The 115,343-nt window shown below is 74.1% G+C and carries 65 protein-coding genes (2 of these 65 cut by a window edge); 29 read left to right on the forward strand and 36 right to left on the reverse strand.

Going from position 1 to position 115,343, the window contains the following annotated elements; all coding sequences use genetic code 11:
- The 4 genes in view from MUK52_RS31185 to MUK52_RS31200 are tightly spaced (at most 55 nt apart) and all read right to left on the reverse strand, a layout consistent with a single transcriptional unit that may run on beyond the window.
- Positions 1-8,969: the 5' portion of an SDR family NAD(P)-dependent oxidoreductase gene (locus MUK52_RS31185; RefSeq protein WP_284581825.1), read on the reverse strand. Its footprint begins 10,543 nt before the window's first position; 8,969 of the gene's 19,512 nt are visible here — the first part of the coding sequence; it begins with the start codon at positions 8,967-8,969; its stop codon lies beyond the left edge, outside the window.
- Complete coding sequence (locus MUK52_RS31190; protein ID WP_284581826.1) at positions 8,969-13,615, reverse strand: non-ribosomal peptide synthetase; 4,647 nt, start codon at positions 13,613-13,615, stop codon at positions 8,969-8,971. Before MUK52_RS31190 ends, MUK52_RS31185 begins: the two co-directional genes overlap by 1 nt.
- Positions 13,612-27,012 carry an SDR family NAD(P)-dependent oxidoreductase gene (locus MUK52_RS31195; RefSeq protein ID WP_284581827.1) on the reverse strand — a complete coding sequence of 4,467 codons (13,401 nt, stop codon included), beginning with the start codon at positions 27,010-27,012 and terminating at the stop codon, positions 13,612-13,614. The genes MUK52_RS31190 and MUK52_RS31195 overlap by 4 nt, the downstream gene beginning before the upstream one ends.
- 55 nt (positions 27,013-27,067) lie before the next feature.
- On the reverse strand, positions 27,068-33,136 hold the full coding sequence (locus MUK52_RS31200) for a beta-ketoacyl synthase N-terminal-like domain-containing protein (RefSeq protein ID WP_284581828.1): 6,069 nt from the start codon (positions 33,134-33,136) through the stop codon (positions 27,068-27,070).
- Between the two features lie 325 nt (positions 33,137-33,461).
- Here MUK52_RS31200 and MUK52_RS31205 point away from each other — a divergent pair, with 325 nt between their 5' ends.
- The 8 genes from MUK52_RS31205 (at position 33,462) to MUK52_RS31240 (ending at position 40,655) form a co-directional block, all read left to right on the forward strand.
- Positions 33,462-34,292: a 4'-phosphopantetheinyl transferase family protein gene (locus MUK52_RS31205; RefSeq protein WP_246043047.1), complete on the forward strand. Its 831-nt coding sequence runs from the start codon at positions 33,462-33,464 to the stop codon at positions 34,290-34,292.
- Between the two features lie 258 nt (positions 34,293-34,550).
- Positions 34,551-35,300, forward strand: coding sequence for a HipA family kinase (locus MUK52_RS31210; protein ID WP_342777158.1), 750 nt, complete (start codon positions 34,551-34,553; stop codon positions 35,298-35,300).
- Positions 35,297-35,692, forward strand: a complete 396-nt coding sequence (locus tag MUK52_RS31215) for a DUF3037 domain-containing protein (RefSeq protein ID WP_114059476.1) — start codon at positions 35,297-35,299, stop codon at positions 35,690-35,692. Before MUK52_RS31210 ends, MUK52_RS31215 begins: the two co-directional genes overlap by 4 nt.
- 47 nt (positions 35,693-35,739) lie before the next feature.
- Positions 35,740-37,092 carry a crotonyl-CoA carboxylase/reductase gene (ccrA, locus tag MUK52_RS31220; protein WP_284581829.1) on the forward strand — a complete coding sequence of 451 codons (1,353 nt, stop codon included), beginning with the start codon at positions 35,740-35,742 and terminating at the stop codon, positions 37,090-37,092.
- A 129-nt stretch (positions 37,093-37,221) separates the two neighbouring features.
- A complete protein-coding gene (locus tag MUK52_RS31225; RefSeq protein WP_246043048.1) occupies positions 37,222-37,965 on the forward strand; it encodes a TetR/AcrR family transcriptional regulator in 744 nt (247 codons plus the stop codon).
- Positions 37,962-39,641 carry a factumycin efflux MFS transporter FacT gene (gene facT, locus MUK52_RS31230; RefSeq protein ID WP_114059174.1) on the forward strand — a complete coding sequence of 560 codons (1,680 nt, stop codon included), beginning with the start codon at positions 37,962-37,964 and terminating at the stop codon, positions 39,639-39,641. Before MUK52_RS31225 ends, facT begins: the two co-directional genes overlap by 4 nt.
- 55 nt (positions 39,642-39,696) lie before the next feature.
- Entirely contained in the window at positions 39,697-40,032 is a 336-nt protein-coding gene (locus MUK52_RS31235) for a DUF6204 family protein (protein WP_114059175.1), read from the forward strand.
- A gap of 77 nt (positions 40,033-40,109) precedes the next feature.
- Positions 40,110-40,655 (forward strand): DUF2087 domain-containing protein, encoded by a 546-nt coding sequence (locus tag MUK52_RS31240; RefSeq protein ID WP_162793361.1) that lies wholly within the window; start codon positions 40,110-40,112, stop codon positions 40,653-40,655.
- 135 nt (positions 40,656-40,790) lie between these two features.
- Here the strand turns inward: MUK52_RS31240 and MUK52_RS31245 are convergent, their stop codons facing one another.
- The 14 genes from MUK52_RS31245 to MUK52_RS31310 all read right to left on the reverse strand — a co-directional run bounded on the left by MUK52_RS31245 (position 40,791) and on the right by MUK52_RS31310 (position 64,266).
- Entirely contained in the window at positions 40,791-42,131 is a 1,341-nt protein-coding gene (locus MUK52_RS31245; protein ID WP_284581830.1) for an acyltransferase domain-containing protein, read from the reverse strand.
- Between the two features lie 34 nt (positions 42,132-42,165).
- Positions 42,166-43,125 carry a class I SAM-dependent methyltransferase gene (locus MUK52_RS31250; RefSeq protein WP_114059178.1) on the reverse strand — a complete coding sequence of 320 codons (960 nt, stop codon included), beginning with the start codon at positions 43,123-43,125 and terminating at the stop codon, positions 42,166-42,168.
- A gap of 27 nt (positions 43,126-43,152) precedes the next feature.
- A complete protein-coding gene (gene panD / locus MUK52_RS31255; RefSeq protein WP_114059179.1) occupies positions 43,153-43,572 on the reverse strand; it encodes an aspartate 1-decarboxylase in 420 nt (139 codons plus the stop codon).
- A gap of 11 nt (positions 43,573-43,583) precedes the next feature.
- Positions 43,584-44,789, reverse strand: a complete 1,206-nt coding sequence (locus tag MUK52_RS31260) for a cytochrome P450 (RefSeq protein ID WP_114059180.1) — start codon at positions 44,787-44,789, stop codon at positions 43,584-43,586.
- A complete protein-coding gene (locus tag MUK52_RS31265; RefSeq protein WP_114059181.1) occupies positions 44,789-46,042 on the reverse strand; it encodes a cytochrome P450 family protein in 1,254 nt (417 codons plus the stop codon). Before MUK52_RS31265 ends, MUK52_RS31260 begins: the two co-directional genes overlap by 1 nt.
- 71 nt (positions 46,043-46,113) lie before the next feature.
- Positions 46,114-49,431 (reverse strand): ACP S-malonyltransferase, encoded by a 3,318-nt coding sequence (gene fabD / locus MUK52_RS31270; RefSeq protein WP_114059182.1) that lies wholly within the window; start codon positions 49,429-49,431, stop codon positions 46,114-46,116.
- Positions 49,431-50,432 carry a methyltransferase gene (locus MUK52_RS31275; RefSeq protein ID WP_284581831.1) on the reverse strand — a complete coding sequence of 334 codons (1,002 nt, stop codon included), beginning with the start codon at positions 50,430-50,432 and terminating at the stop codon, positions 49,431-49,433. The genes fabD and MUK52_RS31275 overlap by 1 nt, the downstream gene beginning before the upstream one ends.
- A 22-nt stretch (positions 50,433-50,454) precedes the next feature.
- Positions 50,455-53,550: a non-ribosomal peptide synthetase gene (locus MUK52_RS31280; protein ID WP_284581832.1), complete on the reverse strand. Its 3,096-nt coding sequence runs from the start codon at positions 53,548-53,550 to the stop codon at positions 50,455-50,457.
- Positions 53,547-54,338 (reverse strand): hypothetical protein, encoded by a 792-nt coding sequence (locus MUK52_RS31285; RefSeq protein ID WP_114059185.1) that lies wholly within the window; start codon positions 54,336-54,338, stop codon positions 53,547-53,549. The genes MUK52_RS31280 and MUK52_RS31285 overlap by 4 nt, the downstream gene beginning before the upstream one ends.
- A gap of 592 nt (positions 54,339-54,930) precedes the next feature.
- Entirely contained in the window at positions 54,931-56,082 is a 1,152-nt protein-coding gene (locus MUK52_RS31290) for an esterase-like activity of phytase family protein (RefSeq protein WP_502963648.1), read from the reverse strand.
- Positions 56,083-56,257: 175 nt separating this feature from the next.
- Complete coding sequence (locus MUK52_RS31295; RefSeq protein ID WP_284581834.1) at positions 56,258-58,879, reverse strand: RICIN domain-containing protein; 2,622 nt, start codon at positions 58,877-58,879, stop codon at positions 56,258-56,260.
- A 42-nt stretch (positions 58,880-58,921) separates the two neighbouring features.
- Positions 58,922-61,297 (reverse strand): non-reducing end alpha-L-arabinofuranosidase family hydrolase, encoded by a 2,376-nt coding sequence (locus MUK52_RS31300; RefSeq protein ID WP_284581835.1) that lies wholly within the window; start codon positions 61,295-61,297, stop codon positions 58,922-58,924.
- Between the two features lie 440 nt (positions 61,298-61,737).
- Complete coding sequence (locus MUK52_RS31305) at positions 61,738-63,312, reverse strand: sigma-70 family RNA polymerase sigma factor (protein ID WP_284581836.1); 1,575 nt, start codon at positions 63,310-63,312, stop codon at positions 61,738-61,740.
- 330 nt (positions 63,313-63,642) lie between these two features.
- Positions 63,643-64,266, reverse strand: a complete 624-nt coding sequence (locus MUK52_RS31310) for a hypothetical protein (protein WP_114059190.1) — start codon at positions 64,264-64,266, stop codon at positions 63,643-63,645.
- Positions 64,267-64,499: 233 nt separating this feature from the next.
- On the opposite strand from MUK52_RS31310, the gene MUK52_RS31315 reads away from it, so the two are divergent.
- From MUK52_RS31315 to MUK52_RS31325, 3 genes are all read left to right on the forward strand, one after another.
- Positions 64,500-65,855 (forward strand): helix-turn-helix domain-containing protein, encoded by a 1,356-nt coding sequence (locus MUK52_RS31315; RefSeq protein WP_284581837.1) that lies wholly within the window; start codon positions 64,500-64,502, stop codon positions 65,853-65,855.
- 75 nt (positions 65,856-65,930) lie between these two features.
- Positions 65,931-66,176, forward strand: a complete 246-nt coding sequence (locus MUK52_RS31320; protein WP_114059191.1) for a helix-turn-helix transcriptional regulator — start codon at positions 65,931-65,933, stop codon at positions 66,174-66,176.
- A gap of 38 nt (positions 66,177-66,214) precedes the next feature.
- Positions 66,215-66,676 (forward strand): hypothetical protein, encoded by a 462-nt coding sequence (locus tag MUK52_RS31325; protein WP_502963649.1) that lies wholly within the window; start codon positions 66,215-66,217, stop codon positions 66,674-66,676.
- Positions 66,677-66,770: 94 nt separating this feature from the next.
- Here the strand turns inward: MUK52_RS31325 and MUK52_RS31330 are convergent, their stop codons facing one another.
- From MUK52_RS31330 to MUK52_RS31385, 12 genes are all read right to left on the reverse strand, one after another.
- Positions 66,771-66,941, reverse strand: a complete 171-nt coding sequence (locus MUK52_RS31330) for a hypothetical protein (protein WP_174250575.1) — start codon at positions 66,939-66,941, stop codon at positions 66,771-66,773.
- Positions 66,942-66,967: 26 nt separating this feature from the next.
- Positions 66,968-67,405: a hypothetical protein gene (locus MUK52_RS31335; RefSeq protein WP_284581839.1), complete on the reverse strand. Its 438-nt coding sequence runs from the start codon at positions 67,403-67,405 to the stop codon at positions 66,968-66,970.
- Positions 67,405-68,862: a phytoene desaturase family protein gene (locus tag MUK52_RS31340; RefSeq protein ID WP_114059194.1), complete on the reverse strand. Its 1,458-nt coding sequence runs from the start codon at positions 68,860-68,862 to the stop codon at positions 67,405-67,407. Before MUK52_RS31340 ends, MUK52_RS31335 begins: the two co-directional genes overlap by 1 nt.
- Entirely contained in the window at positions 68,859-70,577 is a 1,719-nt protein-coding gene (locus tag MUK52_RS31345; RefSeq protein WP_284581840.1) for an ABC transporter ATP-binding protein, read from the reverse strand. The genes MUK52_RS31340 and MUK52_RS31345 overlap by 4 nt, the downstream gene beginning before the upstream one ends.
- 60 nt (positions 70,578-70,637) lie before the next feature.
- The gene (locus tag MUK52_RS31350) at positions 70,638-71,357 is read right to left on the reverse strand and encodes a class I SAM-dependent methyltransferase (protein WP_246043050.1); all 720 of its coding nucleotides are present in this window, start codon (positions 71,355-71,357) and stop codon (positions 70,638-70,640) included.
- Positions 71,354-71,899: a hypothetical protein gene (locus MUK52_RS31355; protein WP_114059196.1), complete on the reverse strand. Its 546-nt coding sequence runs from the start codon at positions 71,897-71,899 to the stop codon at positions 71,354-71,356. Before MUK52_RS31355 ends, MUK52_RS31350 begins: the two co-directional genes overlap by 4 nt.
- The gene (locus MUK52_RS31360) at positions 71,896-72,912 is read right to left on the reverse strand and encodes an alpha/beta fold hydrolase (protein WP_284581841.1); all 1,017 of its coding nucleotides are present in this window, start codon (positions 72,910-72,912) and stop codon (positions 71,896-71,898) included. Before MUK52_RS31360 ends, MUK52_RS31355 begins: the two co-directional genes overlap by 4 nt.
- Positions 72,909-73,745 carry an HTTM domain-containing protein gene (locus MUK52_RS31365; protein ID WP_114059198.1) on the reverse strand — a complete coding sequence of 279 codons (837 nt, stop codon included), beginning with the start codon at positions 73,743-73,745 and terminating at the stop codon, positions 72,909-72,911. Before MUK52_RS31365 ends, MUK52_RS31360 begins: the two co-directional genes overlap by 4 nt.
- Positions 73,746-73,872: 127 nt before the next feature.
- Positions 73,873-74,052: a hypothetical protein gene (locus MUK52_RS31370; RefSeq protein ID WP_114059199.1), complete on the reverse strand. Its 180-nt coding sequence runs from the start codon at positions 74,050-74,052 to the stop codon at positions 73,873-73,875.
- Positions 74,053-74,205: 153 nt separating this feature from the next.
- Positions 74,206-74,406, reverse strand: a complete 201-nt coding sequence (locus tag MUK52_RS31375) for a hypothetical protein (protein ID WP_114059200.1) — start codon at positions 74,404-74,406, stop codon at positions 74,206-74,208.
- 376 nt (positions 74,407-74,782) lie between these two features.
- Positions 74,783-74,965, reverse strand: coding sequence for a hypothetical protein (locus MUK52_RS31380; RefSeq protein ID WP_114059201.1), 183 nt, complete (start codon positions 74,963-74,965; stop codon positions 74,783-74,785).
- A 194-nt stretch (positions 74,966-75,159) separates the two neighbouring features.
- Positions 75,160-75,627, reverse strand: coding sequence for an RNA polymerase sigma factor (locus MUK52_RS31385; protein ID WP_284581842.1), 468 nt, complete (start codon positions 75,625-75,627; stop codon positions 75,160-75,162).
- Between the two features lie 239 nt (positions 75,628-75,866).
- Here MUK52_RS31385 and MUK52_RS31390 point away from each other — a divergent pair, with 239 nt between their 5' ends.
- The 3 genes from MUK52_RS31390 (at position 75,867) to MUK52_RS31400 (ending at position 78,733) form a co-directional block, all read left to right on the forward strand.
- Complete coding sequence (locus MUK52_RS31390) at positions 75,867-76,880, forward strand: ABC transporter ATP-binding protein (protein ID WP_284581843.1); 1,014 nt, start codon at positions 75,867-75,869, stop codon at positions 76,878-76,880.
- The gene (locus MUK52_RS31395) at positions 76,877-77,641 is read left to right on the forward strand and encodes an ABC transporter permease (RefSeq protein WP_284581844.1); all 765 of its coding nucleotides are present in this window, start codon (positions 76,877-76,879) and stop codon (positions 77,639-77,641) included. Before MUK52_RS31390 ends, MUK52_RS31395 begins: the two co-directional genes overlap by 4 nt.
- 243 nt (positions 77,642-77,884) lie before the next feature.
- Positions 77,885-78,733 carry a hypothetical protein gene (locus MUK52_RS31400; protein WP_284581845.1) on the forward strand — a complete coding sequence of 283 codons (849 nt, stop codon included), beginning with the start codon at positions 77,885-77,887 and terminating at the stop codon, positions 78,731-78,733.
- Between the two features lie 232 nt (positions 78,734-78,965).
- Here the strand turns inward: MUK52_RS31400 and MUK52_RS31405 are convergent, their stop codons facing one another.
- On the reverse strand, positions 78,966-79,550 hold the full coding sequence (locus MUK52_RS31405) for a TetR/AcrR family transcriptional regulator (protein ID WP_114059206.1): 585 nt from the start codon (positions 79,548-79,550) through the stop codon (positions 78,966-78,968).
- Between the two features lie 112 nt (positions 79,551-79,662).
- On the opposite strand from MUK52_RS31405, the gene MUK52_RS31410 reads away from it, so the two are divergent.
- The 4 genes from MUK52_RS31410 to nhaA all read left to right on the forward strand — a co-directional run bounded on the left by MUK52_RS31410 (position 79,663) and on the right by nhaA (position 89,364).
- A complete protein-coding gene (locus tag MUK52_RS31410; RefSeq protein WP_284581846.1) occupies positions 79,663-80,508 on the forward strand; it encodes a class I SAM-dependent methyltransferase in 846 nt (281 codons plus the stop codon).
- A gap of 233 nt (positions 80,509-80,741) precedes the next feature.
- Complete coding sequence (locus MUK52_RS31415; RefSeq protein WP_284581847.1) at positions 80,742-82,805, forward strand: flotillin family protein; 2,064 nt, start codon at positions 80,742-80,744, stop codon at positions 82,803-82,805.
- Positions 82,806-82,899: 94 nt separating this feature from the next.
- Positions 82,900-87,789: a DNA repair ATPase gene (locus MUK52_RS31420; RefSeq protein ID WP_284581848.1), complete on the forward strand. Its 4,890-nt coding sequence runs from the start codon at positions 82,900-82,902 to the stop codon at positions 87,787-87,789.
- Positions 87,790-88,062: 273 nt separating this feature from the next.
- Positions 88,063-89,364, forward strand: a complete 1,302-nt coding sequence (gene nhaA / locus MUK52_RS31425) for a Na+/H+ antiporter NhaA (RefSeq protein WP_114059211.1) — start codon at positions 88,063-88,065, stop codon at positions 89,362-89,364.
- 58 nt (positions 89,365-89,422) lie between these two features.
- On the opposite strand, the gene MUK52_RS31430 is transcribed toward nhaA, so the two are convergent.
- Entirely contained in the window at positions 89,423-89,965 is a 543-nt protein-coding gene (locus tag MUK52_RS31430; RefSeq protein ID WP_284581849.1) for an MOSC domain-containing protein, read from the reverse strand.
- 42 nt (positions 89,966-90,007) lie between these two features.
- Entirely contained in the window at positions 90,008-91,183 is a 1,176-nt protein-coding gene (locus MUK52_RS31435) for an FAD-dependent monooxygenase (RefSeq protein ID WP_284581850.1), read from the reverse strand.
- A gap of 73 nt (positions 91,184-91,256) precedes the next feature.
- Here MUK52_RS31435 and MUK52_RS31440 point away from each other — a divergent pair, with 73 nt between their 5' ends.
- A complete protein-coding gene (locus tag MUK52_RS31440; protein ID WP_284581851.1) occupies positions 91,257-91,823 on the forward strand; it encodes a TetR/AcrR family transcriptional regulator in 567 nt (188 codons plus the stop codon).
- Between the two features lie 99 nt (positions 91,824-91,922).
- Here MUK52_RS31440 and MUK52_RS31445 read toward each other — a convergent pair whose 3' ends face one another.
- The 3 genes from MUK52_RS31445 to MUK52_RS31455 are packed head-to-tail and all read right to left on the reverse strand — an operon-like array spanning position 91,923 to position 93,604.
- Positions 91,923-92,195, reverse strand: coding sequence for a hypothetical protein (locus MUK52_RS31445; protein ID WP_284581852.1), 273 nt, complete (start codon positions 92,193-92,195; stop codon positions 91,923-91,925).
- Positions 92,196-92,221: 26 nt separating this feature from the next.
- Entirely contained in the window at positions 92,222-92,491 is a 270-nt protein-coding gene (locus MUK52_RS31450) for a hypothetical protein (protein WP_284581853.1), read from the reverse strand.
- A gap of 54 nt (positions 92,492-92,545) precedes the next feature.
- Positions 92,546-93,604, reverse strand: a complete 1,059-nt coding sequence (locus MUK52_RS31455; protein WP_284581854.1) for a LuxR C-terminal-related transcriptional regulator — start codon at positions 93,602-93,604, stop codon at positions 92,546-92,548.
- 157 nt (positions 93,605-93,761) lie between these two features.
- Here MUK52_RS31455 and MUK52_RS31460 point away from each other — a divergent pair, with 157 nt between their 5' ends.
- From MUK52_RS31460 to MUK52_RS31505, 10 genes are all read left to right on the forward strand, one after another.
- A complete protein-coding gene (locus MUK52_RS31460; RefSeq protein WP_284581855.1) occupies positions 93,762-94,025 on the forward strand; it encodes a hypothetical protein in 264 nt (87 codons plus the stop codon).
- 45 nt (positions 94,026-94,070) lie between these two features.
- Complete coding sequence (locus MUK52_RS31465; RefSeq protein WP_114059217.1) at positions 94,071-94,292, forward strand: MbtH family protein; 222 nt, start codon at positions 94,071-94,073, stop codon at positions 94,290-94,292.
- A 351-nt stretch (positions 94,293-94,643) separates the two neighbouring features.
- Positions 94,644-98,207, forward strand: a complete 3,564-nt coding sequence (locus tag MUK52_RS31470; protein WP_284581856.1) for a non-ribosomal peptide synthetase — start codon at positions 94,644-94,646, stop codon at positions 98,205-98,207.
- Between the two features lie 80 nt (positions 98,208-98,287).
- Positions 98,288-105,595, forward strand: coding sequence for a non-ribosomal peptide synthetase (locus MUK52_RS31475; protein ID WP_284581857.1), 7,308 nt, complete (start codon positions 98,288-98,290; stop codon positions 105,593-105,595).
- On the forward strand, positions 105,592-106,878 hold the full coding sequence (locus MUK52_RS31480; protein ID WP_284581858.1) for an MFS transporter: 1,287 nt from the start codon (positions 105,592-105,594) through the stop codon (positions 106,876-106,878). The genes MUK52_RS31475 and MUK52_RS31480 overlap by 4 nt, the downstream gene beginning before the upstream one ends.
- An 11-nt stretch (positions 106,879-106,889) precedes the next feature.
- Entirely contained in the window at positions 106,890-108,386 is a 1,497-nt protein-coding gene (locus MUK52_RS31485) for an argininosuccinate lyase (RefSeq protein WP_114059221.1), read from the forward strand.
- A complete protein-coding gene (locus MUK52_RS31490) occupies positions 108,376-109,347 on the forward strand; it encodes a GHMP family kinase ATP-binding protein (RefSeq protein WP_284581859.1) in 972 nt (323 codons plus the stop codon). Before MUK52_RS31485 ends, MUK52_RS31490 begins: the two co-directional genes overlap by 11 nt.
- A gap of 2 nt (positions 109,348-109,349) precedes the next feature.
- Positions 109,350-111,620: a pyridoxal-phosphate dependent enzyme gene (locus tag MUK52_RS31495; RefSeq protein ID WP_284582057.1), complete on the forward strand. Its 2,271-nt coding sequence runs from the start codon at positions 109,350-109,352 to the stop codon at positions 111,618-111,620.
- Between the two features lie 19 nt (positions 111,621-111,639).
- On the forward strand, positions 111,640-112,686 hold the full coding sequence (locus MUK52_RS31500) for a GntG family PLP-dependent aldolase (protein WP_284582058.1): 1,047 nt from the start codon (positions 111,640-111,642) through the stop codon (positions 112,684-112,686).
- A 1-nt stretch (position 112,687) separates the two neighbouring features.
- On the forward strand, positions 112,688-115,343 hold the start of the coding sequence (locus MUK52_RS31505) for a non-ribosomal peptide synthetase (RefSeq protein WP_284581860.1). It continues 3,935 nt past the right edge of the window; only the first 2,656 of its 6,591 coding nucleotides appear in the window; its start codon is at positions 112,688-112,690; its stop codon lies off the right edge, out of view.

The following is a 115,343-nucleotide window of genomic DNA, read 5'->3' on the forward strand; positions in this document are numbered from 1 at the left end:
AGGAAGTAGGAGACGCGGTTGGCGATGGACGCGTAGCCCATGCCGCCGGCGAGGCCCCGTTCGTCCTCGAACAGCTGGTAGTGCCCGTACATCACGCCCACGTACACGCCGACGCGGCTGCCCCGCAGGCGGGTCCGGGTGTATCCGGCGTCCTCCACGGCGTGCCAGGAGGCCTGGAGGAACAGGCGCTCCTGGGGGTCGGTCAGCTCGGCCTCCCGCAGGGACATCTGGAAGAAGCGCGGGTCGAACTCGTCGATCCCGTCCAGGAAGCCGCCCCAGCGGCTCACGGGACGGCCGTCCGCTGTGTCCGCGGCCTGACGGTCCCAGCGGTCGGCGGGCACCTGGCGCACGCAGTCCCGGCCGGTCCGCAGGTTCTCCCAGAAGGTGTCGAGGTCCTCGGCCAGGGGGTAGCGGCCGGAGACGCCGACGATCGCGATGCGCCGGTCGGCGGCCGGCGCGGGCTGCGCCGGAGGGGCGGCCGGGCGCACTCCGGCGGCGGGCCGGGATGCGGCCGGGGCGGCGGCCGGTGCAGGTGCGGGCTCGGCGGCGGGTTCCCCGGTGGACTCGGCGGCGGGCTCGGGGAGGAGCGCGCGCACCCGGTCGGAGTGCCGCTCGACGAGGTACTCGGCGACCTCGCGGATGGTCGGGTACTCGAACAGCAGGGACACGGGCAGCTCTCCCATGCCCTCGGCGAGGACGTCCACGATGAGGGGCACCGTCAGCGAGTCGACGCCGAAGTTCTCGTACGTCTCATCGAGCCAGAGCCGCTCCCGCGGCACCTGGAGGATCTGCGCGAAAGCGTCCTTGACGTACTCCTGCGCGGCGTCCAGCAGCCCGCCGCCCTCCGTGCCGGACGGCTCCGCCGAGGGGAGCGGGGGCGCCGCTGGGCGCGCCGTCGCGGCGGGCGCCGCGACGCCGGGCGGGGTGCGGCCCGGTGCCGTCTCCGCGACCACCACGTGCTGGCTCAGCCCCTCGTCGGCCGGCACGGCCCGGCTGCGGGCGAAACCGGCGAGGGCGAGGGCCCTGCGCCATCCGGGTGCCGACAGCAGCGGTGAGCCGGGCAGCCGCAGTGCGGCGTCCTCGTGCAGCCACCAGCCGTCGAGCAGGCCGAACGTGAGGGTGGCGGTGAGGACGTTGCTGCTGGCCTCGTTGAGGACCAGTCGGCCGCCCGGCTTGAGCAGCCGGGCCACGGCGCGCAGGGTGGCGAGCAGGTCGGCGGTCGCGTGCAGCACGTTGGCCGCGACGACGAGGTCGGCGCTGCCCGGGGTGAAGCCCTGGGGCTCGGGGTCCTCGGAGATGTCGAGCCGCTGGAAGCGGACGTACGGGTGCTCCTCGGCGAACCGCTGCTTCCCGTGCCGCAGGAAGGCCTGGGAGATGTCCGTGTAGACGTACGCCACCTCCGTGCCGGACGCGGCGAGGGCGGGCAGAACACTCGCGGTGGTGCCGCCGGTGCCGGCACCGACCTCGATGACGGTGAGCGGGCCCTCGTGGCGGGACAGCAGGTCCTGGACGGCGCCGACGACGAGTTCGTTGGCGCGGTCGACGACGGGGCTGCCCCGGTAGGCGCCCTCGACGAGGGCGCTGGAGCCGCCCGGGAACATCACGTCGGTGGCGCGGACGGTGCCGCGCAGCACCCCGAAGAGGTTCTGCATGCAGGGGCGCAGCAACCGGTCGAAGCGGCCCAGCGCGGGCTCGCGCCGGCACAGCTCGACCAGGTCCGCCTCGGGGTCCCCGGCAGGCTCGCGCCCGGCGGGGACGAGTGCTCCTCCCCGGTCGTCGAGGAAGCCGGCCCCGGTCAGCTGGCGCAGGAGCTCGGTGAAGAGCCGGCGCCGCGCGGGGACGACGGCCAGCCGTTCGGCGAGGGCGTCGGGCTGCCAGGCCTCGGCGCCGTCGGGGAAGACCCCTTCTCGGCGGAAGAGCATCCACAGCCACGTGCACATGATCTCGGTCAGGCGGGCGTCGGCGGCCTCGGTGAGGAGCGGGGCGACCGGCGGCAGCTCGGCCAGCGCCGGTACCAGGGCCGTGTCGTCGGGCGGCGTCGCCGGGTCGGGCGGCGTTCCGGTGCCGGACAGCGTGGTCTGCGGGCCGGACGGCCGGACGGCCGTTCCGCGCGGCCGGGCGCCGACCGCGGCGAGTGCGGCCGCATCGGCCTTGACCGCGACGACCTGGCGGTCGTCGCGTCCGAGCACGGCGTGCACGGCGGCCATTCCCTCCTCGGGGGTGATCGAGTGGATTCCCGTGGCGGCGAGCCGCTCGCGGTAGCGCTCGTCGGCGACGATGCCGACGGTCCCCCAGTAGCCCCAGTTGATGACGGCCACGCGGGCGGGGAGCATCCAGTCGAGGTGGTGGGCGAAGGAGTCCTCGAAGGTGGATCCGGCCGCGTAGTTGCTCTGCCCGGCGCTGCCGGAGAGGGCGACGGCCGAGGAGAAGAACAGGACGAAGTCCAGGCCTGCCGCGTCGCGCAGGGCGGCGTGCAGGGCGACCGAGGTGTGCGCCTTGGCGGCGAGGACGGAGCGGAAGGTGTCCTCGGTCATCGTGGCGACTGTCTGGTCGCGCAGGACGATCGTGGCGTGGAAGACGCCGTGCAGGGCTCCGTGGGTGCTCCGGGCCCACTCGACGGCGTCCCGCAGCGCGGCGGGGTCGGTCGCGTCGGCCCTGCGGTAGGAGACGAGGGCGCCGTCGGGGTCGATGCTGCGCAGGCGGGCGCGGCGCTCGGCGTCGAGTTCGCCGCGGCCGAGGAGGACGACCTTCGCCCGGTAGCTCCGCACGAGCCAGGCGGTGAGTTCCAGGCCGATGCCGCCGGCCCCGCCGAGGACGAGGTAGGTGCCGTCCCGCCGGATCCGCTCCTGCGGCGGCGTGGCGGCGACCGGGACGAGCAGCCGGTGGTGCAGCACACCGCGGCGCAGGGCGTAGGGGCCGCCTGCGGGGGCGTCGAGCACGTCGGCGGAGGGCGCGTCGGCGGAGGAGCGGTCGACGACGGTCACCTGCCAGCGGGGGTGCTCCTGGGCCAGCGACAGGGCCAGTCCGTGCAGGCCGGCGGCGTACGGGTTGGCCACGGGCTCGTCCGCCGTGCTCAGGGCGTCCTCGGTGACGACGGTGAGGCGGACGGCCGAGCGGGTCCGCTGGAGGACCTTGGCAAGCCGGAACAGGGCGAGGACACCGCGTTCCTGGGCTGCTTCGAGCGCCGCGGTGTCGGCTGTCCCGCCCGTGGTACGGGGGGCGAGCAGGATGACGTGGTCGGGGCGTCCGGTGGCAGTGGCGGCGCCCTCCGGGCCGAATGCGGCGACGGTGCCGCCGAGACGGGTGCGCAGGGCCGCCGCGAGCGGCGCCGACTCCGGTCCGTGCACCAGCCAGGTGGTGGCTGCGTCGGGGAGCGGCTGCGGGGACCGGCCGGGCAGCTCGGTCCAGCGCGGTACGAACATCAGGTCGTCCGCGGCGGCGGCCGCCTCGGCGGAGACGGCCGTCCCGGTGGCGGCCCGCCGGGCCGGGGCGACACCGGGCGCGGGGCGCAGCGACAGGTCGTGCAGTCGCACGTGGACGTTCCCCTCGGAGTCGGTCAGGACGAGGTCGTAGCGGTCGGTGCCGACGGTGCGGACGTGGGCGTACCCGAGGTCCGTCACCGGGGCGTGGATCTCGGCCGCGGTGAGGGCGTACGGCACCATCGCGGGGCCGCTGTCCCGGTCCCGGAGGACGGCGAATGCGTGCAGGGCGCCGTCGACCGCCGAGGGGTGGAGGGCGGAGCCGGCGAAGCGGGCGGCTTCGGCCGGGATCCGCAGGCGTACGAGCGCCTCGCCGTCGCCCGCCGCGATCCATTCGACGGCCCGCAGGGCGGGGCCGTAGAACAGCCCCGCCGCGGCGAGGTCGTCGTAGAGGGACCCGCCGTCGTGGCGGCTGCCGAGGCGGGCCCGTACGGCGTCGATGTCCAGGCTCGCCCCGGCGGGCTCGGACAGGGGCCCCACCTGTCCCTCGGCGAGGAGTTCGCCGGCGTCGTCGCGCAGGTCGAAGCGGGTACCGGTGTCGCCGCGGCGCAGCCGTGTCCGTGCCGTGCGCTCGGCTCCGGCCACGACGAACGGCCGCAGCCAGCGGACGTTGGACAGCCGCAGCCGCTGCCCCGCGCCGGCCTCCTCGGCGGCGGCGCGTGCCATCTCCAGGACGGCGGCCGCGGGCAGCAGGCGGGTCTCGCCGAGCCGGTGGCCTCCGATATACGGGTGCTCGGGCGCGAACGCGGTCCGGTACGTGAGGCCGTCCAGGCTCCCGGCCGGGTCGACCGTGTCGAGCAGGGGGTGCACCGTACCCGCCGCGGTGCGCCCGGCGGCCGGCGCGGGCGGCGTCCAGATGGCGTCGGTGAGCCAGCAGCGGAGCTCCTCGAAGGGGTAGCCCGGCAGCGGCACCCGGCGGCCGCTGCTCTCCGGCCACGCGACGCGGGCTCCGGCGGCCCAGGCGGCGCCGATCGACGCCGGGTCGGTGCCGGTGGGGGCGGCGGCGCGGGCGGCGCGGCCGCGGGCGCTGCCGGTCCACACTCCTGACGGGTCCTCCCCGCGCAGGCGGGCCACCAGCTCGGCGGCGGTCGAGGCCAGGACGACCATGCGGTCGGCCCACTCCTCGCGCCCCTGCTGGAGGGTGAACGCCACATCCGCGAGACGCGGCGAAGATCCGTCCGCCAGGCCGCGCTCCAAGGCGTCGGCCAGTTCGGCGGCGAGGACGGGGAGTCGTTCGGGTGCCTTGGCGGAGAGGGGGAACAGGTACGGGCCGGACTCCTGCCCGGGGGCCGGCGGGGCGGCGTACTCCTCCACGACGACGTGCGCGTTGGCCCCGCCCGCGCCGAAGGAGCTGATGCCCGCGCGCCGGGGTGCGCCGTCGGGCCGGGGCCAGGGGGCGAGGTCGCGCTGCACGCGCAGCGGGGTCGAGCCGAAGTCGATGTTCGGGTTGAGCGGGTCCGCGTGCAGCGAGGGCACGAGTCGGCCGTGCCGCATCTGGAGGAGGATTTTGCACAGCCCGGCCATGCCGGAGGCCGACTCGAGGTGGCCGACGTTGGACTTGACCGAGCCGATCGGAAGGCTGCCCGGGGGCAGTCCGGCGTCGGCCAGCGCGCGGGCCAGCCCGCGGATCTCGACGGGGTCGCCGAGGGCGGTTCCGGTGCCGTGTGCCTCCAGGTAGCCGAGGGTGGCCGGATCCACGCCCGCCTCCCCGAGCGCCTGTGCGACGAGGTCGCCCTGCGCGACGGGGTTGGGCACCGTGAAGCCGTTGGTGCGGCCGCCGTGGTTGACGCTGGTGGCGAGGATAACGCCGTGGATGTGGTCGCCGTCCCGGACGGCGTCCGCGAGCGGCCGGAGCAGCACCGCGCCGACGCCCTCGCCGGGCACGTAGCCGTCGCCGTCCGCGCCGAAGCTGCGGCAGCGGCCGTCGCTGGAGGTGAAGCTGCCCTGGCCGAGGAAGCGGTACTTGTACGGGTGGACGTGCAGGTTGACCCCGCCCGCGACGGCCATGTCGGTGTCCCCGGCGCGCAGGTCGCGCACGGCCAGGTGGAGGGCCGTCAGCGAGGAGGAGCACATGGTGTCCACGCCCAGGCTGGGGCCGGTGAGGCCGAGGGTGTAGGAGACGCGGTTGGCGATGGAGGCGTGCGAGGAGGCGCCGATGCGGCCGTCCTCGGCTTCGTGCAGCTGGTACAGGCCGTACATAGCGCCGACGTACACGCCCACGCGGTGGGAGCGCAGGTCCGCGCGGGTGCGTCCGGCGTTCTCCATGGCGTGCCAGGCGGTCTGCAGGAAGAGCCGTTCCTGGGGGTCGATGATCTCCGCCTCGCGGGGCGAGATGCCGAAGAAGAGCGGGTCGAACAGGTCGATGCCGCGCAGGAAGCTGCCCCAGCGGCTGTAGCGGGCCGCCCGGTCGGCGGGCGTGGCCTGGTCGTATGCCCGCCAGTCCCAGCGGTCCTCCGGGATCTCGGTGATCAGGTCCCGGCCGGCCCGGAGGTGGTCCCAGAACTGGTCGAGGGTGTCCGATGCGGCGAAACGTGCGGCGACCCCGACGATGGCGATCGGCATCGGGCCCGAGGGGGCGGGGGCCGGGCGAACGGCAGGGGCGGCGGACACCGGCCCCACGGGCCGGGCCGCCGGTGCCGGGTCGGCTCCGGCCACCGGGTCGGATCCGGTCACCGCCTCGTGGTGGGGTGCCTGCTGGGGCGCGGGCGCCGACTCCGTGAACCGGGGGCCGTGGTGCTCGGTGAACCAGCCGGCGAGGGAGCGCAGGTCCTGGTACTCGAAGAACAGGGTCTTCGGCAGGGATCCGAAGTGGTCCTCCAGGCGCCGGGTCGCGTCCATGATCAGCAGCGAGTCGATGCCGAACCGTTCGAACGGCGTGTCCGCCTCGATGTCCTCGGCCGGGATCTCGAAGACCTCGGCGAGCACCCCGCGCAGGAACTCCTCGGCCGCGTCGGGGGACGGCGCTGCAGGCTCGGCGGAGGGGGCCGGCGGGGCGGAGGGAACGGCCGCCCGGGCGGGGGCGGACGCGGCCGACGGTGCCGGAGCGTCCAGCACCCCCCGCAGGCGGGCCAGGTTGCCGTGCGCCACCAGGACGTGGTCGCCGTCGTGGCCCAGGGCCCGGTCGAAGGCGTCCAGTGCTGCGTCGGTGGGCATGGCCACCAGCCCGACCTGGCGGGCCATCCGGGCTGCCGCGGCCTCGTCGGCGTCGACGCGGATGCCCCCGTCGGCCCACAGCGACCACAGCACGGAGAGGCTGCGGCCGGGGCGGTCGCTGCCCCGGCGCCAGGCCGTGAACGCGTCCAGGAAGCGGTTCGCGTAGGCGTAGTCGGTCTGGCCGGGGCTTCCCGCGGCCCCCGACATGGAGGAGAACGCGATGAAGAAGTCCAGGGGGTCGCCGGCGGTGGCCCGGTCCAGCTCGACGGTGCCGCGGACCTTGGGGCCGAGCACGTCCGCGGTCTGCCGGTCGGTCTTGCCGATCAGCAGTGCGTCCCGGGTGGTTCCGGCGAGGTGCAGGACGCCGTGGAGCGGCCCGAAGGAGCCGTGGATCCGCTCGACGAGGTCCGCGGCGGCGCCGGGGACGCCCAGGTCGGCGGGCAGGTAGTGGACGTCGAGGCCGGCGGAGCGCAGCGGGGTGAGGTCGGCATGCGCCGAACGGCCCGTCAGGACGTAGCGGGCACCGCCTCCCAGATGGGCGACCAGCCGGCGGCCGATGGCGCCCGCGCCGCCGGTGACCAGCACGGTGCCGCGCGGTTCGAGCGGTGCCGGGGCGGGGGCGACGGGCTCCCAGCGCGGCACCTGCCGGCCTGCGGCCGTGTAGCGGACGCGGAAGGCGTGGGCGGCGCGCGCCTCGGACTCGACGGCGGCGGACAGGCCGGCCGTGCCCGCGTCGACCGCGGCGACGAGGAACTGCGGCTCCTCGTGGGCGAGGGCCCGGGCGAATCCGTCCAGTGCCTCGGCCCGGGCGTCCTCGATCCCGCCGGACGTGCGGAACACGTGCAGGACGCGGACCGGGCGGCGGGTCGGCTGGGCCGCCCAGGACCGGTACAGGCCGGTGAGGGCGGGCAGCGGGTCGCCGTCCGCGGTGTGGACGAGGAGGAGTTCCTCGTCGCGGGGGAAGACGGAGTCCCCGGTGGTGCGCTCGGCTCCGGCGAAGCCCTCCTCGCCGAGCACGAGGGTGCGTACGGGACGGCCGGCGGCCGGAGCCGGGGCGTCCTGCCAGCGCTGGACCAGCAGATGGGCGCCGATGCCGCCGTCCAGGCGGGCGGCGCCGTCGACGGGCCGGGTGACGACGGCGCGCAGCCGCACGCGGACGCGGCCCTCGTCGTCGGCGAGCGCGATGTCGTGGCCCGTCGCGGTCCGCACGGCGTGGACGTGGCCCTGCTCGGGCAGCGGTCCGAAGATCTCGACAGCATCGAGGGAGAAGGGCAGTTCCCGCGAGCGCGGGGCCGTGGGGTCCTCGTCGGTCCACAGACAGGCCTGGAGCATCGCGTCCAGCAGGGAGGGGTGGAGCGCGAAACCGGAGAAGGGGAGGTCCGCCGCCGCGGGCACGGCGGCGTGCGCGAGGACCTCGCCCGGCGCGGACCGCACCGAGCGCAGCCCCTGGAGGCTGGGCCCGTAGCCGCCGCCGAGGGCGGCGAACACCGCGTAGCACTCCTCGGCGGTGGCCGTACGGGGCAGCCTGGCGCGGATCCCGTCCAGGTCGAGGCGCGGTGCCTCGGGGGCGGCGCCGAAGCGGAGGGTGCCGGTGGAGCAGAGCGCGCCCTCGGCGCTGCCGTCGGCGAGGCGGACCTCGTAGGAGACCCCGTCGGCGGTGGCCGCGAGGTGCAGGCGCACGCGGACGGGCTCGTCCTCGACGAGCACGGGGCGTGCCCACAGCACGTTGGCGATGCCGGTGGCGCGGCCGTGGCCGGCCTCTTCGGCCGCGGCCAGAGCGAATTCCAGGGCGGCCACGGCGGGCAGGACCCGGGTCCTGCCCAGCGCGTGGTCGCGCAGGTAGAACTCCTCGCCGGTCAGCAGCCGTTCACCGGGCGCGTCTGCCAGGGCGGCGGGCGGTTTGATCCAGTAGCGGCGGGTCTGCCGGGGAGGCTGTGGCAGGGACAGCCGGGCCGGGCGGTCGCCGGAGGGCTCGGGCAGGACCACGTCCCGGCCGGTGACCCACAGGCGGGCTGCCTCGGCCGGGTCGTCGGTGGCCGCGGGCCCTGCGCCGCCGCCGGAGGCGGCGGGGGCTTCGGCGGCCGCGGTGCCGGTCACGACGCCTTCGCCGTCGCGCAGGCGCGCGGCCAGTTCGGCGACGCTCCCGACGAGCAGGGCGGCGCGCTCGCGCAGCGGTTCCCGGCCGACGCGCAGGGTGTGCGCGACAGCGTCCAGGGAGGCCGACGGGTGCTCGTCCAGCCAGGTGCACAGCTCGGCCCGGTAGCGGTCGAGTTCTTCGGGGCCGTCGGCGGACAGGAGGACCAGCCGGACGGTCCTGTCCTCGGTGGTGCCGCTCATCAACGCTGTCCCGCCTCTTCGACTACCACGTGCACGTTGCTGCCTCCCATGCCGAACGAGCTGACACCGGCCCGGACCGGCGTCCCCTCGCGTGTTTCCCATGTCTGTGCTGCGGCCTGGATCCGGAAAGGACTGCCGTCGAGGTCGAGCATCGGGTTCGGCGTCCGCAGGTCCACCAGGCCGGGGAGCGTGCGGTGACGCATCGCCAGCAGGACCTTCACGACGCCGGCGACGCCCGCCGCGGCCTCCAGGTGTCCGATGTTCGTCTTGACCGAACCGACGCCGGTGCGTCCCGGAACCACCGGGATCCCCCACTCGGCGTACAGGCGGCCGAACGCCTCCTTGAGGGCGTCGATCTCGATGGGGTCGCCGATCGGGGTCCCCGTGCCGTGCGCCTCGATGTAGCCGATCGTGTCGGGTGCGACCCGGGCCGACCGGTGTGCGGCGAGCACGACGTCGCGCTGCGCCTGCGGGTTGGGGACGGTGAGCGAGTGGGTGTGCCCGCCGTGGTTCTCCGCCGAGCCGATCAGGACGCCGTGCACCGGATCGCCGTCGGCCAGGGCCCGGTCGAGCAGTTTGAGGGCCAGGAGCACCACGCCCTCGCCCCTGCCGTAGCCGTCGGCGCGTTCGTCGAAGGTCTTGCAGCGGCCGTCGGGGCTGAGCATCCCGGCCCGCCGCAGGCCGGTGAACCCGTGCGGGGACAGCAGGAGGTTGGCGCCGCCGGCCAGGGCCATGTCGCAGTCCCCCTGCTGGAGCGCGCGGGCCGCGCGGTGCACGGCGACGAGCGAGCTGGAGCAGGCCGTGTCGAAGACGGCGCTGGGGCCGTGCAGATCGAACACGTAGGAGATGCGGTTGGCCGCGATGGAGGGGACGTTGCCGATCAGGAAGTGGTCGCCCATCTCAGGCGATCCCGGTCCCAGCAGGCTGAGGTAGTCCGTGCCGCTCAGTCCGACGAACACGCCGGTGCGGCTGCCCGCGAGCGCGCCGGGGACCTGCCCGGAGTCGAGCACGGCCTCGTGAGCGGCGTGCAGCAGCAGGCGCTGCTGCGGGTCCATCTGCGCCGCCTCCCTGGGGGAGATGCGGAAGAGGGCTGCGTCGAAGGCGTCGACGTCCTCGACGAAGGAGCCGCGCAGGCCCTGCGGGAACACCCGCGCGGAGAAGCCGCGTTCCATGGGGTACGGCCGGGTCAGGTCGCGTCCGGCGGCGAGGTGCTGCCAGAACGCCTCCAGGTCGGCGGCGGAGGGCAGGCGCCCGCCGATGCCCACGACGGCCACCGGCTCGTAGCCGCGCGGCGCCGCGGCCACCGGCTCGGACGGAGTCCGCGCGGCGGGCCGGAGGTCCGTCGCGGCGAACGCCCCGGGGTGGGCCGCCCCGAGGTGTGCGGCCAGCGAGGCGAGGTCCGGGTGGGCGTAGAAGACGGTCGGTCGCACCGTGACGCCGAAGCGCTCGCGCAGCGCCACCGCGAGACGTGTGAAGCCGATCGAGTCGAAGCCCACCTCGCCCAGCGGACGGTCGAGGGGAATCTCCTCGGCGGGCAGCCCGGCCACGGCCGCCGCGCTCCCGCGCAGCCGTTCGGCGAGGTCCCCGGTCCCGGCCGGCCGGGACCCCGGGCCCTCCTCCGCCCTCGGTGCGGCGGAGCGGTCCTCGTGTCCGAAGCGGCGTACGAGTTCCTCGACGGGCAGGCGCATCAGCGGGCCGGAGTCCACCTTGGCGTTGGGGGTCAGGGGCAGACGCGCCAGCGCGACGGTGCGGGAGGGGACCATGTACTCGGGCAGCACGTCCCGGATCCGCCCGGCCGCGGCCTCGGCGGCCTCCGGGGCGGCCTGGACGAAGGCCACCAGGCGCGGCTGCCCCGGCAGGTCCTCGCGTACGGCGACCCGGACGTCGCGGATGCCGTCCGCTCCGGCGCGCCGGAAGGCGGCCTCGATCTCGCCGAGTTCGACGCGGTGGCCGCGGAGCTTGACCTGGCGGTCGGCGCGCCCGAGCAGCACCATGTTCCCGTCCGCCGACCAGCGGGCCAGGTCGCCCGTGCGGTACAGCCTTTCCCCGGTCGCCGGATCGTGCACGAAGCGTTCGGCGGTCAGCTCGGGCTTGCCGCGGTAGCCGCGGGCGACACCGTCGCCGCCGATGAGCAGTTCGCCGACGGCGCCGAAAGGCACGTCGGCCCCGTCGGGGCCGGCGACGCGGAAGGCGGTGTTGGCGAGCGGGGTGCCCACGGTGACGGGTCCGCCCCGCCGGATCCGCTGGGCCGAGGACCAGATGGTGGTCTCGGTCGGCCCGTACATGTTCCACAGCTCGTCGCACCGGTCCAGCAGCCGGTCCGCGAGTTCGGCGGTGAGGGGCTCGCCGCCGCACAGGAGCCGGCGCACGTGTCCGGTCCAGCCGGCGTGCAGCAGCATCTCCCAGGTGGCGGGGGTGGCCTGGATGACCGTCGCACCGGCGTCGCCGATGAGGTCGGCCAGGGCGAACCCGTCGCGCACGACGTCCTCGGGCGCGATGTGGACGGTGGCGCCCCGGGTCAGGGGGAGCAGCAGCTCCAGACCCGAGATGTCGAACCCGGCGGTGGTCACCGCCAGGAGGGTGTCGTCCTCGCCGCAGCCGGGCCGCTCGGCGGCCGCGGCCAGCAGGTTCACGAGGTTGCCGTGGCAGACCTCGACGCCCTTGGGCTCGCCCGTGGATCCGGAGGTGTAGAGGACGTACGCGAGGTCGTCGTCACCGCGGGCGACGGGGGCGACGGTCTGGTCCTCGGCCCTGAGGTCCGCCAAGGGGACCCGGACGCCCGGTGCGTCCGCGGGGAGCCGGTCGGCCAGGGGCGGATCGACGATCACGGCGGCGGGCGCCGCGTCGGCGGTGATGTGGGCGAGCCGGGCCGGGGGGAAGTCCGGGTCGAGGGGGACGTAGGCGGCTCCCGTGCACTGGACGGCGAGCAGGGCCGCGATCAGCGCGGCCCGCCGGGCGACGAGGACGCCCACGATGTCGCCCGGGCGCACGCCCTGCTCGGTGAGGATCCGGGTGAGCGCGTGCACCTGCCCTGCGAGCTCCCCGTAGGTCAGCGGGCCCGTCGCGTCGACCACGGCGGTGCGCCCGGGGTCGCGCCGGGCGCGGGCGAGCACCAGGTCGGCGGCGGTGACGTCGCGCGGCCGTTCGGCGCGGGTGGCGTTGGACCGCTCGACGGTGCGGCGCTCGGCGGGGGTGGCGGGGGCGAGCTCTGCGAGGCGTACGGAGGGATCGGCCGTGACCGCGTCCAGCAGCAGCCGGTAGTGCTCGGCCAGTCGCTCGACGGTGGAGCGGTCAAAGCGGGCCGGGTCGTACTTGAGGTAGAGGAGCACGCCGGTGTCGCGCACAACCACCTCGGCGACCAGGTCGTTCTCACCCTCCTGGGTCAGGTCGAGCGCATCGCGGAAGACGGTCTGCCCGACCGCCATGTCCTGGTCGCCGCCGACTCCCTGCTGCATGTAGAAGCCGATGTCGAAGCCGGCCGCGGTACCGCTCGCGCGGCGGAGATCGTCGACGACGGAGGCGAAGGGGTACGCGCTGTGCTCCTCGGCCTCCGCCATCCGGGCTCCGACGGCGGCCGCGAGCTCGCCGAAGCTCTGGTCGGGGCCGCAGTCCACGCGCAGGACCACGGGATTGATCAGGTAGCCCACGGTACGGTCGAAGCGCTGGGCGGGCCGGCCGTCGGTCGGCACCATCACACTGAGGTCGCGGTGGCCCGTGTGGCGGTGCAGCAGGGCGAGGAAGGCGCCGAGCGCGACGCTGAAGGGCGTCACGCCGCCCGCGCGGGCGGTGTCCTTGACCGCCGTCCAGGTGGCGGGCGGCAGGCGCAGCTGCACCATCTCGCCGCGGGGGTGCGCGCCGGATCCGGTGCTCCGGCGGTCGGCGAGGGCGTCCAGGACGGGCGCCGTGGAGGCCCCGGCCAGCCGGTCGAGCCACCAGCTCCGGTGCTCCTGCGTCTCCGGGGCGGCGAGCATGGCCCGCTGCCACCGGACGAACTCGGCGTAGGAGGCTGCCGGTTCGACGGGCGGCAGCTCACGGCCCCGGTCGAGGGCCTCGTAGCAGGCGACGATGTCGCGCAGCAGCAGGTGGCTGGAGACCCCGTCGGTGATCAGGTGGTGGAAGACCAGGAGCAGCAGTGTGGCGCCGCCGGGGGCGGCGACCAGCCACATCCGGTACAGCGGGTCCTGCTCCAGGTCGAACGGGCGGCGCACCAGGTTGCGCACACGGGCGGCGAACTCCCCGTCGGTCACGTGGCGGAGGTCCAGGCGGGCGACCTCCGTGGTGCGGCCGACGACCTCCTGGACGGGTCCCGAGGCGTCCAGGCGTACGGAGATCCCCAGTTCGGGATGCCTGCGCACGGTCGCGGCCAGCGCCTCGACGAGCCGGTCCTCCTGTACGTCCGGACCGAGCCACAGGCCCAGCGGAAGGTTGTAGGAGACGGTCCGCGGCTCGTCGGCGTGCAGGGCCCACAGTGCGGCCTGCCCGCGGCTGAGCGGGTAGGGCCCGGTGGGCGCCTTCGGCGCGGCCGGGGCGGGTGCGGCGTCCGGAGCGGTCGCGTCGACCATGCCCCGCAGCAGCAGCTCGGCCACCTCGTCGGACAGCTTGCCGGAGGCGATCGCCGCCAGCAGTTCTCGCAGGTCGGTACTCATCGGCCCGCCCCTCCCTTCAGTGCGGCCAGCGCGTCGTCCACGCGGATGGTTCCGTCGCGCAGGCCGGCCAGCACGGCGGCGACCCGGTCCACCGGGGCGACGGCAGCCGGCACGGGCTCCTGGTCGTGTACCCGGTCCTGCGCCTGCGCCTGGACCGGCGCCTGCGTCTGCGTCTGCGTCTGCGTACGGGGTACGGGCAGGGGTCCGTACGCCTCGAACACGGCCCGGGCCACGGCCCGTACCGTCTGGGCCACGCCGAACATCCGGGTCGGCACCTCCACCTGGTAGTCCGCGCCGAGTCTGCGGCTCAGTCGCCTCAGGCCCAGCGAGTCCACTCCCACGTCCGACAACGCCTGGTCCAGGGGCAGGCGTTCGGGCCGCATGCCCAGATGGGCCGCGAGGAGCCCGCGGACGTGCGCACGGACGGCGGCCTCGGCGCCCTCGGCCCCGTCTCCGGCCGGCGCTCCTGCCCCGTCCGCGGCAGTAGGCGCCCGATCGGGGACGGCGGTCTCCACGGCGGTGGGTGTGCGCGGCCCGGCCGGGGCGGGAGCGGCATCGGCCTCCGCCTCGGCCCCGGTGGCGGCGACCAGTCCCGCCTCGGCCGCCTGGACGGCGTCGAAGCGGGGGCCGGGCGTGAGCCAGTAGCTCTCCCGGGCGAAGGGATAGGTCGGTGCGGGCACCCTTCGGGGTGCCGTCCCCGGCCACAGCTCGGCCCAGTCGATCGGCGCGCCTGCCACCCACAGCCGGGCGACCTTGTCCAACCGGCCCGCTTCCAGCACGGCCCGCAGGTATCGGCCGCCCTCGGGGCCGTCCAGCAGCAGGGCGGTGGTGGCGTCCTTGCCGTTCCCCGCGAAGACGCCCGGGACGGCCTCGCCGGACCGCCACGCCTCCAGGGCGGTTGCCAGCGCGCGTGGCGTGTCCGCGACGACCGCCAGCCGCTCGCCGAAGGCTTCGCGGCCGGTGCTCAGGGTGTGGGCCAGAGCGGCCGGGTCCACGTCCTCGTGGTCCGCGGCCCAGCGGGCCAGACGCGCGGCGTAGTCGCGCAGCGCCTCCGGCGTCTTCGCCGACAGGACGAACAGCCTCTCCCCCGCCGCCGTCCGGACCGGCGTCTCCAGGTACTCCTCCACCACCACGTGCGCGTTGACCCCGCCGAGGCCGAAGGAGCTCACCCCCGCCCTCAGCGGCACCTCGGCCCCGTCGGCCGTGCGGACCCGGTTCCAGGGCTCGTTCCCCGACGGCAGGCGCAGCGGGCCGCCCTCCAGGCGCAGGTGCGGGTTGGGCTTCTCCAGGTGGAGATTGCCGGGGATCCACCTGTGGCGCATCGCGAGCAGTGCCTTGATCAGCCCCGTGACGCCGGCGGCCGCCTCCAGGTGGCCGGTGTTGGTCTTCACCGCGCCCAGCACCACGTGCGGCTCGCCGGGGGCTGCGCCGTGGTCGGCGTACAGCTGCGCGAAGGCCGACGTGAGGCCCTCGACCTCGACGGGGTCGCCGAGCTCGGTGCCGGTGCCGTGGGTCTCGACGTAGCCGACGGTCCGCGGGTCCACACCGGCGCGCCGGTGCGCCGCAACGATGCAGGCGGCCTGCGCGTCCGGGTTCGGGGCGGTCAGCGAGTTGGTGCGGCCGCCGTGGTTGACGGCGCTGCCCCGCAGGACGGCGTGGATGACGTTGCCGTCGGCGACCGCCGCGTCGAGCCGCTTGAGCACCACGACGCCCGCGCCCTCGCCGCGGACGATTCCGTCGGCGCGTGCGTCGAACGTACGGCAGCGGCCGCCCGGGCTCAGCATGTCGGCCTGGCTCATGTCCACGAACAGCGTGGGCGAGGCGATGACGTTCACTCCGCCCGCCAGTGCGACCTCGCAGTCGCCGCTGCGGATCGCCTGGGCCGCCCTGTGGACGGCGACGAGCGACGACGAGCAGGCGGTGTCGATGGTTTCGCTGGGGCCGTGCAGGTCCAACAGGTACGAGACCCGGTTGGACATGATCGCGTGGGCCCTGCCGACGGTGCTGTAGCCGTCGAGCGGTACGCCGAGGGCGTGTTGGAGCTCGAAGTAGTCGTAGGTGCTGCTGCCGATGAAGACGCCTGCGTCGGTGCCGGCGAGCGCGGAGGGCCGGATGCCGGCATCCTCCAGCGCGCTCCACGAGGCCTCCAGCACGAGCCGGTGCTGCGGATCCATCGCGACGGCCTCGTGGGGGGAGATGCCGAAGAACTGCGGGTCGAACAGGTCGACCCGGGGCATGAAACCGCCCCACTTCGCCGTCGTCCGGAACTCGCCGGGCGTGGGCTCCCCGAACAGGCGGCGCCAGTCCCAGCGGTCGGCGGGGATCTCGTCGACGAGGTCGTCGCCCGCCTTCAGGTGCTCCCAGAACGCGTCCAGGCCGTCCGATCCGGGGAACATGCCGGCCATCCCGACGACGGCAACGGCGACGGTCTCGCCGGTGCCGGGCGCTGGTGCGGCGGCGTGGACGGAGGCGCCCGTGGCGGCGCCGGCGGCCGGGTGTCGCGGGCCGGCCGGTTCCGCGGCGCGGCCGGGTTCCGGACCGCGGGCGGGTTCGGGGGCACGGGCGGGTTCGGGGGCACGGGCCGGCGTGGCCTCCGGTTGCTCGGGGGATGCCGGGGACGGGCCGGACGCCGGGGCACCGGGCGTCGCCTCCCCGCTCATCTGTGCCTCCAGAGCAGCTCCGTGGTTGCGGAGGATCTTGTCGATCAGGTCGTCGGCGGTGGCCACGCCGAAGAACGCGGCCGGGGTCAGGTCGAGGTCCCAGCGGGCGTTCATCCGGGAGCTCAGCCGCGTGTACGTGATCGAGTCGAAGCCGAACCTGCTGAGCAGGTCGTCCGGTGCCATTTCCCCGGGCCGGACACCGGCCACCTCGCGGAGGACGGCGAGCATCTCGTCGGCCGCGGCGGCGCGCCAGGCGCCCCCGGTCCCCGCCCCGGCCCCGGCCTGCCGCCGTGCGTCGGCGCCGGAGGCCGGGACACCGATCCGGCCGAGGAACTCGTCCGTGCCCGAGACCACTGCCACCTGAACCTCCTGTCGGCCGAGCACCCGGCTCAGCGCTTCGAATCCCGCCTCCGGCGGGAGCGGGTGGACCCCGGCCGCGGCCAGCCGGCCCCGGTGGCGCTCGGTGAGGGCCGAGCCCGACCAGGCCCCCCAGTTCACGACGCGGACGGGGTAGGGGAGCCGCGCGGCGAGCGCCCGGCCGATGGCGTCCTGGGCGGTGCACCCGGCTGCGTAGGCCGCCTGGCCGGGGTTGCCGAGGAAGGACTGCACCGAGGAGAACAGCGCCAGGAAGTCCGGCCGGCGGTCTCCCAGCGCCTCGGCGAGCGCCTCCGTGGTGCGGCTCTTGGCGGCCATGCCCCGCAGGAACGATTCCTCGTCCATGGCCGCCAGCGAACGGTCGCTCGGCACGGTCACCGAATGCAGGACCCCGTGGACGTCGCCCACCTGGTCGAGCACGGCGCGCAGCTCGCCCGGCTGCGCGGCGTCCGCCCGGTGGACCTCCACGCGGGTGCCCGAGGGGTCGAGGGCCTTGATCCGGGCCGCCCGGTCCTCGTCCGGGGCGGAGCGCCCGACGAGCACGACGCGGGCACCGTGCCGCCGTACGAGCTGCTCGGCGATGTCGAGACCGACGGCGCCGGTCCCCCCGACGATCACGTACGTACCGCCCTCGCGCAGGACGGGACGGGACCCGGCCGTGTCGTCGACGGGCTCCAGCACCTCCCGGTACCAGCGTCCGGCGCGCAGCGCGTAGTCGCCGGGGGCGGGGGCGCGGACCGCCGCCGGGTCCCCCGGACCGATGTCGACGGTGGCCACCCGCCAGCGCTCGCACTCGCTGCGGACCGACCGGGCGAGGCCCAGTGCGGCGGCCGAGGCCGGGTCGTCCGCGGAGCGGGTCACGACCGTCAGGGCGAGTTCGCCGCCCGATCCGGGGCGCGTCACCAGGTGGTTGACGATCCGGAAGAGGTCGAGGACGCCGCGCTCGCCCTCGATCACGGCGTGGACCGCGGCCGGGGCCGGCAGCGACTCCAGCGGTGCCGCGCCGATCCGGTGGACGTCGTCCCCCGGCAGGTCGGCTGCTCCGAGCAGCCAGACCGGGCCGGTGACCGGTCCGCGCAGGGCCGTGTCGGCGACCGGCTGCCGGCGCGGAACGTACACGCCGGGCCCGGACGGGACCGCCGGCACCGCGTCCGTGCCCGCCGGGGCCGGGGCTGCGGCCGGGACCGGGGCCTGTGCCGACGGGGCGGCAGCGGGGGCGACCCAGCACCGGCGGCGTTCGAAGGGATAGGTGGGCAGCGGGATCGCCACTCCGCCCGCCGGCCAGTCCACGGCGTCCCCGGACACCCAGCGGTCGGCGTCCGTCCCCCCGGAGGGCCGGGCCAGCGCCGGGTGGTCCTTGCCGTCGGCGGCGGCCCGGAGGGCGGCGACGAGCGTGGGCCGGTCGGCGGCCGTGACCGCGAGCCGCTCGGCCATGGCGTCGCGGCCGTGCTGGAGGGTGTGGGCCACGTCGGCCAGTTCCGGTGTCCGGTCGGCCCGTTCGACGGCTCCGCGCAGTGCCGCCGCGTACCGGCGGAGGGCCTGCGGGGTGCGGGCGGACAGCGGGAACACCCATGGGCCGTCCGTCCGCCGCACCTCGGGCGCGGCTTCCGCCTCCTCCAGGACGACGTGGGCGTTGACGCCTCCGTAGCCGAAGGAGCTGACGCCCGCGCGGCGCGGCCCGGCGGCCGGCCGCGGCCAGGCCCGCGCCGAACGGAGCAGCTCGAAGGGGCTGCCGTCGAGCCGCAGGTGCGGGTTGTGCTCCCGCAGTCCGGCAAGCGGCGGCTGCACGCCGTGCTCCATCGCGAGGAGCACCTTGATCACTCCGGCGGCGCCGGCGGCGGACTCCAGGTGTCCGATGTTGGCCTTGACCGCTCCCAGGGCGCAGTACGGTGCGGCGGGCGGAGGTGTCCCCGGGCGGATCGGCAGTGCGTCGAAGGCCAGTCGCAGGCCGTTGACCTCCACCGGGTCGCCGAGCTGCGTGCCGGTGCCGTGCGCCTCCAGGTAGCCCAGGGTGGCCGGGTCGGTCCCGGCGCGCTCGTGGGCCCGTACGATCATCGCCGCCTGAGCGGCCGGGTTGGGGGCGGTCAGGGACCGGGCCCGGCCCCCGTGGTTGACGGCGCTGCCGCGCAGCCAGGCGCGGACCGTGCGGCCCCGGGCCGCCTCGGCGCGGGCGAGCACCACGAACCCGTAGCCCTCGCCGCGCACGAACCCGTCCGCGCGGGAGTCGAAGGTCCTGCACCGCCCGGTCGGGCTCAGCATGCCCGTGCTGCTGAGGAGGACGTGGTTGTGCGGGGACAGCACGAGGTTGATCCCGCCGGCCACGGCGATGTCGCACTCGCCTGAGCGGATGGACTCGGCGGCCCGGTGGATGGCGACCAGGGAGCTGGAGCAGCCGGTGTTCACCGGTTCGCTCGGGCCGTGCAGGTCGAGGTGGTAGGAGACCCGGTTGACGAGGATGGAGTGCGCGGTGGCGGTGGCGGCGTGCGCGTCGACGGGCAGGCCGCAGGCCCTGCGGATCTCGTCGTAGTCGCTCGACCCCGCGCCGACGAACAGTCCGACGTCGCGTCCGGCGAGGCTGCCCGGTGCCAGACCGGCGTCCTCCAGCGCCGTCCAGACCCCTTCCAGCACCAGCCGCTGCTGGGGGTCCATGCCCTCGGCCTCGTGCGGGGAGATGCCGAAGAAGAGGGGGTCGAAGCGGTCGACGTCGTGGATGAAGCCGCCGCGGGCGGCGTGCACCCCTTCCGGGAGGGCACGGGGGTCCCAGCGGTCGGCGGGAACGGCGGTGACGAGGTCGTCCCCTGCCACCAGGTGCTCCCAGAAGGCGTCGAGGTCGGCGCTGCCGGGCATCCGCCCGCTCATTCCGACGACGGCGATCGCCTCGGGGCCGGCGGGGCGCGCCCCCGGGGGCTCGGCGGCCCGGTCCTCCGGGGCCGGCGCGGCGGGCGGTGCCGGGACGGCCGGCGTCGCGGCGGGGGGCGTCGCGGCGGGGTGTGCCGCGCGGTGGTCTCGCGCGAGCCGGTCGGCGAGCGCCCTCAGGGTGGGGGTCTCGTAGAACAGCGCCGGGGTCACGTCCAGGCCGAAGGCCTCGCCGAGCCGGCTGGCGAGGAGGTTGTAGCTGACCGAGTCGAAGCCGTAGTCGCCGATCTGCCGGTCGAGGTCGAGTTCGCCGACGGGGATGCCCGAGGCGTCCGACGCCAGGGCGAGCAGCGTGTCCGTGAATGCGGTCGTTGCGGCCCCGGTGGCCGGCGCGGCTGCGTCGGCCTGCGCGGTCCCCGCCGTACGTGCGGCGGGCACGGGGGCGCCGGCCGCTGCCCGCGCCGCCAGGATGTGCTGGAAGTTGTGCGTGGTCCAAGCCGGGTCCGGCGAGGCCGCCACCGTCTCGTACCCGGCTTCGCGGAGCACACCGGTCCAGCCGGGAACGTCCAGGAGCGGCGAGCCGGGCAGGCGCAGGCCGGTGTCGCCGTGGGCCCACCAGCCGTCGAACAGCCCGTAGGTGAGCGTGCCGGACAGGGTGACCGTCGTCAGCTCGTTGAGGAGCAGCTCGCCGCCGGTGCGCAGGACCCTGCGCAGGTGGCGCAGGGCACGGCCGACGTCCGAGGTGGCGTGCAGGACGTTCGCGCCGACCACGAAGTCGAAGCCGCCCTCGTCGAAGCCCTGGCCGACGGGGTCGGTGTCGAGGTCGAGGCGCTTGAACCGTACGAAGGGGTACGGCGTGCCGAACTCCTGCCGGCCGTGGGCGAGGAAGGTCACCGACAGGTCGGTGTACCAGTACTCGATCCGGCTGCCGTACGGCGCGAGGGCGCGCAGGAGTCCGGCGGAGGTGCCGCCGGTGCCCGAACCCACCTCCAGGATGCGGACGGCCGCGCCGGCGGGCAGGACGCTGAGGCGTTCCTCGACATCGGCGACGAGGCGGCCGGTGAGCAGGTCGTTGTAGAGGTCGCTGATGGGGTTGCCGCGGTAGACGCGTTCCATGAGCGAGGTGCCGGAGGACGGGAAGAGCAGGTCGGTGGCGAGGAGTTCGCCCCGCAGCAGTTCCGGATAGTGCTCCAGGCACAGGGCCAGGAGCCGTACGAAGACCGCGGACTCGGGGTGCGCGGCTGCGAGGTCGGCGAGCTGTCCGAGGTGGCCGCCGAGGCGGGCGGCGGCCAGGGCGTCCGCCGCAGGGCGCAGGCGTCCGGCGTGCGGCATGAGCAGGTTGTCGTCCACGAGCGCGTCGAGCAGGGTGCGCAGCAGGCGCTCGTACCGGGGGGTGACACCCACCCGGCGCAGGACCTCGTCCGCGTCGGGATCGGGTCCGTTCCATGCACCAAGGCCGTCCAGCAGGGCGAGCAGGGCCCCGCCCGCGATGCGGGTCATCTGCCGGTCGAGCGCGTGGAAGTCCTCCACGACGCGCAGGTCGGCGGCGTTGGGCCGACCGCTGGGGGGCGTCACGTCGGTGCTCTCCGTTTCCCTGTCCGCTGCCATGCGCGCGCGCAGGGCGTCCGTACCGGGCACGACGACGCTCTGGGGCGCCGCCCCCCGGAGCGTCTCGACGAGCGCGGCGAAGCCCGCCCGGGGGGTGATGGACCGGAATCCGGCCGCGGTCAGGCGTTCCCGGTGGGTGTCGTCGGCGACGGCCCCGACGGTGCCCCAGAAGCCCCAGTCGACGGCGCGCACCGGGTAGGGCAGGCGGGCGTCGAGCGCGTGGGCGTAGGCGTCGAGGAAGGTCGAGCCGGCGGCGTAGTTGGCGAGGCCGGGGTCGCCGAGGAAGGACTGGGCGGAGGAGAAGAACACGAGGAAGTCCGGGTTCCGTCCGCGCAGGGCGTCGACGAGGGCCGCGGCGACGCCGGACTTGGCCGCGAGGCTGTGGGCGAGGTCGCTGTCCGTGAGGTCGCGTACCAGCCGGTCGCGCCGTACCAGTGCCGCGTGGATGATGCCGTGCACCGGGCCGGCGCCGTCGAGGACGGCAGCCAGTCGGCCGGGGTCGGTGGCGTCGGCGCGGGCGTAGCGGATCCGGTCGCCGAGGTCGGCGCCGTCGAACCGGCTGCGGCCGACGAGCACCACGTGGGCGTCCCAGTCCTCGGCGAGGCGGCGGGCGATGGCCAGGCCGATGCCCCGGGCGCCTCCGACGATCACGTAGGTGCCGCCGCGGCGCAGCGGGACGGGTCCGTCGGCGTCGGGGGCGGGCCGCAGGATCTGGACGTGGCGGACGGTTCCGGTGTACGCGACGCGGGTTCCGCGGGGTCCGGGCGCCAGGAGGGCGGCGGAGGGGTGGGCGGGGTCGAGGTCGACGCAGGCGACGGACCAGCCGCGGTGCTCGTTCTCCATGACCCGGGCGAAGCCGGTGACGGCGGCGCCGTAGGGGTCGGTGACGGTGCGGCCGGGCGGGGCAGCGGCCCCGGTGGTGACGACCACCCAGTCGAGGGTGTGCGCGCGGGACCAGGCCCTGGCGTACGGGGCGAGGGCCTTGACTCCCGCGTCCTCGGCGCGCGCGACGCGTTCGGCCTCGTTCAGGGAGGTGTCGGCGGGTTCGGTGGGCCCGGTCAGGATGTAGACCAGTCGGGGTGTCACCCGGATCGGGGTGCCGAGTTCGGCGAGGACCGCGCCCGGGTGGCGGGCGGCCAGCTCGCGGGCGAGGCCCGCACGGGCGGGCGCGTGGAGCACCACGACGGGGCCGTCCGGAACCGGCGGCGCGGCGGGTGCCGGAACGGCTTCCCAGGCGGGCACGTCCAGCGGGAGCGGCTCTGCGTCGGGCTTCGGGGCGGTCCCGGGGGATGCGGGGCCGGCCGACTGCGGGGCCGGTACGTCGACCCAGCACCGCACGCGGGCGAACGGGTACTGCGGCAGCTCCGCCTTGCGCGGCTGCCGACCCCGGTGCAGGGCCCGCCAGTCGGGCGCGCCGCCCGCCGCCCAGCTGCGCGCCCACGCGGACGGGTCGGCCGGGAGCGCGTCCGCCGCGAGCGGGCCGGGAGCGGTGTGCTGCCCGGTGACGGTGCCGCGGTGGAGACCCGGTGCCGGCGAGCCGGCGAGGAAGGCCCGGAGGGCGGTGCGGAATCCGGCCGTGTCGGACGCGACCACGGCGAGCCGCTCCTCCAGGGCTTCCCGGCCGATCTGCGTCGTGTACGCGATGTCGGCCAGCGGGGCTCCCCCTGCGGCGCCCGCCGAGACGGCCTCGGCGAGAGAGGCGAGGGTGGAACGTGCGTCCACGTGAGGGGCCCGTCCGGGGAACCGGTCGGCGAGGACGCGCGAGAGCCGGCGCAGGTCGGCGACGTCCAGGCCGAGTTCGTCCAGCTCGGCCTCCGGGTCGGCGCCGGTGAGGGCGGCCGCTTCGGCCACGGCGGCCAGTGCGTCGAGCGGGTCTCCCGCCGTCGCCTCCGCGTACCGCTCGGCGAGCTCGCGCAGCGCCTGCGGGGTGCGGGCGGAGAGCAGCACCACCTGCGGTCCGGCGGTGGAGGGGTCGTCGGCGGGCGGTGCCGGCTGCGGGAACTCCTCGACGACGACATGGGCGTTGGAACCGCCGGCGCCGAACGCGCTGATGCCGGCGCGGCGCGGCCCGCCCGCGGCCGGGACGGGCCACGGCGCGCTCTCGCGCTGGACGCGCAGGCCTGTGGCGGCCCAGTCGACGGACGGGTTGGCCGGATCGGCGTGCAGGGAGGGGACCAGGGTGCGGTGGCGCAGCTGGAGGAGGACCTTGGTCAGTCCGGCGATGCCCGCGGCCGACTCCAGGTGTCCGATGCCCGACTTCACGGAGCCGATCCGGGGCCGCGCGCCGCCGCCGCCGTAGGCCTGGGAGAGGGCCGTGATCTCGATGGGGTCTCCGAGGGAGGTGCCCGTGCCGTGCGCCTCGACGTAGCCGACGGAGGCGGGATCCACGCCCGCCCGGGCCAGGGCGCGGCGCACCACGTCGGCCTGGGCCGCGGGGTTGGGGACGAAGAACCCGCCGGCGCGCCCGCCGTGGTTGACGGCGCTGCCCTTGATCACCGCGAGGACGCGGTCGCCGTCCTCCAGGGCGCGGGCGAGCGGCTTCAGCACGACGGCCCCGACGCCCTCGCCGGGTACGTAACCGTCGCCGCCGGCGCCGAAGGCGCGGCACCGGCCGTCGGAGGACACGAAGCCGACCTGGCTCAGGTGCAGGTACTTGTACGGGTGGACGATCAGGTTCACCCCGCCCGCCAGCGCGAGCTCGCTCTCCCCGGACCGCAGGCTCTCGCAGGCCAGGTGCAGCGCGGTGAGGGAGGAGGAGCACATGGTGTCCAGGGCCAGGCTGGGGCCGCGCAGGTCGAGGAAGGCGGATACGCGGTTGGCCACGGCGGAGGAGAAAGACGTCGGCAGGACGGGAAGCCGGTCCTCGGCGCCGAGCCCGAGCATCTGGTACTGGTTGAACATCACTCCGGCGAAGACGCCGACCATGCGGCCGGCCACGTCGGCGCGGGTGAGGCCGGCGGACTCCAGGGCGTGCCAGGAGGTCTGGAGGAACAGGCGCTCCTGCGGGTCCATCCCCGCGGCCTCGCGGGGGGTGATCCGGAAGAAGCCGGGGTCGAACTCGTCGATGCCTTCCAGGAATCCGCCCCACTTGCTGTAGGAGTGGCCGTCGGAGCGGTCGGGCCGGTAGAAGCCCTCCGGGGCCCAGCGGTCGGCAGGGATCTCGGTGACGCAGTCCCGGCCGGCGGCGAGGTTGCTCCAGAACCGGTCGAGGTCCTCGGCCATGGGGTAGCGGCCGGCGACGCCGATCACGGCGATGTCCGGGTCGCCGGCCTCCGGCGCGCCGCCGGTCCGGGCGGGCCGCGGGGCGGCGGCGTCGGCGGGTACGGCGTCGGGCCGGGGGGCACCGGCGGGCGTGGCGTCCGGCGGGGCGGCGGCGGGGGCGAGGCCGAGAGCCCCGCGGGCCCGCTCCGGGTCGCCGTGGAGCACGACCAGCTCCGTACCCGCCAGGCCGAGGGCCCGCTCGAACACGTCCAGCCCGGCCGCGGTCGGCAGCGGGACCTGGCCCTGCCGGGCGAACAGGGCTTCGGCGGCGGCGTCCGTGCGCATGCCGCCCTCGGCCCACAGCGGCCAGGCGAAGGAGAGCAGTCCGCGGTCGCGGGCGTAGGCGTCGAGGAACGCGTTGGCGGCCGCGTAGTCGCTCTGCCCCGCGTTGCCCGCGACGCCTGTCACCGAGGAGAACAGGGCGAAGAAGTCGAGGTCCAGGTGGCGGGTGGCCTCGTCCAGCAGCACGGCGCCGCGCACCTTCGGCGCGAGGACCGCGTCGAGGTCCGCGGCGGGCTTCGCGGGGAACAGCCCGTCGCGCAGGACGCCGGCCGCGTGCACGACGCCGTCCAGGCGGCCGTACCGTTCGAGGATGCCGCTGATCAGGGCGTCGACCTCGGCGGGCACCGTGATGTCGGCCGGGATGTAGGAGCCGTCGGACTCCGGGCGGGGCGAGCGCCCCGTGAGGACGGGCACGGCCCCCCGCGCGGTCAGCCGGGCGGCGAGTTGCCGGCCGATGCCGCCCGCACCTCCGGTGATCAGGTAGACGCCGCCGGGCCGGACGGGGGCCGCCGGGCCGAGGTCGGCGTCGCGGTAGCGGCGGACGTGGCGGCCGTCGGGGGCGTGCCGTACCCAGGACTCCCCGTGGCCGGCGAACTCCGCGAGCAGGGCGTCCGCGTCGGCGGGGCCGTCGGACTCGACGGCGGTGATCGCGAGGCTGGGCTGCTCCAGGCGCACCGTGCGGGCCAGTCCGGCGACGGCGGCGGCCACGGGGCCCGGCCCCACGTGCACGACGGGGACCGGGCGGTCGGCGAGGACCTGGGCCAGGGCGAGCACCTCTGCGCAGGCGGACTGGACGGCCCCGGAGAGGCCGGTGGCGTCCCGGTCGGCGGCGTGCAGGACGCCTTCCCACGCCGCGCCCTGCCCGGCGAGGTCGGCGAGGAGCAGCCTGAGGTCCCCGGTCTCGGCGGGGCGCAGCTCGTAGGAGCGGGGGCCGGTCCGGCGGAAGGCGGGGCCGCGCCGGACGGTGATCTGGTCGGCCCGCACCGGCTGGTCGCCGATGACCAGCAGGGGTCCGGCGGCCGGCGCGGGAGGACGCGGCGCCGCCTGCCACAGGCCGGTCAGGCAGTGGGTCCGCGCGGGGGTGTCCGCCGCGGCTGCGGGGGAGGCCGGGCGTGCGGCCCGCTCGGCGGGCAGCAGTCCGGCGAGGTGGGCGGTGACCGCGTCGACGGTCGGGTATTCGAACAGCAGGGTCGGGTAGAGCGCGATGTCCCAGTGCTCTTCGAACAGCCGCACCAGGGTGAGCAGGTGGGAGGAGTCCAGGCCGAGGTCGTAGAAGCCCCGGTCTCCCTCGACCGCCAGGGCGGGGTCGCCGGCGGCCCGGCGGACCAGCTCGACCACCTCGGCCCGGAGGTCCGCCGGTGCGGCGTCCGCGGGGGCCGGCTCCGCAGAGCTTTCGGGCCGGACGGGGACGGCGGCCGGGGCGATGGCGGCTGCCTGCATGGGGACGGCTGCCTGCGCGTGGACGGCTCCGGCCGCAGCCTGCGGGGCCGGCTCGGGCCACTCGGCGGCAAGCCGGGTGATCGCGGCGGCGGAGCGGACCCGCTTGAAGGTCAGGTCCGTGAACCGGGCGGCCAACGCGCCCGAGGCGTCGTGCAGTTCGATGTCGGCCTTCACCACGTCGTCCCCGGCGCCTGCTCCGGCCGGGTGCATGCGCAGGTCGACGGTGCAGGCGTCCCCGAGGGCGCGTGCGGCGCGGAAGGAGCCGATGTGCAGGGGGATGAGGGGACGCCCGTCCCCGTTCGGCCCGTCGAAGGCGAGCGCGTACGCCTGCATGGTCGAGCCGTCGAGCAGGGCGGGGTGCAGCAGGAAGTCCCCCGCCGTGCTCCGCGCCTCGTCTCCCAGCGCGATCTCGGCGCGGACCCGGTCCGCCGTGGCGCGCAGGGTTCCGGTACAGCGCATGAACGCCCGGTGCTCGATGCCGGCCGACCGGCCGGTGGCATAGACCGTGTCGACGTCACGCGGCGCCCCGTCGGACGGCTGGGGTTCGGCGGCCCCGGTGAGCGGGGGCAGGTCGGTGCGCAGGGTGGCGCGCAGGTGGGTGGTCGCGCTGTCGTCGACCGGCTGTCCGTCGCGCAGCCGGCGGCTGGTCGCCGTCACCCGGAGGACGGCGCCGTCGGGTGTGGCCTCGACGGTCAGCTCACGGTCGAACGAGTCCGCGGTGACCACCGGCTCGACGAACAGCACGTCGCTCAGCTCGGCGCGGTCCAGGGGGATGTCCCGGGCGGCGAGCATCCGGTGGACGATGTCGAGGAAGGTGACGCCCGGCAGGGTTCGCACCCCGTGGACCCGGTGGTCGTCGACGATCGGGTTGTCCCGCTTCAGGTGCAGGGCACAGCGAACGGACCTACGGTCCACGTGTTCTCTCCTGGTGGTCGGCGATGCGGGGGCGTGGGGGCCGGGCCGCGCCGGGTTACGGGAAGGTCAGGTCGAGCCGGGCCGAACGGACCGGTGCGGGGGCCGGTCCGGGCACCGCGGGCAGGCGCCAGAACCTGCGGCGCCGGTAGGCGGGCCGGGGAAGCGGTGGCCGTCCCGGTTCCCCGGGGGTCCCGGGGCCCAGCAGGACGTGGGCGTTGGTGCCGCCGAAGCCGAAGGCGCTGACCGCCACCCGGCTCCCGGCCGGCAGGTCCGTCACCCGGGTGACCGGGTAGAAGGGCGAGTCGGCGAAGGCGAACCGCGGGTTCGGCCGGTGGCAGTGCAGCGTGGGCGGGATCCGGCCGTGCCGCAGGATCTGGACCGCCTTGACGAATCCGGCGACGCCCGCGGCGCTGAGCGTGTGTCCGATCGAGCTCTTGACGCTGCCGATGCCGCAGTAGCCGCGGTCCTCGGTGTACGCCCGGTGCACGGCGGTCAGGGCCTGGAGCTCGATCGGGTCGCCGATCACCGTGCCGGTGCCGTGGGCCTCGACGTAGCCGACGGTGCGGGCGTCCGCTCCGGCGCGCGTCAGCACGTCGGAGATCAGGGCGCGCTGGGCGCGTCCGTTCGGCGTGGTGTGCCCCATGGTCCGGCCGTCGTTGTTCACGCCCGAGGACTCGATGACGGCCAGTACCCGGTCCCCGTCTCGCAGGGCGTCGTCGAGGCGCTTGAGGAGCACCATCCCGGCGCCCTCGCCCGGCACGAGGCCGTCGGCGGACTCGTCGAAGGTGCGGCAGCGGCCGGTGGGCGACAGCGCCTTGCCGGCGCTCAGCATGAGGTAGGGCTCCTCGTCGAACAGCAGGTCCACGCCTCCGGCCAGGGCCATTGACGACTCCCCGGATGCCAGGCTCCGGGCGGCGAGGTGGATGGTGACCAGCGACGAGGAACACGCGCTGTCGACCACGAGGTTCGGCCCCGTCAGGTCCAGGAAGTGCGAGATGTGGGCGGCGACGAAGTTCTGGTTCACGCCGGCGATGTAGGACCGCAGCGGGGGCTGCAGGTGCGCGCGGTGGTTGCCCGTGCGCGTGCCGACGAAGACGCCGACGGCTCCTCCCCGTACCTCGTCCTCGCGGTACCCGGCGTCCCGCAGCGCTTCCACGGACACCTCCAGCGCCTTGCGCGCCAGCGGGTCGAGGTGGCGGGCCGTCTCGGCGTCGAATCCGAAGAAGTCCGGGTCGAACAGGGCGGCGTCGTCGAGGAATCCGCCCCACCTGCTCGTGCTGCGCCCCGGTTCGCCGCCCGGGCTGTAGAGGGAGGCGGTGTCCCAGCGGTCGGCCGGCACCTCGGTCACGAGGTCGCGGCCGGCGAGCAGGGCCTCCCAGAACCGCGCCGGGTCGGGCGCCCCCGGCAGGCGGCAGCCCATGCCGATCACCGCGATGGGTGTCGGCCGCCCGTCCGGGGACGGTGCCGGTGCCGGTGCCGGTGCCGGTGCCGGTGCGGCGGTCGGGGACGGCCGTACCGGCGCCGCGGGGGCGGGCGGGCCGGCCGGTCCGGGTACGGCCTCGGCCGGGGGTGTGCCGAGCGCGGCGGCGAGGCCGCCGAGCGTGGGGTGCTCCTGGAGGAGGCTGGGATCGACCGGGCGGCCGAGGACCTCCTCCAGGTCCCGTACGAGTTCCGCCATCAGCAGCGAGTCCACACCGATGTCACCGAGCACGGTGTCGGCGGCCAGCAGGCCGGGGTCGACCTTGGTGGTGCGGGCGACGACGGGGTACAGCCAGTCCTGCGGCGCCGCCGGTGCGGTCCCGTCGGCCGGCACGGCCCGGGCGGATGGGTTCTCCGCCGGCGAGGTCCCGGCCGGTACGGCCACTGCGTCGGACGCTGCCTCGGCCGGGGCCTGAGCGGGCCGCGCCTGCACACCGCGCTGCGGGGCCAGGAACAACTCGTCGGCTGCCAGGGCGGTGCGCTCCACCCGGCAGGGCAGGAGGACGGGGTCGCCGGGCACCCGCAGGGCCAGGTCGAGGAGGTCCAGCGCGTCGTCGGCGCCGAGGTCGGGGATGCCGAGGCCGCCGCCGGCACTCGTACGCTCCCGGCCCATGCCCACGCCCCGCCACAGGGGCCAGCGCAGGGCGCGCACCGTGCAGCCGGAGGCGCCGGTGTCGTGGGCGGCGGCGAAGTCGTCCAGCACCCCGTTCGCCGCCGCGTAGTCCAGATGGCCCGCGGCGAGGGACGGCACCGCGCCCGCCACGGAGGAGAACAGCACCATGAGCCGGGGCGGCGTGGGTCCGAGCGCCGCCCACAGCACCCGCAGCCCCTCGCTCTTGGGCCGCAGCACCCGGGAGATCTCCTCGGGTGTACGGGACAGGAACGACGTGGGCGGGTCCATGACCCCCGCGCAGTGGAAGACGGTGTCGATGCCGCCGGCCTGCTTCCTGACCCTGCCGATCAGCCGCCTCAGGGAGGCGACGTCGTCCAAGGCGTCGGTCCGCACGGTCAGCGTCACCCCCCGCTCGACGAGGGCGAGCAGCACGGTGAGGCGCTCCCGCAGGGCCGGGTCGGTGGCGGGTGCGGCGACGAGGGCGGCCCACTGGTTGCGGACCGGCAACCGGGAACGCCCGACGAGCACGATGTGGCGGGCCCCCCGGTCGGCGAGGTGGGCGGCGAGGCGCAGGCCGATGCCGCCGAGACCGCCGGTGATGAGCACCGCGCCGCCGCGGCCGACGCCGGCGAGCAGGTCCTCGCCGGTCCTGACCGGCGCGAAGGCGGCCACGGGCCGGCGGCGGCCGGTGCCCTCGTAGCGGATCTCCGTCTCCCGGTCCACGGCGGCGGTCTCGGCGCGGACGGCGGCGGCGAGTTCGGCGGTGCCGCCGTCGACGCGGACGGTGCGGCCGTGGAGGGCCGGGAACTCACCGGACAGGGAGCGGTAGAAGCCAGCGAGCGCGGAGCGTTCGGCGCCGCTGACGTGGACGCACCGCAGCCCGACGCGGGGGTTCGCGGTGAGCGTCCGCTGCAGCAGGCCGATGCGCTCGGTGACGAGGGTGCCGGGGGCGGACCAGTCGACGAGGTCGACGATCCCGCCGAGGCCGGCCAGTGCGGGAACGGGATCCCCGGGGACGTGCACGAGGGCGCGTTCCCCGAGCACCTTGCGGGCCAGTTCCCGGTCGGTGGCGACCACCAGCAGCCGGCCGGTGTCGGCGGTGTCCGGCGCCGGTGCGTCGGCCCACTCGGCGGTGAGGAGTTCACCGCCTGGTACGGGTGCGACCCAGTGCCGGTCGCGGGCGAAGGGGTAGGTCGGCAGCGAGACGGGCGGTGTGTCCGGGGCGGTCCGGGCCGGCCCCGCCCCTTCGCACTGCCCGTTCACGGGGGCGTCCGTCGGAGTGTCGAGCACCGCGGCGAGGCCCGCGGCGAGTCCACGGAGGTCGCGGGCCTCGACATCGACGCGGTACGGCAGTGCCGCACGCCCGGTGATCAGGGTCCGCGCTATCGACGCGAGCGGCGGGGCGTCCGGGGAGCGGACTGCCTCCAGCAGGCGGGCCACGGCCTCCCGCAAAGCCTGCGGGGTCCTCGCGGAGACGGGCACGACCACAGCCGAGCCCGTGGCCGGGGCCGCCGCCGGCCGGGGGGCCTCTTCCAGGACCACGTGCGCGTTGGTACCGCCCATCCCGAAGGAGCTGACCCCGGCCCGCAGGGGGCCGCCGCCCACGGGCGGCTTCCAGGCGCCGCGTTCGCGCTGGAGGCGCAAGGGGGTGCCGTCAAGTTTGATCATCCGGTTGGGGCGGTCCAGGTTGCGCGCGGCCGGCAGCGTGCGGTGCCTCATCGCCAGGATCACCTTGATCAGGCCGGCGATTCCGGCGGCGGCTTCCAGGTGGCCGATGCTCGTCTTGACCGAGCCCACCGCACAGTGCGGCTCGGTGGGGCGTGCGTGGCCCCACTGCGTGTAGAGCCGCTCGAACGCCGCGACGATGCCGGAGACCTCGATCGGGTCTCCCAGGCGTGTTCCGGTGCCGTGCGCCTCGATGTAGCCGATCGTGCGCGGGTCGACGCCCGCCTCGTTGTAGGCGGTGACGAGCAGGTCGGCCTGCGCGTCAGGGTTGGGCGCGGTGAAGGACCGGGCCTGCCCGCCGTGGTTGACGGCCGCGCCGCGGATCACCGCGTGCACGCGGTCGCCGTCGGCCAGCGCCCGGTCCAGCGGCTTGAGGAGCAGGGCGGCGACGCCCTCGCCGCGGACGTATCCGTCCGCGGTGTCGTCGAAGGTGTGGCAGCGGCCCCGCGGGCTCAGGACGCCGGTGCGCTGGTAGGCGTGGTGCCGGGCGGGGTCGCACAGGACGTTGACGCCGCCCGCGAACGCCTGGTCGCACTCGCCGGCGCGCAGCGCGGCCACGGCCTGTGCGACGGCGACGAGGGACGAGGAGCAGAGGGTGTCCACGGCGACGCTGGGCCCGCGCAGGCCGAGGGCGTACGAGACGCGGTTGGCCACGAGGGAGGGTGAGACCGCGACGCTCAGGTGGGGCTCGTCCCGCCCGGCGTGCCGGGCGACGAGCGCGGCGTAGTCGGAGTGGCACACGCCCGCGTAGACGCCGGTGCGGGTGCCGCCCAGCGAGGCCGGGTCGCATCCGGCGTCCTCCGCTGTCGCCCACACGGTCTCCAGCAGCAGCCGCTGCTGGGGGTCCATCAGGGCGGCTTCCCGCGGGCTGATGGCGAAGAACTCGTGGTCGAACGCGCGTATGTCGTCGAGCAGGGCCGCCCTGCCGATCAGGCCGGGGTGTTCCGCCGCGTTCCAGCGGTCCGCGGGAATGTCGCGGACGGCGTCCTCGTCGCGGCCCAGGAGGTCCCACAGTTCGGGCACGCTCGGCGCGCCGGGGAACCGGCCGGCCATGCCGATCACGGCGATCGGCACGGCGGCGGGACTCTCGGCCGACGGTACGGCCGGCGGCGCCGCTGCGGCCGGCGGCGCCTGCGCGGCTTCGGCCGCACCCGGTCGTCCGCCGCGCAGGACGCGCGCCATGGCGGTGACGGTGAACGCCTGGAACAGGGTGCTGGGATCGATCTCGCAGCCGACCTCGTCCTCGGCCCGTACGGCTGCCTCGGACAGGGCCAGGCTGTCCAGTCCGTGCGGGCGGAGGTCGTCGTCCGCGGTCAGCGAGCCCGCGGGCGCGCCGAGCACCGTCTCCATCACGGCCAGGAGCCGGGCTTCGAGGTCTTCGGGCAGGGCGGCGCGCGGCGGTTCGGAGCCGGGGGCGGCGGAAGGGGGTGCGGACCCGGTCGTGGCGGCCGCGGCGGGGCGGTCGCCCGTGAGCGCGGTGAACGCCTCGGGCCGGACCAGCCGCTTGACGGTCTCCAGGCGGGCCAGGGGCCGGCCGTCGCGTTCCCGCAGGAGGGAGGAGGTGAGGACCACCCGGTCCTGCGACTCCCGCCGGACGGAGTCCAGCCGGTAGCGCACGGCGTCGGACAGGCCGCAGTTGCCCAGGTAGACGATGTCGCGGCTGAGGGTGACGGCGTCGACGGCCCACTCCTCGCCGGGTACCGCGGACCGTGCGTACTTGCGCTCGCCGCGGTCGTTGATGTGCGGGTACGAGGCGAAGTAGAGCAGGCCTGCCGCATTCACGTCCGCGAAGGGATTCAGCTCGTAGGTGTCGGAGAAGAGGCCGGCGGCGCCACTGTCCTCCAGCCGGGCGAGGTCCCGGAACTCGCTCCGGAAGGCGCGGTGTTCCGCGCTCGCGTCCGCCACGGGGCCGCGGCCCTCGTGGCGCGGGGTGCCGGGGACGAGCCAGTTGCCGGCGCCCCGGCGGACGAAGGAGGTCAGGAGCCTGACGTCGACGGACGTCGTGGGCGTGGTGAAGCGGATGTCGCTGACGAAGGCGTGCTCGTCGAGCCGGGCGAGGGTGCCGGCGAGTTCTCCCTCGTCGTGCTCGGTGAAGAAGCGCAGGGAGTCGGCCGCGGCCAGGCGGGCTCGGGTGAAGGCGGGGAGCAGCCGTTCACCGTCGGCGTCGGCGAGTTCCGCGACCGGGAGGCCGAAGTGCTCGCCGATCAGGGACCAGTGGAGGTCGCCTGCCTCGCGTAACAGCCAGTTCTCGGAGAGTCCGCCGACGGAGAGCGCGGGAAGGCCCAGGACGACCCGGCGGCTCAGCATAGGGGCAGCCGTCCGGCTGCGGCACGCGCGGCGGCCGCCGGCGGCCGACCCGCGTCCTGGCCCGGAAGCGGCCATGACGAATGACAGCGCCGAATCATCCACATCCCCCGATGCATTCGCTGAAAAACCGGCCGGCGGACCCGTTTCACGGACCGTTCGACCCCTGAAACCCGCACGCCAAGGCCTGTATAGCACAGCGCCCGCTAAAGTGGTTGAGCGCTGAAACTACCCTCGGATCGGCCCCCTCCCCGTCACCGGAAGTCGAGGCCCGACGAGAATGCATCGTGGATGATCATGGCGAGTTGCGCAAGCGGAGGGGGCACCAGTGCCACGAATTGCAGAGCCCATTCCCGATGTCCGCCACGGGGCGCGAAAATCCCGCCCGACCTGGCCGGACGGCCCGGCCCGCGGCCGCCGCGCGGGGTCGGGGCCCGACGCGCACCCCGGCGCCGAGCGGTCCGGCCTCCTCGTCGGCACACTGCCGGGCGTCGTCACCGTGGAGCTGTTCGCAGACCCTCCGAATATCCACCTGTACCCGGAGGAAGCGGACAGGGTGAAGCGCGCGATCGACAGGCGCCGGCGGGAATTCGCCACCGTCCGGCTGTGCGCCCGCACCGCCCTGGCCCGGCTCGGGGTGCCGCCCGGGCCGATCCTGCCCGGGCCGGGCGGGGAGCCGGCCTGGCCCGCGGGCGTCGTGGGCAGCATGACCCACTGCCCCGGATACCGGGCCGCGGCGGTGGCCAGGACCGCAGCGGTCGCCGCGGTCGGGATCGACGCCGAGCCGAACTCCGCGCTGCCCTCGGGCATCGAGAGGATGGTGGCCTCACCCGGCGAGCGGCGCACGCTGGACCGCCTCACCCTGTCCCATCCCGCCGTGGCCTGGGACCGGCTGCTGTTCAGCGCCAAGGAGAGCACGTACAAGACCTGCTTCCCCCTGCTGGGCCGGATGATGGACTTCAGCGACTGCACGATCACCCCCGATCCGGAGCGGGGCACCTTCACCAGCTCCCTGCACGTGCCCGGCCCGGTGGTCGGCGGCCGCCGGGTGGACACCTTCACCGGCCACTGGCGGACCGTAGTCCGGGAGGGCGTGGAGTACGTGGCGACCGGGATCGCCGTACCGGCCGCCCCCGACCCGGCCGCCGGGTGGCGGTGACCCGGGGACCGGTGGCGCACGCGGCGGCCGCAAGGCGCATTCCGGCCACGATCGGGGCTTGGCCGGAATACGGGGTCCGCGTGCGGTTCCCCTCTGCGGCTCCGCGGAAATTCAGCCAAATACCGTGCCTCCTCTCGTCCGGCCGCCCCGACGGGGAACGACCGGTCCAATGGCCGGAACTCGATCACACCCTTGGAGGCCCCCTCCTACGCCAGTAGGGTGATCTCCATGCTGCAAGAGGTAAAAGGAACGCAATTTTTGACGGCCCTTCGCGAGGGCGGCTCACTTCCCGGTATTGTCGAGGCCGACAACGACGGCACTTATGTCGTCAAGTTCCGGGGCGCGGGACAGGGGAGCGCAGCCCTCGTCGCCGAGATCGTGGTCGGCGAGCTCGGCCGCCACCTCGGCATCCGGGTTCCCGAACTGGTCCTCCTCCATGTGGACGCCGAACTGGCCCGCCGCGAGCCGGACCAGGAGGTGCAGCAGCTCCTCCAGGCCAGCACGGGACCCAACCTGGCCATGGACTTCCTGCCCGGTTCGGTCGGCTACGACGGCATCGCCTGGCGGGCGCCGGCCGAGGAGGCCGCCCGCATCTACTGGCTGGACGCCCTCACGGCGAACGTGGACCGCACCTGGTCCAACCCCAACCTGCTGATCTGGCACCGCCAGTTGTGGGCGATCGACCACGGCGCGGCGCTGATCTTCCAGCACTCGTGGCCGGCGGTGGACGGCTGGGCCACCCGGGACTACGGGCTGGGCTCGCACGTCCTGTCCGAGCGGGTGTCCACGCTCAAGCCCTCGACCCTCGAAAGCCTCGACGCCGAGCTGGCCGCCCTTGTGACGCCGCAGGCGCTGGAGCGGATCCTCGCACTCGTGCCCGACGACTTCCTGGAATCCATGCACTCGACGAACGGCGCCGACCCGCAAACCCTGCGTGCGCGCTATTGCGAATACCTGCTGGCCCGCCTCGCCGGCGGACGTGACTGGTGGCCGGAGTCGGCGGCATGAGCGATCACCTCTCCCCCTCCCTCGGCTTCGACTACGCGCTGCTCCAGGCGGTCCCCCGCGTGGACCGCGGCGAGCGTGTCAACGTGGGCGCACTGCTCTACTGCAAGCAGGCCGACTTCCTCGCGGCCGGGATCCACATCGACCCCGTACGCCTGCGCGCCCTGGACCCCGGGGTCGACTTGACCGGTGTCACCGACGCCCTCGAGGCGATCCGCGCCATCTGCGCGGGCGAGTCGAAGGCCGGCCAGGCCGGCGCCGGCACGCTGCGCTCCCGGTTCGGCTGGCTGACCGCCCCGCGCAGCGCCGTCGTCCAGGCCGGACCGGTGCACGGAGGCCTCACGGCCGACCCGGAAGCCGAACTGGACCGGCTGATGAACCGCCTGGTGCGCTGAGCCGCCGCCCTCCCCCTCCACCGACCGCCCCGTACCGAGGACAGCACATGCAGGACTTTGTCGATGCCGTCGTGAGCGGGGAAGCCCGGTCGGAGGACTTCGCCTCGCTCGCCCTCCCCGAGTCGTACCGGGCCGTCACTCTGCACAAGGACGAGACGGACCTGTTCGCCGGACTCGCCACCCGTGACAAGGACCCGCGCAAGTCGGTGCACCTGGACGAGGTGCCGGTGCCCGAACTCGGGCCGGGCGAGGCCCTGGTGGCCGTCATGGCCTCCTCCGTCAACTACAACACCGTCTGGTCCGCCCTCTTCGAGCCGCTGCCGACCTTCGGATTCCTGGAGCGCTACGGCAGGCTCAGTGAGCTCACCAGGCGCCATGACCTGCCGTACCACGTCATAGGCTCCGACCTCGCCGGAGTCGTCCTCCGCACGGGGCCGGGCGTGCGCGCCTGGAGGCCCGGGGACGAGGTCGTCGCCCACTGCCTCTCGGTGGAACTGGAGGCGCCGGACGGCCACGACGACGCCATGCTCGACCCCGAGCAGCGCATCTGGGGCTACGAGACGAACTTCGGCGGCCTGGCGCAGATCGCCCTGGTGAAGTCCACCCAGCTGATGCCCAAGCCGCGGCATCTGAGCTGGGAGGAAGCCGCCGCACCCGGGCTGGTCGCCTCCACCGCGTACCGCCAGCTGGTCTCCCCCAACGGCGCGGGCATGAAGCAGGGCGACAACGTCCTGATCTGGGGCGCGGGCGGCGGACTGGGCTCGTACGCCACACAGTTCGCGCTCAACGGGGGCGCCAACCCCGTCTGCGTGGTCTCCAGCGCGCAGAAGGCCGACATCTGCCGGGCGATGGGGGCGACCGCGATCATCGACCGGACCGCCGAGGACTACAGGTTCTGGAAGGACGAGCACACCCAGGACCCGAAGGAGTGGAAGCGCTTCGGCAGCCGCATCCGTGAGCTGACCGGCGGCGAGGACGTGGACATCGTCTTCGAGCACCCGGGCCGCGAGACGTTCGGCGCGAGCGTCTTCGTGACCCGCAAGGGCGGCACGATCGTCACCTGTGCCTCGACCTCCGGCTACCACCACGCGTACGACAACCGCTACCTGTGGATGTCCCTCAAGAAGATCGTCGGATCCCACTTCGCGAACTACCGGGAGTCCTGGGAGTCGAACCGGCTGGTCTCCCGGGGCAGGATCCATCCCACGCTGTCGAAGGTCTACCCGCTGGAGGAGACCGGCCAGGCCCTCCACGACGTCCACCGCAACCTCCACCACGGCAAGGTGGGAATCCTCGCGCTCGCGCCCGCGGAGGGACTGGGCGTACGCGACCACGAACTGCGGGAGCGACACCTGGACGCCATCAACCGCTTCCGGGTCCCGGAGCCGGCCTCCGCCTGAACCCTGCCGCTCGGCCACGGGCTGCCACCGCGCCTTCGGGCACCGGTGGCAGCCCTTTCGCATGCGCGCCCCCGGGGCACGACCGCCGTCCACCGTCCGCCGTGAATGCATTTCAGATACAGAACCGTATTGGGATACAGTCCTGTATCTGGGAAGCGCGTCAAGGAGGCGGTCACCATCACGAAGCGACTCACCCGGCAGCAGAGCCGGCAGGTCACCCGCGAGCAGATCCTTCGGTCGGCGGCCGCCCTCTTCGCCGGCCAGGGGGTCAGCGGAACCTCGGTGGAGCAGATCGTCGAGGCCGCCGGGTACACCCGGGGCGCCTTCTACGGCAACTTCGAGGGCAAGCACGAGCTCGTCCTCGCCCTGCTGGAGCAGCGGACCCAGCACGAGCTCGAAGAGATCCAGGCGATGAGCCGCGAGGCGGCCACCTTCGAGGAGATGCTGGACCACCTGCGCTCCTGGCACCGCCGTCGCGACGAGAACCTCGCCAGCTGGCTCGCCCTGCGCACCGAACTCTGGCTCTACGGACTGCGCGACCCGGAGCTGCTCCCCCTGCTGGCGGACCGCGAGCGCCGCTCGCGGGACGCGATCGCCCAGTCGCTGGAGCAGGGCTTCGCCGCGCGCGGGGTGACCACACCGGCGCCTGTGGAGCTCCTGGCGCTGATCGTGCACGCGCTGGACGACGGGCTGTCCATCCAGCGCGTGCTCTTCCCCTCAGACAGCGGCACGGACTCCGTGGTGGACGTCGTGGAGCTCCTCATGAAGTCCTGGACTGCACTCGCCCGCAGCACCGAAGCCGCACCCGCTGCCGGACCCACCGCGGCACCCGCCGCCGAACCCCCGACCGAGAAACCGGAGAAGAACCCATGAACAAGGCAGGGCAGGCAGAAAAGCCGGCGGCCGCCGGCCCACCTGCCACTCCCGAGACGCCCGAGCCCGACCCGAAGCGGTGGCTCGCGCTGACAGTCCTGCTGGTCGCCACCTTCATGGACCTGCTCGACGCCAACATCATCACCGTGGCCATCCCGAGCATCCAACGCGACCTCGGCGCCTCGACCTTCGCCATCCAGGCGATGACGGCCGGCTACACCCTGAGCTTCGCGGTCCTGCTGATCACCGGCGGCCGGCTCGGCGACATCTTCGGCCGCAAGCGCATGTTCCTGGTCGGCGTCGGCGGGTTCGTCCTCGCGTCCGCGATGTGCGCCGCCGCGCCGAGCACAGACTTACTCGTCGTCGCCCGCGCGCTCCAGGGCCTCACGGCCGCCATCATGGTGCCCCAGGTGCTCGCGCTCATCCACGTCTCCTTCGCCCCCCAGGAGATCGGCCGCGTCGTCAGCCTCTATGCGAGCATGGTCGGCCTGGCCATCGTCTCCGGGCCCCTCATCGGCGGTGCCCTGATCAGCTGGAGCCCGCTGGACCTCGGCTGGCGCAGCATCTTCGTGGTGAACCTGCCGGTGGGCGTGCTGGCGCTGATCGGCGCCGCGAAGTGGATGCGGGAGTCGAGCTCCCCCCACGCAAAGCGCCTGGACATGGTCGGCATGCTGCTCATCGTCGTCGGGCTGCTGCTGCTCATGGTGCCGCTGACCCTCGGCCGCGAGCTCGACTGGCCGGTGTGGAGCATCGCCTCGCTCGTCGCCGCCGCCCCCGTCCTGGTGCTGTTCGTGGTCTACGAGCGCCACAAGACCCGCAAGGACGGCTCGCCCCTGGTGACGCTGTCCCTGTTCAAGGTCCGCGCGTTCGGCGCCGGTATCGGCGTGCAGCTCCTCTTCAGCGCCATCCCCGCGGGCTTCTTCCTGAGCTGGACCCTCTACCTCCAGGCCGGCCTGGGCTGGTCGGCCCTGCACACGGGCCTGACCGCGATCCCGTTCTCCCTGTGCGTCCCGATCGTCGGCGGCCTCGCCGTCCGCAGGCTCTCACCGCTCTACGGCCGCTACTGCCTGCTCGCCGGTGCCGTCCTGATGCTCGCGGGGATCCTCTCCTACGCCTGGGCGGCGGACCGCTTCGGCACGGGCATCACCTCCTGGCACGCGATCCCGTCCATGCTCCTGATCGGCTCCGGCATGGGCATGCTGATGCCCCCGCTGACTGCGCTGGTGCTCAGGGAGGTCCAGCCGCAGGAGGCCGGCGCCGCCTCCGGCATCATCAACGCCACCGGCCAGCTCGGTGCAGCGCTCGGTGTGGCGGTCATCGGCAGCCTCTTCTTCGCGGCCCTCGCGGGCAACGCCGGGCCGCAGGCCGAACGCGTCGTCCCCACCGTGCAGTCCGTCTCGCCCCGGCAGGCCTCCGACCTCCAGGACTGCGCGACCGAGGCGCTGGGCCAGGACGACCTGGCCAAGGTTCCGGACATCTGCTCCACCCTGGTGCAGGGCGCCGACGACGGCACCCGGGATACGATCAATGGTGCGCTCGGCGAGATCCGCGCGAAGACGTTCGTGTCCACCTACAGCGAGACGCTGTACTGGGCGGCCGGTGGCCTCGTCCCGGTCACCGCCCTCGTCCTGCTCCTGCCGCACCACCGCGTCCGGCGGGAGGACCTGGCCCGGTGAGCGCCTCCTGCGACACCCACTCACATCAGCGAACCACAACGGGAGACCGTCCATCATGAGCAGAAGCACGACCTACCAGGTCCTCACCCGGGGCAAGTTCGCTCCCCTCGACGAGGAGCAGCGCGCGGCGCTGCTCGCCCAGGTCGACGACCACGGCGTGCTCAGCGCCCGGTTCACCGAGGAGGGCACGGTCAACTACGAGCGAGGGCTGCACGGGTTCACCTTCCGCGTGCTGATCCCCGCGACCGACGAGGACACCGAGCAGCTCGTCCTGTCGAAGGCCGAGGAGCTCGCCGTGGCGGCCGTCGCCAAGCTCGGCGCCGGGTGCGTCGAACTGAAGTCGGTCTCCACCGACCTCGCCAGCATCAAGATCAAGCGGAAGGGGCGCTGACCCCAAGGTCCAGGCCGGGCACGGCGCCGCTGCCGGCGCCGTGCCGGCCCGCACCGGCAGGGATGCGGAACACTGCGATGACACCTGACGAATTCACCCTGGCGATGGCCGACCCGACTCTGCGCCGCGTCTTCTCCGCGGTCGCGCTCGGCTCGGCCACCTCGTCCGAGATCCTCACGGCCGCCGGGCTCGACACCCCCGTGGCGGCCAAGGCCATCGGTCAGCTGACCCGGACGGGGCTGCTCGTGCCCGAGGGCCGCGGCCGGCTCGTCGTCAACGAGGGGGCCCTGGAGGAGGCCGGGCGGGCCGCCGCCCACCGCAGGGAGGAGGAGGCCGCGGCCGCTCAGCCCGACGCCCGGCTGCGCGGCTTCGTACGGGACCGGGTCCTCGTGGCCCTGCCCGAGGAGGCCGACCAAGCGGCGCGGCACACCGTGCTGCGGCACGTGGCGGAAGCCACGTTCACCCCCGGGGAGGAGTACGACGAGCGCACCGTGACGGACCGTCTGGAGCCGTGGTGCGAGAGCGGTGTCCTCGACACCGTGTCACTGCGCCGGGCCCTCGTCGACGTGGGGGTGCTGCGCCGGGAGGCGGGCCTGTACGGCCTCACCGCCGCCACCGCCTGACACCGGGCGGCCACCCCCCGGCCGGGACGCCGCCCGCACGGCGGGACGCCGGCCCTTCACGACCCGGTCGGGGCGGTGGAGGCCGGCGTCGGGCGCGCCGGCCTCCGCCCGCTCCCCCGGCTGCTACGCGGGAACCTACAGGCGCGCCGCCTCCGGTACCGGCCGGGGCCGGCGCGCCGCCTCCAGTACGGCGGCCTGGTACGGGGTGAGGGCGTCAGGCCCCTCCTCGCGGAACAGCGCCGCCCAGTTCGGCTCGCGCCCGCAGGCGTACAGGGTCCCGAGCGAGGTGAGCATGGAGCGGAGCTCCGCCCGCCGCCTGCCGGAGGGCAGCAGCCACCCCTGCCGCTCCCCGTGTTCGAGAGTCTGGCGCATCGGGCTCAGCAGCACCGGATGAGCACTCACCTCCAGGAACACCTCGTGTCCCGCGTCGCTCAGATGCTCGACCGCTGCCGCGAACCGCACCGGTTCCCGCAGGTTGCGCATCCAGTACGCGGCTCCCAGGCCCGCGTCCCGCACCGGCTCGGCCGTCACGGTCGAGTACATCGGCAGCCGCGTGGGGGCCGGCACCACCGTACGCAGGGCTTCGTGCAGATCCTCGCGCAGCTCCTCCACGTAGCGGCTGTGCGAGGCGACCGTTCCCTTGATCACCCGGCAGTAGACGTCCTTGGCCTCCAACTCGCCGACGAGCGCCGCGAGCGAGTCCGAGTCGCCCGCCAGGACGGTGGAGCGGGGACTGTTCTCCCCCGCCACGCTGATCCCGCCGCCGCCGCTCGCCTCCGCCACCGCCTGCGCCTCGGCCGGCGAGAGTTCCGTCGTGGCCAGCGCCCCCTTGCCGGAGATGCGGCGCAGCAGCGCGCTGCGCCTGCAGGCGACCTTCAGAGCGTCGCGCAGGGTCAGGCCGCCGGCGGTGTGGGCGGCGGCGATCTCCCCCATGCTGTGCCCGACGACCGCGTCGGGGGTGACCCCCCAGCTGCGCCAGAGTGCGGTCAGGGCGATCTGGAGGGAGACCATCGTCGGCTGGAGGACGTCCAGTTCGTCCAGCCTGGCCTTCCCGGCCGGCAGCTTCAGCTGCTCGACGGCGGAGAAGCCCGCGAACTCGCCGATCAGCCGGTCGCACCGGAGCAGCGCCTCCCGGAAGACGGGTTCCTGTGCGAGGAGTTCGCGTCCCATCCCGTACCACTGGGCGCCCTGTCCGGCGAAGACGAACACCAGTCCGGGCCGCCGGGCGGTGACGTGGGACGGGACCCGCCCGACCTCGCCGGCACAGGCCGCTTCGAGCTGCGTGCGAAGCTCGTCGTACGAGTCGACGGCGAAGGCGATCCGGTGGACTCCGGCCGTCCCCGCCGCCGCCTCGCGGCAGTACCGGGCGAGCGAGGGCAGGGCACGTCCGGCACGGATCCTGTCGAGGTGGGCGCCCAGCAGGAGCCGGAGCACCTCCTCGGTGTCGGCGGCGACGGCGAACAGCCGTGGGCTCATGCGTCCCCCTTTCGGTTTCGGCCCGGGCGGTGTGTCATCGGCGGACGGCGATCCGGTGGCGGTAGCTCTCCATCGGCAGTCCGCTCATCCACGGCACGATGCCCAGCTTGCTGAGCGCCTTGATGGCGGGGGGCGGCTGGTAGCCCGCGAACATGCCGCCGAACATGAGGATCTGGCTGTGCGCGGCGATCTGGCGCACCAGCGGGTTCATGCGCTGCTTGCCGAGGGTGGTCCGGAAGTGGCTGCCTGCTGCCATCCGGCGGCGTACGGCTGCGCGGACCCGGTCCGAGATGTCGTGGTCGGCCGTCCATTCCAGGCCCTCGGTCGCCTCCGCCGTGCGCCGCATGGTCTCCGTGCGCTGCCGGGTGTAGACGTCGATGTGGCTGAGGAAGCCGCCGGGCCGGAGCACGCGTGCGGCTTCGGCGAGGAACGCACCGAGGTCGGGGTAGGTGTGCGAGCTCTCGATGTTGACGAGCACGTCGACGGAGGCGTCCTCGAAGGGGAGCTCCTCCGCGTCGCCGTGCACGAAGGCGAGCTCGTCGCCGCGGGACAGGGTGGCGGTGGCCCGGGCGACGGCCTTCGGTGACAGGTCGAGGCCGGTCATGCGGGCGCCGGGGGCGATGCGGGAGAGGAAGTTGAGGCCCTCGCCCATGCCGCAGCCGACCTCCAGTACGTGGCGGCCGGCGTAGTCGTCGAGTGCGATGGGGAGTTCGCGCAGGGCGAGGAAGTACAGCTGCTCGCTGAAGCCGTCGGTCCAGGGCTCTCCGAAGCCGGGCACGCGGGCGCGGATCTCCTCGACCAGTGCGGGGTCGTGCATGCCCCAGTTCCACAGGGCGCCGTGGCCGGAGAGCGTCGCGGCCATGTCGTAGATGGTGGCGCTGGCGGACTTCATGCCGGCGGCGTTCGCGCCGCGGCGGGCGGTGCCGGACTCGTCGAGGTTGATGTCGGCGAGACCGCTGGTGAAGGCGGTCATGACGTCAGGGGTGGCACTCATGTGGGTCTCCGATGAGCAGGTGGGTGGTCAGGCGCTGACGGTGTCGCCGCGCACCAGGCCGTATCCGTCGGGTACGTCGGCGGGGTCGGTGCCGGTCGTGACGGGCCGGTTGTCGGCGTCGACGAACACCACGCTCGGCCGGTACGAGCGGGCGTGCTCCTCGCTCATGGAGGCGTAGGAGATGATGATGACGAGGTCGCCGGGGTGGACGAGGTGGGCCGCGGCGCCGTTGATGCCGATGACCCCGCTGCCGGCCTCGCCCTCGATGACGTACGTGCTGAGGCGGGCGCCGTTGTCGACGTCGACGATGTCGACCTTTTCGCCGGGCAGCAGGTCCGCGGCGGCCATCAGGGTGGCGTCGATGGTGACGGAGCCGACGTAGTGCAGGTCCGCCTGGGTCACGGTCGCCCGGTGGATCTTGGACTTGAACATCTCTCGGTACAGCATGTGCTCTCCGTTCACCAGGTCACCGGTAGCTCGTGGACGCCGTAGATCACCATGTCCGGGCGGGTGCGGACCTCGGCGGCGGGGACGCCGAGGCGCAGCCCCGGGAAGCGCCCGAACAGGGCCTCGAACGCGATCCTCAGTTCCAGCCGGGCGAGCTGCTGGCCCGCGCACTGGTGGATGCCGTGCCCGAAGGCGAGGTGCGGCACGGGCTCGCGGGTCACGTCCAGTTCGTCAGGCCGGGCGCAGAGCGCCGGATCGCGGTTGGCGGCCGCGAAGGAGAGCGAGACCGCGTCCCCGGCCGCCATCCGGTGTCCCTCCAACTCCAGGTCCTCGGCCGCGGCTCGGATGCCGCCCGCGTGGACGACCGTGAGGTAGCGCAGCAGTTCCTCGACCGCCCGTTCGGCCAGAGAGGTGTCGGCGGCCAGCGCGGCCGCCTGCTCGGGGTGCTCCAACAGCGCGAAGGTGCCCAGGGCGATCATGTTCGCGCTGGTGTCGTAGCCGGCGGTCAGCAGCACGGCGCCGACCGTGACGATCTCTTCGTCCGAGAGCCGGCCCTCGGCCACGAGGGCGGCGATCAGGTCGTTCGCAGGCTCGGCGCGTTTGGCCTCGACCAGCCGGTGCAGCAGGCCGGTGACGGCGTGCCAGCCGGCGATGGCCTCCTCAGCGCTGGAGTGCACCGCGAAGAGTGCCGCGATGGCGCGGGCGAAGGCCGGGCGCTCCGACAGGGGCACGCCCAGCAGCTCGCAGATGACCGATGCGGCCATGGGCTCGGCGAACCCCGTCACCAGGTCGACCGGGCCCCCGCCCCGGCCGGAGGCCATGGCGTCCAGGTGGCTGTCGGCGAGCTCCCTCAGCCGGGGTTCGAGGGTGCGGGTGCGGCGCGCCGAGAACCAGCCGGCCACCGCCCGCCGGTAGCGGGTGTGCTCCGGCGGGTCCATGGCCGTGAACATGCCCGGAGCCGGCTCGGTCCGGTCCGAGGCCATGGGCAGCGGGATGGGCGAGCGCAGCGCGTCCGCCCGGGAGCTCATCCGGGGGTCGGCGAGGAGTCTGCGGACCTGGGGGTAGCCGGTGACCAGCCAGCCCACGTGCCCGTCCGGGAACTCCATGCGGGCGACCGGGTGGTCCGCGCGGAGCGCCCCGAGTTCGGGCGCGGGGTCGAAGGGGCACCGGCCCCGGGTCATCGGCAGACCCGGGACCGTGGGGACGTTGTCGGGCATCACACCTCCGGTGACAGGCGGACGGGGAGACGTTGCATCGACATCAGGTAGGGCGGATCGATCTCGCTCGGGTCGACGGCCAGCGCCAGGTCGGGGAACCGCCCGAACAGTGCGGTCAGGGCGACCTCGCCCTCGATCAGGGCGAGGCTTGCACCCAGGCAGTAGTGCGCGCCGCGGCCGAAGCCCAGGTGCGGGTTGTGCTCGCGGGTGATGTCGAGGCGGCCGGGCTCCTCGAAGACCTCCGGGTCCCGGTTGGCGGCGGCCAGTACCACCTGGATGGCCTCTCCGGGCTGTACCTTCACCCCGCCGATGTCGACAGGCTCGGTGGCGAAGCGGCGGAACGTGTGTTTCACCGGCGCGGTGTGGCGCACGAGCTCGGCGACGGCCCGGCTGCCGAGCGACGGGTCGTTCTTCAGCAGTTCCAGCTGGTCGGGGTGCCGGAGCAGGGTGAAGACCCCGAGGGCGACGAGGTTGCGGACGGTCTCGTGGCCGGCCTGCACGAGGACCATCGCCAGGGCGGTCAGCTCGTCGTCGCTCAGCCGGTCGCTGTCCTCCTCGTGGACCTGCACCAGCTCGGAGATCAGGTCGTCCCGCGGCTCGGCTCGGCGGGCGGCGATCAGTTCCCGGGTCACCCGGGCCATGCCCCGCACGGCGGGGGCGAACTGCTCCGGGTTGGGGCGCAGGGCCTGTGCGAGGGTCTCGCTCCATTCCCGCCACTGCTCGCGGTACTCCTCGTCCACGCCGAGGAGTTCGCAGATGACGATGATGGCCAGCGGGTGCGCGTAGTCCGCGATCAGGTCGGGCTCGGCCTTGTCGGCGAGGCCGTCGAGCAGCCGCTCCGCCACGCGTTCCACGGCGGGGGTCAGAGCCAGCATCCGCCGTGCGGACAGGGCGCGGGTGACGAGGCGGCGGACCCTCATGTGGTCCGCACCGTCCATGGTCAGCAGGGTGGAGTCGAACATGTCGACGATGTCCTCGGGGATGCCCCGGCTGAGCATGCTCTGGCGGTGGGAGTCGCCCGGCGGGCGGCTGCGCAGGGTCGGCTCGCCGAGCACCGTCCTGACATCGTGGTGTCCGGTGACCACCCAGACGTCACTGCCGTCGGCGAACTTGCCGCGGCAGACAGGCCGGGGGCCGCCGAGCCAGCGCTTTCCCGCCTCCGGGTCGGTGATGAACTTCGGGTCGGACAGGTCGAACTCGCTCGCCAGGTCGCCGGATCCGGTGCCGGGTTCCTTGGCCGGGGTCTCGGTCATGCGGTGTGCCTCGCTCTTGCTGGGAATGACGATCGTGGGGGTTGTCCGGGGCCCCGCCGTGCCCCGGGGGATCAGGAGCTGCGGCTTCGCAGGCCGCCGCCTGCGATCTCCGCGGCCTCGTCCATCAGGCGGTCGGCGAGCTCGTCGGCGTGCCGATGCGGCCATGCGCGAAGCGGCGTCGGCGCAAGCCAGCGGTTGCAGGCGCCGAGGGCCGGTCCGCAGGGGATCTGGTAGTCGGCCACGCGGCCCGGTGTGCCCTCGATCGCCCATGTGGCCGCCTGGGCGCAGTACCACCGGAAGACGAGCGCCATGCGCCGCTTGGGGTCGAGGGCGGAGTCGGCGGAGCCGCCGACGCGGGCGAGGACCTCCTCGAAGGAGGCGCCCAGGTAGTCGTGCTCCACCTTCGCGCGCACGGCGGCGGGTACCGACTCCCACGCGTCGTGGTTGCGCCACAGGTCGTGGAGCCTTCCCGCGCGGGCGTGGAAGAGCACGCCCTTGCGCAGCACCCGTGCGCGGCCGCCGAGTTCGAAGAGGTCTCCGTAGGGCGCGAAGGCGGTGTCGTGGACGTCCGCCTCCTGCAGGAGGTCCTTCGCCGCCGCGCTGGTCCCGCTCTCGGCGGTGCACGCGTTGACGGAGCCGGTGAGGACGAAGTCTGCGCCCAGGACGAAGGCGGCCGCCGCCGACTCGGGGGCTCCGATGCCGCCTCCGGCGCCGATGCGCACGGCCTCGGCCGCGCCGCCGAGCTCCGCGCGCAGTCCGCGCAGCGCGGGCAGCAGCGCCCACAGGGTCGCCATGTCGGAGTGGTCCCCGGCGTCACCGAGCGCGCAGACGTCGTCGGCCAGCGCGACGCGTGCACCGGCCTCGGCCTCCTCGGCGGTGAGCAGGCCCTCCGCCACCAGCCGGCCCACGAGCGCGGCGGGCGGCGGTTCCAGGAACAGGCGGGCGGCGTCCGGCCGGGTCACCTTCGCCAGGATCTTCCGGGGCACGTGCACGGTGCCGTCCGCACGCACCCGGGCGCCCGTCAGCCGGTGCCGGACGAGGGCGGGAGTGGCCTCGACGTGGGTGGAGGCCTCCACGAACCGCACGTCGTCCCGGATCAGGGCGTCGACCAGCTCGGACTCGGCCCGGGGGTCGAAGGGGTCGTGCGTGACGTTGACTCCGAACGGCGCCCCGGCGGGGACGCGTGCGCGGATCTCGGCGACCGCCGCGGCCACGTCCCGGGGCGCGAGCCCCGAGGCGCCGAAGTACGAGAGCAGTCCGGCCCCGGCCATCCGGGCCACCAGGTCGACGGAGCTGATCCCCTGCCGCATCCCGCCGGCGGCGTAGGCGAGGCGGACGCCGTAGTCCCGCCGGAAGTCCTCCGACCCCAGCAACCCGGCGGCGGCCGCGGCGGGGCGTACGGATGCTGCCGGCGCGGGCACGGAGGCTGCCGGCCCGGTACGGACGGGCGGAGTGCGAACCGGGTCGGCAGGAGCCGGCCCCCGCCCCCGCGGAGCGGCCGGCAGAGGTGTCGCCTCCTCGCGGATGCGGGCGACCAGCTTCGTCAGCACCTGCCCCGGGCCGAGCTCGCGCACCGTGAAGTCGCCCTGGCCCATGAGGAACCGGATGCTGTCGGTCCAGCGCACGGGCGAGGAGATCTGCCGCCGCAGGGTGGCAGCCACCTCCCCCGCCTCGTAGGGCCGCGCGTCCACGTTGGCGATGACCGGGATCTTCGGTGAGGCGAAGGCGGTGGCGTCGAGCAGCCGTCCGAACTCCTCGGCGGCGTCGGCCATGTAGCGGCTGTGGAAGGGTGCGCTGACGTTCAGCGGCGCGCACCGCGCGCCGGCCGCCTTCAGCGCGGGCAGCGCCCGGCCGACCGACTCCGCGGGACCGGCGATCACGGTCTGGGTGGGCGCGTTGTGGTTCGCGATGTCGACGTCGCCGAGGCCCTCTTCGTGCAGTACCCGTTCCACAAGGGCGGCGTCGACGTACGAGACGGCGGCCATCGTGCCGCCCGTGACCTGCCCCATGAGCCGGCCGCGCTCGGCGACCAGGCGCAGGCCCGTCTCGAAGTCGTAGACCCCGGCGGCGAACAGGGCGGAGAACTCGCCCAGGCTGTGCCCCAGGACGTAGTCCGGCAGGCGTCCGCCCTCGCCCACGGCCGCCAGCCAGGTCAGGGAGTTGACCGCGTACAGCGCGGGCTGGGTGTAGCGGGTGTCGCGCAGGTTCCGGCCCGGATCCTCCAGGCACAGCTCCCGGAGGGAGTATCCGAGGACGGCGTCGGCGCGGGCGACGAGGTCGGGGAAGCGGTCGAACACCTCCCGGCCCATGCCCTTGGCCTGGGCGCCCTGCCCGGGGAAGACGTGGACGTGGAGCGTCGGGGCGGCGGCTGACCGGTGCGCGGTGGGCGCTGCGGGCGCGCTCACGGGGTTCACCTCGATTCGTGCGGGGACGGCGGCGAGGCCGGAACGTGCGTCGAGGACAGCCCGGTACAGCACCTCGTCGCGGGCGTAGGGGGACATCAGCGGCAGGACGCGGGAACCGCTGCCCTCCGGCAGGGCCGCCCGCACCAGGTTCGCCATGGACCCGGAGGGCCCGAGGTCGAGGAAGAGCAGGTCGTCCCGTTCGAGCAGGGGTCCCAGCGCCCGGGTCAGGTCGAAGGGCTCGCGCAGCACCCGCCACAGGTGCGCGGGGTCGGGTATCCGCACGGAGGCGCCGGTGGTGCCGGAGATCAGCGGGACCTCGGCCGGATGCATGGCCAGGTCGCCGACGAGGTCCTTGAACACGCCCTCCACGGGGTCGATCAGGGGTGAGTGGAAGGGGAACAGGACGGGCAGCCGCTGGCAGAGCGTGCCGGTGGTGTGGAGATGCCGTTCGATCCGGTCCAGGACCTCGGCGGTGCCGGCCAGGACGAAGTTCTCCGGGGAGTTCACGGCGGCGACGTGGGCCCCCGCGAGGGCCGGGTCGCGGTCGGCGAGTTGCCGGTCGGCCAGGACCGCGAGCATCCCGCCTCGCGGGCACTCGGCCTCGAAGACGTCCACCTGCCGCAGCAGGGAGCGCAGGCACGCCTGCGGGTCCACGGCGCCGGCGACGGCCGCCGCGGCGACTTCTCCGAGGCTGGCCCCGAGCACCGCGCCGGGTTCGAACCCGTGGGCCTGCAGCATGCGCGCCAGCGCGTACTCGACCATGAAGATGGCCGGCTGGGTGACGGAGAACCGCGTCATCGGGTGCTCGGGGCCGCGGCCGGGGCCGTGGATCGCCTCCACCACCGAGTCGCCGCGGACCTCGCGGACGGTCGCGTCCAGGGAGTCGAGGGTGTCCCGGAACACGGCGTCGGCCCCGTAGAGCCACTTGCCCATGCCGTGGTACTGGGAGCCCTGCCCCGCGAACAGGAAGACCGGCGTGAGCATCAGGAGGCGCCCAGGGCGGCTTCGAACACCTTGTGCTGCGTGGGAAGCTGCCCGACCGACCGCACGGTGAAGCCGGCCTCCTCCAGGGCGCGCCGCATGGCGGGCTCGTCGAGTCCGATGGTGCCCTCGTCGCACGCCACGGCCTGGAACATCGCCCGCCACCCGTCGATGTCGTTCTCCACCAGAGGCTCCACGACGAGCAGCCGGGCACCGGCGGGGCTGTCCTCCATGGCGGTGGCGACGGTGCGCAGGATCCGGACGCAGTTCTCGTACGTCCAGTCGTGCAGCACGTTCTTCAGCAGGTAGCGGTCGGCTCCGGCGGGCAGCTCGACGAAGAAGTCGCTCGGGGCGAAGTCGATGCGGTCGAGCACGTCCTCCTTCGCGACCCGTTCCAGGGCCGTGCGGCCCCTGGCACACACACTTGCCCGGTCTGCGACGGTGCCGCGCAGGTCCGGGTGGGCGGCGAGCAGGCCCGGGAGCAGGCCGCCGCTGCCACCGCCCACATCGACGACCGTCTTGACGGTGCTGAAGTCGTGTTGGCCGAGCAGGCACTGGGCCACCGGCGCCGCCAGGTCGACCATGCCCTTGTCGAACAGGTCCGCCGTCTCGGGGTGGGTCTCCAGGTAGCCGTAGAGGGATTCCCCGAACACCTCCTGGAAGCCGGACTTGCCCGTCTTCACGGTGTGCATCAGGGCGGCGAAGGCGTCGTCGTACAGCTCGGCGGCAAGGATCGCGAAGTGGCGCTGGGTGAAGGGGTGGTCCGCGCGCAGGGGCGCGTACGCCTCGGTCAGCCGGAACCTCTCCCCGTCGCGCTCCAGGACGCCCGGCACGGTGAGCATCTGGAGGAGGCGGTGGAGGACGTCGGGGTGGGTCCCGGTGCGCTCGGCGAGCTCGGCCGAGGTCATCGATCCGCCGTCGAGGATGTCGGCTATCTCCAGGCGGGCGGCGACCGCGAGGGCGCGGGCGAACCAGCCGCTGACGGCCAGCTTGAGGATTTCCATGCGAGCGTCTCTTTCGGTTCCGTCAGACGAGCCGGCGCAGCCGGTCGGCGAGAGCGGCGGGGGTGGGGGTTTCGAACACGTCGGTCAGCGCGAGCCGGACACCGGTGATGTCCTTGATCCGCTGGGCGAGGGCGACGGCCAGCAGCGAGTGCCCGCCGTTGGCGAAGAAGTGCGCTCCGGCGTCGAGGTCGCTGCGGTCGAGCAGTTCGGCGAAGAGGCCGACGACGGTGGACGTCAGGTCGTCGTCCTGCGCGCCTGCGGCGGGTTCCGCGCCGGGGCCGGCGACGGCCGGGCCGCAGTGCCGGGCCGCCTGCTCGGCGAGGGCCAGGTGGTCGACCTTGTCGCTGCCGGTGCGGGGGAAGGCGTCCACGGCGATGAACCGGTGCGGGACGACCGAGCGCGGAAGCTGCCCGCGGGCGTGGTCCCACAGCTCGTCCACGGCCCCGGGGCGGCCCGGGACCCGGACGAAGGCGGCCAGGTAGCCGTCCGCCCCGGGATCGCCGACGACCACGACCGCCGCGGCCTCGACGTCGGGGTGGGTGAGCAGCACCGCCTCGATCTCGGCGGGTTCGATCCGGTTGCCGCGCAGTTTGACCTGCCGGTCCATCCGGCCGAACAGGTCGATCCTGCCGTCCGGCCGCCAGCGGGCCACGTCCCCCGAGCGGTGGAAGCGCCCGTACTCGGCGTTCTCGCCGAAGCGCTCCGCGGTCAGGTCGGGCCGCCCGTGGTAGCCGGAGGCGACGCCGACGCCGGCGACGCACAGCTCTCCGCGCAAGCCCACCGGGAGGGGCCTGCCGCGGGGGTCGGCGATGAAGATGCGGGTGTTGGCGACGGGCGCGCCCACGTCGACCCTTCCGCCGTGGCCGGCCGGCACGCGGCCGGCGGTCGCCCAGATGGTGCTCTCGGTGGGGCCGTAGACGTTCCAGAGGTCGGCGCCGGCGTCGAGCAGCCGGGTGGCCAGTTCGGCGGGCAGGGGTTCACCGCCGGTGAGCAGGACGCGTCCGGCCATCGCGTCCGCGGCCTCGCGGGCAACGATCCGCCACGTCGTGGGGGTCGCCTGGAGCAGGCCGATGTCGTGGGCCGTGACGGCGGCGGCCAGCAGGGTGCCGTCCGTGCGCGCCTCGTCCGGGAGGACCACCGTGTGGCCGCCGTGGAGCAGCGGCATCATCAGTTCGAGCGAGGAGGTGTCGAAGCTGTACGTGCTGAGCCAGCCGGTGGGGCGCGGGGAGCCGGCGACGCCGAAGCGGTCGGCGTAGTCGACGATGTGGTTGGCGAGGCTGCCGTGCCGGATCGGGATGCCCTTGGGCCTGCCGGTCGAGCCGGAGGTGTGGATCACGTAGGCGAGGCCGTCGGGGTCGGCCTTGACTGCGGCCTCGTCCACCGGCACCCGGGGCACCTGCTCCCAGTCGGCGGCGGGGACGGCGGTGCGGCCCTCGGGAGCGGTGATGCCGGCGCCGACGATGACGACGCGGGCCTGCGTGTCGTCGAGCTGGTAGGCCAGGCGCTCGGCGGGGTGCTGCGGGTCGAGGGGAAGGTAGGCCGCGCCCGCGAGCCAGGTGCCGAACACCGAGGCGGCCAGCGCGGCGCCGCGCGGCATGAGCAGGGCGACGACGTCACCGGGGCGTACGCCGGCCTCGGCCAGCCGGGCGGCCGTGTCGACGGCCGCCGACCACAGGGCGCCGTAGGTGGCCGTACGGTCGCCCTCCCGTACGGCCGCGGCCGCGGGGTCGGCGGCGGCGCGGCGGGCGAAGCCGGTGAGCACCGACGGCAGTCCGATCGCGCGGGCCGTGGCGTTTGCGGCGTCGATGATCTCGTGGTCGCGGGCGGACCAGTACTCCAGGGAGGCGATCGGCGTATCCGCCCCGGTGCCCAGGGCGACCAGCAGGGCGTCGTAGCGCCGGACCATCAGTTCGACGTCCGACCGGTCCAGGACCCCGGTGTAGAACACCGCGCGCACGGTGGCGGCGTCCTGGTTGGCGGAGACGAAGAACTCCAGGTCGAACTGGCTGAATCCGTTCTCGACGACGAGGAGCTCGGCCTCGGCTCCGGCGAGGGTGAAGGTGCGCTGGTCCTCGGCGAAGGGGACGTAGTTGAAGACGTGCTTGAACAGCGCGTTGCGCCAGCCGGAGCCGTCGCGTTCGACCATGTCCAGCACGTCGTCGACCGGTACGTCCTTGTGCGCCATCGCCTCCATGAACGTGCGCCGGGTCAGGGCCGTGAGGTCCCGGAAGGTGGCGTTGCGGTCCATGAGCAGGCGCAGGACCACGAGGTTGCTGTGGTAGCCGACCGCGTCCACCGCCTCGCGGGGGCGGGTGTTGACGGGGGAGCCGATGGTGAGGTCGGGGCCGGCGCCGTGCGCGGCAAGGAGGACCGCGTAGGCCGTGAGCAGGACGACGGACTCCGGTGCCCGCAGCTCGCGCTGGAGGCGGCGTACGACCGCGTGCGCCTCGGCCGACAGGACGTGGGTGACCTCGTCGCCCCGGAGGGTGGTGACGGGCTGGTCGCGCTGCTCGCAGAGGAGTTCCAGGCCGGAGGAGCGGAAGCCGGCCATGCGGTCCTGCCAGTAGCCGCGGCTCTCGGGGGACGGTGCGGGCTCGCGCAGGGCGGGCACCACGGCGGGTACGGGGCGGCGGCCGTCCAGCACCGCCTCGTAGAAGGTGGCGAACTCGGCGCGCAGGATGGCCGTCGACTGCACGTCCGACACCGCATGGTGCACGGCCAGGCACAGCACGTCGTGGTCCGGCCCGTGCAGCAGCAGAGCGCGCAGCAGGGGGCTGCCGTCCGGGGTGAAGGGGCGGGCCACGAAGGCCGTCAGCACGGCTCGTTCCTCCTCCGCGCTGCCGTGGTGCTCCGCCTCCTCCAGCCCGACGGTGAGGGACGGCACGACGGACCTGGTCAGCTCGGCGCCCTGCCGGTGGTAGACAGTGCGCAGCACCTCGAAGCGGTCCGTCAGGAGTCCCAGGGCGTCCGCGGTGGCGGCTTCGTCGAGGCGGCCGCGCACGCGCAGGGCCAGCGACAGGTTGTTGGCGCCGCTGCCCGGGACCAGCTCGTCGAGGAGCCAGAGGGTGGTCTCCTTGCGGCCCGCCGGTACGCGGCCGGCCGCGGCTTCGGTGCTCACGCGTGCTCTCCCGGGCGGCTCGCCAGGACCTTGCCGACGGCTTCGGCGATGGCGGGGGTGCGCAGGAGGTCCCGGTGCTCGGCCTCGAAGCGCCACTCGTCGGCGACCTCGATGGGGGCGACGCCGGGTGTGGTGCGCATCCGGTTCAGCCCGCTGGTCGCACTGGCGGAGGTGACGACCGTGGCCCCGCTCCAGCCGGGGCGCGGGTCGAGGTGGGCGGCGGTGCCGAGATAGGACATGAACGAGCCGACCAGCTGCACGAGTTCGCCGGCGTAGTCCTCGTCGAGTCCGGCCCGCCGCAGCGCCGCGGTGCCGATCGGGCGGAAGGTCGTGTACAGGCCGGCGGCGAAGGAGGCCGGAGTGGTGTCGGGCCGATCGGCGAGGCGCTCGGCGGCGGCGGACAGCTCAGCCGTCTCCTCCGGGGTCAGAACGGTGGTCATGTTGCCGATGACCCGGCCGAACTGGAGGTGGACGGTGGGCACATCGACAAGCTCGGGGTCGAACAACACCACACGCGGCGTGGTCTGCTGCCGTGCGCCGATCTTCTCGGCGAGAACGCCGGCGAAGACGGAGCCCGCGCAGTAGCCGAGCACGGCGCGAACCGTGCGGCCGGATGCGGCCACCTCGGAGAGCCAGGGCTCCAGGTAGCTGTCGTCCAAGGCGTCGGTCTCGGGGTCGCGGACCGGGGCGACGGTCTGCCACAGGTCGCAGTCCAGCTTCAGACCGGGCGCCAGATCGGCGAATCCGCCCTCGTTCCGCCCCGTCACCGGGAAATCGGCCGCGAGCACGATATCGCTGCCTGCGTCGACTCCTGCATCCGAAACGACATTCCACACTGTGGGGTTGGGCATATCGATCCCCCGAAAGTAAAAGTTTCGTCGATTGCTTTTTCTCGACCATCTCCGGCCAGGCCAGGGCAGAGCTTAGGGTCGCCAATCGGCACTGTCCACAAGCAGATGATCATGCTCGCCGACTCTGCGGTCGGGGGCACTTCGAACCCGGGGAATATCCACCCCAAGCATTTCGGACACGCTGCGAGCGGTTTCCGCCAATCCCTGTCGCGACCCGCCCCCATTTCCGGGAAGTTTCACAGGCCACGCACCCCTTCGGGCGTATGGGACGCCACCTGGACACCCATCGAGGACCCCTGGGCGGAACTTCCGGGATGTCCCGGTTCGCCGCGTGACGGCCGCCACATGCGAAGGTCCGACACCCCCTCGGACCCCGGCCGGATCACGGTGTTCTGTGGTGCGGGCAGCCGACCGGGCCCCGACCCAGGGGGAAGGGGTCGGGGCCCGGGCGTGGTTGCCGGTCAGCGGCGGAAGGTGTCCTTGGCGTCTTCCACCCCCACCGGGTGGCCGGCGGGCTGCCGCCGCAGGGTCAGCGGATGCCGAGGGCGACGATCTGGGTGATGGCCTCCTCGGCGAAGTTGTCGTCGCTGACGAGGATCAGCAGCCGCTCGCCGGAGGGCAGGTCCGGGCCCCACGTCATGCCCTCGGTGTTGTCGACGGCGGAGAGGCCCAGGGTGTCGAAGTCCGCGACGAGCTTCTTGCGCATCGGCATGACGGCCTGCCCGGCCAGCGACTCCGTCCCGCGCACATCGGTCGCCCCGCGGGTGGTGGCGTCGAAGAGGCGGATCTTGTAGCCCGCGCCGGCGACCCAGGTGCGTTCGAGCACGAGGTAGCGGTCGGGCTGGTCGGGGAACGCGAGGATGGACGGGACTCCGGTGTCCGGGCCCCACGGGCTGGCGGGGTCGTTCTCGGCGAAGATCTTCTCCAGCGGGTAGGCGAACTGGCCGAGGACGCGGCCGCCGCGGTCCTGTTGCGTGACGCGGACCAGCGCGCCGTTGTCCACGTCCGGCTCGGGGCCGTCCTGGAGCAGCGGGCCCTCGACCGCGCTGGTCACCACCTTGCCCCGGGAGCCGAAGGTGAACGCCTCGACCGCCTGGTTCCGGCGCGGGCCGCGCTCCTCCATCGTGATCTCGTAGTTCGGCGGCAGCCGCAGCTCGCCGAAGTGGTCACCGGTGGCGGTGGCGTACTGGATGGACGGCTGGACCACCGGCGGGCCGACCTCCTTGGGACGGTCGCCCTCCTGGGCCCACCAGTAGTCGCAGCTGCGCGGGTCGACCCGGATCTCCTCCGGGTCGACGGCCTTGCCGTCCCCCGCGGTGGGGGGCGGGTAGACCGCGCCGTCGGGCTGGAGGAAGGGGTGGGTGCCGGTGAAGTCGACCGCGTGCACCCCGCCGGCGTCCACGTCCAGCTTCGCCGTGTAGAAACGGGCGGGCTGGAGGTATGAACGGTCGTCGCTGATGAACACGTACTCGCCGGTGCACGGGTTGCGGTCGATGCCGGACAGGCCGCCGACCGTGGTGTCCTGGAAGGCGAGCTTGTGCGGAACGGTCTTTTCACCGAGCAGGCGGGCCTGTACGGCGCGCCCCGCCCCCTGCCCGGGGGGTTCGGGTTGGGCGGCGGCAGCCACGGCGGGGGCCAGGGTCGAGGTCAGCAGCAGGGCGGCGGTGCACGCACGGCGCATCAGAGAAGAACTCACCCGGTGATCATGGCCCGTGTCGAGCCGGGGCACAGTCGCCCGATCGGGTAGGAGCCGCGCCGCGCGGGTTGTGGTGCCACCTGACGGCCGGGCGGACGGGCGGACGGGCGGGCGGACGGGGCCGCAGGCTGTCGGGTCTGCGGCCCCGTCGGGGGTCGGATCAGGAGGGGTCGCCGTACTGGAGGCCGCGGCCGTTGGTGCCTACGTACACGCGGCCGAAGGCGTCGGGGTCGCCGGTGATGACGCCGGTGCCGCCGATGCTGCCCCACTGGTGGGCGTCGTCGTTGACGCGGAGCCAGGTGGCGCCCTTGTCGGTGGAGCGGAAGACGCCGGTGGTGTCCTTGACGGTGCCGATCAGGTACAGGGCCTGGTAGGAGGCGCCCGGTGCGGCCTTGCCGAAGCCGACGGCGGAGGCCGACTTCACCGCGGCGAGCCCGGTGAAGGTGCGGCCGCCGTCGGTGGAGTGCAGGAGGCCGTGGGCGCCTCCGGCGATCCACAGGTCCCCCGCGGCTCCGGGGACCGCCTTGAGCCGGCCGCCGGCGGGCAGGCCCGCGGCGCGGGCGGTGAAGGTCGCGCCGCCGTCGGTGCTGGCGTACAGGGTGCCGCCGGACAGGGAGTAGAACGTCCGGGCCGAGGAGCGGTCGGCGACGACGGCGGCGTCGGCGCCCAGGCCGTTGACCTTCGACCAGCTCGCTCCCCTGTCCGTCGAGCGGTACGGGGGCTGGCCGGTCTGCGTCCAGACGATGGCCGAGCCGTCGGCGGAGAGCGCCACCCTGCCGGTGTCGGCGCCGGCCACCGGTTCGGAGGCGAAGCCGTTCCAGGTGCGGCCGCCGTCGGTGGAGTAGGCGCCGTCCTGCGCACCGCCCCGGCCGACGCGGACCATCATCGAGGGGTTGGACTGTGCGAAGTCGATCGATGTGCTGTTGGTCATCATCGGGTTCTTCAGCCGGCCGGCGGGCACCTCGGTCAGGGAGTCGTGGCGGAATCCGCCGAGGTCGCCCATGGCCGTGATGACGTGGGCGCCGCCGGGCGGGGCGATCGCGTCCAGCAGTGCGGTCTCCTCCAGCCCGCGGGCGCCCACGTGCCAGTGGCTGGTGCCGCCGCTGTCGGAGGCGTTGGCGTCCTTGCTGCGCAGGATGCCGCTGCCGGTGCCGTACAGCACGTGCCCGGAGTCGAAGGGGTCGATGGCCAGGGCGGTCATCCAGTGCCCGGTGCCGGTGCCGACGTACGGGGCGGCGGAGGCGTCCCGTACGGACTTGTCGGCCAGGGCCTTCCACGTCGTGCCGCCGTCGGTGGTCCGGTAGACCTCGTCCTCCGGCCACCAGCGGCCGAGGGTGGTGACCATCACCGTGGAGGGCTTGCGCGGGTCGACGGCCAGACCGGAGAACCCGTAGCTGCCCTGGGAGGGGGAGACGTTCCGCCACGTTCCGCCGGCCGGCGTGTGCTTCCACACCGAGCCCGCCGTCACGCCGTTGGGGCCGAGGGCGTTGGTGTACGTCAGGTACAGCGAGCCGTCGCCGGAGAGCACGCCGTGCTGCGGCATCTGGCCGGTGGGCTGCCCGGGGACGGCCTGCCAGGTGCTGCCGCCGTCGGTGGAGCGGTAGAGGGAGGTGTTCCGGTCGGCGACGCCGACGTAGACGGTCTTGCTGCCGGCCGGTCCGTACGTCACGAAGGAGATGCCGGCGCCGCTGCCCGCCCCGTCCTTGACCGGGAACGAGGAGACCTGGCTCCAGGTCGCGCCGTGGTCGGTGGTGCGCCACAGGCCGTTCTTGCGCGTGCCCAGCAGGAGGGTGCCGTTGGCCGCGGGGTCGACCGCCAGCCGTTCGCCCGCCCCGCGGCCGTCCTCGTTGCCGCCGAGCTTGAAGGGCAGGTCGGTGCGCTGGAAGGTGCGGCCGCGGTCCTTGGAGCGGAGGATGGCGCCGTTGCCCGCCCAGTTGTTGGTGTAGGTGCCGGCGGCGAGGTAGAGCCGGTCGGGGTCGACCGGGTCGGTGGCCAGCGCGTCGATGCCCAGCAGGTTCCAGTCCTTCTCGCCGATCCAGTCGGTCAGCGGGATCCACTGTTCGGCCCCGGTGTCCCAGCGGTAGGCGCCGCCCATGTCGGTGCGCGCGTACAGCAGGCCCTTCTCCCGGGGGTTGAACACGAGCCCGGTGACGTAGCCGCCGCCCACCACCTGGGCGTTGCGCCACGTGTACGGTCCGGACACCGTGGGCCCGGCCGTCCTGACCAGCTTCCACTGCTGGTTGGTGCCGCCGTGGCCGCGGTACTGGATGACTGCCGCGCCGTCGGCTGTGGAGCCGCCGGAGACGTCCAGGACCTGGCCGCTCCTGCGGGAGGTGAGGACGACGGCACCGGAACCGCTCACCTCGTCGATCCGCCATTCCTGGGAGGTGGAGGAGGTGTCGGTCTGCTGCTCGGCGGCGGCCGCCTGGGCGGTCGAATCGCCTGCTATGCCCAAAACTTTGCCGCTGTTGCGGTTGACCAGCTCGTAGTGGCCGTCCCCGGTGGGGCGCAGCTTCCACTGCTGGTTGGCGGTGTTCTGGTCGGTCCACTGCTGGAGGCGGGTGCCGTCGGCGGTGGAGAAGGCGTTGACGTCCAGCGCCTTGCCGCTGCGTACGGAGACCAGCCGGTAGAAGGCGTTGCCGTCGATCGTCGCGGCCTGGGAGTCGTCCTGCACGTACAGGAGATACGGCACGAGGACGGCGGGCACGCCGAGCAGGAGTCCGGTTCCGGTCCAGCGGCGGCGGTGGCGTCCGCGGGACCGGCCGTTCGTGGGGTTCTTCATGGGGGGTTGTTCTCCTTGCGTGGTGCTGTGGCTCGGGGCGGGTCAGCGCTGCAGGGTGAGGAGACCCGGCCGGTACGGCAGTCGGTCGTACGGGCCGCCTGCTGCGGGGGACTTGCCCTGGTAGAGGAACCGCAGGTTGCAGGGATCGATGGTCATGGTCTGGTCGGGGTTGTCGCGGACCAGGTCACCGTGGCTGATGTCGTTGGTCCAGGTGGCACCGCTGTTCACCTTGCCCGCGAAGGGGTTGCCCTCGCTGTCGGCCTGCGGGGTCCACGAACCGCTGAGGCTGGAGGCCGTGAACGAGCGGAAGTAGCGCGCCTGGTTCGCACCCCTCGCCTCGACGATCATGAGGTACTGGTTCTGGCCCTGGACCTTGTAGACCTGCGGCGCCTCGAACAGGTTGGCGGGCGTGTCGCTCATGACTGTGGTGTACGAGGAGCCGAAGTTGCCCGGGAAGTTTCCGATGGGCATGCTCGCCCGGTAGATCCTGCCGTTGTCACCGGCGAAGAACAGGTACATGTTGTGGTCGTCGGCGATCAGGGTCTGGTCGATCGGGCCGGTGGGGGATTCGCTGCGGGGGATGCTGCCGGTGAACAGCGGCTGCGGCGCGGACCAGCCGTCGGGGTTGGCCGGGTCGCTGGACGTGCGGTAGATGAACGGCCACGGGCCCCACTGGTATGCCAGCACCCAGATCTTCTTGGGCGCGAAGTAGAACAGCGTGGGGGCCACCGCGGCCTGGCTCATGCCGGTCTGGCGGGCCGACGCCATGTCCGACCAGTTCGTGAAGGGCCCGGACATCATGGAGCCGTACGAGGATCCGGAGAAGTTCGACCCGTAGACCAGGTGCTTGCCGTTGTGCGTCACGTGGGTGAAGTCCTTGAGCGAGGCCCACCCGTTGGCCGGCTGCGCCAGCGCACCCGTCGACGTCCACCGGTACGTGGACGGGAGGGCACAGGTGCCCGTCGGGGCGGGCATTGCCGTGGCCGGTGTCCCGGACGGGCCGGTCCACTTCTGGTTGCCGCCGGACCAGCAGGAGTACAGCTGGATCTTGGTGCGGTTGGCGGTGGCCGCGCCGACGGCGTCGAGGCACAGCCCGGAGTGGACCCCGGAGATCGTGCCGTCGGCGTTGGCGTTCCACTGCTGGCCGGCGCTGCCGTTGCAGTCCTCGATGACCACCGCGGTGCCGTTGGCCGTGCCGTTGCCCTTGGCGGCCAGGCACTTGTTGCCGTAGACGGTCAGCTGCTTGCCGGAGGTGCGGGTCCAGCGCTGATTGGGCCGTCCGTGGCAGTCCCACAGCTGCACCTGGGTTCCGTTGGCCCTGGTGGAGCCCTTGATGTCGACGCAGCGGCCGGAGGCGACGCCCTTGATCGTGCCGGTGCCGGTCCCGGGGGTGGTGCCGGCGGCCGCCTTGAAGGCGTTCACGACGGCGGTGTAGGCGGCCTTGGGGTTGCCGTTTCCGTCGAACAGCAGGGCGTTCTCTCCCCTGCGCCAGGAGTCGCTGTCGCGGATGCCCCAGACGGTGATGCCGGTGCACCGTGCGACGGACAGGCAGGCCTTCACCGTGTCGGCGTAGTGGGTCGGCGACGCCTGGGCGATGTCCAGCTCGGTGATCTGGACGTCGACGCCCAGGGCGGCGAAGTTGGCCAGGGTGGTCCGGAAGCTTGCCGGGGGGCCGCCGGCGCCGAAGTGGCTCTGGAATCCGACGCAGTCGATCGGCACGCCGCGGGACCTGAAGTCCTTGACCATGCTGTAGACGCCCTGCGTCTTGGCGTCCGACCAGTTCTCGATGTTGTAGTCGTTGTAGCAGAGCTTGGCGGAGGGGTCGGCCGCGCGGGCGGTGCGGAACGCCTCCTCGATGAAGCCGTCGCCCAGCACGTCCTGGAACACCGAGCTGCGGTGCCGGGTGGAGCCGTCGGCGAACGCCTCGTTGACCACGTCCCAGGAGTGGATCCTGCCCTTGTAGCGGGTCATCAGGGTGGTGATGTGGTTGTTCATCACGCCGCGCAGTGTGTTCGCGTCGCGGATGGAGCCGACCCAGGACGGGAGCTGCGCGTGCCAGACCGCGGTGTGGCCGCGCAGGCGCTGACCGTGCGCGGCGGCGCGGTTGACGATCTGGTCGGCCGGGCCGAAGGTGAACCTGCCGCGGGACGGCTCGACGGCGTCCCACTTCATCTCGTTCTCCGGGGTGACCATGGTGAACTCCCGGTCCAGGAGGGCGGTGTACTTCGCGTCGCCGAGCCTCCCGGCGGCCACCGCGGTACCGAAGTACCTGCCGGAGGGCGCCGCCTGCGTGCCCAGGGGTGTCGCGGCTCCCGCGGAGCCGGGGACGAGCGTCACGGCACCGCCGACCAGCGCCGCGGCCGCCAGTCCGATCGCCAGTGTCCGGCGGCGCCGGCCGCGCCGGTGCAGGCCCTTCATGCCGCTCCTCGGTGGCTGCGGGGCGCCTCGGAGAGGAGCCGCTCCTGCGTACGGGGCGTGCGGCGTTCACGGGTTTCTCGCGTCATGGTGCGCTTTCTTCCGGGGATGTGCCGATGGGTGGGGGGCCTCCGGCGCCGGCACGCATGGTGAGCGGCGGGAAGAACCCCACGAAGTGGAGGCTTGCGAACGCGTGGCCGCGTAACGGAAAAGCCGCGTCACCCCGGTGATCGCCCCGTGATCCATCTCGCAGGCGAAAAGTGTTACGCCGAGCCCCGCGGTCCGGTCGTGCGTCGACGCGGGCCGGTCGGCCCGGAGGGAAAGCGCGCAGTGCCGGAGCCGGGTGCGGGCCCGCCGGTGGTCACCGCGCGGCACCGTCCGCGGTGGTCAGCGGGCGGTGCTCAGCGAACAGCGGTCAGCGGACGGTGGTCAGCGAACGGTGGTCAGGGCCGGGCCTTGCGGACGACGAAGGAGGCCTGCCCGGCGAAGGCGGGGGTGCCGTCGGAGCCGTCGAGCCAGATGCCGCCGTCGCGGTGGCGGACGACCGATCCCGGGTAGTTGTGGGCGTGCAGGGTCACCGACCCCGCGGCCGTTCCGGGGCGGGGGCAGAAGGTCGCGTCCTTCCGGAAGAGCTCGCTGCCGTCGTCGGTGCTCAGCCGCAGCCGCAGGTAGTGGTGCCGCAGGTAACGGCCGTCGGCCGCGCGGAAGGTGACGCACCGCGTGTCGGCGAGCCCCCGGACCACCGTGAACGTGGCGCGCTGCCGTGCCTGCGTGCCGCCGGACTCGGAGAGCCGGCCCAGCGTCGCGAAGTCGCCGACGTACGCCAGGTAGAGGTCGGGCCGGTCGACGGACTCCAGGGTGTGCGCGCCCAGCGGAACCGTGCCCGGGGGGACGGCGGACGGACTCGCCGGCGGCGATGCGGCCGGCGTGGGGGTGCCCGACGGGACCGGCGCGGCACTGCCGGCCGTGGGGTCGGCGGTGGGAGCGGCCGTGACGCCGGGCTTCCGGGGCGGCGTCGGCTCCGGCCAGGCTGCGTAGGTGGCGGCACCGGTGACGAGCACCGCGCCGGCGGCGAGGCACGCCAGCGGATGGGCGGTCACCGCGTGGAGCTTGCCGGCCGCCGCGCCGTGCAGACCGCCTCCCTTCACGGCCGTGCCGGCGGCGACGGGCGTCATGGCAGGTGCGGCGGTGGCGGCGCTCGCAGCGGAACCCGACAGCAGGCCCTTGGCGGCCAGCGCGGCGAGGAGACCGGCGGGCACGGCCAGGGGCGCGAGGCTGAGGAGCAGCAGCTCGGCGGGGACCCGTTCCGCGGTCGTCGCCGTGCAGAGCGGGCAGTCGCGGGTGTGCCGCGCGATCCGCTTCCGCCACACCGAGGCAGGCAGACCGTCCCAGCCGGCGACGGTCTCGCCGAGCTGCGGGCATCGCGGGCGGGCCGCCAGGGCGGCGACGATCGTCCGGCTCAGGTCCAGCTGCTCGCGCATGCGCTGCAGGCGCACTCCGGCGTGGGCGACGGTGAGGCCCGTCGCCGCGGCGATGTCCTCCCGGTTGAGCAGTCCGGCCTGCTCCTGCCACCAGAGCGACAGCAGGACCCGGTGGTCGGGGTCGAGCCACCGGCCGGCTGCGGCGATCCGGCGGCGCTCGTCCGACACCTTGAGCCGCAGGATCGTCGCGTCCTCGGGTTCGGGGCCGTCGTCCGGCAGGTGGAGTGCCTCGTCGATGACGGCGGTCCGGCTGGTGGTCGCGCGCTGCCGCTGCCAGTGGGTCTGTATTTGGCGGAGCGTGATCGACACCAGCCAGGAGCGGAAGCTGTCGGGGGCGCGCAGGGCGGGAAGGTCGCGCACCGCGCGCAACAGCGTCTCCTGGACGACGTCGTCGACGTCGGCATGTGCGCTGAGCGCACGCCGGACGATGTTGTACACCAACGGCAGGTAGGCGGCGATCAGCTCCTCGCGCGCCCGGTCGTCCCCGGCCTGCGCCGCGACGACCAGGGCCGCGTGGTCCGCGTCCGTGAGCCCCATTGCCACCTCTCCCCTTTACGGCGTCAGACCCTAACGTCCGCACAGGTGTGCGGCCAAAGGCCGTGGCCCCGGGCCGCGGAAGGGGCCGCCGCGGGCGTGGGGATGTCCGGAAGCCGGTGCGCCGTGGTGCGCCCTTCGGGGTGAGGGCTGCTCCTCGCCGCGGTTTCGCCCGTCGTCGTCCGCAGCGGCTTCCGGTTCCGGTTCCTCGCTTCCGCGGACCCGGCAGAGCTGCAGGTGGCCGAACCTCAGGTCGACCACGGTGCCGACGAGTGCGGGCTGCGCCGGGGCCGTCCTCACGCCGCTGCGGCGGTAGGACGGCCCCGCTGTCGGTCAGTGGAGCTTGTTGACCGCCGTGGTGGTGGTCTTCTTGAAGGCGGGGACGGGGGCGTCCTTGAAGGATCCCATCTGGGCCCAGCGGACGACCGTGACCGTCCTGTCGTCCCGGCCCACCGAGAAGAGCGCGATGTCGTTGGCGCCCCAGGACGTCTCGGTGTGCAGGCCGCGGACGCGGGCGCCCTCCTCGACGGGCAGCTTGCCGTAGTCGCGGCCCTCGGCCTCGACGTCGGGCGTGGACTTCTCGATGCGGGCGGCGCAGGTGCGGATCAGGTCGTCGTAGTGCTTGGCCAGGGCCTTGGCGTGGGCGGCCGTGTCCGCCACGACGGTGAGCTGCACGGCGGTGGTGTCCAGGTCGGTCCGGAACTCGCGGTGGCGGTAGTCGTAGGAGGGCACGCCCTCCGTGCTCACGCAGAAGCCGAGGGCCTCCGGGAAGCCTTCGGTGACCGGGCCGGCGGTCCAGGACGACGACGGGTGCGGCGGCAGCTGGGACGCCGACAGGAACTTCGGCGCGGCGGGCTTCGGTGCGGCGACGGCGGCCGGTGCGGTGAGGAGCGTGCCGGCCGCGACGGCGGTGGCGGTGAGGGCGGTGAGGGCGCTGGTTCGGATGCGCATGGACATGGGTGTCCCCCGTGACTGAATGCGTTGGATGTGGATGCCGCGGCGGGGCCGGCTGGTCGGCGCGGGCCTGGCCGGTGCGACACCAAGAGCATCGGGGATCGCGGCGGCCGGGCGCAACGACCGCCGGCCGGTCCGCCGGGGTGGAACCATCCCAGGCCGTCTGACGTGCAGGTATACGGGGTGCCTGGGATGCCGTCCCGGGCGGGGCGGGGCGTACGAGGACGGGGGGACCGGTGTCGGCACAGGGCGACGGCGTCAGCGACAGCGTCGGCGAGGTGGCGGAGTTTGCGGCGCTGCTGCGGGAGCTGAAGGGGCGTACGGACCGCAGCTATGCCCAGCTGGCCCGCCGCCTGGGCATGAACACCTCGACGCTGCACCGGTACTGCGCGGGCGAGGCGGTGCCGCTCGACTTCGCCCCGCTGGAACGCTTCGCGGCGCTGTGCGGGGCGACGTCGGAGCAGCGTCTGGAGCTCCACCGGCGGTGGATGTCGGCCGTGGCAGCCCGTCGGCGGCCTCGCACGGCAGGCGGGCCGGGTGAGGTGCCGCAGGCCGGGGGTGCTCCGGTTGCCGAGAGCGGGCCTGTGCCCGCGCTCCCGCCCGCGCCCGCGCCCCCGCCTGCGCCCCTGCCTGCGCCCCGGCGCCCCTGGTACCGGCGGCGGAGCCTGGCGGTCGGGCTGGCCGCCGTGCTGGCCGTGTTCGGGGCGGTCGGGGCACTGTCCGCGCTGCCGGACGGGCGGCGGGCGGCCGCCTCGGGCGCGGCTGCCCCGGTCGCTGCTCCGACCGCGGCCGGGAGTGCGGCCGGGAGTGCGGCCGGGAGTGCGGAAGCCGGGGGGCGGGAGCAGCCGGACGCCTCACCCGGTCCGGGCGGAGCCGCGGCCTCCGAGCCGCCTGCGGGCTCCGCCGTGCCGGAGCCGGGCGCCCCGCGCCCGTCCGGCGCCGCATCCGCCCCGCCTCGCGGCGGGCAGTCCGACGGGCTGCCGTTCGCCTGGTCCGTCAACGCGCACGGGTGGCAGTTCGGTTGCGGTCACAGCTACGTCGTCGCCAAGCCGCCGGGGCAGGTGCCCCCGCCGCCCGTCCCGCAGGACGGGGCGGCCTGGGCCGCGGCGCAGGGTGCGGTGCACGGCGGGGAGACGTACGTGCGGTTGTCGGTGCAGGGCCGCAGCGACACCGCCGTCGTGCTGGAGGCGCTGCGGGTGCGGGTGGTCGGCCGTACGGCGCCGGTCCGGGGCAGCGCCTACGCCATGGACCAGGGCTGCGGCGGGGCGGTCACTCCGCGGTACTTCGCCGTGGACCTGGACAAGGACCGGCCGCTCGCCCGCGCGGTCGCCGGGAACGACGCCGGCACGCCGATCCCTGCCGTGAGCATGCCGTACCGCGTCTCGGCGAAGGACCCCGAGGTGCTGCTGGTGACGGCCGGGACGAAGGGGTGCGACTGCCTCTGGTACCTGGAGTTGGACTGGTCCTCCCAGGGCCGTCAGGGCACCGTGCGGATCGACGAGGGCGGGCGCCCGTTCCGCACCAGTGCCGTCGCGGGTCTGCCCCGGTACGCGTACGACACGGTGGGGCGCCGCTGGGAGCCCTCCCGCTGACGGCCGGGCGCACCGGTTGATGCCTGTGGGGCAGCCGTGTTGTGTGACTGCTCGTCAATGTAGTACTTCTTATACATGAGCGAGCAGGTACACAACAGGCTGGCGGTGGTGAGGGCCGAGCGCAAGGTGTCGCGGCAGGCCCTCGCCGACACGGTGGGAGTCCACTACCAGACCATCGGCTACATCGAGCGGGGGCAGTACAACCCCAGCCTCGACCTGGCGCTGAAGATCGCCGGGTTCTTCGGACTGCCGGTGGAGGCGCTGTTCTCCCTCGAGCCGTTCCGGCCGCTCACCGACGAGGTCTACGGGAGGAAGCAGTGACGACCGCGACGAAGCTGGACCGGCGGATGTACGCCGTCATGAACGACCGGGCGGCAGCCCCGATGTACGCGACGGCCGCGCGCAGGCGGGCCGTCATCGGCGCCCACCTCCTGCTCACCGCGGCCGGCTTCGCCGCTTGGTCCGCCACGATGTTCAGCGATGCGCGCTGGCCGCTGTTCGCCATGCTGGCCGTGCTGCCGCTCTGGGTGGTGGCCACCGGCGCCATCAACGGTGCCACCCGCGGACTGCTGGAGCTGCGCAGCCGGATGCTGGACGAGCGCCAGCTCGCCGAGCGGGACCGCGTCCATGCGGTCGCCCACCGGAGCACCGGGCTGCTCCTGCTGCTCGCTGCGGCCGGTGTGGGCGCGGCCGGATGGTTGGGGGGCCTTCAGGTCGAAGGGCTGGTCGCGCCGGTGCTGTTCGCCGCGCTGACCGTGCACTGGCTGATGCCGCTCTGGGTGGCCGGCCTGCGGATCCAGGACGATCCCGCCGAAGACTGACGCGCGGGGTGTCGGCCCCCCTCGCTGTGTCCCGCGCCGCCGGGGCCGCGCCCCGGGAAGTGGGGCCCGGCCCCGGCGGTTTGGGGGGGGTGGGTCAGGTGGTCGGGGGGTTCTCCGCGAGCTGGCGGCGGAGTTCCAGGAGGGTGCTCAGGGCCTGGCTGTACATCAGGAGGCTCTTCTCGCTGTGCGAGGTGATCGCCGTCTTGATCTCGGCGTAGGTGTGGGTGATGAGCTGGTCGAGGTCCTGCTTGTCGATGCCGTTCACGGGTTTCCTTCCTTCGGGGCAGGTGGTTACGGTCGGGTGACGGGCCAGGAGGTGAGGCTCTGCCAGGAGCCGCAGTCCCGGGTGTCCTCCGTACCCTTGCAGACGGCGATGGAGCCGGTCGTGGTGGGCATGTACGACTGGCGCACCCGGACGTCGACGGTGTCGTTGCCGCAGACGGTGGCCTGCTTGCGCGGCGGCGTCGGCACGAAGTCGAACTGCCAGCGCGCCCACACCGAGTAGCAGCCCTCGCCGGTGTTGGCGAGGCGTCCTTCGGCGACCACCTGGAGCAGCCCGCCGCTGGAGGGCCGTTCCACCCAGCGTCCGCCCGAGGCGGTCGCCGTCTCGTGGGAGGCGGACCATGCGACGCCGCGGGCCGGCTTGTCCTCGGCGGCCGCCGGGGCGGCGAGGGGGAGGATGCAGCACGCCGCAGCGGTGACCGCTGTGGCCCAGGACCGGATACGCATCAGAGCAGTGCCTTTTCTTTCGGGCCCAGGGAGGGCGGGGTGGAGACGCCGTGGTGGCGGCGGAGCGCGGACAGGGCGGCGAGGTGGCCGCACATGCCGTGGACGGAGGGGCCCGGCGGGGTGGAGGCCGAGCAGAGGTACACCCCGGGGAGCGGGGTGGTGTAGGGGTCGAGGCGGGGCGTCGGCCGGGCGAGGGACTGGCGCAGGGTCATCGCCCCTGCGGCGATGTCGCCGCCGACGTAGTTGGGGTTGTACATCTCGTACGAGGCGGCCGACATGCCCCGGGAGGCGATGACGGTGTCGGTGAAGCCGGGCGCGTACGCCTCGATGCGGGTGCGGATCAGGTCGACGGGGTCGCGGGTGTCTCCGTGCGGGACGTGCGCGTACGCCCAGACGGGCCGCCTGGCTCCGGAGGCGCGGCCGGGGTCGGTGACCGCGGGGTCGACGACGAGGACGAACGGGTCGGGGATGCGCCGGCCGGCCGCGGTCGCGTTCTCCTGCCGGACGATGTCGGCGTGCGTGCCGCCCAGGTGTACGGTGCCGGCCCGGCCCACGAGCGGATTCGTCCAGGGGATGGGGCCGTCGACCAGGAAGTCGGCCTTGGCCGCGCCGGGCCCGTAGCGGAACCGGGCGAGGGCGTTCCGGTAGCGGCCGGGCAGGCGGGAGCCGGCGAGGGCGAGGAACTCCTTGGGGCTCACGTCGAGCAGGACCAGCGGGACGTCGCCGAGTTCCGACAGGTCGCGGACGTGCCATCCGGTGTGGAAGGCGCCGCCGTGCGCGGTGATGTCGGCCGCCAGGGCGTCGGCGATACGGGCGCTGCCGCCTTCGGGCAGCGGCCAGCCGCTGCTGTGCGCGGTGTGGCCGAGGAGCATGGCGACCGCCGCCGATGCCGGGGAGGGCAGGCGGCCCACGGCGTGGGCGGCCACGCCGGTGAGGAGTGCCTTGGCCTCCTCGGTGCGGAAGGCGCCGAGGCCCGTCGTGTGCGCCAGGACGCGCGTCGCGAACCGCACGGCGGCCGCCGGGTCGCGGGGCAGGGTGCGCTGGTCGGAGAGGACCAGGTCGACGACCGACCGGGAGCGGGCGACCAGGGGTCCCATGAGGCGGGTCCAGCGGTCTGCGTCCGCGCCCAGGTGGGCGGCGGTGCGGGTGACGCTGCGCCAGGCGGCGGCCGCGCCCCCGTCCGGCAGGGGGTGGGCGTAGGGGATGTCGGGCTGGAGCAGGCGGACGCCGCGGGCCTGGAGGTCGAACCGGCGGAAGAAGGCGGAGGCGGCGGCCATCGGGTGCACGGCGGAGCAGATGTCGTGCACGACGCGGCTGTCGAACAGGGGCACGCTGCGCAGGCCGCCGCCGAGGGTGTCGGCCTTCTCGAACAGGGCCACCTTCAGGCCGGCGCGGGCGAGGGTGACGGCGGCGGCCAGGCCGTTCGGGCCCGTGCCGACGATCGCTGCGTCGGTCATGCGGCGGCTCCCACGGGGGCGAGCTGGCCCTCGGCGAGGCGCCGGTAGGTGGAGTCCTGCTCCATCAGTTCGGCGTGGGTGCCGCTGGCCCGCAGGCGTCCGTCCTCGATGACGAGGATGCGGTCGGCGCCGATGGTCGTGGACAGGCGGTGTGCGATGGCGAGGACCTGGCAGCGGGTGCTGATCTCGGTGATGGCGTCGCGCAGTGCCCGCTCGGAGTCGGAGTCGAGGTGGGAGGTGGCTTCGTCGAGCAGGAGGACGTCGGGGCGGGTGAGCAGGGCGCGGGCGATGGCCAGGCGCTGGCGCTGGCCGCCGGAGAGGCCGCTGCCGCCTTCGCCGAGCCGGGTGTCGAGGCCGTCGGGCAGGGCGTCGATGACGTCCGTCAGGTGGGCTGCGGCCACGGCCCGGGCGATGTCGTCCTCGCCGGCGTCCGGGCAGGCGTAGGTGAGGTTCTCGCGGACCGTGCCGCGGAGCAGGGGGGCGTCCTGTTCGACGAGGCCGATACGGGAGCGCAGGAAGTCCAGGGGCATGGCCGCGGTGGAGGTGCCGGAGAGGCGGATGGTACCGCTGTCGGGGGTGTGGAAGCGTTCGATGAGCTGGAAGAGGGTGGTCTTGCCGGCGCCGGAGGGCCCGACGACGGCGGTGACGCCGGTGGCGGGGAGGGAGAAGGAGACGCCGTCCGTCGCGGGGGCGGCGCCGCCTTCGTAGGTGAAGGAGACGTCCTCGAACTCGACCGCGAGCCGGCCGGTGAGGGCGGTGCGGGGCGCTGCCGTGCCGTCCGGCTCCTGTTCGATGGCGGCCAGTTCCCGTACGCGGTCGATGGCGGCCCGGCCCTGCTGGAGCTCCCCGAGCGACATGAAGAACGTCACGAGGGGGGCGACCAGGTAGAAGAGGTACATGATGAACGCGGTCAGGTCCTGGGGCGGGAGGCTGCCCGTGGCGGTGCGCGCCATGCCCCAGGTGATGACGACGGCGAGGGAGACCTGGGTGCCGACGTTCATGGCGGGCATCAGCAGCGCCGACAGGCGGGTGACGCGGATGCCGCTGGTGCGGGCGGCTTCGGCGAGGCCGCCCAGGTGCTCGGCTTCGCGCCGCTCGGCCCGCGACGCCTTGACGGTGGTCAGGGCGCCGAGGACGCGCAGGAGCCCGGAGCCGTAGGCGCTGGTGTCCTCGCGGTTGGCGACGGCGGCCTTGCGGACGGCGCGGGCGACGGTGAGGGCGATCGCGCTGGCGGCGCCGAGGCAGCCCACCGTGGCCAGGAGCATCTTCCAGTCGATCCAGGCCATGACGGCGACACAGCCGAGGGCGGTGAACCCGGAGGTGACGATCTGGGCGGCGGAGGAGGAGAGGGCGACGCGGGCGAGCGAGGTGTCCGCGACGGTGCGGGTGAACACGTCGCCGTGTTCCAGGCGGTCGAACGCCGGGATGCGGGAGTGGAGCAGCCGGCCGGTGAGCGTCGTCCGCATGTCGAGGACGATGTTCTCGCCGGCGCGGCCGATCAGGTAGAAGTGCGCGGCGGCCAGGGCCGCGTCGGCGAGGAAGAGGGCCGCGATGCTGACGATCGGCCAGGTCGTGGGCGCGTCCGTGGCGACGGCTTCGATGAGCCGGCCGATGAGCAGCGGCTGCAGGAGGGTGGCCGCGGTGCCCGCCAGGCCGAGGACGACGCCGGCGGCCAGGAGCAGCCGGTGCCCTCGGACGATCTTGGATATGTTCACTCGTCAGCCCTCATTCGAGAAGAGATCGCGTCGCGTTGCCTTGGAGCCGGCCCGGCTCGGTCACCCGTCGGCGCGGGCGGTGTACCAGTCGTAGGGCTCGTGTTCGCCGGCCGGGACGACGTCCTCGACGGTGAAGCCGGCGCGGGCCAGGCAGGCCTGGACCTCGTCCCGTTCGATGAGGAGGACCTGCTCGCCGAAGGCCACGGGAGCCTTGCCGTCCTCGTCGACGCGGGTGTCCATGGTGAGGATGCCGGCGTCGTCGAGGGTGACGGTGAAGGTGGTGGTGCCGGGGCGGTCGGGGGTCGGCACGGTCAGGGTGTGCAGGTCGACGAGGGGCCGGTAGGTGGCGGTGGAGTAGTACTCCAGGCACAGGGCGGCGCCCGGCTCCAGGGCCTGCCGTACGTGGGTCAGGGCGCGGGTCAGTTCGCTGCGGGAGGACACGCACGCCAGGGATCCCATGGTGGAGTACGCGGCGGTGAAGGTGCCGGTGACGGGGAGGGGGCGGCGGAAGTCGGCCCGGACCAGTTCGACGTTGCCGGGGAGGCCCTTGGCGCGGAACTGCTCCAGCATCGGCTCGGAGTTGTCGATGCCGGTGACGTGGGCGGCGATCGACGCGACGGGGGCGGCGATGCGGCCGGTGCCCACGCCGACCTCGAGGACGCGGCCGCCGGCGACGTGGGGCCGGAGCCGGTCCACGGCCTCCCCGGTGGGCATGGCGGGGGCGATCAGCGTGTCGTACACGGATGCCACGGCGGTGCCGTACTGCACGTCCCGGGTCACCGGTTCACCTCTTCGTAGTCGAAGACCATGTCGTACTTGGGGTCCTCGCTGTGGTCGTAGCCGGAGTAGCGGACGAGCATCACCTGGAAGAGGGGGTAGCCCGGTTCGGGGGTGAGGCGCTGCCGCACGAACTCGTTGATGAGGTGGTAGGCCCCCTCCTTGGCCTCCTGGTGCAGCGGTGTCATCGCGCCGGGGTTGTGGAGGAGGGTGGACGCCACGTCGAAGATGGCCTTCTCGATGCGGCGGCCGGGGAACCAGAAGGCGTGGACGAGCTTGCGCGGGGCGATGGAGTACACCTCGCGCCACTCGGTGTGCTCCGACTTGTCGGCGGTGGCCAGCCGGTACAGGAAGTGCTGGTCGTCGACCGCCGGGTTGGGGGCGAAGAAGCGCCAGTTCGGGATGAGGATGCCGGTCCCGGTCTTGTCGGCCTTGCGGAGCTTGTCGTAGCTGCGGTCGGGGTGCTGGCTGAGGACGGAGGCGACGAACCATCCGGCGAGGATGGCCGGCACCGCCTGCTGCATCACGGTCTTCGCCTTGCTCATGCCGCTTCCCTCCGGTCCGGGCCGTCGTCGCCGCGGCGGGCGGCGGCGTCTGCGACCGCCTGCTCGATCGCCTTGGCGGTGTGCGGGGTGTGTTCCGTTCCGCCCGTCACGGAGACGTGGGTGGATCCGGGGATGGTGATGATGCTGCCTCCGTCGCCGGACGCGACGTACTCCTCGTAGAGGTCGTGGTGTTCGGGGATGTCCCGTACCGTCGATTCGGCGGCGACCACCCACACCGGTATGCGCAGGCGGTCGAGCGGGCGGCCGCCGTCGAGCATGAAGGCGTACGAGTAGTTCCACTCCCGCAGGGCGGCGCGCCAGGTGGAGGGGGCGGACCCCTCCAGGCGCAGGGCCCGGTGGTGGGGGCTGCCGGCCGCGAAGGCGAACATGCCCTTCTTGTCCATGAGCAGTCCGGCGCCGAGGGTCGCGGACCAGGGGCCCAGCTTCATCGTCAGGTTTGCGGCGCGGGCGCCCTCGCGCTGCTTGCGGGAGTGGATGAGCTCGCGCGGGTGGTTGGGGTCGACGAGGACGACGCCGTCCACGCGGTCGGGGGCCGCGGCGGCCGCCCGGTGGGCGATGTAGCCGCCGAGCGAGTGCCCGGCCAGGACGCAGGCGCCGTCGGTGCCGGCTCCGTCGGCGATGACCTGGAGGAGGTCGCCGACGGACTCGTTCAGCGAGTAGTCCTCGGGGCAGCGCCGCAGCGAGCTGCCGTAGCCGGCCCGGTCGTAGACGAGCACGGAGATCGACGGGTCGAGGAAGTCGGCGAGGAGCAGCCAGGAGGTGGCGGTGTTCATCAGCCCGGCCTCGCACACGAGGGTGGGGCCGCCCGGGGTTCCGCGGCGTACGTGGTACGTGATGATGTTGCCGGTGTCGCACCGGACGCGGCGGCGTTCGAAGCCGGCGTGGCGGCGGGTGCGGGTCGCCAGCTCGGCGTAGCCCTGGTGGGCGATGCCGGCGGCGAGGCATGCCGCCAGGCCGGCGCCGGTGAGGCGGGGGAAGGTCAGGGGCTTCACGCCGCCTCCTTGGTGCCCTTGGCGAGTGCGCGGACGGACGGGTAGGTGGAGACGAACGCCCAGGCGAAGCGGGAGAGTCCCATGAAGCGGGCGTTGGCCAGGTGGAAGGCGCCCATGGCCGCGAGCCCGGCGTCCACGTACTTGCCCTTCTTCAGCAGCAGGAGGGGGAAGCCGCACTCCAGGGCCAGCACGGTGTGGCAGATGGCACGGGACGCGGCGGGGTACTTCTCCAGCTTGTTGAAGAACCACTCGTCGCCGTAGGTCTGCGTGCGCATGATCTTGGCGAGGGCGTCGCCGGAGCGCCAGGCGTCGCCGGGGAGCTTGGCCCAGCCGGAGGCGCCGTACGACAGGACGGTCTGGGCGCCGATGAACTGGACGGCGGCGTTGCGGGTGGCGTCGGTGCCGCCCGCGCGGCCGAGGGCGGCGGCCGTCTGCACGAGGAAGGACACCTGGTCCGAGCCGTCGGTGCCGAACAGGTGGCGCGGGTAGACGGCGAGCTGGCTGCCGACCAGGTAGGCGTTGGCGGCCATGCGTACGGAGTTGTTCCGCACCGGCGAGATCAGGACGGCTGCGGCCAGGACCCGTGAGGCGTGGATGGCCTGGGTGACCGGCTCCCGGGCGACGAAGTCCTTGACCGCCTGGGTGGCCTTCGTACGGCCGGGAACCTGGGACCTGGTGTGGTTCCAGTCGTTCAGGCCGCCCGGCTGCCGGTCGGTCCTGCGGACGAGGTATTCGAGGCTGGACAGCAGGTGTGTGGCGGCGGACAGCCGTTCCGCTGTGGCGAGCGGGTGCGCACACGCCGCTTCAGCGACTCGGCGGAGACGTGACAGCATGATCTGTTCCTGATCGCAGCATGGGTGGGTGGAGGGCCGCGGGGGTGGAGGCCGGAGGAGTGCGGGGGCGGAGGAGTGCAGGGGCGGAGAGCCGGGAACCGCTGAAGGCTCGCCGCCCCTGATCCGCTTACTTCTGGCAGGCCTTGACGGCCGCACCGACGCCGGCGGCGGCGACGATGATGGCGGTGGCCTTGGCGCCGCCGACGAAGCCGACGGTGAACGCGGCCGGGGTCGCCATCACGGGCGCGACCGGGCTCTCGGCGGCACGGGCGGCACCGGCGTTGACCTTCTCGATCAGCACGGACATGACTGTTCCTCCAGTTGTCTGGTACTACGGGGAAGAGTGCGCCCGGTGTCGGCAGACATGTGGACTGTCTGCCGGCACCGGTCACACGTGGGCCGGACGCGGGCCGGGGTCCGTGTCAGGACCGGGCGCCGGACACGGCAGGGGCGGACCGGGTCAGCCGGTGGCGGTCTTGTAGGCCACCGCGGCGGCACCGGTGACGACGGCACCGCCGACGACGTAGCCGGCCGTCTTGGCGATGACCGGGGTGGCGATGATGGCCGGGGTGGCCATGACGGGGGCCGCGGCGCCCGCGGGCGAGCCGGCGTGCAGCTCGCCGTTGACGGCGGGGTTCAGGTTGACCTTCTGGATCAGCACGGTGCTTTTCCTTTACTGGCGTGTTCTGTGGATTGCGGATCAACCCGCTGTCTGCCTGAAAGCGGGCAGCGGGAAGTCTTGTCCGGCCTCGGCCCGCGGGAGAATTCCCGCTGTCGGGCGGGCGGGTGTGGGTGTTCCCGTCGGCGCCCCCGGGAAAGGGGTTCATCCCGTCCGCCGCAGGAATACGGCGCGTGCGTGCGCAGCGCGCGCCGGCGGACGGACACGGGAAAGGCGCCGTGCGCGTGGCTCGTCCGGCGGGCCCTTTTCGGGCACGGCGGAAGTGAATAGCCGAACGGGTGGTGACGGGTAAGCGGCGCGCGGTGCGCGGTAATGCGCCGGTGCCGCGGTGGGGCCGTTGAGCCGTTGAGCCGTTGAGCTACTTCACCTTTGCGGTGGCGTAACCGACGGCCGCGGCGGTGACGAGGACCGCCGCCTTGCCGGCACACGGGGTGAAGACCAGCGACGGCGTGGCCATGACGGGCGAGACAGCACCCTCCAGGGTCCGCTGCGAGAGCGAGCCGGTGAGCGAGGCGTTCTGGTTCACCTTGTGCAAGAGCATGAGAGCACTCCGGGGTTCTTGTTCAGACATGGGACTCCCTCCGTGCGCGGGTGGATCGTGCGCATCGGCAGGGCCTCCCGCTCGCGAGTGCGGGGACGTCCGGCCCTTCGAGCCTGCCCCCGCGGCCCTTCCATCTGTTCAACCGCTGGGGGCCGCCGCTCGTATGACTGCCCCCGAAACTTTTTCGGCGGAGGTCAGGAGACCCGGCGGACGCCCCGGCAGAGGGCCTTCTTCCGCATGGCCTGGAGCCCGTGCTGCCTGGCGCGGGAGACGGTGCCCCGGTGGACACCGAGCACGGCCGCGGCATCGTCGATCGTGTAGTCCTGCACGTCGACGAGGAAGATGGCGGCCGCCTGCTTGCGCGGCACCTCGGCCAGCAGGCGCGCGACCTCCCACCGCGCCTCGCGCAGGGCCAGGGCGTCCCCGGCCTGCGGCCGGTCGGGCACTTCGTCGACGGGCATGTCCTGCGACTGGCGTCTCTTCAGGTCGTACGCCGCCGTGGTGACCGCCCGCATCGCGTACGCGGTCGGGTTGGCGTGTGCGAGCCAGGCGTCCGAAGCCTTCAGCAGCTTCAGGCAGGCGGTCTGGACGGCGTCGTCGGCATCCTCGCCGAGCAGTCGCGACGCCTGCCGCCGGAGCAGCGGTATTACGTCACGCAGCAATGCGTCCAACTCAGGGCGGCTCAGGGCAATGGCATAGTCGGGCACAGCAGTTCTCCCCCTTGGCCGCTGCCCACAGTGAAGTCAACAGCGGCTTTTCGTCTGCGGCGTTCGAGCGTTGGTCAGACGCTCTGCGGCAAGATCACTTTAGACATACATGGTTCAATCTTGGGTCAGCACAGGTAAGAGCCTGAGGAAGATTTGAGGATCGCCACCGGCGCGCCCACTTTGAGGAAGGCCCCATGGCAGCATCGGAATCCAGCCACATCCATGCCCATGACGTTTGGCGTCGCTACGGACGCGGCAAGAGCGCTTTCATGGCCGTGCGCGGTGTCAGCTTCACCGTGAGACCCGGCTCCTTGTTCGCCCTGTTGGGAACCAACGGCGCCGGCAAGACCTCCACCGTCGAGATGCTGGAGGGCCTCGCCGCCCCGCACCGCGGCCGCATACGCCTGTTCGGGGATCTCGACCCGGTCGCCGACCGGGCGCGCATCCGTCCCCGCACCGGTGTGATGCTCCAGGAGGGCGGCTTCACCGCGCACCTGACGGCGCGGGAGAGCATCGGGATGTGGGCCGGCCTGACCTCGCGGCCGCGCCCGGTCGCGCAGGCGTTGGAACTCGCCGGGTTGTCGCATCGGGCGGACGTGCTCGTCAAGAACCTGTCGGGCGGGGAGAAGCGGCGGCTGGACCTGGCCATCGCCACCCTCGGCAGCCCGGAGGTGCTGTTCCTCGACGAACCGACCGCAGGCATGGACGCCGAGGGCCGGCATGCGACCTGGCGGCTGGTCAAGGAGCTGCGGGAGCGGGGTTCGACGATCCTGCTGACCACGCACTACCTGGAGGAGGCGGAGTCGCTGGCCGACGAGCTGGCGATCATGCACCGGGGGCGCATCGCGGCGTCCGGAACGGTCTCGGAGATCGTTTCCGGCCATCCCGCGACGCTGTCGTTCCGTCTGTCGGGACAGTGGAGCGCGCAGGACCTGCCGGTCGGCGGGACGGTCGAGGAGCAGGGCGGCCGCATCACCGTCACGACAGGGCAGCTGCAGAAGGACGCCGCCCGGATCCTGGCCTGGGCCGAGGACCACGGCGTGGAGCTGGACCGGTTCACGGCACGGCCGGCCTCCTTGGAGGAGGCGTTCATCTCCATCGCCCGCGTGACCGACGACCACGACGACCACGCCGACGCCATCGACGCCGGCGACGGCAACGACGACGCAGCAGCGGACGACGCAGCAGAACCGCAGGAGAAGGCATGAACAGCCCTGCCATCCGGCACATGAAGACCCTGTTCCGCATCGAGTGGACGCTGTTCAACAGGGTCAAGGCGAACTACGTCTTCGTCGTGTTCGTCCCCCTGATGATCCTGTTCTCGATGCGGTACGTGCAGGAGCAGATGGACCTGGCGAGCCACGGCCTCAACCCGGGACCGCTCATGGTGTCCACGGCCGCCGGCGTCCTGCTGATCTTCTCGCTCTACTCGTCGGTGACCGGACTGTACGTGGCGCGCCGGGAGGAGCTCGTGCTGAAGCGGCTCCGCACGGGCGAGGCCTCGGACGCGGTGATCCTCGCCGGCGGCGCCTCCATGTACGTCGCCGTCGCCGTGGTGCAGATCGCCGTGGTGGCCGCGGCGCTGTCCGTCATGTTCGGTGCGCTCCCGCGGCAGCCGCTGGCCGCGGCCGCGGGGCTGGTCACGGGGATCGTGCTGATGATGGCGATGGCCGCGGCGACGGCCGCGCTGTGCCGGACCGCCGAGTCCGTCATGGTCGCGACGCTGCCCGCGATCTTCGTGCTGCCGATGGTCTCCGGGATCTACATCCCGCGCGAGGTGCTGCCGGAGCAGCTGGGCGACGTGCTGATGTGGGCGCCGCTGTCCCCGACGGTCGACCTGTTCCGGTCGGGCTGGACCGGTGAGCTGGGCCTCGGCGAGTCGGTCGTCCGCGTCGTGACCGCGGCCGTCTGGACGGCGCTGTTCGCGTGGGTCGCGGCCCGCCGGTTCCGCTGGGAACCGCGTACGTGATCGGGGGCCCCTGCTGAGGCCTTTCCCGGCGGAGGGCGCCGCCCGCGCAGGTCGCGCGGGCGGCGCCCTCGCTGCGTGGTCCGAGGCTGGCACCTCTCGGGTCCGTGCCAGGCCGGCCAGGCCCCTAGGGCCTGTATTGAGTTGCCCCGCGGCGTCGCGACGCCCGGCACGCACCCTCGGCGCACGAGCCGAACGCCGCTCCTTGCTCCACGGGGCAACTCATACAGGCCCTAGGGTCGGCTCATGAGCACGTCGGACGACCAGCGCGCTGCCCTCGACCTCCTCGACGCCCACCTGGAGGACCTGTGGCGGGCGGCCGTGGAACTCGGGCGCGGGAACCGGGCCGTGGTACCCGGTGCACCGCCGCAGCCTGTCGCGGCCGCGGTCGCGGGAGAGGGTGCGGCCGCGGAGCTGCTGCGGTGGGCGTACGGGGAGCTGGCCCGCGTTCCGCGGTCGCCGGCCCATGCGTTCGCCCTGAGCGTCGGCACCACCCTGAGGGAGTTGCGGCGGCGCCGCAGCCCCTGGAACGCGGCGGCTCTGCGCCTGCTGGACGACCCGTACGTGTTCCTCGCCACGGGTCCGCGCCGGCACGGGGACTGGGCCGAGGACGTGCTCGCCCTGATGCACCGTGAGGTGGAGGACCCCCGCGGCTGGCTGCGGATCGACGGCGACCGTGCGAACGGTGCCCGCGCCGTCGTACCGGCGTACCCTTTCGCGCCCCCGCCCGCCGCCGGGTTCCGGGACCGGCTGCACGAGCTGGAGCGCGGGGCGGCCGTCACGGCGCTCGCGGTCATGGCGGAGGAGTGGCGCGACGACCGGCCGGTACGCGACCGGCCGGAGCGCGACGCCCTGCTCGCCGACGCGCGTGTCCTGCTGGACCGCTACGGCCCGGATGCCCGGTTCTGGACGAACGCCCTGGACGCGGCCGCGGACCCCGGGCGGGACTTCGTCCGGGCCGGCCTTCAGGGCACGAGGGCGCACCGGTTCACCACCGGCGAGTACCTCAACGGCATCGACCTGTTCGAGGAGCTGGGGTTGGTCTCGGTGTCGGACGACGAGGTCGGGGTCTTCTGGTCCTTCGGGGCGTACTGAGGCTGCGGGCCGTTCTCGATCGGCCGGCCGTCGTCGGCGAGAGCGGTCAGGCCCGGCCGGTCGCCCGGGGTGCGCAGGACGCCCTGCTCCGAGACGGCGCTGATACGGACACCGGGGCCGCTGGTGCCGCTGAGAACGCCCACGCCCTCACCGCCTCCGCGCACGGGGTGCCGGCCTCCACTCCGGTGGGGCGCGGTGGTTGCGGGGCGGCGGCCGTCGGGGAGCGGGGTGGTCAGGTGGTGCCCAGGAGGGTGTGGATCAGGGGTTTCACCCGGGTCTGCGGGGGCGGGGCGGTGGGATGGCCGGTCATCAGGAGGTGGTGCAGGGTGCCCACCAGGGCCAGGGCCGCGGAGGCCGTGTCCAGGCCGGCGGGGACGCGGCCCAGGGTGCGTTCGGCGTTCAGGTAGGCCTCCACCGACGCCTGGATCGCGTTGAAGCCGGGTGCGCCTGCCGCCCATGCCTCGCGGACCCGGAGGGCCGCCGCCGGGCGGGTCACCGCCAAGCCGACGACTCCGGGGTCGAGGGCCAGTACCGCCGAGGCCACGTCGGCCAGGTTGCCGGCGGGTGTGCCGCCGCCCGCCTTCGCGGGCAGGGCGGCGGCCAGTTCGGCGGTGCGGGCGAAGCGGTCCAGCACCAGCTCGGCCACGAACTCGTCCAGCCCGGCGAAGTGCGTGTGCAGCACGCCCTTCGCGCAGCCGGCCTCGGCGGTGACCGCCCGGCTGGTCAGGGCGGCGGCTCCGTCGCGGGCCAGGACTCGTTCGGCCGCGTCGAAGAGCCGGGCGCGCAGATCGGGGATGGCGACCCCGCGTGGTGACATCACGTCCTCCGGTGGAGAAGGGTGTTGCCCAGTATGGGCACGCGCCCATACTGTTTGGGCGTATGCCCATACTAGGGCTTCGCACACGTCTGCGCACCGGGAGGTCCACCCCATGAACAGCACCGCGAACACCGCCCAGTACCGCGCCTGGAACGGCTACGAGGGCAGCCACTGGGCTGCCCGCCGGGACCGGTGGGACGCCGTCAACGCCGGCTTCAACCAGCCCCTGTTCGACGCCGCGGCCATCGCGCCCGGCGACCGCGTCCTCGACGTCGGCTGCGGTGCCGGGGCCACGACGCGCCTGGCCGCCCGGGCCGCGGCGCCCCGCGGCAGCGCCCTCGGCCTGGACCTCTCCGGCCCGATGCTGGAGCAGGCCCGGGCAGCCGCCGCGAGCGAGGACATCGCCAACGCCCGCTTCGAGCAGGGCGACGCGCAGGTCCACCCCCTCCCCCGCGGCGCCTTCGACCTGGTGATCAGCCGTTTCGGCGTCATGTACTTCGCCGATCCCGTCGCCGCCTTCGGCAACATCGCCGCCGCACTGCGCCCGGGCGGCCGCGCCGCCCTGCTGTGTGCCGCCGAACCCGAGGGCAACGAGTGGCTGACCGCCCTGGCCGCCCTCGCGGACCTCCTGCCGCTGGACGGCTTCGGCGAGCCCGGCGGGCCCGGCATGTTCTCCCTCTCCGCGCCCGGCGCGGCCGCGGCGCTGCTGGAGCGGGCGGGTTGGGAGGATGTACGCGCCAAGCACGTGACCGCCCACGGCACCTGGGGCGACGACGCGGCGCACGCAGCCGGCCTCCTGCTGGAGTCCGGGCCCGTACGCCACCTCCTCGCCCGGTCCGCGCCCGGCGCGGCCGCCGAGGCCCGCAGGCGCTTGACCGACACGCTCCGCCCCCGTGAAGGCGGCAGCGGGCTGCGGCTGCGCAGTACCGCCTGGCTGCTCACGGCGACCGCGCGTTAAAAACGTGTGAAGACTGCCGGAGTTCGGCAATGTGCGGATGCCGCCCCACGGCACAGGATGGACACCGCGAACGCCGCAGGGGTGTCGGGCCCCGGGGTGCGACAGACGTGCGCCCGCGCTCGGGACCGCTGCCTTCGGGGGCTCCTCCTGTCGTTCGCGACGAGTCGGCGTCGTCCGGTTCGTGGAGCGGTTCGGGTGAGCCGCCCGGCAAATGATGTGGAGGGGGTTGACTCATGGATGTCGTCACGACGGGCCTCGGCCTGTTGCTGCTCAGCGTCCTGGCTGTCGCGATCGTCGTGGTGGTCGTGCTGTCCCGGCTGTTCCGGAAGGTCGAGCAGGGCAAGGCCCTGATCGTCTCGAAGATGCGGAAGGTCGACGTCACCTTCACGGGCCAGGTCGTGCTGCCGGTGCTGCACAAGGCCGAGGTCATGGACATCTCGGTGAAGGCCATCGAGATCTCCCGCACCGGCCGCGACGGCCTGATCTGCCGGGACAACATCCGGGCCGACATCCGGATCACGTTCTTCATCCGGGTCAACAAGACGGTGGAGGACGTCATCAGGGTGGCGCAGGCCATCGGCACGGCGCGGGCCAGCGACAAGGCGACCATGCAGGAGCTGTTCAACGCCAAGTTCTCCGAGGCGCTGAAGACGGTCGGCAAGCAGATGGACTTCGCGGACCTGTACACCAAGCGCGACGAGCTGCGCTTCCAGATCATCGAGATCATCGGCATCGACCTCAACGGCTACAGCCTGGAGGACGCGGCGATCGACTACCTGGAGCAGACGCCCGTCGGCCAGCTGGACGCCGGGAACATCCTGGACGCGCAGGGCATCCGCAAGATCACCGAGCTGACCGCCATCGAGAACATCCGCACCAACGAGTTCCGGCAGAACGAGCAGAAGGAGATCACCCGCCAGAACGTCGACGCCCGCGAGGCCATCCTCGAACTGGAGCGCCGGCAGGCCGATGCCGAGATCCGGCAGCGGCGCGAGGTGGAGACGGCGCGGGCCCGGGAGGAGGCCGAGACGGCGCGGGTGGTGGAGGAGGAGCGGCTGCGGGCGCAGAGCGCGTTCCTCAAGACGGAGGAGCAGCTCGGCATCCAGCGGGAGAACCAGGCCCGCGAGGTGGCGGTCGCCGCGAAGAACCGCGAGCGGGTCATCGCGGTGGAGAACGAGCGCATCGAGAAGGACCGCCTGCTGGAGGTCATCGCGCGGGAGCGGGAGACGGAGCTGACGCGGATCGCCGCCGACAAGGAGGTCGAGAACGAGCGGCGGGACATCGCGGAGGTCGTCCGCGAGCGCATCGCCGTGGACCGCACGGTCGCGGAGCAGGAGGAGTCCATCAAGCGGCTGCGGGCCGTCGAGGAGGCCGAGCGCACCCGGCAGGCGATCGTCATCGCCGCGGAGGCCGAGGCGCAGGAGCGGCTGGTCAAGGACATCAAGGCCGCCGAGGCGGCGGAGCAGGCGGCCGTGCACCGGGCCGCGGAGGAGCTCACGCTGGCCGAGGCCCGCAGCAAGGCGGCCGACTTGGATGCACGCTCCAAGATCCGCCTGGCCGAGGGGATCCAGGCCGAGGCGGCCGCCGCGGGCCTGGCCGGGGTGGCCGTACGGGAGAAGGAGGCCGAGGTCATCGAGAAGGCCGGCCGTGCCGAGGCCGAGGTGACGGCGGCGCGGCTGCGGGCCGAGGCGGAGGGCGCCCGCGAGCTGGCGCTGGCGCAGGCCGCGGGCGTCGGCGAGAAGCTGAAGGCCGAGGCCGCGGGCCTGACCGAGAAGGCGGCGGCGATGGCCGCCCTGGACGAGGCGTCCCGGACGCACGAGGAGTACAGGCTGCGGCTGGAGGCGGAGAAGGAGATCCGGCTGGCCGGGCTGGACGCGCAGCGGCAGGTGGCGGAGGCGCAGGCCTCGGTCCTCGCGACGGGGCTGGAGGGCGCCGACATCAGCATCGTCGGCGGGGAGTCCGCCTTCTTCGACCGGATCGTGGGCGCGGTGTCGATGGGCCGGGCGGTCGACGGGTTCATGGAGAACTCGCGGACGGCGCAGGCACTGGCCGCCTCCTGGCTCGACGGCTCGGGGTCCTTCACCGACGACCTCACCCGCGCGGTGGCGAACACGTCCGCCGCGGACGTCCGCGACCTGACCGTCTCGGCCCTGCTGGCGAAGCTCATGCCGGCCGGCTCGGGGCAGTTGGACGCGCTGATGGCCAAGGTCAGGGAGCTGGGCCTGGCCGACCTGCCGGTGAGCGAGCTCGCCGGGAAGACCGCGGTGGCCGGAGTGAACGGCGCCGCCCGAGACTGACCGCCACGGGGGTGCGGTCGACGGCCGTGGAGCCGCCGCGGAGGGGCGGCGGCTCCACGGCCCTCACGATCTCGTACGCGAAGGAGCAGCACGCATGACCACGGGCAGGGACACGGCCACGGGCGCCGACACGGGGACGTACGAGGTGCTGCGCGGGCGGCTCGCCGCCCAGGCCGGCGAGCTGGCCCGCGGCGCCGAGGCCCTGAACACGGCCCGCATCGCGGCGTTCGGCTCGGCCGGGGTCGCGCTCGCCGGCTCCGGGCACCTGCGCACGGAGGACGCCCGGATCGCGGCGGACCTGGTGGCCGTCGGCGACCGCCTGCTGTTCGGCTACCGGGGCACCGCCGCGCGGGGCGGCGGGACGTCCGTACGGGACGTGCTGGCGCTGTACGACCGGAACCTGGAGCCGCTGCCCGAGGACGCCGTGCCCGGGCTCCTCGACGACCCCGCGTTCCGGCGGGAGTTCGACGAGCTGCACCGCTACTACCACGGTGCCCGCCTCCAGCGGCTCCGCATGGTCGACGACACCCTTCTCGCCGTCTTCCGGACCGGCGAGCAGGCCGAGGACATCCGCGTCCTGCGCTGGCAGGCCGGCCCGGCCGGCACGGTGCGCTTCCTGGACGGGCGGGGCGAGCGCGACCACGTCTTCCCCGCGGCCCACGACGTGCGGTGGCGGGAGGTGACCCGGGACGACCACGTACCGGGCCGGCACCCGCACGCGGCGGTCGACGGGCGGCTGTACGTCTCCACGGTCGGCGGGGCGCTGAGCATCAGGACGGAGGACGACACGGAGACCGGTGCCGGGCTCGTGCACCGCGAGCCGGTGGACGAGTCCCTCCAGTCCCTCGCGGACGCCGAGATCGCGTACGCGGTCGTCGGGCCGCTGACGCTGCTGCGGGTGCTGCCGTACAAGGAGGAGACGCGGCGCCACCTCGTCTTCAACGCGGTGACCGGGACGGTGGTCCGGCTGGACGGCATCGGGCTGTCCTGCCGCCGGCTCCCGGACGACGGGGGCATCGTCTTCCCGGGCGGCTACTGCCTGGCCGACGGCACGGTCAGGACGTTCGACACGGACACCGCCGGCCTGGAGTTCGACCACTCGGTGGCCTCCCCCAACGGCGAGGACGTGCTGTTCGTCTTCCAGGAGCGGGCGGGGAACCGCCGGCTGCTGCTCCCCTACAGCCTGATCCGGCAGGAGGTCTCGGCGCCGCTGCCGTGCGACGGGCTGGCCCGGTTCGAGGACGGCACGCTGGTGGTGCTGCGGCCGGGGGACGGGCGCGCGGCGCGGTCCCATGCCGTGCAGGAGTGGAGCACGCCCTTCACGTCCGACACCCACGGGGGGTCCGCGGCGGAGGGGCCGCTCGCCCGGATCGGGAACCCGGACCTGGTGCGTGCCGTCGCCGACACCACGGCCGTCGCCCGCCGGGCCGCGGCCGCCGGGGAGACGGACGCCTCCGCGGCGACGCAGGCGCTGTACGAGTCGCTGCTCGCGGACTGCGTCCGCGCCGGCGACCGGTTCCCGTGGCTCGCGGAACTCGCCGACGCGGCGCCGGGCGCGGTGGACCTGCATGCCGCACTGGCGGCCGTACGGGCGACGGCGGAGCAGGTGCTGGCGGAGTTCGAGGCGGTACGGGCGCTCACCGCGCAGGCCGCCGGCGCGCTGGCCGAGGCGGGCCGGACCGTCGCGGGGCTGCTGCGCCGGATCCGCGGGGAGGCGCCGGCCGGGGCGGAGGAGTGGATCGCGCGCATCACCGAGCTGCGCCGGGCGCAGGGGCACCTGGTCACGCTCACCGGGATGCGGTACGCGGACATGGGCGCCGTGGAGGCGCTGGCCGCGGAGGTGGCCTCGGCCATCGGCTCCACCGCCGAGCGCGCCATGGCCTTCCTCCGGCGGGCGGACGCGTTCGACGGCTACGCCGCGGAGGCCCGCCGGCTCGCCGACGCGGCGGAGGCGATCACCACGGCCGCCGAGGCCGAGCCGCTGCGCCGGGAGGTGGAGGGCCGCGTCCTCGGGCTGCAGGAGCTGACCGAGGTCGCCTCGGGGTTGGAGGCGGGCGACCCTGCGGGGCGCGCGGGCGTCCTGGAGCGGATCGGTGAGGTGCTGGGGGCGCTGAACCAGGCCCGGGCCAGGCTGGAGACGCGCAGGCGGGAGCTGCTGCACGAGGAGAGCGGCGCGGAGTTCGCGGCGGAGTTCGCGCTGCTGGGGCAGTTGGCGACGGGTGCGCTGGCCGCGGCCGGCACGCCCGAGGAGTGCGATGCGCAGCTGGCCCGGCTGCTGGTGCAGTGGGAGAACCTGGAGGCCCGCTTCGCCGAGAACGAGGAGTTCACCGCGCGGCTCGCGGAGAAGCGCGCGGAGGTGCAGGACGCGTTCTCCGCACGCCGGCAGAGCCTCCAGGACGCGGGCGCCCGGCGGGCGGAGTCCCTCGCCGCGTCGGCGCAGAGGGTGTTGGAGACGGTGGTCCGCCGGGCCTGCACGCTCGGCGACGACGACGCGGTGAACACCTACTTCAGCTCGGACCCGGTGGTGGCCGGGGTGCGCCGGACCGTGGAGCGGCTGCGGGCGCTCGGCGACTCCGTGCGGGCGGAGGAGCTGACGGGGCGCCTGGCCGCTGCCCGGCAGGAGGCGGGCCGGGCGCTGCGGGATCGCGCCGAGCTGTACGCGGACGGGGGCGGGACGGTTCGGCTGGGCCGGCACCGGTTCGCGGTGACCCGGCAGACCGCCGAGCTGACGCTGGTGCCGTACGGCGACGGCCTGGCGTACGCGCTGACCGGCACCGACTACCGCCGGCCGGTTGCGGATCCGGGATTCGAGGAGAGCCGGCCGTACTGGGACCGGGTGCTGCCGTCGGAGTCGGCGCAGGTGTACCGGGCCGAGTACCTGGCCGCGCGGGTGCTGTCCGGGCACGGCCCGGAGGCGCTGGCCGCCGCCGGGGAAGGGCTCGACGCACTGGTGCGGCGGGCGGCCGAGGAGGCCTACGACGAGGGGTACGAGCGGGGGGTCCACGACCACGACGCCGCCGCCATCCTGCGGGTGCTGCTGCGGCTGCGCCGGGAGGCCGGGCTGCTGCGGCACCCGGCCCGGGAGCGGGCCGCGGCCGCGCTGTTCTGGGCGCACGGGCCGGGCCGCGGGGAGCGGGACGCGCTGGGCCGGCGGGCGGTCTCGCTCGGCCGGGCCCGGGACCTGTTCGGGGCGGCGCCGGCGCTGCGGGAACTCCAGGACGAACTCGCCCGCGCGATCGGGTCGTTCGGGGCGGCAGGGGCGCTCGGGGCCGATCCGGCGCGGGCGGCCGCGTACCTGCTGGAGGAGCTGACCTGCGGGCCCGAGGGTTTCGCCCTGTCGGCGGCGGCCCGGGGGCTGCTGGACGCGTTCCGCCGCAGCGCGGGCGGCGGGGGCGCCGGTGCGGGCGGCGGCGGGGCCGCGCCGTACGACGAGGACCTGGCGGTCCTGTCGGGGCTGGCCGAGCGGCGGCAGCTCGTGGTGGGCTGGCTCGGCGCTTTCGCGGCCGCGACCGGGTACGACGCGGATCCGGGGACGGTGGAGGAGGCGGCCGCCGCCGAGCTGTGCGCGGCGCTGCCCCGCTATCCGGTGGAGGGTGCCACGGCGGCCACCGTGACCGGGCTGCTCGGCACGCACGCCCGGGTGCGGGACCGTGTGCTGCCGCTGCAGCTGGCGGAGTTCCTCACCCGTACAGCAGAGTTCGCGGCCGCGGACGTCCCCGGCTTCCGGGCGCACCAGCGGCAGCGGGCCGGGCTGCTGGCGGCCGAGCGGGAGCGGCTGCGGATCGACGCGTACCGGCCGCGGCCGATGCCGTCGTTCGTCCGCAACCGGCTGATCGACGAGGTGTACCTGCCGCTCGTCGGCGACAGCCTGGCCAAGCAGCTCGGCGCGGCCGGCGACGCGCGGCGCACCGACACGCACGGCCTGCTGCTGCTCCTGTCGCCGCCCGGCTACGGCAAGACGAGCCTGGTGGAGTACGTCGCCCAGCGGCTCGGGCTGCTGCTGGTGAAGGTGGACGGGCCGGCGCTCGGGCCCGCCACCACCTCCCTCGACCCGGAGGCGGCGCCGGACGCGGCGGCCCGGCGGGAGCTGGAGAAGGTGGCGTTCGCGCTGGAGGCCGGCAACAACGTGCTGCTGTACCTGGACGACATCCAGCACACGTCCGCGGAGCTGCTCCAGCAGTTCATCCCGCTGTGCGACGCGACGCGCACGCTGAACGGCCGCGACCTGCGCGGCAAGCGCTTCGCGGTGTGCATGGCCGGGAACCCGTACACGCAGTCCGGGGACCGGTTCCGGATTCCCGACATGCTCGCCAACCGGGCCGACGTGTGGAACCTGGGAGACGTCCTGACCGGGCGGGAGGAGGCCTTCGCGTTCAGCTTCGTCGAGAACGCCCTGACGTCGCATCCGGTGCTGGCGCCGCTCGCCGGGCGGGACCGCGCCGACCTCGCCCTCCTCCTGCGGCTGGCCGAGGGCGATCCGGAGGCGCGCGCGGACCGGCTGTCGCACCCGTACGCCCCGGCGGAGGTGGAGGAGATCACGGCGCTGCTCGGCCATCTGACGGCGGCGCGGGCCACGGTGCTCGCCGTGAACGCCGCGTACATCGCGTCGGCGGCGCAGGACGACGCGGACCGGACGGAGCCGCCGTTCCGGCTCCAGGGCTCGTACCGGAACATGAACCGGATCGCGGCGCGGCTGTCGCCCGCCATGAACGGGGCCGAGGCGGCCGCGGTGGTCGACGACCACTACCGGGCGGAGGCGCAGGCCCTCGCGACGGGCACGGAGGCCAACCTGCTGAAGCTGGCGGCGCTGCGGGGCGCCCTCACACCGGAACAGGCGGCGCGCTGGGCGGAGATCACCGCTCCGTACGGGCGCGGGGGCGCGGGCGGGGGGCGCGGTGGTGCCGGTGGCTGGATTCCGGCGCGGGCGGGGCGGCCTCCGCGGGCCGTCCGGCGGCCGGTGCTCCGGCCGGCGCGGCGGCGCTGACGCCGCTGAGGCCGCTGAGAGGGCGGCGGCGGGCGGCAGGCTTGCGGGCGGTCTCCACTCGGCGGTGCGGGCTGTGGCGGGGCTCTGCCCTCGCCGCCATCGCTGCACGTCAAAGCCCCCCTGGCGACATTCCGACGGTCCCGATAGGGTGTGAAGAACGCGTCAAGGCGCCCTCCCGACCCGAGGGCGGACGCGGGGTGTGCCGGGAAGTCTGGTCGGCGTCCTCGGGCCCGTGTGCCCTGCCGCTGCCGACGCCTGGAGGTTTTCCCCGCAATGACCGCTGCCCCGCCGCCCGAGCGCTCCCCGTTCCTCGGCCTCCTGCCGTGGCCGGAGCGCCGCGCCATCACCGAGGCCCTGCGCACCGAGACCTTCGGCGGGCTCATGCTCCTGGCCGCCGCGGTCATCGCACTCGTCTGGGCCAACAGCCCCCTCGGCGACCTGTACACGCAGGTCCGGGAGTTCCACTTCGGCATACCGGCGCTCGGCCTCGACCTGTCCGTCGGGCACTGGACCGCAGACGGCCTCCTCGCCGTCTTCTTCCTCGTCGCCGGCATCGAGCTCAAGCGGGAACTCGTCGTCGGGGAGCTGCGCACTCCGGCCACCGCCGCGCTGCCGGTCGTCGCCGCCCTGTGCGGCATGGCCGTGCCCGCCGCCCTGTACGCGCTCACCGCGGGCCTCGGCGGCGGGAGCCTCGACGGCTGGGCTGTCCCCATGGCCACCGACATCGCGTTCGCGCTGGCCGTCCTCGCCGTCATCTCCACGCACCTGCCGGCCGCGCTGCGGGCGTTCCTCCTCACCCTGGCCGTGGTCGACGACCTCGGCGCCATCCTCGTCATCGCGATCTTCTTCAGCGACGGGCTGAACTTCTGGGCGCTCGGCGGGGCCTTCGCCGGGCTGGCCGTCTTCTACCTGCTCCAGCGCTTCCGGGTGCGCGGCTGGTGGTGGTACGTCCCGCTCGGGCTCGCGATCTGGGCGCTGATGTACAACAGCGGCGTGCACGCCACCGTCGCGGGCGTCGCCATGGGCCTGATCCTGCGTACCACCGCCGACAAGGGCGAGGACGCCGCCCCCGGGGCGCGGGTGGCGCACCTCGTCCACCCGTTCTCCGCCGGTGTGGCCGTCCCGCTGTTCGCGCTGTTCGCTGCGGGGGTCAGCGTCTCCGGCGATGCCCTCGCCCGGGTCTTCACGACGCCGGAACCGCTCGGCGTCGTGCTGGGCCTCGTCGTCGGCAAGATCCTCGGCGTGTTCGGCGGGACCTACCTCGCCGCCCGCTTCACCCGCGCCCGACTCAACCCCGACCTCAGCTGGGCCGACGTCCTCGGCCTCGCCGTCCTCTCCGGGATCGGCTTCACCGTCTCCCTCCTCATCGGCGAACTGGCCTTCCCCGGCCAGGCCCTCACCGAGCAGATCAAGGCCGCCGTCCTCATCGGCTCCGCGGTCTCCGCCGTCCTCGCCGCGCTGCTGCTGCTGCGCCGCAACACGGTGTACAAGCGGCTGTACGAGGAGGAGATGCTGGACTCCGACGCGGACGGCATCCCGGACATCTACCAGCGCGAAGCCGCTCCGCCCCGGTAGCGGCCGCGGCCGCGGTGCCGCCGCGGGAGCGAGCGAACACAGCGGGGGGACGGGGCGGTCAGACCCGGTCGAGGGGGCGGTGCGGGCCTGCGGGCAGCTCCGCCTCGACCGGGTCGCCGGGGCGGATGACGCCGCCTTCCTTCACGATGCTCATGATCCCGGCTTTGCGGATGACGGTGCCGCACTCGTCGCGGCCGACCACGTGCTTGAGCAGGCCGTCCTGGAAGTCGTCGATCTGCCGGCAGGGGTTGCGGAGGCCGGTGACTTCCAGGACCGCCGAGTCGCCGATGCGCAGGAGCGTGCCGGCCGGGAGGCCGAGCAGGTCGATGCCGCTGGTGGTGATGTTCTCGCCGAGGCTGCCGGGCGACACCTGGAACCCTTCGCCGGCGACCTCGGCGAAGAGCTCTTCGTGGATGAGGTGGACCTGGCGGAGGTTCGGCTGGGTCGGGTCCTGCGCGATGCGTGAGCGGTGCTTGACCGTCACACCGGCGTGGACGTCCCCTTCCACGCCGAGGCCGGTGAGCAGGGTGATGCTGTCCCGGTTCGGCTTGGTGAACGAGTACGTGGCGTTGCTGCTGACCGCTGTCACTCTTCCGCTCATGTCCGGCACTCCCCCTCGTCGGTGACCGTGGCTGCCACGAGCCTAATGCCGGGCCGGGGGTTCCGGCAGGCGGGGCGGGGTCCAGGTGTGGTGACGGAGGATCATGCGGGTCGAGGCGCGGGACGGGGTCAGGCGCATCGCCGTGTTCCGCAGGGCGATTGCCGCGGGATGCGAGAGCTGTTGGCCCAGCTTCCCGGCCTGGCGGGCGGCCCGTGCCACGGCCTGGCTGCGCGGGCGGCGCTCGGCGTCGTAGCGGGTGAGCGCCGCGTCGACGGTGGGGGTGCCGGAGAGTGCGGCGGCCAGTGTGACCGCGTCCTCCAGTGCCTGGCAGGCGCCCTGTCCGAGGTGGGGGGCCATGGCGTGTGCCGCGTCGCCGAGGAGGGCGACCCGTCCGACGGTGTACGAGGGGAGGGGGGTGCGGAGTTCGCCCACGTCGTGGTGGAGGACGGCTTCGGGGCGGGTGGCGTCGAGGAGGGCGGGGATCGGGTCGTGCCAGTCGTGGAAGCGACGGCGCAGTTCGGCCAGGGGGTCGGCGAACCGGGTGGCGGGCGGGAGGCTGAGGACGGCGTGCCATTCGGCGCGCCCGTCCGGGAAGGCGATGTGCCCGAACTCGGTGCCGCGGCCCCAGGTCAGCTCGAAGTCGGTGTGCAGGCCGACGGGGTGGCCGGTGATGGCGCGCAGGACGGTCGAGCCGCTGTGGACGGGGCCGGGGTGGTCGGGGAAGAGGCGGCTGCGGATCCTGCTGCCGATGCCGTCGGCGGCGATCACCAGGTCGGCGTGCAGGGTGGTGCCCCCGCAGTCGACCCGGACCGTGTCGGGGGCGGTCTGTTCGACCGAGGCCGCCTGCATGCCGGTACGGAGTGCCCCGGCGGGCAGGGCGGCGCGCAGCAGGCGGTGCAGGGTGGAGCGGGGGATGCCCATGATCGGCGTACCGACAGCCTTCTCCAGGGCCGGGCCGTCCATCCGGGACAGCCGGCGGCCGCGGGGGGTGCGGGTGCCGCCCGTGTACTGGCCGCGGGAGGCGGCCCGTACCGCCTGGCCGACGCCGATCTCGTCCAGGGCGCGCAGGCCGTTGGCGGCGAGGGAGATGCCGGCGCCCGCGTCCTCCAGGGTGGCCGCGCGTTCGACGACGGTGACGTCCCATCCGATGCGGCGCAGGCCGATCGCGGCGGCGAGCCCGCCGATGCCTCCTCCGACCACCACTGCCGTGCTGCCCACGTCGCGCCCTCCCCGCTTTCTACACCTGTAGAAGGCGAGCCTAGCCGGGCGTCTACAGGTGTAGAAAGGGGGCATGGCTTCCACGGCTTCGGATCGGCGCACTGTTCTTGCGGACTCGGCCATCAACGTGCTCGCCGAGGAGGGGATCCGCGGCCTGACCCACCGCGCCGTCGACCGCAGGGCCGCGATGCCGCCCGGGACGACGTCGGCGTACTTCCGGACCCGGGCCGCCCTGCTCACGGCGCTCGTCACGCGCCTGGTCCAGCTCGACCAGGCGGAACTGCAGGCCACGGCCGAGGAGATGCCGCCGCTGCGCACCGCCGAGGACCTGGTGGGCGGCATGGCGCTGCTGGCCCGGAAGCGGCTCGGCGGCGAGGGCCGCCGCCGCTCGCTCGCGCGGTACGCCTGCGCCGTCGAGAGCGTGCGCGATCCGGAGCTGCGGGCGATCCTCACGCCGCACGACAACGCCGGCCGCGAGGCCGTCCGTCAGTTCCTCGCCGCGCGGGGCGTCGCGGACGTCGAGAACCGCACGCACACGCTGCTGACCTGCCTCGACGGGCTCGTCTTCGACGGACTGGTCAGCGGCGGTGACGTGCGGCGCGAGGCCCTGGAGGGCCTGGTCGCCGCCGCGCTGCGTTAGGGCCTGTATTGAGTTGCCCCGCGGCGTCGCGACGCCCGGCACGCACCCTCGGCGCGCGGGACGCCGCTCCTTGCTCCACGGGACAACTCAATACAGGCCCTACGGCCGGTCTGCCTGGCGGCCGCTCCGGGACGGCGCCGCCCGCCGGTCCGGGGCGGATCCTCCCACCGCACGGAGTCCGAGTGCCGGCATGGCGGCTTCGGAGACGCGCAGCAGCCGCTCGCGGGCCGGAGCGGGTACGCAGAACCCGTTGCCGGCGGCGAAGGAGAGGAAGGTCGCCGGAAGTTCGAGGTGGTAGGCGTCCACGTACCGGGCCAGGTCGGCGCGCCACACGAAGCGGCCGTCGGACAGCAGCGAGGACCCGCCCGGCACCGCGAACCGTGCCAGGCTCCTCCAGGTCAGGCGAAGACGCCGATCAGGAACTGGAGGGTGAACACGGCGACCATGCAGAAGCCGACGGCGGCGAGGAGCCATTGCGCTGCGCCGCGGGGGCTGTCGAAGCGGGTGAAGTAGCCGCCGAGGCCGGCGAGGCCCAGGAGGGCGCCGACCCAGAAGACCGGGCCCTCGTGCCATTTCGCCAGGACGGCTATGGCCGCCAGCAGCAGGGCCAGTGCGGCCAGTTGGCCGCGTGTGGTGACGGTGTGCGCTCTGTCCCCCGAGTGAGTCATGGCCGCATCCTAACCGCGCAGGTCAACCGGGTTGCTCTGGCCTTGGTCCGCTCTTCATTCGGCGTGCTGTTCCCCCGTCGGCGGCGTGGGCGGGGTGTCCGGGCGGGTGGCTGCGCGCTGGGCGCCGAGGAGGTAGCCCGCCTGGAAGCGGCTCTTCACGCCGAGGCGGTCCATGATCTCGGCGATGTGGCGGCGGCAGGTGCGGACGGACATGCCCATGCGGGTGGCGATGGACTGGTCGGTCAGGCCCTCGCTCAGCAGCAGGGTGATGCGCTGCTTCAGCTGTTCGGAGATATCCGCTACATCCTGGTTGTTCCATTCCAGCGGGAACGGTGTGGCACTGACCCACCACAGTTCGAAGGTGCTCAGGATGAAGTGGACCAGGTTCGGCTCGCGGACGATGATCGCGGCGCCCGGGTCGCCCTCCACTCCGATGACAGCGACTTTGCGGTCGAACACGAGCAACCGGACGAACCGGTCGTCGAGCGTCCGCACCTCGGCCCCGCGCTGGGAGACCCGCTCCACGTACTCGCGTGTGCCCTGGCTGAAACGTGCGGTGTGCTGGTAGAGGGTGCGCATACTGACGCCGCGCTCCAGCATCGCCTCGTCCCGGGCGATGGCCTCCTGGAGGACCTCGGCCCTGCGCCCGCCGCCCGGCTGCGAGGTGAGCACCTCCGTCTCGCACCGGGCGGCGAGTTCGGCGATGGCCTCCCTGGTGGCGCCCAGCGCGGCGATGTACTCCACGCCCTCGCGGCCGCCTCCGGGGGCGGGCCGCTCCTCGTAGATGCGGCCGTACTCCTGCAGCTGTCCGCGCAGGGTCTCGACGGCCGCGCGCTGCGCGCGGATGGCGCGCTCCATCGGGGCGATCACGCGCTCGGCGGCGGATTCGGGTTCCACGGCGACGTAGGCGGAGGGCCGCCGGGTGTCCTCGCGCAGCAGGCCGAGGGTGGTCAGTTCCGTGCAGGCCCGCTCGGCTTCGGGCAGGGGGATGCCCAGGTCAGCGGCGACGTCCTCCGAGGTGACGGAGGGCCGGCGCAGGGCGTGGCGGTAGGCGGCGCGCATGGCGTCGGAGGGGTGCCCGGCGCCGGTTGCGTCTGTTTGGTGTGGGTTCACGTAGGTACATCCAGTGCTCATCATGCGGACATGCACGTTGATGATCCACCACTGGCAAAGATTCGGCCGAGATCGTTTGGAAGAGTGGTGGGCGTGCCAGGGGGCGCAGGGGGACTCCGGTGAGGTTTCCCCCCACGAACTGCTGTTAAGGAACGCAATGAGGCACTTCACCACCGTTGTCCGGAACACCTGTGTGCTCGCCGCTGCCGCCGTTCTGCTGGGCGCGGCCGGTGCGACGGCAGCCGGCCTCGCCCAGCCGGCCACCGCGCAGGCGGCCGACGGCGTCTCCGACACCGGCTGGGGTGCTCCGCGCGCCAGGGACCTGGCTGCACGCATCGACACCGGCTGGGGTGCCCCGGGCGCCGAGAACCTGGCAGCACGCATCGACACCGGCTGGGGAGCGCCCGGGCGCGACGCCTGAGGCGGCGCCCGCCCGGCGGGCCCCAGGAAGAGATCAGGAGCAACCATGAGCAACCCCTTCGAGGACGCCGACGGCACCTACCTGGTGCTGGTCAACTCCGAGAACCAGCACTCGCTGTGGCCGTCGTTCGTCACGGTGCCCGAGGGCTGGACCGCGGTCTTCGGGGAAGGCCGGCGCGAGGAGTGCCTGGCCTACATCGAGCAGAACTGGACCGACATGCGGCCCACCAGCCTCGTCGAGGCCATGGAGGGGCCGGCGGCTCGCTGACCCGGCTCCGCCGGATCCCACCACGTCGCCGTATCCGGCTGCGGCGGTCCGCCCGCCCGCCCGGCCCGTCGTCGCCTTCCGGCCGGGCGGGCCGCCGAACGCCCCGCGTCGGTCCGGCCCCCTCCGCACGGTGAGCCGTGCGGAGGGCAGCGCCCGCACCGCGCGCCGCTCGCCCGACCACTGCCCGCCGCCGCCCACCGCTCGCCCGCCCCTCGGGCCGCCGAGCGGCGAACCACCCTTGCCCGGGAGCCCTGCGGGGACCCGGAAGCGGGGGGAGGCTCTTCCGCCTGCCCTCGATCGTCCTTTTTCTGCGCCTTCGCGCCGTGTGCCTATCTCGTCGGGGGAACACCCTTGTCTTCTCACGCTGCCCTCCAGCTTCCGCAGGACCCGCAGGAACGGGTCGTACCGCAGGAATCGCTGCAGAACACCGCGGCCTGGCTGTCGCGGGTGTTCGCGGACACCCTCGGTCTGCCGGAGTTCGCGCCCGACGCCGACTTCTTCGACCACGGCGGGGACTCCATCCTCGCGGCCCGGGCCGTGATGCGGATCCGTGCGGGCGTGACCGGCGGGGTTCCGCTGGCCTGGCTGTTCGAGCAGCGCAGCCCCGCCCGGCTCGCGGCCCTCCTGCAGGGCAGCGTCCGCGTGCACGGCGAGGCGGAGTCCGCCGGCGCCGTCACCGCGGCCGCCGGGGCCCGCCAGGCCGTACGGGGTGCCGCGCGGCCGCTGTCGCACGCCCAGGAGCGCCTGTGGCTGCTGCACCAGCTCGACCCGCAGTCCCCCGCCTACAACGAGCCGATGCTGTACCGGATCGACGGGGACCTCGACGTGGAGGCGCTGCGGGCTGCCCTGCACCACCTGGCCTCCCGCCACGACGTGCTGCGCAGCTCGATGGCGGCGGCGGACGACCGGCCCGTGCAGCAGGCCGCGGAGCCTGCGGCCGTGGACCTGGCCGTCACCGACCTGCGGGACGCCGGGGGCGGCGCGGAGGACGCCGCCCGCGAGCGGATCCTCGCCGACGTGGCCACTCCCTTCGACCTGGCTGCCGGCCCGCTCTTCCGGGCGGCGCTGCTCCGTACCGGGGACCGGGAGGCGTACCTGCTGCTCACCTTCCACCACATCGTCACCGACGGCTGGTCCACCGGCGTGATCCTGGCGGACCTGGGCGCCGGGTACGCGGCGGCCCGCGCGGGCCTGCCCGCGGCGGGCGAGCCCCTGGCCGTGCAGTACGCGGACTTCGCCGCCTGGCAGCGCGACTGGCTCGACGGCGGGACCGGCGAGCGCCAGCTGGCGTTCTGGGAGCGGGAGCTCGCCGGCGCCCCGGAGCTGACGGCGTTCCCCGCCGACCGGCCGCGGCCGGCCGTGCACTCCTACGCCGGCGGCCATGTGCGGTTCACGGTCTCCCCCGAACTGGGCGGCCGCGTGGCGGCGGCGAGCCGGGACCACGGGGTGAGCGTCTACGTGACGATGCTCTCCGCGTTCCTGCTGACGCTGCACAAGTACACCGGCCAGCAGGATCTGGTGATCGGCACCCCGGTCGCCGGACGCCACCACCCGGGCCTCGACGGGCTCGTCGGCTTCTTCGTCAACACGGTGCCGTTCCGGGCCCGCCACCGCGCCGGGGACACCTTCCGCGAGTACGTCCGCGCCGTCGGCCGGACCTGCCTGGAGGTGCTGGACCACCAGGACGTGCCGTTCGAGCAGATCGTGCAGCGGCTGGGCCTCCAGGGCGTCAGCAGCCACTCCCCGCTCGTGCAGACCGTCTTCGCGTACCAGGACGACGAGGCGCAGGACCTGCCCCTGGAGGGGCTGCGGACCGAGGCGGTCCCGGTGGACTGCGCCACCTCGCGCTTCGACACGACCCTGTTCGTGACGCGGCGGCCCGGCGGGTCCTTCGACTGCGACCTGGAGTTCAGCACCGACCTGTACGACCGGGCGACCGCCGAGCGGCTCGTGGAGCACTTCCTCGGGCTGCTCGGGCAGGTCCTGGACGCCCCGGACGGCCGTCTCGCCTCGTTCCGGCTGTGCACGCCGGCCGAGCTGGCGCAGTTGGACGCCTGGAACGCGACAGCCGCGGAGTTCCCGGCCGACCGCTGCCTGCACGCGCTGGTCGAGGACCAGGCCGACGCCACTCCGGACGCCGAGGCCGTCGTCTTCGGGAACCAGCGGCTGACGTACGCCGAGCTGGACGGCCGCGCCAACCGGCTGGCCCGCCACCTCGTCAACCTGGGCGTCCGCCCGGACGACGTCGTGGGCCTGTGCATGGACCGCTCCCCCGAGCTGGTGGTGGGCCTGCTGGCGATCCTCAAGGCGGGCGCCGGGTACCTGCCGCTCGACCCGGAGGCCCCGCGCAACCGGCTGACGCAGATCTCGGCCGACGCGCGGGCCGGGGTCTGCCTCACGCTCGGCCGCCAGGCCGACTCCGCGCCCGAGGTGGCGCACGTCGTGCGGGTCGACGCCGACTGGGCGGGGATCGCGGGGCTTCCGGGCGGCCGGCCCGAGGTGGCGGTGCACCCGCGGAACCTGGTGTCCGTCTACTACACCTCCGGCTCGACCGGCGCCCCGAAGGGCGTCGCCAGCACCCACGAGGGCTGGGTCAACCGGATGGTGTGGATGCAGAAGCAGCACGCGCTGCGGCCCGGCGAGACGGTGCTCCACAAGACGACGCTGACCTTCGACGACTCGGCTCTGGAGCTGTTCTGGCCGCTCATGTACGGCGGTCGGATCGCGCTGATCGAGCCGGGTCTGCACCGTGACCCGCAGGCGGTGCTGGAGGCGGCCAAGCGCTACCGGACGGTGCTGCTGCAGACCGTGCCGAGCATGCTGAACCTGCTGATGGAGGCCGTCACCCCGCAGGACCGGATCGCGCTCGGGGCGCTGCGCAACACGGTGTCCAGCGGTGAGGCGCTCACCCCGGCGGCGGTGCGCCGGTTCGCCGAGACGATGCCGGGCGCGCTGCACAACACGTGGGGGGCGACGGAGGTGTCCATCGACTCCACCATCCGCACCTGCGGGGCGGCGGACGCGGAGGACAGCGGCGCGGTGAGCGTCGGGGCGCCGTTCGACAACAACACGGTGCACGTGCTGGACGCCGCCTTCAACGAGCTGCCCGTCGGCGTCACCGGGGACCTGTACATCGGCGGCCGCGGCCTGGCCCGCGGCTACCTGAACGACCCGGTGAAGACGGCGCAGGCGTTCGTCGCGAGCCCCTTCGGCGCCGGGGAGCGGCTGTACCGCACGGGGGACCAGGGGTACCTGCGGGCGGACGGCTCGATCAAGTTCGTCGGCCGCAACGACCACCAGATCAAGATCCGCGGAATGCGGGTGGAGCTGGGCGAGATCGAGTCGGTGCTCCGCGACCACGAGCTGGTCCGGGATGCCGTGGTCGTGGCCTCGCGGACGGGGGCCGGCTACCGGCTCGCCGGGTACGTGACGCCGCTCGACCCGGCCGCGGCGCCCGACACCGAGGCGCTGCGCCGGCATCTGGCGGCCTGGCTGCCCGAGCACATGCGGCCGCCGTTCCTGCTGGTGATGGACCGGCTGCCGCTCAACGCCAACGGCAAGATCGACCGGCACCGGCTGCCCGACCCGGTGCAGGCGGCCGGAGGCGGCGCGGGCGGGCGGGCGCCGCTGGAGGGGCCCGTGCAGCGGGCCGTCGCCGAGATCTGGTGCGAGGTGCTGGAGCTCGATGCGGTGGGCCCGGACGACAACTTCTTCGACCTGGGCGGCCACTCGCTGATCGCCTCCAAGGTGACCGGCCGGCTCCGTTCCCGCTTCGGGCTGGAGCTGCCGCTGCGGACGGTGTTCGCCGCGCCGGGCCTGCGGGACTTCGCCGACGAGGTGGACCAGCACCTCAGGTCGCGGATCAGCGGGATGAGCGTGGACGAGATGCAGGCACTGCTGGCGCTGCTGCGCTGAGCCGTACGGCGACGACAACGACGAGAGCGGACGGGGGCCGGCGGCCCCCGGGCCGCCCCGCACCAAGGGATGGGGACTTCGTGAACACCGGACTGCCCGGCGCAGCCGAAGAGGGACTCGCAGAGGAGATCTACGAGTTCCGCGCCTCTCGGGCGCAGCACCGCATGTACTTCCTGCAGCAGCTCGCGGGCGACGCGCCCACGTACCACATGCCGCTCTTCCACCGGCTGCGCGGCGCCGTGGACGGCGGGGCGCTGCGCGAGGCGGCGCGCGTCCTGGTCGAGCGGCACGAGGCGCTGCGGACCCGGTTCGCGGTCCAGGACGGCGAGCTGCTCCAGCTCGTCGCCCGGGAGGCCGCCTTCGAGTGGGCGGAGACGGACGTGGCGGCCGCGGCCGCCAGGTTCGGCCGCGCACCGGAGGACACCGGCGGTGTCGTCCGGGCGTGGGTCCGGGCGGAGGAGGCGAGGCCGTTCGACCTGGCGCGGGGCCCGCTCTTCCGGGTCGGGCTGCTGCGCGTGGCGGCGGAGGAGTCGGTGCTGCTGGTGGGGATGCACCACATCGTCTCCGACGGCTGGTCCTGCGAGATCCTCTTCCGCGAGCTGGCCGAGGTGTACGGGGCCCTGGTGTCCGGGGCGGGCGCCGCGCTGCCGGAGGTGGAGTTCCAGTACGCGGACTACTCCTGCTGGCAGGAGGAGTGGCTCGAGAGCCCGGCCGCCGCGCGGCAGCGCGCGTACTGGGAGCAGCGGCTGGCCGGCGACCTGCCGGTCATGCGGCTGCCGGCGACCCGGCCGCGCGGTGCGGCGGCGGAGCGGCGCGGGGCCTCGCTGGCCTTCGGGCTGCCCGCGGCGGCCGAGCGGCTGCGGGAGCTGTGCGGTGGCGCGGACGCGACGTTCTTCCACGGGCTGCTGGCGGTCTTCGACCTGCTGCTGAACCGCTACACCGGGCTCGACGACATCGTGGTGGGCACGCCGATCGCGAACCGGCACCGGTCCGAGTTCGCGTCCGCGGTGGGCCTGTTCGTCAACACGACGGTGCTGCGCACCGACCTGTCGGGGGACCCGACGTTCCGGGAGCTGCTGCTCCGGGTCCGGGACGGCGTCCTGGAGGCGCAGGAGCACCAGGACATGCCGTTCGAGGAGCTGGTCCGGATGAAGAACCCGGACCGGGACGCCGAGTCGTCGCCCGTCTTCCAGGTGATGTTCGGCATGAACGAGGTCGGCGACCAGGTCCTGCGCTTCGCCGGGATCGAGGGCGAGCCGCTGGCGGCGGACTCCGGCACTGCCAAGTTCGACCTGTCCCTGGACGTGGCGGACACCCCGGAGGGTGTGAGGGGGGTCTTCGAGTACCGCAGCGACCTGTTCGAGGCGTCCGTCGTGGACGGCCTGGCCCGCCACTACGCGCGGCTCGTCGAGGCCGTCGTCGCGGAGCCGGACGTCCCGGTGTCGGCCCTGCGGATGCTGTCCGAGGAGGAGTGCGCCGCCCTGGCGCCCGCGCCCGCGGCGGCCCCGGCGGCGGCCTCCGGTCCGCGGCCGGTGCACGAGCTGTTCGCCGAGTGGGCCTCCCGCACGCCGGACGCGGTGGCGCTGGTCGACGGCGGGCTCCGCATCGGCTACGGCGACCTGGACCGCCGCGCCAACCGGCTCGCGCACCACCTGCGCGGGCTCGGGGTGGGCCCCGGTGTGATGGTCGGGCTGAGCATGGAGCGGTCCGCGGAGCTGGTGGTGGCGCTGCTCGCGGTGCTGAAGGCGGGCGGGGCCTACGTTCCGCTGGACCCGGCGTACCCGGTGGACCGGCTGCGCCTCATGGTCGAGGACTCCGGGCTGCGGACGATCGTGACGGGCCGGGGGGTTCCGCGCTGGTGGGCCGATCCGGCCGGGGAGGGCGCCGCCTTCGACGGGGCGGTGGTCGACACGGCGGCCGACCGGGAGCTGCTGGAGGCGTACCCGGACACGCCGGTCGCCGCCGGTGCGGGCCCGGACGACCTCGCGTACGTCATCTACACCTCCGGTTCGACCGGCCGCCCGAAGGGTGTGCTGATCCCGCACCGCAACATCAGCCGGCTGTTCACCTCCACCGACCACTGGTTCGGATTCGGCCCCGGGGACGTGTGGACCCTCTTCCACTCCTACGCGTTCGACTTCTCCGTGTGGGAGCTGTGGGGCGCCCTCGCGTACGGCGGCCGGCTGGTCGTCGTCCCGTACGGGACGAGCCGGGAGCCGGGGGCCTTCCTGCGGCTGCTGCGCGAGCAGCGGGTCACCGTGCTCAACCAGACGCCGTCGGCGTTCCACCAGCTGATGCGGGCCGACGAGGCCTCCGGCGGCGACCCGTCGGAACTCGCCCTGCGCTACGTCGTCTTCGGCGGCGAGGCCCTGGAGCCGGCGTCGCTGCGCGGCTGGTTCGACCGGTACGGGGACGCCTGCCCGCAGTTGGTGAACATGTACGGCATCACCGAGACGACGGTGCACGTCACCCACCGCCCGATCACCCTGAAGGACCTGGAGGCCGGCAGCGGCAGCGTCATCGGCGAGCCGATCCCCGACCTGCACCTGTACGTGCTGGACCCGCAGGGGCGGCCTGTGCCCGCGGGTGTGCTGGGCGAGCTGTACGTGGGCGGCGCGGGCCTGGCGGACGGGTACCTGAACCGGCCGGAGCTGACCGCCGAGCGGTTCGTCCGGCACCCGTTCTCGGACGATCCGGCCGAGCGGCTCTACCGCACCGGCGACCTGGCGCGCCGGCTGCCCGACGGGGACCTGGAGTACTGCGGCCGCACCGACGCGCAGATCCAGCTGCGCGGCTTCCGTATCGAGCCGGGCGAGATCGAGGCGGCTCTGGCCGGCCACGAGCTGGTGCACGAGGCGGTGGTGCTGGTGCACACGGACGAGGAGGGGCACGCCCGGCTCGCCGCCTACGTCACCGCGCGGACCGGGGCGGACGCCGGAGCCCTGGACGGTGGGGCGCTGCGGGCGCACGCCGTCCGGCGGCTGCCCGTCCACATGGTCCCGTCGACGTTCACGGTGCTGCCGGAGTTCCCGCTCACGGCGAACGGGAAGGTGGACCGCAGGCGGCTGCCCGCCCCGCAGGCCCCCCGGGCCGGATCGGGCCGCGCGTGCGCGGCGCCGTCCACGCCCGCGGAGCAGGTGCTGGCGCAGGTGTGGGCCCGCGTGCTGGACGTGGAGCAGGTGGGCGTCGACGACAACTACTTCGCGCTGGGCGGCGACTCCATCCGCAGCATCCGGCTGCTGGCCCTGGCGGGCGAGGCCGGTCTGCGGATCGGCTTCCAGGACCTGATGGCCCACCAGACGATCCGTGCGCTGGCCGCGGCGGCCACCGCCGCGGGCGGCACGGGCGGCGCCGGGGGCGGCGCCGGGGCCGCCGCGCACCCGCCGTTCTCGCTGCTGGACCCGGCCGACCGGGACCGGCTGCCGGACGGCCTGGACGACGCGTACCCGATGACCCGGCTCCAGCAGGGCATGCTGTTCCACGGCGACCTGTCGGGGGCGGGCAGCGAGTACCACAACGTGTCGACGTACCGGATCCGGGCCGGGTACAGCGAGGACGCCTGGCGGGAGGCGGTGGCGGGGCTGCTGGCCCGGCACGAGATCCTGCGCACGTCCTTCGACGTGAGCGGCTTCCGGGAGCCGCTGCAGCTGGTCCACGCGGACGTCGCGCCGCCGGTCGCCTTCGAGGACCTGAGCGGTCTGACGCCCGACGCGGCGGATGCCGCGGCGGAGCGCCGCTGGGAGCTGGAGAACGCCGGGCGCTTCGACTGGCGTACGGCCCCGCTGATCCGCTTCCACGTGCAGCGGCGGCCCGACGACACCGTCCAGCTGTACATCACCGAGCACCACGCGATCCTGGACGGCTGGAGCGAGCGCTCCCTGTACGCCGAGCTGCTGCTGCGCTACGGCCGCGCGCTCTCCGGCGCGGAAGCGCCGTCCGCGGCTCCGCTCCGGTCGCGCTTCTCCTCGTACGTGGCGCTGGAGCGGGCGGCGGTGGAGGACGAGGGCAGCCGACGGTTCTGGGCCGGGCAGTTGGAGGGCGCGACCCTCACCCGCCTGCCGCGGGGCGCCGTGGCGGCCGGGCGGCCGCAGGACGCGGGCGCCGCGGTCATGGAGTTCACCGAGCAGGCGCTGCCCGGTGCGGTGCTGGAGGGGCTGACCGCGCTCGCCCGGGACCTGGGCGTCCCGCTGCGGACGGTGCTCCTCGCGGCGCACCTGCGGGTGATGGGCCTGCTGACCGGCACGGACGACCCGGTGACGGGTGCCGTGTACAACGGGCGGGGCGAGGAGGCGGACGGCGACCTGGCGCTGGGCGTCTTCCTGAACACGCTGCCGGTGCGCGGCCGGCTGGCCGGCGGCAGCTGGTCCGACCTGGTGCGCGAGACGGCGGCGCTGGACCTGGAGATCCTGCGGCACCGCCGCTACCCGCTGGCGGAGATCATCCGGTGCACGGGTGTGTCCGAGCCGTTCGAGTCCTTCTTCAACTACACCCACTTCCACGTCGAGCGGCAGCTGGACGGGCAGTCGGAGGTGGAGGTCCTCGACTCGCGGGGTGTCGCGCACACCAACTTCCCCTTCGGGGCGGAGTTCTACCGGGACGCGGTGCACGGCGGGCTCGGCCTGGGGCTGCGCTGGGACGCGTCCCGGTTCGACGCCGCGCAGATCGGGCTGTTCCACGGCTACTACGCGGCCGCGCTCACCGCCATGGCCACCGACCCGGAGGGCCGCTACGAGACCGCCGACCTGCTGTCGCCGCAGGAGCACCGGCTGTTCGGCGAGTGGAACGGCACGGCCCGGCGCTACGACCGGACGCACGTGCTGCACGCGCTGGTCGAGGAGCAGGCCCGGCGCACGCCGGACGCCCCGGCGGTCCGGTTCGGCGGCCGCTCGCTGACGTACCGGGAGCTGGACGAGCGGGCGGATCGGCTGGCGGGCCTGCTGCGGGCGCGCGGTGCCCGGCCGGGCGGGTTCGTGGCGGTGCTGCTGGAGCGCTCGCTGGAGCTGCCGGTCTGCCTGCTCGCGGTGCTGAAGTCGGGGGCCGCGTACGTCCCGCTCGACCCGGAGCACCCGGGGCGGCGGCTGCGCGGAATCCTGGCGGATGCCGGAATCCCGTTGGTGCTCACGCTTCCGGAGTGGGAGGCGAAGGTCGCCGGGCCGGGCACGGTCCTGGTGCACCCGGACGCGGCGGAGGCCGACGGCGCGGGCGAGGAGGCCGGATCGGAGGCCGCCGGGCCCGGGGACGCCGCGTACATGATCTTCACATCGGGTTCGACGGGGACGCCGAAGGGCGTCGTCGTCTCCCACCGGGCCATCGTGAACCGGCTGCTGTGGATGCAGGAGGAGTACGGTCTGCGGCCCGGCGAGCCGGTGCTGCAGAAGACGCCGGCGACTTTCGACGTGTCCGTGTGGGAGTTCTTCTGGCCGCTGCTGACCGGCGCCGTCATGGTGCTCGCGGCGCCGGGGGGCCACCGCGACCCGGCGTACCTGGCGGAGCTGATCGGGGCCGAGCAGGTCACCACGGTGCACTTCGTGCCGTCGATGCTGCAGGCGTTCGTCGAGGAGCCGTCCGCCGCGGCGTGCACGAGCCTGACGCGGGTGGTGTGCAGCGGCGAGGCCCTCCCCCACGACCTCCAGCAGCGCTTCCTGTCCCGCTTCACCGCGGAGCTGCACAACCTCTACGGGCCCACCGAGGCGGCCGTGGACGTCACCTACTGGCGGTGCACGGACGACGGCAGCGGCGTGGTCCCCATCGGGCGGCCGGTCGCCAACACCGAGCTGTACGTGCTGGACCGGCACGGCCTGCCCGTGCCGCGCGGGGTGACGGGTGAGCTGTACCTGGGCGGCGTCCAGCTGGCCGAGGGCTACCACCGGCGGCCGGACCTGACCGACCGGGCCTTCGTCCGGCACACCGACCGCGCCGGGGTGGTGCGCAGGCTCTACCGGACCGGGGACCTCGTACGGCACCTGCCGGACGGAGCGCTGGAGTACCGGGGCCGCACCGACGCGCAGATCAAGCTGCGCGGGTTCCGGATCGAGCTCGGGGAGGTCGAGGCGGTCCTGTCGGCCCACCCGGACGTCGCCGAGTGCGCGGTACTGCTGCGCGGGGACCGGCTGGCCGCCTACGTGGTCATGCGGCCGGGCGCCGCGGGCGCGGCCGGTCCGGCGGTGCTCTCGGCGCACGCCGCGGACGCGCTTCCCGCGTACATGGTGCCGTCGTCGTGGACCGAGCTGGCCGCGATGCCGCTGACCGGCAGCGGCAAGCTGGACCGCAAGGCCCTCCCCGCGCCGGCCGAGGGGGCGCCCGCCCGCTCCGCCGCGGCCGTCGGCCCGCGCGACGGCCACGAGGCGCGGCTGCTGGACCTCTGGACCGAGCTGCTCGGCGCGGACGGCCTGGGCGTCGAGGACGACTTCTTCGCGGCGGGCGGGCATTCGCTGCTGGCGCTGCGGCTCGTCTCCCGTATCAACGCGGCGTTCGGGCTGCGGCTGGGCGTCTCGGCGGTGCTGGCGCACCCGACGGTCGCCCGGCAGGCGGAGCTGGTCCGCGGCGGCAGCGAAGCCGCCCGGCCCGGGGCGGCGGTGCCCCTGCGGGCGGCCGGCACCCGGAACCCGCTCTTCCTGGTGCACCCCGCGGGCGGCAGCGTGCTGTGCTACCGCGAGCTGGCGGCGGCCCTGGGCGCGGACCAGCCGGTGTACGGGCTCGCCGCGGCGGGACTCGACGCCGGAACCGCGCCCGCGCAGAGCGTCGGGGAGATGGCCGAGGCGTACCTGCACGCCGTCCGCGAGGTGCGGCCCGCGGGCCCGTACCGCCTGGCGGGCTGGTCGTTCGGCGGGCTCGTGGCGCACGAGATGGCCGTCCGGCTGACCGCCGCGGGCGAGCGGGTGGAGCTGCTCGCGCTGGTGGACAGCGGCCACCCCGACGGCAGCCGTGCTCCGGGCACGGAGGCGGAGGTGCTCCTGCACTTCCTGGAGGACCTGCTGGCCTCCTCCGGGGGCGGCGGGGTGCCGCCCGCGACGGCGGCGGCGCTGGCCTCGGCGGCCGCGGCCGGCGGGGTCCGGGAGGGCCTGCGCGTGATCCGCGGGGAACTGCTCCGGGCGGACCCCGGCGGCGCCCCGCAACCGGACGACCTGGCCCGCCACCACGCGGTGTTCCGGGCGAACCTGCGGGCCGCGGCGGCATACCGGCCACCCGTCTTCCCCGGCGCGGTGCGCCTCTACCGCAGCACCGACGGCATCCGGGCCGGCTTCACCGAGGCGTGGGGGCGGACGGCCGGATCCGGCCTGACGGTACGCGACCTCGACACCGACCACTACGGGATCGTGCGCGGCGCGCACGCCCAGGAGATAGCGAGAGACATGTACGACAACAACCGGGAAGGGCCCCGACCGTGACCGACAGGAGAACCACCCTGTGGCGGCACGCCGACTTCCGCAACCTGTGGCTCGGGCTGACCGCGTCCCTGTTCGGCTCGAAGGTCACCGCCGTGGCACTTCCGCTGATCGCCGCCGTCTCCCTGGAGGCCACGCCGTTCGAGATGGGCGTCCTGGTGGCGGCGGAGGGCCTGCCGTACCTGTTCATCAGCCTGTTCGCCGGGGTGTGGCTGGACCGCAGTGCGAAGCGGCCCATCCTCATCCTCACGGACCTGGTGCGGGCGGCGCTGCTGCTGCTCCTGCCCGTCGGCTGGGCGGGCGGCTTCCTCTCCTTCCCGCTGCTGCTCGCGGTGTCGCTGGCCGTCGGCGCCTGCACGGTGGTCTCGGACATCGGCAGTGCCTCGTACCTGCCGCTGCTGATCGACCGCAAGGACCTCGTCGAGGGCAACAGCAAGCTGGAGCTGAGCAGCTCGGCGTCCGACATCGCGGGCAACGCGATGGGAGGCGGCCTGCTCCAGATGGTCTCCGCGCCCTTCGCGGTGATCGTCAACTCGGTCACGTACCTGGTCTCCGCCGTCTTCACGGCGCTGATCCGGCACCGTGAGGCCAAGCCCGCGCCGGCCGTCCCCGAGGCGGGGGGCGAAGCGGTGGTGAAGCCGAACATGTGGCGGGAGATCGCCGAGGGCGCGCAGCCGGTGCTGCGGAACCCGGTGGTGCGGACCCTGGTGACCGCCACCCTCGTCTTCAACCTCTTCACGCTGGTGATCGAGCCGGTGTTCCTGATCTTCGTCACCCGCACGCTGGGCGTGGAGCCCTTCTACATCGGCCTGATCTTCGCCTCGGCCGGGGCCGGCGCCCTGGTCGGCGCCCTGCTCGCCGAGCGGGCGAGCCGGCTGCTGGGCCTGGGGCGGGCGATGGTCGTCTCGCTGGGCGTCGCGGGTCTGTCGGCCCTGCTGATCCCGCTGGCCACGCAGCTTCCGAAGACGGAGGCCTCGCTGCTCATCGTGGTCATGCACTTCATCGACTCAGCCATGATCATCATCTACAACGTCAACCAGCGCAGCCTGCGGTCCGCGGTCACCCCGGACCACCTGCAGGGCCGGATGAACGCGACCATCCGGATGGCCGTGATGGGCGTGACCCCGGTCGGCGCCCTGGCCGGCGGCTTCCTCGGCGGTGCCATCGGCACCCAGCAGACCCTGGTGCTCGGCGCGATCGGCGTCCTGCTCTCCGGTGTCGTGATCCTTCTTTCCGGTGTCCGGTCGGTGCGGGAGATCCCCGACGCCGAACCCGTAGCGGTGTGAGGCGGTACAGCATGACCAACACACTCTCCGGCCGCATATCCAGCGGTCCCAGCGCCCTCCTGCGGGACGAGCTGCTCGACCCGCAGTTCGCCTACGAGGCCGAGCACCTGCTCCCGTACTACGTGCAGATCGAGCGGACGCTCGTCGCCGAGTACGCGCGGATGCGGCTGATCTCCCCCGGGCAGGCGGGGGAGCTGGACGGCCTGCTCCGCGGCGCCACCCGCGAGGTCATCACGGGGCAGCAGCAGGCGAACATGTCCGACATCGCGTTCGCGCTGGAACGCCACGTGGAGAACGGCCTGTCCGCGCCCGTGCCGGCCTGGCACCTGGACCGCAGCCGCAACGACCTCCAGGCGTGCGCCCAGCTGATGTTCGCCCGCAACCGGCTGATCGGGGCGGCGCGCTCCCTGCTGGACTTCCAGACGGCCGCGCGGGAGCTGGCCGCGGCCACGGTCGACCTGCCGATGCCCGGCTACACCCACCACCAGGCCGCCCAGATCATCACGCCGGGCTTCTACCTGGCGGCGGTCTCGGAGCACGTGCAGCACACGCTGCGCCGGCTCCTGGCCACGTACGACGGGATCGACGCCTGCCCGCTGGGCGCGGGCGCCATGTCCGGCCAGGAGCTGCCCTGGGACCGGGACCGGATGGCCTCGCTGCTGGGGTTCCGGCGGGCCCAGCCGAACGCGCTGATGTCGGTGGCCTCCCGCGGCTGGGCCCTGGAGATCACCGCCGAGTTCGGGGTCCTGGGCGTGGCGCTGAGCCGGTTCGCCACGGACCTGCTCGCCTGGGGCAGCAGCGAGTACGGGTTCATCGACCTGCCCGACGAGCTGTCCGGCATCTCCTCGGCGATGCCGCAGAAGAAGAACTTCCCGATCCTGGAGCGCATCCGGGGCCGCAGCTCGCACCTGTCGTCCTTCCACATCGACGTGACGCTGGGGCAGCGCAACACGCCGTACTCCAACACCGTCGAGGTGTCCAAGGAGGCGGGTGCGCACGTCTACCAGGCGTTCGAGGCGCTGCGCAGCACGACGCGGCTGTTCACGGAGGTGCTGCGGCACCTGTCCTTCCGGACCGACCGGATGGCCGAGGTGTGCGAGCGGGAGTTCCTGGGCGGCTTCGCCCTCGCCAACTCGCTGACGCTGCGCGAGGAGGTGCCGTGGCGGCGGGCGCAGGTGATCGCCGGCCGGTACATCGTGGCGGCGGTCGCGGCGGGCCGCAGGCCCGCCGAGGGCGACCCGGAGCTGCTGCGCCGGGCCGCGCTGGACCAGGGCCACGAGCTGGCCGACCCGGCGGCCACGCTGGGCGACGCCTTCGACGTCGGCCAGGCGCTGCGCCGGATGCGGTCCAGCGGGTCGGCGCATCCGGACGCGGTGCGGACGGCGCTCGGGGCGCAGCAGGAGGAGCACGAGCGGCTCGTGCAGGAGTGGGCGGAGCGGGCGGCGGCGACCGCCCGGACGACGGGGGAGGACGGGAATGGAAGCGCACGCGAGCCCCATGGCGGCTGAGATCGACATCTGCGGCACCGGTACGGCGTTCGGCACGTTCGGCGAGCTGCTCCAGGGCGTGCTGCCGGAGGGAGACCGGCACTTCATGGTGACGTTCCCGGTCGCGGGGTGGAGCCGGGCGGTCTTCCGGCACTCCCCCGGCCGGGAGGGCTTCACCGTCTGGCCGCCGCACAAGCGCAAGGCGGTGCGGATCGCCGAGCTGGCGCTGGCCGCGGCCGGGCGGACCGGGGGCGGCTCGCTGGAGCTGAGCAGCGAGCTGCCCGAGGGCAAGGGCATGGCGAGCTCGTCGGCGGACCTGGTGGCCACGGTGCGCGCGGTGGGCGCGGCGGTGGGCAGGGCGTTCGGGGCGGCGGAGATCGAGTCCTTCATGCGGAGGATCGAGCCGACGGACGGGGTGATGTACGACCAGATCGTCGCCTACCACCACCGCGAGGCCGAACTCCGCGAGGAGCTGGGCATGCTGCCGCCGCTGGTGATCGTCGGGCACGACGAGGGCGGCCAGGTCGACACCATCGCGCACAACCGGCAGTCCCGCCGGGTCGGCGAGGCGGAGAAGGCGGAGTACGCCGTCCTGCTGGACGAGCTGTGCGCGGCCGTCCGCGCCGGCGACCTGGCCGCGGTGGGCCGGGTCGCGACCCGCAGCGCGGAGCTCAACGCGGCCGCCCGGTCGCGCCGGAGCCTGCCCGAACTCCGGCGGATCTGCGCGGAGACCGGCGGGCTCGGGGTGGCCTGTGCCCACAGCGGCACGGTGCTCGGCATCCTCTACGCCGCCGACGACCCGGAGCTGGCCGCCAGGGTCGGGTCCGCGCTGGCGGCGTGCGCCGAGCTGCCGGGGACGACGGCGGTGCACCGGTCGCTGGGCCGCGGGGACGTCTGGAGCGCCAGCTCCATGGAAGTGACGGTGCGGGAGACCACCGTGCCGGCTCGCGGGGCGAGCACCGAATCTGCCTGGGGGGCATGAACATGATCTTCGAATCGATGAACGACGCGGTCGGCAACACTCCGCTGGTCCGGCTGGACGTGCCCGCCTCCGAGGGCACGCAGGTGTACGCGAAGCTCGAACTCGCCAACGCCTTCGGGATGAAGGACCGGGTGGCCCGGAACATCGTCTCCGAGGCCCGCCGGCTGGGCGTGCTGCGGCCCGGCGCGCCGATCGTGGAGAGCTCCTCGGGCACGATGGCGCTCGGCGTCGCCCTGGTCGGACGCTCCCTCGGGCACCCGGTGCACATCGTCACCGACCCGCGGACCGATCCGACGACCCTGGCGAAGCTGCGCGCCCTGGGCTGCGAGGTCCACGTCGTCGCCGCCATGGCGGACGGCGGCTGGCAGGGGGCGCGGCTCGACCGGCTGGCCGAGCTGATGCGCGAACTGCCGGGCGCCTTCTGGCCGCAGCAGTACAGCAACCCCGACAACCCCGGCGCCTACCGGGTGCTCGCCGCGGAACTGCTGGCCGACCTCGGCCCGCTCGACACCCTGGTCGGCGCGGTCGGCAGCGGCGGCTCGCTGTGCGGCACCGGCCGTGCCCTGCGGCACAGCCTGCCCGGACTGCGGGTCGTCGGGGTGGACTCGGTCGGCAGCACGCTCTTCGACCAGCCGGACGTGCCCGGCCGGCTGCAGAGCGGCCTCGGCAACAGCCTCCACCCGAACAACCTGGACCGCACCGCGATCGACGAGATCCACTGGCTGAACGACCGCGAGGCGTTCGCCGCCACCCGCGAACTCGCCCGTGAGCAGCAGATCTTCGCCGGGAACACCTCCGGCTCCGTCTACCGGGTGCTGCGCCACCTGGCCCTGACGGCCGAGCCGGGCAGCCGGATCGTCGGCATCTTCCCCGACCGCGGCGACCGGTACACCGAGACCGTCTACAGCGACGAGCACTGGGCGGCGCACCGGCTGGAGGAGCTCGCCTGCTCCGACGCCCCGGTCCCCGTGGAGTACGGCACCCCCGTCCGCTCGTGGTCCTCCGCCGGCCTCGGCGGGCGGCCCGCCGGCCCCCGCCACCTGCTGTTCGTCGAGGCGAACACCAGCGGCACCGGCGTCCAGGCGCTGGGCACCGCGGCCGGGCTCGGCCTGACCGCCGTCCTGCTGACGAGCAATCCGGACCGGTACGCGGGGGCCGCGGAGACCGGCTGCCGGATCGTGGTGTGCGACACCAACGACGCCTCCGCCCTGCGCCGCACCATCCAGGAGCGGTTCCGGCGGGAGGAGATCGCCGGCATCACCACGACCAGCGACTTCTACGTGCCCGCCGTCGCCGCGCTGGCCGAGTGGCTGGGCCTGCCGGGCAACGACGAGGCGGCGGCGAACCGCTGCCGCAACAAGGCCGAGCTGCGGCGCACGCTGGAGGCGGCGGGGGTCCCCCAGCCCCGCTTCGCGGTCGTGACGGACGCCGCCCGCGCCGAGGAGGCCGCCGCCTCGGTGGGCCTGCCCTGTGTCGTCAAGCCCGCCGACGACTCGGGCTCCAACGACGTGCTGCTGTGCTCCACGGCCGCCGAGGCCGCCGTGCACGCCGCCCGCATCCTGGCCGTCGAGACCAATGTCCGCGGCCTGCCCACGGCCCGCACCGTGCTCGTCGAGGAGTACCTCGACGCCCCCGAGTACAGCGTCGAGATGTTCGGCGACGGCGGTGACGCCGTCTGCGTCGGCGTCACCGCCAAGCACCTCACCGGCATCCCGTACTTCGTCGAGGCGGGGCACGACTTCCCGGCGCCGCTCCAGGAGGCGGAGCGGGCCGCGCTGGTGGACGCCGTCACCCGGGCGCTGAAGGCGGCCGGCATGCGCTTCGGGCCGACGCACACCGAGGTCAAGCTGACCGCGCGGGGCCCGGCCGTCATCGAGATCAACCCGCGGCTCGCCGGCGGCATGATCCCCGAACTGATCAGGCTCGCCACCGGATCGGACCTGCTGGAGCAGCAGATCCGGGCCGCCGCCGGGCTCCCGGTGGACCTCGCCGCCCGCCGGTCCGGGCACGCCGGCATCCGGTTCCTGCTCGCCGACCGGCCCGGCACGCTCGCGTCCGTCGACGGCACCGGCGAGGCGCTGGCGGCCGAGGGAGTCGAGCGGGTGACCGTCACCGCGGCCGCGGGGCGGCCCGTACGCCCGCCGCAGAACGCGTACGACCGGCTCGGCCACGTCATCGCCCGCGGCGACGACGCCGCGCAGGTCGCGGCCGCCCTCGGGGCGGCCCGGCAGCACATCACCGTCCGGCTCGACGCCGACGCGTCCGCGAAGTAGGGGAAGAACACCCATGACCATGATCGAACTGCGCAGCGACACCTTCACCCTGCCCACTCCGGCGATGATGCGCGCGATGAACGACGCCCCGCTGGGGGACGACGTCTACGGCGAGGACCCGACCGTCCGCCTGCTGGAGGAGCGCTCCGCCGACCTGCTCGGCAAGCAGGCCGCCTGCCTGATGCCGAGCGGCACCATGGCCAACCTGGCCTCCATCCTGGTGCACGCGCCCCGCGGCTCGAAGATGCTGGTCGGTGCCGAGAGCGACATCTACATCTACGAGGCCGCCGGCGCGACCGTCTGCGGCGGCGTGATGTACGAGCGCATCCCCAACCAGCCCGACGGCCGGCTCCTGCTGTCCGACCTGCGCGCCGGATTCCCCGACGACCCCGAGGACGAGCAGTTCGCCCTGCCCTCCCTGGTCTGCCTGGAGAACACCCAGAACCGCTGCGGCGGCGTCGTGCTCCCGCAGAGCTACATGAAGGAGGTCTGGGAGTTCGCCCACGAGAACGACGTCGCCCTGCACCTGGACGGCGCCCGGCTGTTCAACGCCGCCGTCGCGCTCGGGATCCCGGCCGCGGAGATCGCCCAGTACGCCGACTCGGTGCAGTTCTGCCTCTCCAAGGGGCTCGGCGCGCCCATCGGCTCGATGGTGGCCGGCAGCGAGGACTTCGTCACCGAGGTCCGCCGGGCCCGCAAGATGCTCGGCGGCGGCATGCGGCAGGCCGGCATCATCGCGGCCGCCGGCCTGGTCGCCCTGGACGGCCTGGACCGGCTGGAGGAGGACCACGCCCATGCCCGCCGGCTGGCCGAGGGCCTGGCCGGGATCGACGGCATCGAGACCGACCCCGCCGCCGTGCAGACCAACATCGTGATGTTCCGGGTCACCGACCCCCGCTTCACCTGGCAGACGTTCGTCGAGGCCGCGGCCTACCGCGGGCTGTCCCTGGCCGAGCTCGGGCACGGCAGGCTGCGCGCCGTCACGCACAACGGCGTGTCCGCGGCGGACATCGACAAGGCCGTCTCCATCGTCCGCGACGTACTGACCGAGGACCGGACCCGCTGACATGACTCCCCACGACCTCGTCCGGGACACCCCGGACACCGGCACGCACACCGGCGCGCACACCAGTGCGGGCGCCACCGCCGCGGGCGCCACCGCCCAGGCCCTGCAGGCCGAGCTGCTCGGCATGCTGCTCGGCAACACGAAGGAGCTCTTCGCCCCCGACACCGTCCGCCCGGCCCCCCGCGACGGCCTGCTCCCGGCCTCCAGCGCCCAGCAGCGGCTGTGGTTCCTCGACCGGCTGCACGGCAGCAGCGCCGCGTACAGCGTCCCGTTCGCCATCCGCATCGACGGCGCCCTCCGCGTCCCCGCGCTGCGCGCCGCGCTCCAGGACCTCGTCGACCGGCACGAGGTGCTGCGCTCCTCCTTCGCCGAGGAGGACGGCGAGCTCGTCCAGCGCATCGCCGCCCGGCTCCCCCTCGACGTCCCCTGCACCGAGGTGGGCGCCCCGACGGAGCAGGCGGCGGAGGAGGAGGTCCTGCGGGCGATCGGCGCGGCGGCCCGCATCCCGTTCTCGCTCACGCAGGGCCCGCTGATCCGGGCGGCCGTCTACCGCACGGCCGCCACCCGGCACTACCTCTTCATCAACTTCCACCACACGGTCACCGACGGCTGGTCCGAGGGCGTCTTCGCCCGCGAACTCTGGCAGCTGTACGAGGGCCACGTCTCCGGCATCCCGGCCGCCCTGCCCGCCCTGCCGCTCCACTACGCCGACTACGCGGCCTGGGAGCGCGACTCGCTCGCCGACGGCGACCTGCGCCGCCAGCTCGACCACTGGCTCGAACGCCTCGCGGGCGAGCTGCCGACCCCCCGCCTCCCCGCCGACCGGCCCCGCCCGGCCCGGCCCACCTTCGCGGGCGGCACCGTCCTGGCCGCGCTGCCCGCGGAGCTGGAGCAGCGGCTGCGCGAGCTGTGCCGGCGCGAGGGGCTGTCCCCGTTCGCCGTGCTCCTCGCCGCGTTCAACGCGCTGATGCACCGGTACACGCGGGAGGAGGACCTCATCGTCGGCGCCCCGGTCGCCAACCGGACCCGCCCCGAGTTCGAGGGCGTCGTGGGGTTCTTCGTGAACACCGTCGCCCTGCGCTGCCGGGTGTCCGGCGACACCGCCCTCGGCGACGTGCTGCGCGCCACCCGGGACACGGTGCTCGCCGCGCACGCCGACCAGGAGGCGCCGTTCGCCCGCGTGGTGGAGGAGCTCGCCCCGGACCGCGACCCGGGTCTGAACCCCCTCTTCCAGGTGCTGTGCAACTACCTCGACCTCGCCGAGGAGCCCGCCGCCCCCGGCCTGGCCACCCGCGTCCTGGAGGTGGAGGAGGACGTCACCCGGTTCGACCTCGAAGTGCACTTCGAGGCGAAGGCGGATGGCACGGTCTGCCGCTTCGTCTACAGCAGGGACCTCTACGACGCGGACCGCATCGAGCGGATGGCCGGCCACTACCTGGCCGTGCTGCGGGCCGTGCTGACCGCGCCGGACACCCGGGTGGACGACGTCGACCTGCTCTCGCCGGCGGAGCGCGCGCAGGAGCTGGCCGGCTGGAACGCCACCGGGGCGCCCGTCTCCCCGTACACACTGCCCGAGCTGGTCGAGGCCCAGGTCGGGCGGACGCCCGACGCCCCGGCCGTCCTCTTCGAGGACGAGACGCTGACGTACGCGGAGCTCAACGCCCGCGCCAACCGGCTGGCCCGCTCCCTGATCGCCCGCGGCGCCGGACCGGAGCGGTCGGTGGCCCTGCTGGTGCCCCGCTCGCCGGACATGGTCGTGGGGCTGCTCGCGGTGTTCAAGAGCGGCGCCGCCTACGTGCCCGTCGACCCGGACTACCCGCGGGACCGCATCACCTACCTGCTGGAGGACGCCGCTCCCGCGCTGGTCCTGGCGCACTCGCGGACCGCGGACCTGGTCCCGGACGGCCTCACGACCCTCCTGCTGGACGACGCCGCGACGGCCGCCGAGATCGCCGCGCACTCCGCGGAGAACCCCGCCGACGCCGACCGCACCGCACCCCTGCACGACCTGCACACGGCCTACGTCATCTACACCTCGGGCTCGACCGGCCGCCCCAAGGGCGTGCTGATGCCCGCCGCGGGCCCGCGGAACCTGGTGCTCTGGCAGCGGGACACCATGCAGGGCATGAAGGGCGCCCGCACCGCCCAGTTCACGTCCGTCGGCTTCGACGTGTCGGTGCAGGAGATCCTCGCCAGCCTCGTCTCGGGCAAGACCCTCGTCGTGCCCACCGAGGACACCCGGCGCAGCGCCGAACAGCTCGCCCGCTGGCTCGACCGCCACCGCGTGAACGAGCTGTACGCACCCGCGCCGGTCATCGACGCCGTGTACGAGGCGGCGGACGAGCTGGGCCTCGCCCTGCCCTGCCTGACCGACGTCCAGCAGGCCGGCGAGGCGCTCACCCTGACCGGCCGGACCCGCGCCCGCCACGCGGACCCCGCGCACCGGCTGCACAACCTGTACGGCCCGGCCGAGGCCCACGGGGCGACCGTGTACTCGCTGGCCGGCGACAGCGCCGGCTGGCCGGATGCCGCCCCCATCGGCGGCCCCATCGCCAACACCCGCGTCTACCTGCTGGACGAGCGGCTGCGCCCGGTGCCCGCGGGCGTCGCCGGCGAGATCTACATCGGCGGCGAGGGCGTCGCGCGCGGCTACGCGG

The organism is Streptomyces sp. 2P-4 (assembly GCF_030167965.1).
Lineage (GTDB): Bacteria > Actinomycetota > Actinomycetes > Streptomycetales > Streptomycetaceae > Streptomyces > Streptomyces globosus_A.

What these genes read in the sequence shown, in the direction of transcription:
- MUK52_RS31415 (WP_284581847.1), top strand. Translation starts at nt 80,742, where the DNA reads ATGGATGTCGTCACGACGGGCCTCGGCCTGTTGCTGCTCAGCGTCCTG.
- MUK52_RS31355 (WP_114059196.1), bottom strand. Translation starts at nt 71,899, where the DNA reads ATGAGCAAGGCGAAGACCGTGATGCAGCAGGCGGTGCCGGCCATCCTC.
- MUK52_RS31340 (WP_114059194.1), bottom strand. Translation starts at nt 68,862, where the DNA reads ATGACCGACGCAGCGATCGTCGGCACGGGCCCGAACGGCCTGGCCGCC.
- MUK52_RS31395 (WP_284581844.1), top strand. Translation starts at nt 76,877, where the DNA reads ATGAACAGCCCTGCCATCCGGCACATGAAGACCCTGTTCCGCATCGAG.
- MUK52_RS31410 (WP_284581846.1), top strand. Translation starts at nt 79,663, where the DNA reads ATGAACAGCACCGCGAACACCGCCCAGTACCGCGCCTGGAACGGCTAC.
- MUK52_RS31400 (WP_284581845.1), top strand. Translation starts at nt 77,885, where the DNA reads ATGAGCACGTCGGACGACCAGCGCGCTGCCCTCGACCTCCTCGACGCC.
- MUK52_RS31240 (WP_162793361.1), top strand. Translation starts at nt 40,110, where the DNA reads ATGACACCTGACGAATTCACCCTGGCGATGGCCGACCCGACTCTGCGC.
- MUK52_RS31430 (WP_284581849.1), bottom strand. Translation starts at nt 89,965, where the DNA reads ATGAGCGGAAGAGTGACAGCGGTCAGCAGCAACGCCACGTACTCGTTC.
- nhaA (WP_114059211.1), top strand. Translation starts at nt 88,063, where the DNA reads ATGACCGCTGCCCCGCCGCCCGAGCGCTCCCCGTTCCTCGGCCTCCTG.
- MUK52_RS31405 (WP_114059206.1), bottom strand. Translation starts at nt 79,550, where the DNA reads ATGTCACCACGCGGGGTCGCCATCCCCGATCTGCGCGCCCGGCTCTTC.
- MUK52_RS31300 (WP_284581835.1), bottom strand. Translation starts at nt 61,297, where the DNA reads ATGAAGGGCCTGCACCGGCGCGGCCGGCGCCGCCGGACACTGGCGATC.
- MUK52_RS31290 (WP_502963648.1), bottom strand. Translation starts at nt 56,082, where the DNA reads ATGCGCCGTGCGTGCACCGCCGCCCTGCTGCTGACCTCGACCCTGGCC.
- MUK52_RS31320 (WP_114059191.1), top strand. Translation starts at nt 65,931, where the DNA reads ATGAGCGAGCAGGTACACAACAGGCTGGCGGTGGTGAGGGCCGAGCGC.
- MUK52_RS31335 (WP_284581839.1), bottom strand. Translation starts at nt 67,405, where the DNA reads ATGCGTATCCGGTCCTGGGCCACAGCGGTCACCGCTGCGGCGTGCTGC.
- MUK52_RS31485 (WP_114059221.1), top strand. Translation starts at nt 106,890, where the DNA reads ATGACCAACACACTCTCCGGCCGCATATCCAGCGGTCCCAGCGCCCTC.
- MUK52_RS31200 (WP_284581828.1), bottom strand. Translation starts at nt 33,136, where the DNA reads ATGCTGAGCCGCCGGGTCGTCCTGGGCCTTCCCGCGCTCTCCGTCGGC.
- MUK52_RS31215 (WP_114059476.1), top strand. Translation starts at nt 35,297, where the DNA reads ATGAGCGATCACCTCTCCCCCTCCCTCGGCTTCGACTACGCGCTGCTC.
- MUK52_RS31465 (WP_114059217.1), top strand. Translation starts at nt 94,071, where the DNA reads ATGAGCAACCCCTTCGAGGACGCCGACGGCACCTACCTGGTGCTGGTC.
- MUK52_RS31420 (WP_284581848.1), top strand. Translation starts at nt 82,900, where the DNA reads ATGACCACGGGCAGGGACACGGCCACGGGCGCCGACACGGGGACGTAC.
- MUK52_RS31310 (WP_114059190.1), bottom strand. Translation starts at nt 64,266, where the DNA reads ATGTCCATGCGCATCCGAACCAGCGCCCTCACCGCCCTCACCGCCACC.
- MUK52_RS31190 (WP_284581826.1), bottom strand. Translation starts at nt 13,615, where the DNA reads ATGAGTACCGACCTGCGAGAACTGCTGGCGGCGATCGCCTCCGGCAAG.
- MUK52_RS31265 (WP_114059181.1), bottom strand. Translation starts at nt 46,042, where the DNA reads ATGACCGAGACCCCGGCCAAGGAACCCGGCACCGGATCCGGCGACCTG.
- MUK52_RS31295 (WP_284581834.1), bottom strand. Translation starts at nt 58,879, where the DNA reads ATGAAGAACCCCACGAACGGCCGGTCCCGCGGACGCCACCGCCGCCGC.
- MUK52_RS31460 (WP_284581855.1), top strand. Translation starts at nt 93,762, where the DNA reads ATGAGGCACTTCACCACCGTTGTCCGGAACACCTGTGTGCTCGCCGCT.
- MUK52_RS31245 (WP_284581830.1), bottom strand. Translation starts at nt 42,131, where the DNA reads ATGAGCCCACGGCTGTTCGCCGTCGCCGCCGACACCGAGGAGGTGCTC.
- fabD (WP_114059182.1), bottom strand. Translation starts at nt 49,431, where the DNA reads ATGCTCACGCCGGTCTTCCTGTTCGCGGGGCAGGGCTCCCAGTACCAC.
- MUK52_RS31250 (WP_114059178.1), bottom strand. Translation starts at nt 43,125, where the DNA reads ATGAGTGCCACCCCTGACGTCATGACCGCCTTCACCAGCGGTCTCGCC.
- MUK52_RS31325 (WP_502963649.1), top strand. Translation starts at nt 66,215, where the DNA reads ATGAACGACCGGGCGGCAGCCCCGATGTACGCGACGGCCGCGCGCAGG.
- MUK52_RS31380 (WP_114059201.1), bottom strand. Translation starts at nt 74,965, where the DNA reads ATGCTCTTGCACAAGGTGAACCAGAACGCCTCGCTCACCGGCTCGCTC.
- MUK52_RS31305 (WP_284581836.1), bottom strand. Translation starts at nt 63,312, where the DNA reads ATGGGGCTCACGGACGCGGACCACGCGGCCCTGGTCGTCGCGGCGCAG.
- facT (WP_114059174.1), top strand. Translation starts at nt 37,962, where the DNA reads ATGAACAAGGCAGGGCAGGCAGAAAAGCCGGCGGCCGCCGGCCCACCT.
- MUK52_RS31390 (WP_284581843.1), top strand. Translation starts at nt 75,867, where the DNA reads ATGGCAGCATCGGAATCCAGCCACATCCATGCCCATGACGTTTGGCGT.
- MUK52_RS31365 (WP_114059198.1), bottom strand. Translation starts at nt 73,745, where the DNA reads ATGCTGTCACGTCTCCGCCGAGTCGCTGAAGCGGCGTGTGCGCACCCG.
- MUK52_RS31490 (WP_284581859.1), top strand. Translation starts at nt 108,376, where the DNA reads ATGGCGGCTGAGATCGACATCTGCGGCACCGGTACGGCGTTCGGCACG.
- MUK52_RS31235 (WP_114059175.1), top strand. Translation starts at nt 39,697, where the DNA reads ATGAGCAGAAGCACGACCTACCAGGTCCTCACCCGGGGCAAGTTCGCT.
- MUK52_RS31450 (WP_284581853.1), bottom strand. Translation starts at nt 92,491, where the DNA reads ATGACTCACTCGGGGGACAGAGCGCACACCGTCACCACACGCGGCCAA.
- panD (WP_114059179.1), bottom strand. Translation starts at nt 43,572, where the DNA reads ATGCTGTACCGAGAGATGTTCAAGTCCAAGATCCACCGGGCGACCGTG.
- MUK52_RS31260 (WP_114059180.1), bottom strand. Translation starts at nt 44,789, where the DNA reads ATGCCCGACAACGTCCCCACGGTCCCGGGTCTGCCGATGACCCGGGGC.
- MUK52_RS31370 (WP_114059199.1), bottom strand. Translation starts at nt 74,052, where the DNA reads ATGTCCGTGCTGATCGAGAAGGTCAACGCCGGTGCCGCCCGTGCCGCC.
- ccrA (WP_284581829.1), top strand. Translation starts at nt 35,740, where the DNA reads ATGCAGGACTTTGTCGATGCCGTCGTGAGCGGGGAAGCCCGGTCGGAG.
- MUK52_RS31495 (WP_284582057.1), top strand. Translation starts at nt 109,350, where the DNA reads ATGATCTTCGAATCGATGAACGACGCGGTCGGCAACACTCCGCTGGTC.
- MUK52_RS31440 (WP_284581851.1), top strand. Translation starts at nt 91,257, where the DNA reads ATGGCTTCCACGGCTTCGGATCGGCGCACTGTTCTTGCGGACTCGGCC.
- MUK52_RS31500 (WP_284582058.1), top strand. Translation starts at nt 111,640, where the DNA reads ATGATCGAACTGCGCAGCGACACCTTCACCCTGCCCACTCCGGCGATG.
- MUK52_RS31275 (WP_284581831.1), bottom strand. Translation starts at nt 50,432, where the DNA reads ATGGAAATCCTCAAGCTGGCCGTCAGCGGCTGGTTCGCCCGCGCCCTC.